General features: G+C 74.3%; 102 protein-coding genes and 4 pseudogenes. 51 read left to right on the top strand and 55 right to left on the bottom strand.

Features of this window, described 5'->3' with window-relative positions:
• The 6 genes and pseudogenes from ABD343_RS18015 to ABD343_RS18040 all read right to left on the bottom strand — a co-directional run.
• Positions 1-357: pseudogene (locus ABD343_RS18015) on the bottom strand (hypothetical protein); the annotation flags it as partial.
• A gap of 267 nt (positions 358-624) precedes the next feature.
• Complete coding sequence (locus ABD343_RS18020) at positions 625-1,623, bottom strand: hypothetical protein (RefSeq protein ID WP_344529339.1); 999 nt, start codon at positions 1,621-1,623, stop codon at positions 625-627.
• A gap of 95 nt (positions 1,624-1,718) precedes the next feature.
• The gene (locus tag ABD343_RS18025) at positions 1,719-2,516 is read right to left on the bottom strand and encodes an ABC transporter permease (RefSeq protein ID WP_344529342.1); all 798 of its coding nucleotides are present in this window, start codon (positions 2,514-2,516) and stop codon (positions 1,719-1,721) included.
• A complete protein-coding gene (locus tag ABD343_RS18030; protein WP_344529344.1) occupies positions 2,513-3,553 on the bottom strand; it encodes an ATP-binding cassette domain-containing protein in 1,041 nt (346 codons plus the stop codon). Before ABD343_RS18030 ends, ABD343_RS18025 begins: the two co-directional genes overlap by 4 nt.
• Positions 3,554-3,698: 145 nt before the next feature.
• A complete protein-coding gene (locus ABD343_RS18035; protein WP_344529346.1) occupies positions 3,699-4,949 on the bottom strand; it encodes a cytochrome P450 in 1,251 nt (416 codons plus the stop codon).
• A gap of 120 nt (positions 4,950-5,069) precedes the next feature.
• Positions 5,070-5,324, bottom strand: coding sequence for a WhiB family transcriptional regulator (locus ABD343_RS18040; protein WP_344529348.1), 255 nt, complete (start codon positions 5,322-5,324; stop codon positions 5,070-5,072).
• Positions 5,325-5,527: 203 nt separating this feature from the next.
• On the opposite strand from ABD343_RS18040, the gene ABD343_RS18045 reads away from it, so the two are divergent.
• Positions 5,528-6,247 carry a class I SAM-dependent methyltransferase gene (locus tag ABD343_RS18045; RefSeq protein ID WP_344529350.1) on the top strand — a complete coding sequence of 240 codons (720 nt, stop codon included), beginning with the start codon at positions 5,528-5,530 and terminating at the stop codon, positions 6,245-6,247.
• 42 nt (positions 6,248-6,289) lie between these two features.
• Here ABD343_RS18045 and ABD343_RS18050 read toward each other — a convergent pair whose 3' ends face one another.
• Positions 6,290-7,393, bottom strand: a complete 1,104-nt coding sequence (locus tag ABD343_RS18050; RefSeq protein WP_344529352.1) for an NADH:flavin oxidoreductase/NADH oxidase — start codon at positions 7,391-7,393, stop codon at positions 6,290-6,292.
• A gap of 88 nt (positions 7,394-7,481) precedes the next feature.
• Here ABD343_RS18050 and ABD343_RS18055 point away from each other — a divergent pair, with 88 nt between their 5' ends.
• Positions 7,482-7,826, top strand: a complete 345-nt coding sequence (locus ABD343_RS18055) for an ArsR/SmtB family transcription factor (RefSeq protein ID WP_344529354.1) — start codon at positions 7,482-7,484, stop codon at positions 7,824-7,826.
• A gap of 22 nt (positions 7,827-7,848) precedes the next feature.
• On the opposite strand, the gene ABD343_RS18060 is transcribed toward ABD343_RS18055, so the two are convergent.
• Both ABD343_RS18060 and ABD343_RS18065 read right to left on the bottom strand, forming a co-directional pair.
• Positions 7,849-9,294, bottom strand: coding sequence for a S1 RNA-binding domain-containing protein (locus ABD343_RS18060; RefSeq protein ID WP_344529356.1), 1,446 nt, complete (start codon positions 9,292-9,294; stop codon positions 7,849-7,851).
• A gap of 633 nt (positions 9,295-9,927) precedes the next feature.
• Entirely contained in the window at positions 9,928-10,191 is a 264-nt protein-coding gene (locus ABD343_RS18065) for a hypothetical protein (RefSeq protein WP_344529358.1), read from the bottom strand.
• A 238-nt stretch (positions 10,192-10,429) separates the two neighbouring features.
• On the opposite strand from ABD343_RS18065, the gene ABD343_RS18070 reads away from it, so the two are divergent.
• Positions 10,430-11,323 carry an MHYT domain-containing protein gene (locus ABD343_RS18070; protein WP_344529360.1) on the top strand — a complete coding sequence of 298 codons (894 nt, stop codon included), beginning with the start codon at positions 10,430-10,432 and terminating at the stop codon, positions 11,321-11,323.
• Here ABD343_RS18070 and ABD343_RS18075 read toward each other — a convergent pair.
• Entirely contained in the window at positions 11,278-11,619 is a 342-nt protein-coding gene (locus ABD343_RS18075) for a hypothetical protein (RefSeq protein WP_344529362.1), read from the bottom strand. The genes ABD343_RS18070 and ABD343_RS18075 overlap by 46 nt on opposite strands.
• Before the next feature lie 186 nt (positions 11,620-11,805).
• On the opposite strand from ABD343_RS18075, the gene ABD343_RS18080 reads away from it, so the two are divergent.
• Positions 11,806-12,579, top strand: a complete 774-nt coding sequence (locus tag ABD343_RS18080; protein ID WP_344529364.1) for an alpha/beta fold hydrolase — start codon at positions 11,806-11,808, stop codon at positions 12,577-12,579.
• Positions 12,580-12,630: 51 nt separating this feature from the next.
• Here the strand turns inward: ABD343_RS18080 and ABD343_RS18085 are convergent, their stop codons facing one another.
• The 4 genes from ABD343_RS18085 to ABD343_RS18100 all read right to left on the bottom strand — a co-directional run bounded on the left by ABD343_RS18085 (position 12,631) and on the right by ABD343_RS18100 (position 16,675).
• A complete protein-coding gene (locus ABD343_RS18085) occupies positions 12,631-14,448 on the bottom strand; it encodes a hydroxysqualene dehydroxylase (RefSeq protein WP_344529366.1) in 1,818 nt (605 codons plus the stop codon).
• 425 nt (positions 14,449-14,873) lie between these two features.
• Positions 14,874-15,317 carry a carboxymuconolactone decarboxylase family protein gene (locus ABD343_RS18090; RefSeq protein ID WP_344529368.1) on the bottom strand — a complete coding sequence of 148 codons (444 nt, stop codon included), beginning with the start codon at positions 15,315-15,317 and terminating at the stop codon, positions 14,874-14,876.
• Positions 15,318-15,398: 81 nt separating this feature from the next.
• Positions 15,399-16,319 (bottom strand): RNA polymerase sigma factor SigJ, encoded by a 921-nt coding sequence (sigJ, locus tag ABD343_RS18095; RefSeq protein WP_344529954.1) that lies wholly within the window; start codon positions 16,317-16,319, stop codon positions 15,399-15,401.
• A gap of 83 nt (positions 16,320-16,402) precedes the next feature.
• Entirely contained in the window at positions 16,403-16,675 is a 273-nt protein-coding gene (locus tag ABD343_RS18100; RefSeq protein WP_344529370.1) for a hypothetical protein, read from the bottom strand.
• Between the two features lie 403 nt (positions 16,676-17,078).
• Here ABD343_RS18100 and ABD343_RS18105 point away from each other — a divergent pair, with 403 nt between their 5' ends.
• Complete coding sequence (locus tag ABD343_RS18105; protein ID WP_344529372.1) at positions 17,079-18,593, top strand: DHA2 family efflux MFS transporter permease subunit; 1,515 nt, start codon at positions 17,079-17,081, stop codon at positions 18,591-18,593.
• A gap of 4 nt (positions 18,594-18,597) precedes the next feature.
• Here ABD343_RS18105 and crcB read toward each other — a convergent pair whose 3' ends face one another.
• Genes crcB through ABD343_RS18120 form a run of 3 tightly spaced genes read right to left on the bottom strand, consistent with a single transcriptional unit; the run spans position 18,598 to position 19,789 of the window.
• On the bottom strand, positions 18,598-18,972 hold the full coding sequence (crcB, locus tag ABD343_RS18110) for a fluoride efflux transporter CrcB (RefSeq protein WP_344529374.1): 375 nt from the start codon (positions 18,970-18,972) through the stop codon (positions 18,598-18,600).
• Entirely contained in the window at positions 18,969-19,316 is a 348-nt protein-coding gene (locus tag ABD343_RS18115; protein ID WP_344529376.1) for a DUF190 domain-containing protein, read from the bottom strand. The genes crcB and ABD343_RS18115 overlap by 4 nt, the downstream gene beginning before the upstream one ends.
• Positions 19,313-19,789, bottom strand: coding sequence for a fluoride efflux transporter FluC (locus ABD343_RS18120; protein WP_344529378.1), 477 nt, complete (start codon positions 19,787-19,789; stop codon positions 19,313-19,315). The genes ABD343_RS18115 and ABD343_RS18120 overlap by 4 nt, the downstream gene beginning before the upstream one ends.
• 214 nt (positions 19,790-20,003) lie before the next feature.
• Here ABD343_RS18120 and ABD343_RS18125 point away from each other — a divergent pair, with 214 nt between their 5' ends.
• Positions 20,004-21,749, top strand: a complete 1,746-nt coding sequence (locus ABD343_RS18125; protein ID WP_344529380.1) for a hypothetical protein — start codon at positions 20,004-20,006, stop codon at positions 21,747-21,749.
• On the opposite strand, the gene ABD343_RS18130 is transcribed toward ABD343_RS18125, so the two are convergent.
• From ABD343_RS18130 to ABD343_RS18140, 3 genes are all read right to left on the bottom strand, one after another.
• Positions 21,730-23,877, bottom strand: coding sequence for a tetratricopeptide repeat protein (locus ABD343_RS18130; RefSeq protein ID WP_344529382.1), 2,148 nt, complete (start codon positions 23,875-23,877; stop codon positions 21,730-21,732). The two genes, ABD343_RS18125 and ABD343_RS18130, sit on opposite strands and share 20 nt — an antisense overlap.
• 117 nt (positions 23,878-23,994) lie before the next feature.
• The gene (locus ABD343_RS18135; RefSeq protein WP_344529384.1) at positions 23,995-24,612 is read right to left on the bottom strand and encodes a TetR/AcrR family transcriptional regulator; all 618 of its coding nucleotides are present in this window, start codon (positions 24,610-24,612) and stop codon (positions 23,995-23,997) included.
• Between the two features lie 400 nt (positions 24,613-25,012).
• Positions 25,013-25,984, bottom strand: coding sequence for a helix-turn-helix transcriptional regulator (locus ABD343_RS18140; RefSeq protein WP_344529386.1), 972 nt, complete (start codon positions 25,982-25,984; stop codon positions 25,013-25,015).
• Between the two features lie 55 nt (positions 25,985-26,039).
• Between ABD343_RS18140 and ABD343_RS18145 the strand changes: the two genes are divergently transcribed.
• Positions 26,040-27,248, top strand: a complete 1,209-nt coding sequence (locus tag ABD343_RS18145) for an epoxide hydrolase family protein (protein WP_344529388.1) — start codon at positions 26,040-26,042, stop codon at positions 27,246-27,248.
• On the opposite strand, the gene ABD343_RS18150 is transcribed toward ABD343_RS18145, so the two are convergent.
• From ABD343_RS18150 to ABD343_RS18170, 5 genes are all read right to left on the bottom strand, one after another.
• Complete coding sequence (locus ABD343_RS18150; protein ID WP_344529390.1) at positions 27,221-28,024, bottom strand: SAM-dependent methyltransferase; 804 nt, start codon at positions 28,022-28,024, stop codon at positions 27,221-27,223. The two genes, ABD343_RS18145 and ABD343_RS18150, sit on opposite strands and share 28 nt — an antisense overlap.
• A 75-nt stretch (positions 28,025-28,099) precedes the next feature.
• The gene (locus tag ABD343_RS18155; protein WP_344529392.1) at positions 28,100-28,867 is read right to left on the bottom strand and encodes a class I SAM-dependent methyltransferase; all 768 of its coding nucleotides are present in this window, start codon (positions 28,865-28,867) and stop codon (positions 28,100-28,102) included.
• A gap of 43 nt (positions 28,868-28,910) precedes the next feature.
• A complete protein-coding gene (locus ABD343_RS18160; protein WP_344529394.1) occupies positions 28,911-30,122 on the bottom strand; it encodes an aminotransferase class V-fold PLP-dependent enzyme in 1,212 nt (403 codons plus the stop codon).
• Between the two features lie 5 nt (positions 30,123-30,127).
• Positions 30,128-31,462: a pyridoxal-phosphate dependent enzyme gene (locus tag ABD343_RS18165; RefSeq protein ID WP_344529396.1), complete on the bottom strand. Its 1,335-nt coding sequence runs from the start codon at positions 31,460-31,462 to the stop codon at positions 30,128-30,130.
• 1 nt (position 31,463) lies between these two features.
• A complete protein-coding gene (locus ABD343_RS18170) occupies positions 31,464-33,044 on the bottom strand; it encodes a type III PLP-dependent enzyme domain-containing protein (RefSeq protein ID WP_344529398.1) in 1,581 nt (526 codons plus the stop codon).
• Between the two features lie 182 nt (positions 33,045-33,226).
• On the opposite strand from ABD343_RS18170, the gene ABD343_RS18175 reads away from it, so the two are divergent.
• The 7 genes from ABD343_RS18175 (at position 33,227) to ABD343_RS18205 (ending at position 38,867) form a co-directional block, all read left to right on the top strand.
• Positions 33,227-33,814 carry a chorismate mutase gene (locus tag ABD343_RS18175; protein WP_344529400.1) on the top strand — a complete coding sequence of 196 codons (588 nt, stop codon included), beginning with the start codon at positions 33,227-33,229 and terminating at the stop codon, positions 33,812-33,814.
• A 297-nt stretch (positions 33,815-34,111) separates the two neighbouring features.
• A complete protein-coding gene (locus ABD343_RS18180; protein ID WP_344529402.1) occupies positions 34,112-35,065 on the top strand; it encodes an ABC transporter substrate-binding protein in 954 nt (317 codons plus the stop codon).
• Between the two features lie 270 nt (positions 35,066-35,335).
• Positions 35,336-35,704: a hypothetical protein gene (locus tag ABD343_RS18185; protein WP_344529404.1), complete on the top strand. Its 369-nt coding sequence runs from the start codon at positions 35,336-35,338 to the stop codon at positions 35,702-35,704.
• Entirely contained in the window at positions 35,685-37,325 is a 1,641-nt protein-coding gene (mdlC, locus tag ABD343_RS18190; RefSeq protein WP_344529406.1) for a benzoylformate decarboxylase, read from the top strand. Before ABD343_RS18185 ends, mdlC begins: the two co-directional genes overlap by 20 nt.
• A 5-nt stretch (positions 37,326-37,330) precedes the next feature.
• Positions 37,331-37,912 carry an ABC transporter ATP-binding protein gene (locus ABD343_RS18195; protein WP_344529408.1) on the top strand — a complete coding sequence of 194 codons (582 nt, stop codon included), beginning with the start codon at positions 37,331-37,333 and terminating at the stop codon, positions 37,910-37,912.
• On the top strand, positions 37,831-38,115 hold the full coding sequence (locus ABD343_RS18200) for a hypothetical protein (protein ID WP_344529410.1): 285 nt from the start codon (positions 37,831-37,833) through the stop codon (positions 38,113-38,115). The genes ABD343_RS18195 and ABD343_RS18200 overlap by 82 nt, the downstream gene beginning before the upstream one ends.
• Positions 38,116-38,168: 53 nt before the next feature.
• Positions 38,169-38,867: a SanA/YdcF family protein gene (locus ABD343_RS18205; RefSeq protein WP_344529956.1), complete on the top strand. Its 699-nt coding sequence runs from the start codon at positions 38,169-38,171 to the stop codon at positions 38,865-38,867.
• An 85-nt stretch (positions 38,868-38,952) separates the two neighbouring features.
• Here the strand turns inward: ABD343_RS18205 and ABD343_RS18210 are convergent, their stop codons facing one another.
• Positions 38,953-39,459 (bottom strand): universal stress protein, encoded by a 507-nt coding sequence (locus ABD343_RS18210; protein ID WP_344529412.1) that lies wholly within the window; start codon positions 39,457-39,459, stop codon positions 38,953-38,955.
• 154 nt (positions 39,460-39,613) lie between these two features.
• Here ABD343_RS18210 and yczR point away from each other — a divergent pair, with 154 nt between their 5' ends.
• The 4 genes from yczR to ABD343_RS18230 all read left to right on the top strand — a co-directional run bounded on the left by yczR (position 39,614) and on the right by ABD343_RS18230 (position 44,976).
• The gene (yczR, locus tag ABD343_RS18215; protein ID WP_344529414.1) at positions 39,614-41,092 is read left to right on the top strand and encodes a MocR-like transcription factor YczR; all 1,479 of its coding nucleotides are present in this window, start codon (positions 39,614-39,616) and stop codon (positions 41,090-41,092) included.
• A gap of 512 nt (positions 41,093-41,604) precedes the next feature.
• The gene (locus ABD343_RS18220) at positions 41,605-42,423 is read left to right on the top strand and encodes an NsdA family TPR-like regulatory protein (RefSeq protein ID WP_344529416.1); all 819 of its coding nucleotides are present in this window, start codon (positions 41,605-41,607) and stop codon (positions 42,421-42,423) included.
• Between the two features lie 52 nt (positions 42,424-42,475).
• A complete protein-coding gene (locus tag ABD343_RS18225; protein WP_425578212.1) occupies positions 42,476-43,813 on the top strand; it encodes a hypothetical protein in 1,338 nt (445 codons plus the stop codon).
• Positions 43,814-43,929: 116 nt separating this feature from the next.
• On the top strand, positions 43,930-44,976 hold the full coding sequence (locus ABD343_RS18230; protein WP_344529418.1) for an NAD-dependent epimerase/dehydratase family protein: 1,047 nt from the start codon (positions 43,930-43,932) through the stop codon (positions 44,974-44,976).
• A gap of 220 nt (positions 44,977-45,196) precedes the next feature.
• Here ABD343_RS18230 and ABD343_RS18235 read toward each other — a convergent pair whose 3' ends face one another.
• Positions 45,197-46,315, bottom strand: a complete 1,119-nt coding sequence (locus tag ABD343_RS18235) for a sensor histidine kinase (RefSeq protein ID WP_344529420.1) — start codon at positions 46,313-46,315, stop codon at positions 45,197-45,199.
• The gene (locus ABD343_RS18240) at positions 46,308-47,156 is read right to left on the bottom strand and encodes a response regulator (protein ID WP_344529422.1); all 849 of its coding nucleotides are present in this window, start codon (positions 47,154-47,156) and stop codon (positions 46,308-46,310) included. The genes ABD343_RS18235 and ABD343_RS18240 overlap by 8 nt, the downstream gene beginning before the upstream one ends.
• Before the next feature lie 122 nt (positions 47,157-47,278).
• Between ABD343_RS18240 and ABD343_RS18245 the strand changes: the two genes are divergently transcribed.
• Positions 47,279-48,013 carry a glycosyltransferase family 2 protein gene (locus ABD343_RS18245; RefSeq protein WP_344529424.1) on the top strand — a complete coding sequence of 245 codons (735 nt, stop codon included), beginning with the start codon at positions 47,279-47,281 and terminating at the stop codon, positions 48,011-48,013.
• Entirely contained in the window at positions 48,010-48,630 is a 621-nt protein-coding gene (locus ABD343_RS18250) for a TIGR04282 family arsenosugar biosynthesis glycosyltransferase (RefSeq protein ID WP_344529426.1), read from the top strand. Before ABD343_RS18245 ends, ABD343_RS18250 begins: the two co-directional genes overlap by 4 nt.
• A gap of 163 nt (positions 48,631-48,793) precedes the next feature.
• On the opposite strand, the gene ABD343_RS18255 is transcribed toward ABD343_RS18250, so the two are convergent.
• Positions 48,794-49,216: a hypothetical protein gene (locus tag ABD343_RS18255; RefSeq protein WP_344529428.1), complete on the bottom strand. Its 423-nt coding sequence runs from the start codon at positions 49,214-49,216 to the stop codon at positions 48,794-48,796.
• The gene (locus ABD343_RS18260) at positions 49,213-50,379 is read right to left on the bottom strand and encodes a molybdopterin-dependent oxidoreductase (protein WP_344529430.1); all 1,167 of its coding nucleotides are present in this window, start codon (positions 50,377-50,379) and stop codon (positions 49,213-49,215) included. Before ABD343_RS18260 ends, ABD343_RS18255 begins: the two co-directional genes overlap by 4 nt.
• Before the next feature lie 208 nt (positions 50,380-50,587).
• Here ABD343_RS18260 and ABD343_RS18265 point away from each other — a divergent pair, with 208 nt between their 5' ends.
• The 4 genes from ABD343_RS18265 to ABD343_RS18280 all read left to right on the top strand — a co-directional run bounded on the left by ABD343_RS18265 (position 50,588) and on the right by ABD343_RS18280 (position 53,399).
• Positions 50,588-51,238, top strand: coding sequence for a methyltransferase domain-containing protein (locus ABD343_RS18265; RefSeq protein ID WP_344529432.1), 651 nt, complete (start codon positions 50,588-50,590; stop codon positions 51,236-51,238).
• 171 nt (positions 51,239-51,409) lie between these two features.
• Positions 51,410-51,724, top strand: coding sequence for a DUF3040 domain-containing protein (locus ABD343_RS18270; RefSeq protein WP_344529433.1), 315 nt, complete (start codon positions 51,410-51,412; stop codon positions 51,722-51,724).
• 67 nt (positions 51,725-51,791) lie between these two features.
• Positions 51,792-52,853, top strand: a complete 1,062-nt coding sequence (locus ABD343_RS18275) for an SDR family oxidoreductase (protein WP_344529434.1) — start codon at positions 51,792-51,794, stop codon at positions 52,851-52,853.
• Positions 52,854-52,886: 33 nt separating this feature from the next.
• Entirely contained in the window at positions 52,887-53,399 is a 513-nt protein-coding gene (locus ABD343_RS18280; RefSeq protein WP_344529436.1) for a hypothetical protein, read from the top strand.
• Positions 53,400-53,441: 42 nt separating this feature from the next.
• On the opposite strand, the gene ABD343_RS18285 is transcribed toward ABD343_RS18280, so the two are convergent.
• Positions 53,442-55,232 (bottom strand): glycoside hydrolase family 15 protein, encoded by a 1,791-nt coding sequence (locus tag ABD343_RS18285; protein ID WP_344529437.1) that lies wholly within the window; start codon positions 55,230-55,232, stop codon positions 53,442-53,444.
• Between the two features lie 171 nt (positions 55,233-55,403).
• Between ABD343_RS18285 and ABD343_RS18290 the strand changes: the two genes are divergently transcribed.
• Positions 55,404-55,760 carry a PRC-barrel domain-containing protein gene (locus tag ABD343_RS18290; RefSeq protein WP_344529439.1) on the top strand — a complete coding sequence of 119 codons (357 nt, stop codon included), beginning with the start codon at positions 55,404-55,406 and terminating at the stop codon, positions 55,758-55,760.
• A gap of 24 nt (positions 55,761-55,784) precedes the next feature.
• Positions 55,785-55,952, top strand: coding sequence for a hypothetical protein (locus tag ABD343_RS18295; protein ID WP_344529441.1), 168 nt, complete (start codon positions 55,785-55,787; stop codon positions 55,950-55,952).
• 11 nt (positions 55,953-55,963) lie between these two features.
• Here ABD343_RS18295 and lipB read toward each other — a convergent pair whose 3' ends face one another.
• Together lipB and ABD343_RS18305 are read right to left on the bottom strand one after the other, a co-directional pair.
• Positions 55,964-56,662, bottom strand: coding sequence for a lipoyl(octanoyl) transferase LipB (gene lipB, locus ABD343_RS18300; RefSeq protein ID WP_344529442.1), 699 nt, complete (start codon positions 56,660-56,662; stop codon positions 55,964-55,966).
• Positions 56,663-56,671: 9 nt separating this feature from the next.
• Positions 56,672-57,298: an NUDIX domain-containing protein gene (locus ABD343_RS18305; RefSeq protein WP_344529444.1), complete on the bottom strand. Its 627-nt coding sequence runs from the start codon at positions 57,296-57,298 to the stop codon at positions 56,672-56,674.
• 171 nt (positions 57,299-57,469) lie between these two features.
• Here ABD343_RS18305 and ABD343_RS18310 point away from each other — a divergent pair, with 171 nt between their 5' ends.
• Positions 57,470-57,823, top strand: coding sequence for an STAS domain-containing protein (locus tag ABD343_RS18310; RefSeq protein ID WP_344529446.1), 354 nt, complete (start codon positions 57,470-57,472; stop codon positions 57,821-57,823).
• A gap of 69 nt (positions 57,824-57,892) precedes the next feature.
• Here ABD343_RS18310 and ABD343_RS18315 read toward each other — a convergent pair whose 3' ends face one another.
• Positions 57,893-58,669, bottom strand: a complete 777-nt coding sequence (locus ABD343_RS18315) for an AraC family transcriptional regulator (protein WP_344529447.1) — start codon at positions 58,667-58,669, stop codon at positions 57,893-57,895.
• Between the two features lie 76 nt (positions 58,670-58,745).
• On the opposite strand from ABD343_RS18315, the gene ABD343_RS18320 reads away from it, so the two are divergent.
• Positions 58,746-59,921 carry an MFS transporter gene (locus tag ABD343_RS18320; protein WP_344529449.1) on the top strand — a complete coding sequence of 392 codons (1,176 nt, stop codon included), beginning with the start codon at positions 58,746-58,748 and terminating at the stop codon, positions 59,919-59,921.
• A 96-nt stretch (positions 59,922-60,017) separates the two neighbouring features.
• The gene (locus ABD343_RS18325) at positions 60,018-62,156 is read left to right on the top strand and encodes an ATP-binding protein (RefSeq protein WP_344529451.1); all 2,139 of its coding nucleotides are present in this window, start codon (positions 60,018-60,020) and stop codon (positions 62,154-62,156) included.
• A gap of 27 nt (positions 62,157-62,183) precedes the next feature.
• Here the strand turns inward: ABD343_RS18325 and ABD343_RS18330 are convergent, their stop codons facing one another.
• Both ABD343_RS18330 and ABD343_RS18335 read right to left on the bottom strand, forming a co-directional pair.
• Positions 62,184-62,651: a DUF2269 family protein gene (locus ABD343_RS18330; RefSeq protein ID WP_344529453.1), complete on the bottom strand. Its 468-nt coding sequence runs from the start codon at positions 62,649-62,651 to the stop codon at positions 62,184-62,186.
• 42 nt (positions 62,652-62,693) lie between these two features.
• Positions 62,694-63,356: a DJ-1/PfpI family protein gene (locus ABD343_RS18335; protein ID WP_344529455.1), complete on the bottom strand. Its 663-nt coding sequence runs from the start codon at positions 63,354-63,356 to the stop codon at positions 62,694-62,696.
• Between the two features lie 192 nt (positions 63,357-63,548).
• Here ABD343_RS18335 and ABD343_RS18340 point away from each other — a divergent pair, with 192 nt between their 5' ends.
• Positions 63,549-64,604 carry a GlxA family transcriptional regulator gene (locus ABD343_RS18340; RefSeq protein ID WP_344529457.1) on the top strand — a complete coding sequence of 352 codons (1,056 nt, stop codon included), beginning with the start codon at positions 63,549-63,551 and terminating at the stop codon, positions 64,602-64,604.
• Here the strand turns inward: ABD343_RS18340 and ABD343_RS18345 are convergent.
• Positions 64,600-64,716 (bottom strand): annotated as a pseudogene (locus tag ABD343_RS18345) (LPFR motif small protein); the annotation flags it as partial. The gene ABD343_RS18340 and the pseudogene ABD343_RS18345 overlap by 5 nt on opposite strands.
• 106 nt (positions 64,717-64,822) lie before the next feature.
• Here ABD343_RS18345 and ABD343_RS18350 point away from each other — a divergent pair.
• The 3 genes from ABD343_RS18350 to ABD343_RS18360 all read left to right on the top strand — a co-directional run bounded on the left by ABD343_RS18350 (position 64,823) and on the right by ABD343_RS18360 (position 66,767).
• Entirely contained in the window at positions 64,823-65,554 is a 732-nt protein-coding gene (locus ABD343_RS18350; protein WP_344529459.1) for an MgtC/SapB family protein, read from the top strand.
• 75 nt (positions 65,555-65,629) lie between these two features.
• Entirely contained in the window at positions 65,630-65,842 is a 213-nt protein-coding gene (locus ABD343_RS18355) for a DUF2180 family protein (protein WP_344529461.1), read from the top strand.
• Positions 65,843-65,963: 121 nt separating this feature from the next.
• Positions 65,964-66,767 (top strand): SAM-dependent methyltransferase, encoded by an 804-nt coding sequence (locus tag ABD343_RS18360; protein ID WP_344529463.1) that lies wholly within the window; start codon positions 65,964-65,966, stop codon positions 66,765-66,767.
• 22 nt (positions 66,768-66,789) lie between these two features.
• Here ABD343_RS18360 and ABD343_RS18365 read toward each other — a convergent pair whose 3' ends face one another.
• From ABD343_RS18365 to ABD343_RS18405, 9 genes and pseudogenes are all read right to left on the bottom strand, one after another.
• Positions 66,790-68,106 (bottom strand): LCP family protein, encoded by a 1,317-nt coding sequence (locus ABD343_RS18365; protein WP_344529465.1) that lies wholly within the window; start codon positions 68,104-68,106, stop codon positions 66,790-66,792.
• A gap of 31 nt (positions 68,107-68,137) precedes the next feature.
• Positions 68,138-70,240: a bifunctional polysaccharide deacetylase/glycosyltransferase family 2 protein gene (locus tag ABD343_RS18370; RefSeq protein WP_344529467.1), complete on the bottom strand. Its 2,103-nt coding sequence runs from the start codon at positions 70,238-70,240 to the stop codon at positions 68,138-68,140.
• A gap of 536 nt (positions 70,241-70,776) precedes the next feature.
• Positions 70,777-71,391 carry a DJ-1/PfpI family protein gene (locus tag ABD343_RS18375; protein WP_344529469.1) on the bottom strand — a complete coding sequence of 205 codons (615 nt, stop codon included), beginning with the start codon at positions 71,389-71,391 and terminating at the stop codon, positions 70,777-70,779.
• 59 nt (positions 71,392-71,450) lie between these two features.
• Positions 71,451-72,023, bottom strand: a pseudogene (locus ABD343_RS18380) (GlxA family transcriptional regulator).
• 85 nt (positions 72,024-72,108) lie between these two features.
• On the bottom strand, positions 72,109-73,257 hold the full coding sequence (gene dgoD, locus ABD343_RS18385; RefSeq protein ID WP_344529471.1) for a galactonate dehydratase: 1,149 nt from the start codon (positions 73,255-73,257) through the stop codon (positions 72,109-72,111).
• Positions 73,258-73,271: 14 nt separating this feature from the next.
• On the bottom strand, positions 73,272-74,192 hold the full coding sequence (locus ABD343_RS18390) for a carbohydrate ABC transporter permease (protein WP_425578213.1): 921 nt from the start codon (positions 74,190-74,192) through the stop codon (positions 73,272-73,274).
• Entirely contained in the window at positions 74,189-75,115 is a 927-nt protein-coding gene (locus ABD343_RS18395) for a carbohydrate ABC transporter permease (protein ID WP_344529473.1), read from the bottom strand. Before ABD343_RS18395 ends, ABD343_RS18390 begins: the two co-directional genes overlap by 4 nt.
• Positions 75,112-76,434, bottom strand: coding sequence for an ABC transporter substrate-binding protein (locus tag ABD343_RS18400; RefSeq protein ID WP_344529475.1), 1,323 nt, complete (start codon positions 76,432-76,434; stop codon positions 75,112-75,114). Before ABD343_RS18400 ends, ABD343_RS18395 begins: the two co-directional genes overlap by 4 nt.
• Positions 76,435-76,632: 198 nt before the next feature.
• The gene (locus ABD343_RS18405) at positions 76,633-78,633 is read right to left on the bottom strand and encodes a beta-galactosidase (protein WP_344529477.1); all 2,001 of its coding nucleotides are present in this window, start codon (positions 78,631-78,633) and stop codon (positions 76,633-76,635) included.
• Between the two features lie 112 nt (positions 78,634-78,745).
• Here ABD343_RS18405 and ABD343_RS18410 point away from each other — a divergent pair, with 112 nt between their 5' ends.
• The 7 genes and pseudogenes from ABD343_RS18410 to ABD343_RS18440 all read left to right on the top strand — a co-directional run bounded on the left by ABD343_RS18410 (position 78,746) and on the right by ABD343_RS18440 (position 87,200).
• The gene (locus ABD343_RS18410; protein ID WP_344529479.1) at positions 78,746-79,507 is read left to right on the top strand and encodes an SDR family NAD(P)-dependent oxidoreductase; all 762 of its coding nucleotides are present in this window, start codon (positions 78,746-78,748) and stop codon (positions 79,505-79,507) included.
• Positions 79,508-79,567: 60 nt separating this feature from the next.
• Complete coding sequence (locus ABD343_RS18415; protein ID WP_344529481.1) at positions 79,568-80,302, top strand: FadR/GntR family transcriptional regulator; 735 nt, start codon at positions 79,568-79,570, stop codon at positions 80,300-80,302.
• Between the two features lie 301 nt (positions 80,303-80,603).
• Positions 80,604-81,482: pseudogene (rho, locus tag ABD343_RS18420) on the top strand (transcription termination factor Rho); the annotation flags it as partial.
• Positions 81,483-81,857: 375 nt separating this feature from the next.
• Positions 81,858-83,558, top strand: a complete 1,701-nt coding sequence (locus ABD343_RS18425) for an ABC transporter substrate-binding protein (RefSeq protein WP_344529483.1) — start codon at positions 81,858-81,860, stop codon at positions 83,556-83,558.
• Positions 83,558-84,538, top strand: coding sequence for an ABC transporter permease (locus ABD343_RS18430; RefSeq protein WP_344529485.1), 981 nt, complete (start codon positions 83,558-83,560; stop codon positions 84,536-84,538). The genes ABD343_RS18425 and ABD343_RS18430 overlap by 1 nt, the downstream gene beginning before the upstream one ends.
• The gene (locus tag ABD343_RS18435) at positions 84,535-85,530 is read left to right on the top strand and encodes an ABC transporter permease (protein WP_344529487.1); all 996 of its coding nucleotides are present in this window, start codon (positions 84,535-84,537) and stop codon (positions 85,528-85,530) included. Before ABD343_RS18430 ends, ABD343_RS18435 begins: the two co-directional genes overlap by 4 nt.
• Complete coding sequence (locus ABD343_RS18440) at positions 85,527-87,200, top strand: dipeptide ABC transporter ATP-binding protein (protein ID WP_344529489.1); 1,674 nt, start codon at positions 85,527-85,529, stop codon at positions 87,198-87,200. The genes ABD343_RS18435 and ABD343_RS18440 overlap by 4 nt, the downstream gene beginning before the upstream one ends.
• 64 nt (positions 87,201-87,264) lie before the next feature.
• Here the strand turns inward: ABD343_RS18440 and ABD343_RS18445 are convergent, their stop codons facing one another.
• A complete protein-coding gene (locus ABD343_RS18445; protein WP_344529491.1) occupies positions 87,265-87,624 on the bottom strand; it encodes a hypothetical protein in 360 nt (119 codons plus the stop codon).
• Between the two features lie 192 nt (positions 87,625-87,816).
• Here ABD343_RS18445 and ABD343_RS18450 point away from each other — a divergent pair, with 192 nt between their 5' ends.
• Entirely contained in the window at positions 87,817-88,800 is a 984-nt protein-coding gene (locus tag ABD343_RS18450; protein ID WP_344529493.1) for an alpha/beta fold hydrolase, read from the top strand.
• 272 nt (positions 88,801-89,072) lie between these two features.
• On the top strand, positions 89,073-89,588 hold the full coding sequence (locus tag ABD343_RS18455) for a hypothetical protein (RefSeq protein WP_344529494.1): 516 nt from the start codon (positions 89,073-89,075) through the stop codon (positions 89,586-89,588).
• A gap of 47 nt (positions 89,589-89,635) precedes the next feature.
• On the opposite strand, the gene ABD343_RS18460 is transcribed toward ABD343_RS18455, so the two are convergent.
• The 4 genes from ABD343_RS18460 to ABD343_RS18475 all read right to left on the bottom strand — a co-directional run bounded on the left by ABD343_RS18460 (position 89,636) and on the right by ABD343_RS18475 (position 92,307).
• On the bottom strand, positions 89,636-90,016 hold the full coding sequence (locus ABD343_RS18460) for a tautomerase family protein (RefSeq protein ID WP_344529495.1): 381 nt from the start codon (positions 90,014-90,016) through the stop codon (positions 89,636-89,638).
• A 1-nt stretch (position 90,017) separates the two neighbouring features.
• Entirely contained in the window at positions 90,018-90,596 is a 579-nt protein-coding gene (locus ABD343_RS18465; protein ID WP_344529497.1) for a TetR/AcrR family transcriptional regulator, read from the bottom strand.
• 37 nt (positions 90,597-90,633) lie between these two features.
• Complete coding sequence (locus ABD343_RS18470) at positions 90,634-91,605, bottom strand: sigma-70 family RNA polymerase sigma factor (protein ID WP_344529499.1); 972 nt, start codon at positions 91,603-91,605, stop codon at positions 90,634-90,636.
• Between the two features lie 78 nt (positions 91,606-91,683).
• Positions 91,684-92,307: a TetR/AcrR family transcriptional regulator gene (locus tag ABD343_RS18475; protein ID WP_344529501.1), complete on the bottom strand. Its 624-nt coding sequence runs from the start codon at positions 92,305-92,307 to the stop codon at positions 91,684-91,686.
• A gap of 57 nt (positions 92,308-92,364) precedes the next feature.
• On the opposite strand from ABD343_RS18475, the gene ABD343_RS18480 reads away from it, so the two are divergent.
• Positions 92,365-92,601, top strand: a complete 237-nt coding sequence (locus tag ABD343_RS18480; RefSeq protein WP_344529503.1) for a hypothetical protein — start codon at positions 92,365-92,367, stop codon at positions 92,599-92,601.
• The gene (locus tag ABD343_RS18485; RefSeq protein ID WP_344529505.1) at positions 92,595-92,765 is read left to right on the top strand and encodes a hypothetical protein; all 171 of its coding nucleotides are present in this window, start codon (positions 92,595-92,597) and stop codon (positions 92,763-92,765) included. The genes ABD343_RS18480 and ABD343_RS18485 overlap by 7 nt, the downstream gene beginning before the upstream one ends.
• A 28-nt stretch (positions 92,766-92,793) precedes the next feature.
• Here the strand turns inward: ABD343_RS18485 and ABD343_RS18490 are convergent, their stop codons facing one another.
• The gene (locus tag ABD343_RS18490; protein WP_344529507.1) at positions 92,794-94,140 is read right to left on the bottom strand and encodes an alpha/beta fold hydrolase; all 1,347 of its coding nucleotides are present in this window, start codon (positions 94,138-94,140) and stop codon (positions 92,794-92,796) included.
• A gap of 187 nt (positions 94,141-94,327) precedes the next feature.
• Here ABD343_RS18490 and ABD343_RS18495 point away from each other — a divergent pair, with 187 nt between their 5' ends.
• Positions 94,328-96,547 (top strand): MMPL family transporter, encoded by a 2,220-nt coding sequence (locus tag ABD343_RS18495; protein ID WP_344529509.1) that lies wholly within the window; start codon positions 94,328-94,330, stop codon positions 96,545-96,547.
• Positions 96,548-96,594: 47 nt separating this feature from the next.
• Here the strand turns inward: ABD343_RS18495 and ABD343_RS18500 are convergent, their stop codons facing one another.
• Entirely contained in the window at positions 96,595-97,116 is a 522-nt protein-coding gene (locus tag ABD343_RS18500; RefSeq protein ID WP_425578224.1) for a TetR/AcrR family transcriptional regulator, read from the bottom strand.
• Positions 97,117-97,302: 186 nt separating this feature from the next.
• Between ABD343_RS18500 and ABD343_RS18505 the strand changes: the two genes are divergently transcribed.
• On the top strand, positions 97,303-98,196 hold the full coding sequence (locus ABD343_RS18505) for an NAD(P)-dependent oxidoreductase (RefSeq protein ID WP_344529513.1): 894 nt from the start codon (positions 97,303-97,305) through the stop codon (positions 98,194-98,196).
• 141 nt (positions 98,197-98,337) lie between these two features.
• On the opposite strand, the gene ABD343_RS18510 is transcribed toward ABD343_RS18505, so the two are convergent.
• Positions 98,338-99,009 carry a GntR family transcriptional regulator gene (locus ABD343_RS18510; RefSeq protein WP_344529515.1) on the bottom strand — a complete coding sequence of 224 codons (672 nt, stop codon included), beginning with the start codon at positions 99,007-99,009 and terminating at the stop codon, positions 98,338-98,340.
• Between the two features lie 214 nt (positions 99,010-99,223).
• On the opposite strand from ABD343_RS18510, the gene ABD343_RS18515 reads away from it, so the two are divergent.
• Positions 99,224-101,212 carry a collagenase gene (locus tag ABD343_RS18515; protein WP_344529517.1) on the top strand — a complete coding sequence of 663 codons (1,989 nt, stop codon included), beginning with the start codon at positions 99,224-99,226 and terminating at the stop codon, positions 101,210-101,212.
• A 57-nt stretch (positions 101,213-101,269) separates the two neighbouring features.
• On the opposite strand, the gene ABD343_RS18520 is transcribed toward ABD343_RS18515, so the two are convergent.
• Positions 101,270-101,905 carry an HD domain-containing protein gene (locus tag ABD343_RS18520; RefSeq protein ID WP_344529519.1) on the bottom strand — a complete coding sequence of 212 codons (636 nt, stop codon included), beginning with the start codon at positions 101,903-101,905 and terminating at the stop codon, positions 101,270-101,272.
• A gap of 201 nt (positions 101,906-102,106) precedes the next feature.
• Between ABD343_RS18520 and ABD343_RS18525 the strand changes: the two genes are divergently transcribed.
• From ABD343_RS18525 to ABD343_RS18540, 4 genes are all read left to right on the top strand, one after another.
• Complete coding sequence (locus ABD343_RS18525) at positions 102,107-102,697, top strand: helix-turn-helix domain-containing protein (protein WP_344529521.1); 591 nt, start codon at positions 102,107-102,109, stop codon at positions 102,695-102,697.
• A gap of 72 nt (positions 102,698-102,769) precedes the next feature.
• Positions 102,770-103,957 (top strand): NAD(P)/FAD-dependent oxidoreductase, encoded by a 1,188-nt coding sequence (locus ABD343_RS18530; RefSeq protein WP_344529522.1) that lies wholly within the window; start codon positions 102,770-102,772, stop codon positions 103,955-103,957.
• Positions 103,954-104,214 (top strand): (2Fe-2S)-binding protein, encoded by a 261-nt coding sequence (locus ABD343_RS18535; protein ID WP_344529524.1) that lies wholly within the window; start codon positions 103,954-103,956, stop codon positions 104,212-104,214. The genes ABD343_RS18530 and ABD343_RS18535 overlap by 4 nt, the downstream gene beginning before the upstream one ends.
• Positions 104,211-105,196: NAD(P)/FAD-dependent oxidoreductase (locus ABD343_RS18540; protein WP_344529525.1), on the top strand; the 986-nt coding region annotated here is incomplete at its 3' end. The genes ABD343_RS18535 and ABD343_RS18540, both read left to right, overlap by 4 nt.

A 105,196-nucleotide genomic window follows, 5' to 3' on the forward strand; every position in this document is an offset into this window, starting at 1 on the left:
CGGAGTCTCCCCGTCCGTCCCGTGATCGTGCACCGCCACGATGTGCGGACTGTCCAGCGCCGCCGCGGCACGGGCCTCGCGCTGGAAGCGCCCCTGCAGCTCCTCCTCGCTGGTCTCCCGGCCGGAGCCGCTGGAGCCGCCGGAGCCGCCGGTGCCGCCGGAACCGTCGGTGCCCTCCGTGCCGTCGGACGGGCTTCCCTTCGTCTTCGATCCGGCCGTCGGCCGCGCGGGCGTGAGCAGTTTGACCGCGACCTCGCGGTCCAGCTCGGCGTCGCGCGCCCGCCAGACCTCCCCCATACCACCCGAACCGAGCAGCTCCAGCAGCTCGTACCGCCCGTTGACACGTCGTCCCCGCACGCCGTCCCCTCCCCGTGTGGATCACCCAGAGGGTAGCTCGCGCGGCACATCCCGCGCCGGACAGCCCTCGGGTCGCTCGAAAGCATGACGTTTCCCTGGTCCCGAACGCACCGGGAGCCGCGTGACGGGAACAGGTACGTGACTCTTCCGACACACCCCCGACGCAGGAGGCACGGATGTCCGAGCAGGGCGCACGGCCCGGTCCGGCCTCGGCCAACCAGGAGCTGGGGCACAAGATCCTGGGGTATCCCGTCGCGCAGTCCCTCTTCACGGTGAACGAGTTGGGCGTCCCCGACCTCCTCGCCGACGGGCCCCGGGACGTGGCCCGGCTCGGCCCCGTCGACCCAGGGCGTGAGCCAGGGCGTGGCGCGGGCGGCGGCGGTGAACCGTTCGGGGTGGCGCAGTTCGCGCAGCGCCGGGTCGCCCGGCGGCACGGTCAGCACGACGGAGTGCGTGCCGTCGTCCCCGAGATGCATGTAGGCGGCGTAGTGGTCCCGGACCCCGCCCGCGACGATGCCCCTGTTGAGCGCGCCCGGGAGGGGGGCGGGGTCCGGGGCGCCGGTAGAAGCGTGTGCAGACGGCGAGGTCGGAGCGGTGTTCGAGATCGTCGCGCACGGGGATGCCCAGGTCCGTGAGCCATGTACGGGCGGCGGCGCGGCGGCGGCCCGTGGCGTCGATCACGGCGTCGGCGGGCACGGAACGGCCGCCCTGGACGACCACGCCCATCGCCCGTACGGGCCGCGCGGGCCGCCGTTCGATCCGCAGTCCGCGCACGGTCGTGCCGTGCCGGATCTCGACGCCGGGCGCCGCGCGCGCCGCCCGGTAGAGGGCCAGCTCCAGCGACGTACGGCGGCACCCGAGGGCGACCAGTTCCTCGTCGCCCTTCCTGCGGGCGCGGTCCCCGATGCCGACGGGCATGTTCTCGGTCAGGTCCACGAATCCGGCGCCCGCGCGCAGCACCTCGTCCAGGACCTGCGGGGCGTGGGCACGCAGCACCTTGACGCCGAGGCCCGTCAGATTGTGCGAGTGCGCGGCCTGCGGCACGGTCGGCCGGTACCAGCGTTCGGCGGCCGGTGCGAGGGGGCCCTCGGGCGGGGGCGGGCTCCGTTCCAGGACGACGGCCCAGTATCCGGCGGAGCCGAGGGCGAGTGCGGTGGCCGGCCCGGCGAAGCCGCCTCCCGCGATGACGGCGTGGGCGAGGACTCCTTCGCGCGACTCCCTCCCCGCGGCGTGCGGGCACTCGTCGTGCGTCCACGCCGCCCACACTCGTGTCGCCCCCGCCGAGCCGCCGCCCGGAACAGTCGTCCGGGTGACGCGCGTCCCCGCCCGCCGGGGACGCGCGTCCGGTCGTGCGGGACGGGCTACGCGGACCTCCGGTAGGCGCGGAACGCGCGCGTCGAGAGGAGAGCCGTCGCCAGGGCCGCCGCCGCGAGGAGCGCCAGGCGGATGCCGACGACGGACGGGTCCGGGTGCGCCCCGTTCGCCTCGCGGGCCGCGGTGACCGCCCACTCCACCGGGTTGTACGCGGCGACGCGGGCGACCCAGTCCGGCGCGAGGTCCAGGTCCATCACGGCCGGGCTGAGGAACATCAGCGGCAGGGTGGTGAACTGGGAGAGCGCGATCAGCGTCGCCTGTTGGCGGGTCAGCAGCGCCACGGCGCCGGAGAGCGCCGAGAAGAGCAGCGCCAGCAGCGTCGCGGCCAGCACCGTGACGCCGACGCCCGTGACGCCGCCCGCGAAGCGGGCCCCGGCGAGCAGCGCGAGGGTCACCACGACCAGGCTCTGGACGACGGTCTGGAGCGCCTGGTGGGCCAGGGTCGCGGCCACCATGGCGCCGCGGCTCGCCGGGGAGGCCAACAGCCGGTCCAGCACGCCGCGTTCGATGTCCTGGAGGTACGCCGTCCCGGCCCAGGCGCTCGCGAACAGCGCGGTCATCATCACCACGCCGGGCGTCAGGAACTCCAGGAACCCGCCCTCCCCGCGCGCGAATCCGGGCAGGTCGGCGACCGCCCGGAAGAGCTGCCCGAACAGCAGCAGCCAGATCGCCGGCTGGACGAGCCCGATGACGAGGAAGGCCGGCATCCGCCACAGCCCGCGCTGGAGGCGGCCGGTGAGGAGAAGGGTGTGGGCGAGCCCGGTCGGTCCCGTTGCCGTCGTCATCGCGCGGCCTCCAGGGTGTGACCGGTGTGCCGCAGGTAGACGTCGTCGAGCGAGGGGCGGGCGAGCGTCGCGGAGGCGACGGCGACGCCCGCCTCGTCGAGCGCGGCGAGGACGGGCGGCAGGGCCCGCGCGCCGTCGTCCGTACGGCCCCGGACGGTGGTGCCGTCCACGGTGATCTCCCGTAGCCCCGGCACCCGTTCGAGGGCGGAGAGGGCGGCGCGGGCGGCGCCGGTGCGGGCGTCGGGGGCGGCTCCGGCGCGGGCAGCGGGGGCGTCGCTGCGGGCGTCGGCGGCGAGTTCCACGTGCACCGCGTCCCCGCGCAGCGCGCTCTTCAGCGCGTCCGGGGTGCCCTCGGCGACGACCGTGCCGTGCGCGACGATCGCGAGCCGGTCGGCCAGCCGGTCGGCCTCGTCGAGGTAGTGCGTGGTGAGCAGCACGGTCATCCCCTCGTCCGCCGCCATCCCGGCGATCTCCCGCCACATCTCGCTCCGCGCGCGGGGGTCGAGGCCCGTGGTCGGCTCGTCGAGGAAGAGCACGGGCGGGCGGTGCGTCAGCCCGAGGGCGACGTCCAGCTTCCGCGCCATGCCGCCGGAGTACGTGCGTACGGGGCGGTCCGCGGCGTCGGACAGGCCGAACCTGTCGAGGAGTTCGCGTGCCCGCGCCGCCGCCGCGCGCCGCGGCATCCCGTGGAGGCGGCCCGCGAGCAGCAGGTTCTCCGTCGCGGTCGCCATGGGGTCCGTGCCGGGCTTCTGCGCGACGTATCCGAGGGCGCGCCGTACCCGGTCCGGTTCCTTCGCCACGTCGAGGCCCGCGACACGGGCCGTGCCCGCGTCGGGGGACGTGAGCGTGGCGAGGATCCGCACCGTGGTCGACTTGCCCGCGCCGTTCGGGCCGAGGAGCCCGAAGACGGTTCCGGGCGCGGCGGAGAAGCTCAGCCCCCGCAGCGCTTCGACGGGGGGTTTGTTCCTGCCCGCCGAGTAGTTCTTGACCAGACCGGCGGCTTCGAGAGCCGCCTCTTCCCGTGGCACAGCAACCATCGCCGCACACCTTTGCCAGAAGCGGTGTGACTCCCACCTTCCCGGCGCCATGGGGCGCGAGGAGGCTGATCGGCGAGGGCGGGAAACCCTACGGTGAGATGTCGCGCAGGACGTTAACAAGGACGCGCGAGAGTGCGCAACGCGCTCAGACGGCCACCGGCGTACGGACGTCGGTGACGCGGAAGCCGCTGGCGGGCCGTGCCGGGACGCGCCGGAGCGAGATCGTCAGGTCCTGCGGCGGCACGGTGCACTCCAGCCGCGCGAACCGGGTCGCGAGGGCGCTGACCAGCGCCGTCGCGAGGTCCTCGCCGGGGCACCGGTGGCCGGTGCGGGGGTCGCCGCCGCCCTGCGGGATCAGCTCGTCGCGCGCGGGCGGCCGCTCCAGGAACCGCGCGGGGCGGAAGGTGTACGGGTCGCCCCACAGCTCCTCGTCGTGGTTCTGCCCGTAGACGTCCAGGAGGACGAGCCCTCCGGCGGGGACCCGTTCGCCGTGCCAGGTCAGGTCGGTGGCGGCCACTCCGCCGAGGAACGGCACGAACGGGTAGAAGCGGCGGACCTCGTGCGCGTACGCCGTCGCGAACGCGGGGTCCTCGGCCTCCAGCCGCTCCCGGTGCTCCGGGCGGCGGTGCAGCGCGTGCGCGGCGAACGCGACGAGCCAGCGGACGGCGACCGTGGGCCTGAGGACGTTGAGCAGCTCGACGGCGGCCGTCCGCGCGTCCAGCGGCCGCCCGTCGGCCTCGCGGTGCCGGACGGCCCGGTCGAGGAACGAGCCGTCGGGCGCGAACGCCGTGCCCGCGCGCACGTCCTCCACGAGCCGCGCGAGCCGGGACTCCTGGCGGCGGCGGGCGCGCCGGGCCCGCCAGTGGCGCGGGCCGGGGGAGGCGAATCCGTCGACCATGGCCACCAGGTCGCCCGCCACGGCACCGGCGTCCTCCTCCGCCAGCGGGACGCCCGTCCAGCGGTGGACGGCGCGGGTGAGCACCTCGCCCGCCTCGTCGAGGAGCACGACCTCGGGGCGCGCGGCCCAGGAGGCCACGGCCTCGTCCCAGGCCGCCAGGACTTCCTGGGTCAGGTCCGCGACCCGTCCGGCGTCGAGCAGCGGCAGGAACAGCTCCTTGCGGGCCCGGTGCGTCTCCCCGTCGAGGGTGTGGACGGCGCCCCGGCCGAACAGGGTGTCCAGAACGGGCCCCGGCAGGGCGCCGTGCCGCAGGACGTTCCGCTCGTCGTAGAAGAACCGCACCGCCTCGGGGCCCCGGACGGCGAGCGCGGGCCTGCCCAGGACGCGGGTGCGGAGGGCGGGCCCCGCGCTCGCGCGCATCCGGTTCGGCAGCCAGGCGTACCCCTCGGCCAGCAGGAACGGGGAGCGGTCGGTCACGGTGCGGAGCAGAGTGTTCATGGCGCCCGAGTGCCCTCACGTGCCCGGCGGACACTCCGCTTCGGCCCCGGTTCCACCCCGGTCCGGCCCGTTCCGCCGAACACCGGGCGCCGGGCGCCGGGCGCCGAACGCCGGGCGCCGTCACCTGTCCGCGTACCGCCGCGTACGTTCCGCGCGCCGGGCCAGCTCCCGGCGCTCGTTCTCGCAGGTGCCGCCCCAGACGCCGGACGTCTCCCCCGCGCGCAGCGCCCAGTCCAGGCACTCCTGGATCACGGGGCAGGTGCGGCAGACCGCCTTCGCCCGCTCGCGCTGGAGCGCCCCGGGCCCGGACGACCCCACGGGGAAGAACAGGTCCGGGTCCATCCGCGCACACGCAGCGTGCTGCCGCCAGTTCATCGGTCCCTCCTCGGCGAACGATCGACCGCTCCGGCCACCGCCCGCGAGTGCCCCGCCCTCGCGCCCTCAAGCCCTGTGGAGGGGCCCTCCCGGAGATGGAACACCTGGCCCGCAGGCTGCGGGAGTCCGGCATCCCCGCCGCGGCGACGCGACCGTAAGAGTCCCCTTGTCCTCCGGTGCGCGGGGTCGGACAGACTGAGGACATGTCCGAGGACCCCAGGCTCGCCGCGCTCTACGATCCGATGAACCCCGACCGGAGCGATCTGGACGCGTACGTCGCCATGGCCGAGGAGTTCGGGGCGCGGCGGGTCGTGGATGTCGGGTGCGGTACGGGGGCGTTCGCGTTGCGGCTCGCGGCACGCGGGGTCGAGGTCGTGGGGGTGGAGCCCGCGCCGGCCTCGCTCGATGTGGCGCGGGCGAAGCCGGGCGCGGAGCGGGTGCGCTGGGTCCACGGGGACGCGACGGCACTGCCGGCGCTGCGCGCCGACCTCGTGACGATGACGGCGAACGTGGCCCAGGAGATCACCGGAGGGCCCGCCTGGCACGCCACGCTGCGCGGCGCGTACGGCGCGCTGCGGCCGGGTGGGCACCTGGTGTTCGAGAGCCGCGATCCGGCCCGGCGTGCCTGGGAGCGGTGGAACCGCGCGGACTCGTACGCCGTGACGGACGTCCCCGGCGTGGGCGCCGTCGAGAGCTGGGTGGAACTCGTGGAGGTCGCGGGGCCGTTGGTGACGTTCCGCTGGACGTATGTGTTCGCCGCCGACGGCGCGGCGCTCACCTCGCGGTCGACGCTGCGCTTCCGCGAACGGGCGGAGATCGAGGCCGATCTGGCCGCGTGCGGCTACGAGCCGGGGGAGGTGCGCGACGCGCCGGACCGCCCGGGGAGGGAGTTCGTGTGCGTCGCGCGCCGCCCGCGGCCGTGACCTCGGACCCGCTCGGACCGTCCGGTCGCAGACCGTCCGGCCTCAGACCGCCCGGTGGTACGGCTCCGGCCAGCGCGGCTCGGCGCCGAGTTCGCGCGCGGCCTCGTTGGGCCAGTACGGGCGGCGCAGCAGCTCGCGGCCGAGGAGTACGGCGTCGGCGCGGCCCGAGGCGACGATGTCCTCGGCCTGCCGGGGCTCGGTGATGAGCCCGACGGCGCCGACCGGCATGCCGGTCTCCCGCTTGACCCGTTCGGCGAAGGGGACCTGGAAGCCGGGGGCCGGGGAGATACGGGCGTCGGGCGCGTTGCCGCCCGTGGAGGCGTCGAGCAGGTCGACGCCGCGGGCGTGCAGCTCCTTGGCGAACCGGACGGTGTCGTCGCCGGTCCAGCCCTCGCGGCCGTCCTCGGCGTTCTCGCTGAGCCAGTCGGTCGCGGAGATCCGGAAGAGGAGCGGGAGTTCGTCGGGCCATACGGCGCGCACCGCGTCGACGACCTCCAGCGCGAAGCGGCTGCGGCCCTCGAAAGAGCCGCCGTACTCGTCGGTGCGGCGGTTGCTGAAGGGCGACAGGAACTCGTTGATCAGGTAACCGTGGGCGCCGTGGATCTCGACCGTCCGGAAGCCCGCCTCGTGCGCGCGCCGGGCACTCTCGGCGAACTGCCCGACCAGTTCCCGTATCTGCTCGCGCGTCAGCTCGTCCGGCGTCGTGGACGCGTCGCTGAACGCGACGGGGCTGGGCCCGACCGGCTGCCAGCCGTGGTCCTCCCCTGGCGCGAGGGGCGCGCCGCGCCGTACCCAGGTCCGCTCGGTGGACGCCTTGCGCCCGGCGTGCGCGATCTGGACCCCGGGGACGGTGCCCCACTGGGAGAGGAAGTGGTTGATGCGGGCGAACGCCTCCTGCTGGCGGTCGTTCCACAGCCCCAGGTCGTACGGGCTGATGCGGCCGTCGGGGCGCACGGCCGTCGCCTCGAAGAGCGCCAGGCCGACGCCGCCGACGGCGCGGGAGCCGAGATGCGCGAGGTGCCAGTCGGTGGGCACGCCCTGCTCGGGACCCTCGGGGGCCGCGCTGTACTGGCACATCGGCGCCATCCACACACGGTTGGGCACGGTCACCGACCGCAGCGTCAGCGGTTCGAACAGTGCGCTCACGGAACGCTCCTCTCATCGATTCGCTTATTACGATAACGACCGTAGTACGGCACCTGTCAAACTTCGATGCCTGTCGTACGATGAGGGGGTGCCGACGACGACCGCAGTGCGCCGACTCCCGCATCCCGCACGGGAGGAGATCCGCCTCGCCACCGTGCTCCACGCGCTCTCCGACCCCATGCGGCTGCGCATCGTGACGGCCCTGGACCCGCACGGCGAGGGCGAGGGCCTCGGCGCCACCTGCTCCGAGGTCGATCTGCCGGTCTCGCCCTCGACGGTCACGCACCACTTCCGCGTCCTGCGCGAGGCAGGCGTGATCAACCAGTGCTACCGGGGCACCGCCAAGATCAACTGCCTCCGCCGCACCGACCTCGACGCCCTCTACCCGGGCCTCCTGGACGCGGTCCTGGCCGCGGCGAAGCGCGAGCTGTAGCCCCCGGCGGCGCGCGGGGCGGTCAGTCGGCCTCGGTGAGGAGGATCCGGCGGCGCTCGCGGTCGAGTTCGGCGAGCGTGACGCGGACCGCGGCGCCCGGCGTGCGGTCCGCGCCGTCCGTTCCGTCCGCGTCCGGGAGCAGGCCCTCGATGCCGGGCGCGAGGCGTACGAGGGTGCCCGGCGGGATCCTCGCGACGACGGTGCCGTTCACCGTGTCGCCCGGCCGGTGCGCGGCGGCGAACGGGTCCCACGGATCGGGCAGCAGCGCCTTGACGGACAGGCCCACGCGCTCCGCCGACCAGTCGACGTGCAGGACCTCGGCGCGGATCTCCCGTCCGACGGGGGCGACCTCGTCGACGGACTCGAAGCGCTCCCAGGCCATCTCCGGGACGCGCAGGAAGCCGAGGCCCTCACCCCGGGGGCGGTCCAGATCGACATGGACCCCGACGTCGTCGAGCCCGCTCACGACGGTGCCGGTGACGACGTCCCCGGGCCGCAACGAGCCCAGCAGCGCCCGCCGTTCGTCGGCGGGCGTACGGTCGGCGCGCCAGCGTGCCCGTACGACGCCGTCGGCATCCGGCACCAGGCCCGTGAGCAGCGCGTGCCGCGCGGGGTCGCCCAGCGGCACGAGCCCCGCGCGGCGGCCCGGGCCCTCGGGGATCTGGGCGTGGGCGAGTTCGGCCCCCATCCACGGCTCGGCGACGCGCGGGGCGCGGACGTGCCCGTCGGCGTCCCGCTGGACGAGCAGCGCGAGGCGCTCCGAGGCGCGGACGGCGGCGCGCACGGCCCGGATGTCCTCGCTCAGGTCGGGCCAGACCGCGAGCCTGGCGCGCGGCGCCAACCGGCCGCGCACGGCGTCCGCCTCCCCGTCCGCGGCGAGCCGGTGCCACCGCCGGGCGTGCCCGGCGTGCTGCTCCTCCAGCAGCACCGCGCCGCGCTCCGCGACGAGTCGGCGCACGCGCGCCCAGAACGCGTCGTCGGCGGGCGGCCGTACGTCGAGGGTGTCGGACTCCGGGTCGTACGGCGAACGCGTGGCCTTCTGTGCGCGCAGCCCCAGCGTGCGGGCCCGTGCCGCGGCCCCGTCCAGCGCGCGTGCGGCACCGACGTGGATCTCGGCGTGCTCTCCGACGTGCGCGAAGAACCCTCCCCCGCCGCGCAGTCGGCACCAGGCTCCCTCGCGCAGCACCATGGCGCGTACGAGCCCGAGGCCCGTGGCGAGCGGGACGCGCGCCCCGTCGTGGTAGCCGGACAGGTCGGCGGGGAAGAGCCCGGCGAGCCCGTTCCCGCGCCACGCGCCGCGCGTGGAGAAGGAGAAGAATCCCTCCGCCATCGGGTTGTCCAGCGTGAGTTCGTCCGCCCCGGCGTCCAGCGCGAAGCCCGCCACCGCGGCCACGCACGCGGCGGCCGTCGCCTCCCGCGAGGCGAAGTCGTGGGTACGGGGGCTCAGCCGCCAGAGGGAGGACGTCACGCACGCAGCGTACGGGCGCGAACGGACCCGGAACGGCGAATTGCGGAGGGCTCGTGAAGATCCCGTGTCCGGACGTCCTTATTGCAGCACAGCGAAGTCGTACATACACTGCGGGTCACAGGCGGTTCGCCCCGGTCCCCGGCGAACGCGCGCCGGTGGCCGACGCGGTGTCGCCATGGGCGCATTCCTGACTCCCGAAACCGGGCGCGCTCCACCCCGTGACGAGCGAGCGCCCCGGCAGCCCTTCCCCACGCCTCGGAGGGGAGGGATCGGGTCGGCCTGGGGCGCGAGGGGGGGCCTTGCCGCGCCCCGGGCCGGGTCCGACCGTCGCCGAGCCATCCGGCGGCGGTCGGACGTCACGGGCCGCGCGCGGGCGAGCCCATGACCTATCTCCTCAACTATCCCCGCCACGGCGGATATATGCACCGCCCGCGCGCGAGAAGGCGTACGAACACGCCGCCCGGGACGGGCGGCGCGCGGGCGGGGGGAGACAGTGGCCCGGGACGGGAGGAGGTGAGGGAGAGCACCCTCGCCCCAGGCCACCGGGGGCGGCGTCCTCACGGGACGCGCGGGTACGGGTGCCCGGGCGCGAGAGGCGCACACCGTCCGGATCCGGCCACCGGACGGCAGGCATCAGCCCCGGCCCGCCGCCTCGCGACCGGCACCGGCAAGGCACGCGTCCCGGTCATGGCCACGCTCCCGGTCATCGCCGCAGTCCCGCTCCCGATCCCGGCCCTGGCCCCGGTCCCGTTCGTCGTCATACGTGCCGTCGCCCCACGGCTCCTCCTCGTCGGCCAGGCCCTCGCGCAACGCGGCGAGGACCGTGCACCAGGTGACGACGAGGACCGTCAGGGAGAGCGCGAGGGCGAGGGCGAAGATCGTCAGCACGAGGTTCACGAGGCCATGATGAGGGTCGGGGGCCTCCCCCGCCGAACCGGTGAGGCCCGCAAAACCGTTCGGCGGACAGCTCGTTGGGCGCACGCATTACCAGAGGCGTCCCGCCGGAGGGGCGGCTTTGCCGGAGCACAGGACATCGCCGTGAAAAGTTGGCCGGAAATCGCCGCTAGAGTGGCCCGTGCCCTCGCGGCATCTCCGGCCAATTCCCCCCTGAGTGATCATTTAAGGGTCTTCACGCATGCAAGGCACGATCGACGGTTTCCACTACGGCCTGGTCACCCCCGTGGCCGGTTACATCATGGCGTGCCTGGGGGCCGCGCTCGGGCTGCGCTGCACGGTGCGGTCGCTGCGCACCGACCGCACCTGGAAACCGGGATGGCTCGCGCTGGGCGCGGCGTCCATCGGCTGCGGCATCTGGACCATGCACTTCATCGCCATGCTCGGCTTCCAGGTCCAGGAGGTCTCCCTCAGCTACGACGCGCCTCTCACCCTCCTCAGCCTGATCGTGGCCGTCGTGGTGGTCGCGGTCGGCGTCTTCATGGTCGGCTACCGGGGCACGGCACCGGCCGTGCTGCTCACGGCGGGCGTCCTGACCGGCCTCGGCGTCGCCGCCATGCACTACCTCGGCATGGCCGCGGTGCGGATCGACGGGCAGGTGGAGTACGACCCGATGACGGTCGCCCTGTCGGTCGTCATCGCCATCGTGGCGGCGACCGCCGCGCTGTGGGCCGCCGTCTCGATCCGGGGCTTCCTCCCGAGCCTGGGCGCGAGCGTCGTCATGGGCGTGGCCGTGACGGGGATGCACTACACCGGCATGGCGGCGGTCAGCGTGCGCGTCGACGAGATCACCGGGCCGCGCTCGGTCGGGGGCTCGCCCGCCGTGGAGATGCTGCCGATGCTGATCGGCCCGCTGAGCTTCCTGGTCATCGCGGGCGTGGTCGTGATGTTCGACCCGATGCTGATCATGGGCGACGACGAGCCGGCCCGTACGCGCGCGGGGCGGCCCGCCGCGGCGCGTGCCGCGGAGAGCCGCCCCAGGGTGCCGTCCCGGACCCCCTTCTTCGACGAGCGCTCAGCCGGCGCCGCTCAGGAGAACACCACCGACCTCACCTTGAGGCGCTCCGTCCCGTAACCGGTGTGGGGGCGCATGCTGAAGTGGTCGCCCGTGCAGTCGGGCCCGGTGAAGACCACGGCGGTGGCGTCCGTACGGTTCCTCGGCGTGTGCGCGGGCGGCGTCCACGGGGCGGCGGCCTCGGGCAGGGTCACGCACTGGCGGCTGGGCGGGTCGTGCAGGACCCCGATCCGCGGGCCGGCGGGCGAGTCGTAGACGTAGCTGAACGTGCCGGTCGCGGCGGCGGCCGGGGCCGCCAGGGCCAGAGCCAGCGCGACGGCGCCGAGACCGGTGCCCACGGTGGTGCGCAGCCTCATGAAGGTTCCCTTCTCTCAGGTGAGTTCGGGATCACGGTCGTGCGTGATCAAGCGCTCCGTTCCTGCCCCCCGCACCCTGGGCGATACGTCCGGCGCCCCGGGCTCACTCGAAGGCGTGGAATTGTCAGTGGCCCGGGATACCTTGCGGACCACTGGCTGATTCGGGAACGGCGAAGGAGCGGGGCCGTGGGGACGTACGTGCAGCTCGGTGCGGTGAGGACCTGGTACGGGGAGGCGGGCGAGGGCGAGCCGCTGGTGCTGATGCACGGCGGGCTGGTGGACGCCCGGTTCTTCGAGCCGAATCTCGGGCCGCTGGCCGAGCACTTCCGGGTCTACACCCCGGAGCGCCGCGGCCACGGCCACACGCCCGACGTGGCGGGCCCGATCACGTACGGGCTGATGGCCGAGGACACGATCGCCTTCCTGGAGAAGGTGATCGGCGGCCCGGCCGATCTGGTCGGGCACAGCGACGGGGCGTTCACCGCGATGCTGGTCGCGATGCGGCGGCCCGACCTCGTGAAGCGGCTCGTGCTGATCAGCGGCGGCTTCAACAAGGCGGGGTCGGCCGAGCCGGAGGGCACGGAGTGGGACGTGGAGGAGATCGCCCGGTTCCTCGGCCCGGCCTACGGGGAGGTGTCGCCCGACGGCGAGGAGCACTTCGAGGTCGTCGCGACGAAGATCGGCGAGATGGCGGCCAGGGAGCCCGATCTCCAGGCCTCCGAGCTGGCCGCCGTCACGGCGCGCACGCTGGTCATGTTCGCCGACGACGACCTGGTGACGCTCGCGCACATGACGGAGATGTTCGAGGCCCTGCCGGACGCGGAGCTGGCCCTCGTCCCCGGCACCTCGCACTTCCTCACCCAGGAGAAGCCCGAGCTGGTCAACCGGCTGGTGCTCGACTTCCTCACGAAGGACCCGGTCGAGACCGTGGCCCCGATCCGCCGGGCGCCCGCCGGCTGACGCGCCCGGGGGGCCGGGACAGACGTGGCTGACGCCCGACGGGGGTGGGCGTCAGCCCAGATCGAAGAGGTTGGGCAGGCCCAGCCGGTAGCGCGTACGGTCGTGCCGCTTGAGCGCCTCGATCGCCGGGGCGCGGAAGAGCGGCTCGACCGTGCACCGCTCGGCGTCCGAGCCCGCGCGCTCCAGCAGCGCGTTGACGGCCTGCCGCGCCGAGGCGTTGGCGCCCTCCATGGTGGCCAGGTCGATGTCGACGGAGACGTAGTCCCCCGCGAGGTAGAAGTTGGGCACGCGGGTCGCGGCGTCGGGCCGGTTGTGGAAGGTGCCGACGGGGTGGATCAGCAGCTCGTCCTCGTTGGTGGGGTGGGGCGTGCCGATGCCGTCGACGCCCGGGTCGAGGAACCAGGAGTGCAGGGCGCTGTCCTTGAGGACCGTCTTGCCGGTGTCGTTGAGGGCCGCCTTGAGCTGGGCCCAGACCTCCTTGGCGACCTGCTCGCGCGTGCACTCCTTGGCCGTCCTGCCGTACAGGACACCGGGCTTGTCCCACTCGGAGATGTCCACGGAGAGGCAGTCGGCCGCGTTGCCGTCGCCGTAGTCCGCGGGGAAGTCGCGGTCGGGCCAGTGGGTGGCCTGCGCGATGGCGGTGAGCGACCAGGGCGAGTCGATGCAGTTGAGGTGCCCGTGCAGGATGGGCGTGCGCTCGGTCAGATAGAACTGGATGCCCGTCATCCAGTCCGTGCGCAGCTTGTCGCAGCGGGCGAGCTGCGGGTCGGCGGCGCGCAGCTCGCGGCTCCACAGCTTCCGGGCGCGCTCGACGGGCAGGGCGCAGATGTAGTGGTCGGCGGTGACGTTCCGCCGTGTGCCGTCCGCGTCCTTGACCGCGACATGCGGCACCTTGCCGTCGGCGTACGGGACGGACTCGACCTCCCAGCCGATCCGGAAGTCGACGCCGAGGGACTTCAGGTGGTCCACCCAGGGGTCGATCCAGGCCTCGTTGGTCGGCGCGTCGAGGATCCGGTCGGGCGGGCCGTCGGCGCCGAGGCCCAGGGAGTTGAAGACGAACGCCTCACCGAGGGTGCCGACCGTGCGGGTGCTGGCCTCCTCGGCCTTGGTGGCCACGATGTTGCGGGTCACGCCGATGGCGAGGATGCGCTGGTAGTCCTTCGACATCTTCTCCGCGCGGACGAACTCCCACCAGGGCGTCTCCTCCCACGTCTTGTCGCGCCGCTCGTCGCAGCTCGTGAGGAAGACGAGAGCCCTGCCGACGAAGTACGCCGTCTCGTGCGCGGGCAGGTGCAGCGCGGTGTCGAGCAGGGCCGTGAGCATCCGCCGGATCTCGTCCGGCGTCAGCTCCGGCGGCTCCCCTCCCCCGTCCCCCAGCCAGGGCACGGGAAAGCGCAGGTCCTCGCGGCCCGTACGGGCGAACATCATCTCGCGGGGCGCGACGAGGTTGTCGAAGACGCCCTGCTTGTTCCCGGGGAAGGGGATGCGCCGCATCGTGTCCGGCAGGTTGTGGTAGATGCCCGGGATGAACCGGAAGCCGTGCTCGCCGGGCAGCGGCTTGCGCCCGCCCTTCGCGCTGTCCGGTACGTCCATGCTGCGGGCCTTGCCGCCGAGCGCCCGGCGCTCGTAGACCGTCACCGCGAAGCCGCGTTCCGCCAGTTCGTGCGCGGCGGTCAGGCCCGCGACGCCGCCGCCGAGCACCGCGACGGTGGGCGCGGCCCTGCCGCCCGGGCCGCCCGGCCCCTCCGGCGCGGCGGCGGCGGAGGTGGCCGAGGTGGCCACTCCTCCGGCCACCGCGCCGGCCGCGACCACCCCGGCCCCCGTCACGAACGTCCGTCTGTCCGTACCCGCGCCTGTTCCCCGACCCATCGTGCCCCTCCCCGGCTCCTCTGGGCTTACCGCGAGTAAGCCCCGCAGGCGCAGGAGCATATTGCGGTCACCGCCGCCCCGGAAGACACGGGGATGAGGGACGTGACGTTGGCCGAAAGTCCCTGTCCTGTATGGCAGTTGGCGGCCGTTGCGCGTCCGGCGGATCTTGACTGCCCTCTGCTGTGGCTTCTGGGCAGGGGCTGCCCCTTGCCGTGCCTTGCAGGCTGCGGGCTGGAGGCGGTTGCTCGCGCAGTTCCCCGCGCCCCTTGAGGGCACTCCCCGCAGCGCCGTGTCAGGGGTGCCCCGACAGGGGCGCGGGAACTGCGCGCTCGGCCATGGCGACGGCCGCGGTCTGCGACGCACGGCAAGGGGCAGCCCCTTGCCCAGCCCTCATCAGAGGGCAACCATGGTCCGCCGCAAACGCCCTAGTCGGCGGTGCGGGCCGGCTTCATCTCCAGGGGGACGCCCAGCCGGTTGAGGGCGTTGATGAGCGCGACCTGGACGACCAGGTGGCCCCGCTCCGCCTCGTCGGGGACCCGGGCGCACAGCTCGTCCCAGAGCGGCTGTGGGACCTGGGGGCCGCGGGTGACCGCGTCCGTGTAGGCGAGGGCAGCCCGCTCCTTCGCGTCGAACAGTTCCGACTCCTCCCACACGGGGAGCTGGTCGAGCCGGTCCTGGCGCTCGCCCAGGCTCCGGGCCTCGCGCGTGTGCATGTCCACGCAGTACACGCAACCGTTGAGCTGCGAGGCCCGGATCTTCACCAGCTCGCGCAGCCCCGCGTCGAGCGGTCCGGTGCGGATCGCGCCGTCGGCCTGGCGGAACGCCTTGTACGGTTCCGGGGCCGCCGTGCCGAGATCCATCCTTGCCATGGTCCGTGTCTCCTCGGTAGTCGTCGATGTGCTCACCAGGGAGACGAGCGGGCACCCCTCCGTGTGACGGCCTCGGGCGGATCAGATGTGGGCGAGTTTCGACGGGGTAAGCTGGCGGCGGTACGCAACGATCCGGCCGTCCCGGATCAGCGCCGTGTCGACGGCGTGTACGACGGTGTGGGCGCCGCTGTCGTGGGCCCCGCCGCCGTGGGCCCCGCCGCCGTGGGCCTCCCGGCGGAACAGCAGCGCGGGCTCGCCGCCGACCTCGACCAGCTCGACGCGGTCCGCTCCCGCTCTGCGGCCCACCCGCAGCAGGACCTCCGCGACGCGCCGCCCGCCGACGATCGGCTTGCGGGCCGCGAACACCTCGCCGCCGCCGTCCGTGACGTACACCGCGTCGGGGTCCAGCAGCCGCACCAGGCCCTCCAGGTCCCCCGCCTCGTACGCGGCGCGGAACGCGCGCAGCACCCGCTCCCGCTCGGCGCGCGGGACCGCGGCGGCCGGGGCGGCCGGGGCGGTGCCGTCCTCGCGCACGGCCGCGATCCGGCGCCTGGCGCGCGAGGCGAGCTGGCGCGCCGCGGCGGGCGAGCGGTCCAGCACCTCCGCGATCCGCGCGGCCTCCAGCCCGAACACGTCCCGCAGCACGAAGGCGACCCGCTCCGGCGGCGTCAGCTCCTCCATGACCAGCATCATCGCGGCGCCGACGGACTCGTCGACGAGCACCGGTTCCGCCGCGTCGGGCCCCGTCAGCAGCGGCTCGGGGAGCCAGGGGCCGACGTACGTCTCGCGTCGCACGCGCGCGGACTTGAGGATGTCGTACGCCCGCCGGGCCGCGACCGTCACCAGCCAGGCCCGGCGGTCCGCGACGTCCTCCAGCCGGGCCCGCGTCGTGCGCAGCCAGACGTCCTGGACCACGTCCTCGGCGTCGGCCACGCTGCCCAGCAGCCGGTAGGCCACGCCGAAGACGGCGGGCCGGTGCTCCTCCCACTCGGCGCCGGGCATGCCGGTGCCGGACGGGGTCTCCCGTTCGCTGATCACAAGGCATTCAACCAACGCCCCCGCCCCGGCCTTCCCGGCGGGCCCGGTCAGGCGGAGGACAGCCGCCGGTCGAGGTCGCGCACGGCGCGGTCGCCGTACGCGGAGCGGACCGTCGCGCCGAGGTCCCGGGCGCGCCGGGCGGGCGCGGCGGCGGGCGCCGGCTCGTGCTGGCGCAGGTGGCCCCGCGCCAGCCACACCGTGTAGAGCGGCGTCTCGCGCACCCGGCGCGGGTCGCAGCCGCGCAGCGCCGCCCGCAGCCGCTCCCGGCCCTGGCGCGGGCGCCCGAGGGCGATGTCGAGGCGGCCGACGACGATCTCCATCTCGTCCGGGGTCAGCCAGTACGCCCAGTCGGGATCCGGGCCGTCGTCGCGCCTACGCGCCTACGCGTCCCGGGCCCGGCGGCACTCCTCCTCCGCCCGCCCGGGCCGCCCTCGCCCCGTACCGCCGGACACGCGCGCGGAGCTGCGCGCGGCGGCGGGCGCGGGGCTGGCGTGACCCCGCCCCGCTGGCCCGCGTCCGCGCCCGCGCCCGCGCCCGCGCCCGCGTGAACGTCCACGTCCGCGTTCACGTCCGGGCGTATTATCCGCGTTCCGCTTTCCTTTCGCGCCCCGAAATGATCCCTCCGCGAAAGGAAGGCGGAAACGGATCCGCAGAAGGTCCCAAGAAATTGGTCCCGGAAATGTACGACGGGCGGGTTCCCACCGGAGATGGCACGCTGAATCGGTGCGCGATTCCCTGAATTCCTCCCCGTCCCCCTCCGGCGCCACGGAACACCCGCCGCACCGGTGGTGGACACTGGCCGTGATCGGGCTCGCGCAGCTCATGGTGGTGCTGGACGCCACGATCGTGAACATCGCGCTGCCCTCGGCCCAGCGCGACCTGGGCTTCTCGAACGACGGGCGGCAGTGGGTCGTCACGGCCTACGCGCTCGCGTTCGGCAGTCTGCTGCTGCTCGGCGGGCGGCTGGCGGACCTCTTCGGCCGCCGCCGGACGTTCATCACGGGCCTGATCGGCTTCGCCGCGGCGTCCGCGCTGGGCGGCGCGGCGCAGAGCTTCACGATGCTGATCGCCGCCCGCGCGCTCCAGGGCGCGTTCGGCGCCGTGCTCGCGCCGTCCGCGCTCTCGCTGTTGACGACGACGTTCACCGACCCCGGCGAACGCTCGCGCGCCTTCGGCGTGTTCGGCGCCATCGCCGGTTCGGGCGGCGCGATCGGGCTGCTGCTCGGCGGCGTCCTCACCGAACACCTGGACTGGCGCTGGACGCTCTACGTCAACGACGTCATCGCCGTGTTCGCGGTGATCGGCGCGCTCGTCTTCGTGCGCAGCCGGGTGCCGACGGAGCGGCCCGTGCTGGACCTGCGCGGCACGGTGCTGGTGGCCGCGGGCCTGTTCTGCGTGGTGTTCGGGTTCTCCAACGCCGAGACGCACGCGTGGAGCGACTGGTCGTGCTGGGCGTTCCTCGTGGCGGCCGTGGTGCTGCTCGCGTCGTTCGTGCTCTGGGAGGCCCGGGCCGAACACCCGCTGCTGCCGCTGCGCGTGCTGCGCGACCGCAACCGCTCCGCCTCGTACATCAGCGTGTTCATCGCGGGCGTCGGCATGTTCGGGGTCTTCCTGTTCCTGACGTACTACCTCCAGCAGACACTGGACTACACGCCGGTCAAGACCGGGCTGGCGTTCCTGCCGATGGTCGGGATGCTGATGCTGACCGCGCAGTTCTCGACGAACGTGCTGCTGCGGCGCGTCGGGCCCAAGCCCGTGGTGCCGCTGGGCATGGGGCTCTCGGCGGCCGGACTCGTGTGGCTGACGGCTCTCGGCCTGCACAGCGGGTACGCGGCGCACGTACTGCCGCCGCTGCTCGTGCTGGGCCTGGGCCTCGGCCTGGTGATGCCGACCGCGATGAGCCTGGCGACGCTCGGCGTGGCCGCGCACGACCAGGGCGTGGCCTCGGCCACCGTCAACACCATGCAGCAGATCGGCGGGTCGATCGGCACCGCCCTGTTCAACACCATGGCCGCGAGTACGGTCACCGACTACGCCGAGCACCACTTCGGCGAGCCGAACGTCGAGGCGGAGGCCGCCGTGCACAGCTACGCGACGGCCTACTGGTGGGCGGCGGCCTTCTTCACCGTGGGCCTGGTGATCTCCGCGCTGCTGTACCGCCGCGGCCGTCCCCTGGAGGAGACGCCGGCGCTCTCGCCGGACGACGAGGACGCGCCCGTACCGGCGGGGCGGCCGTAGCTGTTCACGCCCACAGCGCCTCGGCGCACGTGATCCCGACGAGGACCGCGCCCAGTCCGGCGACGACGCTCGCGACGGCGTTGACGGCGGCGAAGAACCGCGCCCCGCCCTCCGCCAGCCGCAGCGTCTCGTACGAGAACGTCGAGTACGTCGTCAGTGCCCCGCACAGCCCCGTCCCGAGCGCCAGGCTGACGTGCGAGGACGCGGCTCCCGCCGCGGCGGCGCCGGTGAGGGTGCCCAGCACGAGGCAGCCGAGGACGTTGACCGCGAAGGTGCCCCAGGGGAAGACCGTGTCGTGCCGCCGCTGGACCGCGCGGTCGGTGAGGAAGCGCAGCGGGGCGCCGACCGCGGCGCCCGCCAGCACGAGCAGCCAGTTCACTCGTCCCGCTCCCGTCCCGCGTAGCGGACGACCTCGACCTCGTCGAGCGTCACCAGCCCCTCCCCCACCAGCTCCTCGATCCGCGGCAGGAACGCCCGGACGCGCTCGTGCGTGTCCACGACGACGACCGCCACGGGCAGGTCCTCGCTCAGCGACAGCAGCCGCTGCGTATGGATGAGCGAGGACGCGCCGAAGCCCTCCACGCCCCGGAACACGCTCGCGCCCGCGAGCCCGTCCTTCCGGGCCCGGTGCACGATCTCCGTGAACACCGGCTTGTGGTGCCACAGGTCCGACTCGCCGGTGTAGACCGTCAGCCGCAGCGCCGGTCCGTGAAGTCTCGTCATGGCTGCCTCCATGCCCTTCGTGCCCCCGGTGCCCTCCGTGCCAGCACGCGGCGCGTCGCCGCCACCGCGCTCCACACCGCCGCCAGCGCCACCAGCGGCGTCAGTCCCAGATATACGAGCCCGGCGCGCGCCTCGCCCGCGTCCATCAGGCGCTCGGCCTCGACGGCGTACGTCGAGAACGTCGTGAACCCGCCCAGCACCCCCGTGCCGAAGAACGGCCGCACCAGCCTGTGGGCCGCCCACACGTCGCTGATCACCACCATGAACACCCCGATCACCGCGCACCCCGCGGCGTTCACGCCGAAGGTCGTCCACGGGAAGGCGCCGGGCTCGGTCGGCCAGATCAGCGAGGCCCCGTACCGGGCGGCGGCGCCGACGGCACCGCCGAGCGAGACGACGGCCACCACGGGCGCCAGGGCCCGCGCGGCGGCTCTCCGTGACGGACGGGAGGGCCGTGACAGTCGGGCTTCCATGGGCATACGTCTCCTACTCGCCGGGCGCCTCTCGGGCGCGCACTCCGCAAGCAGGGACCGTTGGCGGCACCTGTGCCGCGGTTCGGGTACGGCGGGCCCCACCGCCGCGCGACGGCCCAGGCCGTCACCGTGATCCACGATACCCGCCTGGCTATGGTTGCTCAGCACGGGACCGACGGGGACGACGCGGGCGACGGGACTACGGGAGGCAGGAATGACGACGGCGGAGCGGCCCGCCCGGATACGGGTCCCCGTGGGTGACGACGCCGCGCGATGGGCCACGCGCGGACGGTGCCACCGCGTGCTGCTCGTCGTGCACAACGTGACCTCGGCGAGCCGCCTGCTGGACGTGCTCCCGCTCTTCCACGACGACTTCCGGGTGCAGCTTCTGCTGACGTCGACGGGCTCGTCCGCCTTTCAGTCGGGAATCGGAGAACTGTTCGCGGAGACCGGACTTCCCGTCATCCCCTGGGAACAGGCGCTCACGACGAGATTCGACCTCGTCGTCTCCGCCAGTTTCGGTGGCCGACTAGGGGAATTCTCCGGCGAATTGGCCGTACTGTCGCACGGAATTGGCTACACTAAGAGGCTGGCGACACCGGACACCGGACACCGGACACCGGACACCAGACACCAGACACAGGCCCCTGTTTTCGGGCTCTCTCCCGAGTGGCTGCTCGTCGACGGGAAGCCTCTCGCCGACGCCCTCGTGCTCTCCCACCCCGAGCAGGCCGAACGGCTGCGGCGGGCCTGCCCCGAGGCGGGGGACACGGCCGTGCTGGCCGGGGACCCCTGCTTCGACCGGATGCTGGCGGCGCGCCCGTACCGCGAGCGGTTCCGCCGGGCGCTGGGCGTACGGCGCGGTCAGCGGCTGGTGGTGCTGAACTCCACGTGGAACCCGGAGTCCCTGTTCGGGGACGGCGGCGGGGAGGATCTGCTGCCGAGTCTGCTGCCCCGGCTGACGGCTGAGCTGCCCGCCGACGCGTACCGGCTCGTCGCCGTGCTGCACCCCAACATCTGGCACGGGCACGGCCCGGGGCAGATCCGCGCATGGCTGGACCGGGCCCGACGGGGCGGGCTCACGCTCATCGACCCGCTGCGCGGGTGGCGGCAGGCGCTCGTGGCGGCGGACCTGGTGATCGGCGACCACGGGGCGGTCACGTACTACGCGGCGGCGCTGGGCACCCCCGTGCTGCTGGGGGCCGCGCCCGTGGAGGGTCTCGATCCCGGCTCGCCCGCCGCCGACTTCGTGCGGTCGGCGCCGCGTCTCGACCCCGCGCTGCCGCCGCTGCCGCAGGTGGAGGCCGCGCTCGCGGGGCATGTCGCGGCGAGCGGTCCGCGCGAGTTCACGACCTCGGTGCCCGGGGAGGCGGCGGCGCGGCTGCGCCGGCTCTTCTACGGGATGATGCGGCTCCCCGAGCCGTCGTCACGGGCGCTGCTGGAGCCGTTGCCGCTGCCGCCGTACGAGCCGCCGTCGCGGACCGCGCCGCTGCGGGTGGTGACCCGGGTGCGGGACGGGGAGGTCGCGATCGAGCGGTACGCGGAGCCGGGCCTGGAGCCCGGGGCGGTGAGCGCCGGGGGCGGCGCGGCGCACACGGCCGTGCACGAGGACACCCGCGACCAGGGGGCGCTCGGTCTCGCCGACGTGCTCTTCCGGGAGGGCGCGGCCGACGATCCCCGGCTGGGCGGCCCCGCGCGCTGGACGGCCGAGGTGCTGGCCCGCCACCCGCACTGCGCGCTCGCGGCGTACGCCACGGGGCCCGGCACCTGCGTGGCCCGCCCCAGGTCGGGCCCGCTCCTGCGCCTCGCCACGGAGGGGCCGGGCGCCGACCTCGACCCGTCGGCGGCGGCCTCGGCCCTGCACGCGTGGCTGTCCGCGTACGACGACGGCGGCGCGAAGCTGCTCGTACGGACCGGGGCGACGCTCCACTCCGTGGCCGTCACGCCGGTGGAGGGCTGACGCACCTCTCCCGCAGGGCGCGGAGGTAGACGAGGTGGTAGTGGCCGCCCTCCTCGGTGAGCAGCGCGGACGCCTCATCGATGAGGGGTGGCGCCGCGGCCGGGTCTCCGGCGTCCACGGCGGTGTCCGCGAGGTCGGTCAGCGTACGGGCCGTGTTGTAGGCGTCGCCGCTGGCGCGGAAGCACCGCAGCGCGCTGTGCAGCCACTCGCGCGCCTCCTCGAACCGCCCGAGGCCGCGCAACGCGCGTCCCCGGTGCCGCTCCAGCAGGGCGTGGGCGCGCTCCAGGTCCTCCGCGCCCTCGTCGTCGGGGCCGATGGTGCCGTAGCGCCGCCCGGACTCCTCGAAGCACGCGTACGCCTCGGAGAACCGCCACTGGCGCAGCCGGAGCAGCCCGAGGAACTCGACGGCGGAGGCGTGGCCGCGTGCGTGCCCGGCGGCGCGCTCGTTCTCGGCGGCGGCGCGTGCCGCCTCCTCGGCCTCGTCCCACCGCCGCAGTTCCGTGAGGCTGTGGGCGACCTGCGCGTGCAGGGCTCCGGCAGTCCGGGAGCGGGGGAAGCGGGTGTCGGCGGTCCGGGCCGCGAGGCGGAGCGCGGGGAGCAGTTCGTCGTGGTACCCGGCCTTGAGCTGGAGCGGCCACAGGGCACGGGCGAGCAGGACGACCGTCTCGGCGTCGCCGAACTCCTCGGCGGCATGGACGGCTTGGACCAGGTTCCCCCGTTCGGCGACGAGCGCCTCGACGGCGTCGGCCGGGCGGGCGTACGGGACGCGGGGCGGCAGTTCCCCGGGGCGCGGCGGGACTCGCCAGCTCTGGGGCAGGACCGCGTGCGCGGCGTCGAGGGTGAACCGCAAATATCCGGCGACGACGCGGGTGACGGCGGCCGAGCAGCCCGCGACGCGGTCCTCGCGGACGGCGGCCTCCTCCGCGTGCGCGCGGACGGCGGGACGGTGGAAGAACCGGCCGCTGTCCGTGCGCTCCAGCAGGTGGGCGGCGGCCAGTTCGTCGAGCAGCGCCCCGGCGGCCGCCTCCCCGGCCCCCGTGGCCCAGGAGGCCGCGGCGGGGCCGAACGCGGGCCAGGGGCGCAGGGACATGAGCCGGTGGACGCGGGCGGCGTCGGGTGTCAGCGAGCGGTACGCGCTCTCGGCCGCAGCGCGGACGGGGTCGCCGGGCGGGGGTTCGGACACGGCGGGGGCCTCCGGGGGACGACGGGCCGGGGGCGCGGTCAGCTCCGGGGCGGCGGCGCGCAGGGCGAAGGGCGAGCCGCCGCAGCGGGCGAGCAGCGCGGGAAGCGCGGCGTCGGCCCGGGACACGGCCTCCTTGCCCACGAGGTCGGTCAGCAGCAGCCGCGCGTCGCGGTCCTCCAGCGGCTCCACCGGGACGGGCACGGCGTCGAGCCCGGCGAGCGGGCCCGCGGCGACGACCAGGACGAACACCCCCGGCGCCGCCGGGACGAGCGGGCGGACCTGCGCGGCGGAGTGCGCGTGGTCGAGCACGACCAGGACGCGGCGGTCCGCGAGGAGCCCCCGGAAGCTCCTGATCCGGTCCTCGGCGGACGGCGGCACCTCGGGGCCCGGCACGCCCAACTGGCGCAGCAGGGAACGCAGCGCGGTGCCCGCGTCCAGCGCGCCGCCCGTGGCGGAGCCGCGCAGGTCGACGTAGAGCTGCCCGTCGGGGAAGCGGGCCGCCTCGCGGCATCCCCAGTGCACGGCGAGCGCGCTGGTGCCCATGCCGGGGCCGCCGTGCAGCAGGGCGATCCTGGGGCGGCCGTCGGCGCGCCGGGACGCCTCGCGGTCCAGCTTCCGCATGGCTTTCTCGCGGTCGGTGAAGAAGCGGGTGGAGGACGGGAACTCGGGTCTCGGGCGCGGGGCGTGCGCGAGGTCCGGGACGCCGCGCGCGAGGGCGAGCCAGGCGCGCGCGTGCGCGGGGTCGCGCCGCACTCCGTCGTGGACGGTGTGCGCGAGGGCGTCCAGGTCGCGGGGGCCGTCGGGGGCGGGCACCTCGCGCCCGGCGATACGGCGGACGAGGCCGCCCGCCGACTCCCACGCCTGCTTCCCGGCCTCGTTGGCCATCCCCATTCCGACGGCGCCCAGCGTCGCGGTGATGGCGGTCAGGGAAAGGGGGTCCAGCATGGCGCGCTCCGCTCTTCCGTACCGGCGTCGGGGCCGCTCGTCACGGCCCAACAACCCTAACGGCAAGCGGTGTTGCGTGAGCTGCCGCGACGGTCCGCCGGGATCTTCCCGGGCGGTTCAGCCCCCGGCGCCGTAGCACCGCAGGAAGGTGTCGACCGTGTCGCGGACGTACTCGGGGGCGATCTCCTGGTCGCCGAGGAGGCGGCGGAAGAAGAGGGGGCCCACGAGCTGGTCGACGGCCGGGCCGATGTCGAGGGCGGCGGGGAGGTCGCCGCGCTCCTTCGCGTCGGCCAGGACGCGGCGGAATCCGGCCGTGCCCGCCCGGTACATCGCGTGCTTGAGGTCGGTGAACGAGGGGTCCACGCCCGAGCGTTCGATGAATGTGCGCATCGCGCGCTCGCTCGCGGACTGGTGCAGCAGCTCCCGGGTGCCCTGGAGCAGGGCGAGCAGGTCGGCGCGCAGTTCGCCCGTGGGCTCGGGCTGGGCCGTGTCGAGCAGCTCGGCGATGGCGTCCTTGAGCATCGCGGCGGTGTCGGGCCAGTGCCGGTAGAGCGTGGTGCGCCCGATGCCGCTACGGGCGGCGACGGCCACGTGCGTCACGCCGGGCAGCCCCTGCTCGACCAGCAGTTCGCGGGCAGCGGCCAGCGCGGCGGCGCGGCTGCGCACGGCACGCGGGTCGGGCCCCCGGACAGCCTCGGCTCCGTGGCTGTGCGCGCGTTCGACTGGGGCTGGCATCGGGCTCCATCTCGACGTTCCGGATCGGCGGCCAGTCTGCCACGGCATCTATGGAACAGCTTGCACCGGACACGCCTTACGGTGCACTCTGTTCCAAATCTTCGGGGCAACATGTTCCGGAGAGCGTCTCCGTGTGCGTTCGAAGGGCACGCCCATGACCACGAACAGCAGACTCGATCTGACGATGATGTACGCGGCGCACGACGCGTTCCGCCGCGATCTCGGCCGGATGGCCGCCACCGGTTCGGCCGCCGGACTCCGGCCGCTCTGGCGCGCGTGCTGGGCTCCGCGCTGTCGATGTTCCTCTTCTCCGGGTTCGAGGCGCCGCTGAACGCCTCGGTGTTCAGCGCCTGCGCCGCCGCACTGCTGCTCGCGCTGGCGCCCCCGGGCACATACATCCTCACGCTCGACCACCGGCTGGGCCGAGCGCGCCGAGGCAGCGGGCGGCCTGGGCCCGGAGCGCGGCGGCCAGTTCGGGCGGACCGTCCCGCAGCGTGAAGTCCGCGTCCACCGAGGTGATCATCCATACGAGGTCGGAGAGGTCGTCCGAGCCGACGTGGAGCAGGCACGAGCGCTCGTCGAGCGCCTCGACCACGCCCGTGCCGGGCCACAGCCGCGCGGCGACGGACTCCACGGGCTCGTGCAGGACGGCCGTCGCCCGGTGCGGCCAGGCGCGCGAGGAGAGCCGGTGGGCCAGATAGGTCGCGGCGTCGCCGTGGGGCAGGGGGCGCGGGGTGAAGCGCGGGCCGGTGGGCGTACGGGGCGCGAGGCGGTCCACACGGTACGTCCGCCAGTCCTCGCGGCCCAGGTCCCAGGCGATCAGGTACCAGTGGCGGTCGAAGCTGACCACGCTGTGCGGCTCCGCCTCGCGCCGTGACGTGCCGCTCCGGGGGTTCTCGTAGTCGAAGCGGAGCCGCTCCCGGCGGCGGCACGCCTCGGCGAGCGCCATCAGCGTCGCGGGGTCGATCGCGGGGCCGCGCGCCGCGACGTGGACGGTGGCCGCCTGAAGGGTGGTGACGCGGTGCCGCAGCCGGGGTGGCAGCACCTGTTCGAGCTTGGTGAGGGCGCGCAGCGCGGTCTCCTCGATGCCCGCGACCGAGCTGCCCGCCGTCGTCCGCAGCCCTACGGCGACGGCCACCGCCTCGTCGTCGTCCAGGATCAGCGGCGGCAGCGCGGCACCGGCGCCCAGCCGGTATCCGGCGCTGCCCCGGGCCGCGCGCACGGGGTATCCCAGCTCGCGCAGGCGGTCCACGTCGCGGCGCACCGTGCGGGTGGTGACGCCGAGCCGTGCGGCCAGGTCGGTGCCGGAGCGGTCCTCGCCGCTCTGGAGCAGGGACAGCAGCTTCAGCAGGCGCGCGGCGGGGGTCGTCATCGAACTCCTTCGCTTAGGACCGGAACTGTCCTACGTGGAGTCTACCGTCGGCGCCATGCACACCACACCGCAGGGCGTGGAGCCCTTCCGCATCGCCGTTCCGCAGGCCGAGCTGGACGATCTGACCGCGCGGCTGGCCCGTACGCGCTGGCCCGACGAGCTGCCGGGCGTCGGCTGGAGCCGGGGCGTGCCGCTGTCCTATCTGCGCGAGCTGGCCGCGTACTGGGGCGACGGCTTCGACTGGCGGGCGCGCGAGGCCGAGCTGAACGCCCTTCCGCAGTTCACGACCGAGATCGACGGGCAGCGGCTGCACTTCGCGCACATCCGCTCGCCCGAGCCGGACGCGACGCCGCTGATGCTGCTGCACGGCTGGCCGGGGACGTTCGCCGACTTCCTCGACGTCGTCGGCCCGCTGAGCGACCCGGCGGCACACGGCGGCGACCCCGCCGACGCCTTCCACCTGGTCGTCCCCTCCCTCCCCGGCTTCGGCTTCTCCACCCCGCTGGCGGGCCCCGGCACGGGCCCCGCGCGGATGGGGGAGCTGATGGCCGCCCTGATGCGGCGGCTCGGCTACGAGCGCTACGGCGTCCAGGGCTACGACACCGGCACCTGGGTCGGCCCGGAGATCGCCAAGCTGGCGCCGGACGCCGTGACGGGCGTCCATCTCAACGGGGCGATCAGCTTCCCGACGGGCGCCGAGGGCGAGTTCGACGGGCTGAGCGACGCGGACCGGCGGCGCTGGGAGCGGATGGAGAACTTCAACGACGGCTATCTGCAGTGCAATTCGAAGCGCCCGCAGACCGTCGCGTACGCACTGACCGACTCCCCCGCCGGGCAGCTCGCCTGGATCGTGGAGAAGTTCAAGGAGCTGACCCACCCCGAGGAGGGCCTGCCCGAGGAGAGCGTCTCCCGCGACCGTATCCTCACCACCGTCGCGCTCTACTGGCTGACGGGCACGGCGGGATCGGCCGCGCAGGTCTACTACGAGGCGCTCGCCGCGGTGGAGGCGGACTGGTCCTGGTCGGACCCGGCGGAACACGGCGCCCCGCCGCCCGCGCCCGCCGTGCCGACCGCGCTGCTGCTCTCCGCGCACGACGTGACCGTACGGCCGTGGGCCGAGCGCGATCACCATGTCGTGCGCTGGACCGAACTCGACGCGGGCGGCCACTTCCTGGCCATGGAGGCGCCCGGCGCGCTGGTGGACGACGTGCGCGCCTTCTTCCGCGAACTCCGGGGTCAGGGCTTGCGGGCCACTCCGCAGTAGCCGTCGAGAGGTTCGGGCGGGCCCCACGGCGAGGGCTCGGGGCGCCAGTGGGGGAAGGAGACCACGCCGGGGTCGAGCAGGTCGAGGCCGGTGAAGAGGCGGGCGATCTCCTCGGGGGTGCGGGTGCGCATCCTGGGCTCGCCGTGCTCGTTCCAGAGGCGGATGTTCGCGGAGATGCCCGCCGGGTCGACCACGGCCGTGGCGTGCGAGAGGACGAGGTGGCTGCCGGAGGGCACGGCGTCCATGAGCCGTCCGACGATCTCCCGGGCCTCCTCGTCGTCGAGCAGGAAGTGCACGATGCCGAGCAGCGTCACGGCCACGGGGCGGGTGAGGTCGAGGGTCCGCGCGGCCCCTTCCAGGATCGTGGCGGGCTCGCGCAGGTCCGCGTCGAGGTAGTCGGTGGCGCCCTCGGGGGTGCTGGAGAGCAGCGCGCGGGCGTGGGCGAGGACGAGGGGGTCGTTGTCGACGTAGACGATCCGCGCGTCGGGCGCGGCACGCTGGGCGACCTCGTGGGTGTTGTCCACCGTGGGCAGGCCGGTGCCGATGTCGAGGAACTGGCGCACGCCCGCCTCATCTGCCAGGTGCCGCACCGCGCGCGCGAGGAAGGCACGGTCGGCGCGGGCGATCCGCACGATGGCCGGGAAGGCCCGTGCGATCTCCTCGCCGACCTGGCTGTCGACGTCGTAGTGGTCCTTCCCGCCGAGCCAGTAGTTCCAGATCCGCGCCGAGTGGGCCACGTCCGTGTCGATACCGGCGTCGGCTCCGCGCTGCTCCATGGTCAACTCCCGCTGCTGTCGGCGTCGTCGGACGGGGCCGTACGGGTCACGGGGCCAACCTATGCCGACGGGCGCTCAGCGGACCGCGACGAGCACGTAGTCGTCGCCGAACTGCCAGACGGGCGCCACATCGGCGAACCCCGCCTCGCGGAGCAGCGCGGTGTGCGCGTCCGGGCCGAGCCCGTTGTGGCGGAGGCCCGGCGTGCGCGCCGGGGCGGGGGCGGGGAGGAGCGCGGCGAGTTCCGGGTCCTCGGCGGCGGCGCGCCACCACGTGTCCCAGTCCTCGCGGCCGGCCGGCCCCTGGCGCGCGGCGCGGCGGCGGCCGACCTCCCGCGCGAGGCGCGCGACGGGCCCGGCGCCGTCGCCGTTCGCCGCGTCGTTCCCGTCGCTGTTGACGAGCACGCCGCCGGGGCGCAGCACGTCGGCGAGGCCCTCGTACGTACGCCGCAGTGCCGCGGCGTCGAGGCAGTGCAGGGCCGTGGTGGAGACGGCGGCGTCGAGCGGGCCGTCGAGGTCGAGTTGGCGGAGCCAGCCGTCGGCGCCGATCTCCGCGTGCACGAAGCGGGCGGCGTCCGCGTGGTGGGTGCGGCCGAGTTCGAGGAGCAGCGCGTCGACGTCGGCGGCGGTGACGGCGGCGTGCGGGAGGCGGCGGGCGAGCCGGGCGGCGAGCGAGCCGGGGCCGCAGCCGAGGTCGGCGACGCGCGGGCGCCGTACGTGCGCGGTCGCCTGCTCGACCACGTCGGCGATCACGGTGAACCGTTCCTCGCGGTCGAGCGCGTACCGCTCCTGCTGCGCCTCCCAGCGGCGCACCCACCGCTCGGCGGTGGCCATGCTCAGTCCCATGCGGGGGACGATACAAGTGGAAACGGTTCCCATTCGCGTCGGCTCACTCCAATGAGGCCAGCGCGTGGAGGAGCCGGGTGATCTCCTCCGGGGAGTTGTAGACGTGGAGGCTCACCCGGACCGAGCGCTGCCGCTCGTCCCTGCCGCCCTGGCAGAGGCTGTCGGAGCGCACCATGAAGCCCTCGTGGTAGAGGACGAAGCCCAGGTCACCGGAGTCGACACGGCGGTGCCGGAAGGTGACGATGCCCTGCCGCCGGGCCACCGGGGAGTCCGCCGCGAGGCTGCGCCCGCAGCCCAGCACCTCGTACGACGGCAGGTGGCGCAGCCCGTCGGTCAACTGGGCGGCCAGCGCGCGGGTCCAGCGTCCGATACGGGCGGTGCCCGCGGCGTCCAGCCAGTCGAGCGCGGCGAGCAGCGCGACGGCCCCGGTGGTGTTGGGGCTGCCGTCCCAGCCGCCGGGCTCGAAGGCGGGCCCGCGCGCGTTGCGGGCCCACACGGCGCCGGACCCGGGCAGCGCGAGGGTCTTGTGCCCGGAGAACACGGCGAAGTCCACGTCGAGTTCGGCCATCGACACGGGCATGTGGCCGACGCTCTGCGCCGCGTCCAGGCAGATCAGCACGCCGGGCCCGACGGCGCGGCGGACGCGGTGGACGTGCATGTCGGCGCCGTAGACGTGGTGGACGTGGGTGACGGCGACGAGCCGGGTGCGCGGCGTGACCGTTCTGGCCAGCTCCGCCGTGTCGTAGTCGCCGGAGGACTCCTGCACGGGCAGGGCGCGGACCCGGACGCGGACGCCCTGCCGTGCCATCAGGTCGCGGACCTCCAGCCAGGGGTGGAGGTTGGCCCGGTGGTCGGTGAAGGGGACGACGATCTCGTCGCCGTCGGCGAGCTGCGGCGCGAGCCAGTCGCGGGCGACGGCCCGCAGCCCCTCGGTCGTGCCGCCGGTGAGGTGCACGCCGGAGCGGTCCGGGTCGGGGTCGTGCAGGAACTCCTTGATCCGGCGCCGGGTCTCCTCGACCAGCGCGGTGGTCCGGTTGGCCCAGGGGTAGGTGCCGCGCCCGGCGTTGGCGTTGCTGGTGGTCAGGTACTCCCGTACGGCGTCGAGGACCGCCTCGGGCTTCTGGCTGGTGGCCGCGCTGTCGAGGTACGCCGGTTCGGGGTGGGCGGCGAGGATGGGGAACTGGACGCGCAGTTCCTCGTGCCAGGCGCGCAGCTCCTCCAGGACGCGTGCGGCGGGGGCCTGCTGAGTCGTCACGGGCGTCAGTCCCTCACCAGCGGGGCGCCCGCGTCGCGCCAGGCGATGATCCCGCCGCGCAGGCTGCGCACCTCGGGGTGGCCGCGCCGGGCGAGCAGCGCCGCGTAGATCCCGGACCGCTCCCCCACCGGGCAGGCCAGCAGCACGGGGCGGCTTCTGCTGAACGGCATGCCGTCCCGGACGAGTTCGTCGAACAGCTCCTCGACGATGTTGACCGAGCCGTCGATGTGCAGCGCCGCGTACGCGAAGGGGCTGCGGAGGTCCACGACGAGCGGGCGGTCCCGGGCGAGCCAGTCGCGCGCGTCCTCGACGCCGATCTCGGTCGCGGAGGCCTCGGCGGGGCCGATGTCGGCGGGGACGTGCTGCCGGGCGGCACCGCCGAGGAGTTCGGGGCGGCGCTCGCGGACGTAGCCGAGGTAGCTCTCGATGCGGTCGCAGACGATGAAGACGGCCGTGGCGCGCTCCTCCCGCCCGGGCTGCCCGGCCAGTTCCTCGTCGAGCGGGCGCAGATGGCGCACGGCTCCCGTGTACGCGGCGCCGCCGGTGGGGCCCGCGAGCACGCCGCAGCGGCGCGCGAGGGTCAGCATCCCGTCGAGCGCCTCGTCGGAGGTGACCGGGGCGATCGTGTCGTACGCGGCCGGGTCGAAGAGGCCGACCTCCTGGACCTCGTCGAGGGTACGGATGCCGGGCACGAAGTCGGCCTTGTGCGCGACGAGGCCGACGACGCCCACCCCGGGGTCGTGGTCGCGCAGCACGCGCGCGACGCCCGAGGAGGACCCGGCGGTGCCCACGCAGGCGATGAACCAGTCGGGGGCCCGCCCGTCGAGGTCCTTGAGGATCTCGGGGCCCGTGCCGTCCGCGTGGGCGCGGGTGTTGCGCTCGTTGAAGTACTGGTCGGTGTAGAGGTAGCTGCCGTCCGGCTCGGTGAGGGCCTGGTGGAAGAGGGTCATCGGGTCGTCGGTCTGGGTCGGGTCCAGGCACTCGGTGCGGCCGGGCAGCTCCTCGATCTCGGCGCCGAGCAGCAGGAGCAGGTCCTTGTGCTCGGGAATGCGCATCCGGTTGGTGACGGTCTTGAACGGCACCCCGTGCAGGCCCGCGAGCGCCGCGAGGGCCTTGGCCGTGTTGCCGCTGGACAGCTCGACGACGGTGCGGCCCTCCTCGCGCGCGGCGTCGAGTCCGGGCCGGACCATGTTCCAGGCGGCCCGGTCCTTGACGGAGCCGAAGGGGTTGAGCATCTCCAGCTTCGCGTAGAGGTCGATGTGGCGCAGGCCGTGCACGTCCGGGTCGATACGCAGGAGAGGGGTGTTGCCGATGGCGTCGGTGATGCGCTCGCACCTCATGTCAGTCCTCCCGTTCCGCGATCGGCCAGTACTCCTCGTCCAGGGTCCAGCGCCATGCCTCTCCGTCCTGTGGATGTCCGTCCTGCGGATGTCCGTCCTGCGGATGTCCGTCCGCGGCCTCTTCGGGCTCCTGCCATACGGCGACCTTGCGGGCGACGGGCTGCTGCTGGGCCTCGTCGGCGCTGAAGTCCATGCAGTAGCCCGCGGTGTTGGCGAAGGCCAGCAGGTCGCCGGGGCGCGGCGGGCGGGGCAGGAACACCTTCCGCCGCGTGATCAGGTCCGCCTCCAGGCAGAGGTTCCCGGCCAGATGGACGCCGACGGGGCCGCCCTCGTGCCCGCGTCCGCGCGGGACGAGGACCGGATCGACGTGCACGCCGTGCTCCTCCAGGCCGATGTCGTCGGCGTTGGCCTCCAGCCGTACGAGGGGCTCGCCGTCCTCCGTGCGGCGCACCTCCAGGACGCGGGCCAGCGTCGCCCCGCACTGGTCGGCCAGCGCCCTGCCCGGCTCCGTGCACAGGTCGTAGAGGTTCTCCAGGAGCAGCGAGGCCAGCGGGCGGCCCAGGGTGGGCGCGGGGTGGGCGAGCAGCGCGTCGAGATAGCGCTCGGCGGCGACCGGGCGGTGCGCGGGGTAGAGGGCGAGGGCGCCGCGCAGGGTCCCGCCCTCGTTGCGCAGCCCGTAGCCGTGGCGGCGCCAGGTCAGCGGCTCCCGGCGGCCGAGCACGGCCTGCGTCAGCTCCGTCGTCCAGCGCTCCCACTGGGCGGCGTGCGCGAGGTAGTTGACGCCGAAGCCACCGCCGATGTCGATGACGCGGGGGGTCAGGCCGCGCCCCCGGCACTCGTTCAGGGCGAGCACACAGCCTTCGAGGGCGAGGGCCTTCTCGGCGAGGCTGGTGGTGTCCAGGTGGTAGCCGACGCCGGTCAGCTCGACGGCGTCGGCGTGCCGTTCGACGGTCTTGAGGAGGGGGTCCAGCTCCGCGACGGGCGTGCCGAACCTGCTGCGGCGGCTGAGCTGCCGGACGCCGCCCCCGGCGGCTCCCGCCGTGCCGGACGCGGCGGGGGTGACGGGAGAGGCGGGCGCCGGGGAGAACGCCGAGAGCCGCAGCACGATCCGTACGCGCGGCAGCCCGTACCGGCGGACGAGCCCGGCGAGCGCGTCGAGTTCGGCGGCGCCGTCGATGTGCACGGTGGTGCCGCTGCGGGCCGCGAGCCACAGGAACGCGGGGTTCTTCGGGCCCGTCGCCAGGACCCGGCCGGGGGCGAAGCCCGCGCCGAGCGCGTGCTGGGCCTCGGCGGCCGAGGCGACGTCGATGCCCGCGTCGGTCGCCGCGAGCCGCCGTACGAGGGCGCGGGAGCGGCTGGCCTTGTGGGCGAAGTACACCTGTCCGCCCAGCCGGTGGCGGCGGTGGACGGCACGGAAGCGCGCGAGGTTGTCGGCGATCTGTTCCGGCAGCACGAGGTTGAGCGGGGACCCGAGTCCTCGGACGAGTCCGTGCAGGAAGGGGCCGGACCGCAGCAGCGAGGCGAGGCGCGACGCCAGCATCGGTTCCAGGTACAGCGGCTCCGTGTGCGGGGGAACACCCATACGGAATGTCTCCCCCGCAGCGCTCCGATGCCCACCTCACCGGCCGCCTCACCGGTCGGGATCCGGCCAGCGCCCGGTCCGCGCGTCGCTCGTCGGGGTGAGCGGGGGCCGCCCGCGCGGAGGACGAGGCGCACGCGGGGCAGGCATGGCACGACGACCGCCGTCCGACGAGAGGATCTCCCTTGCCCCGCGCCCGCCTTGCCCGTTTCCGTACGGGCGGAGCACTGCTCGCCGCCGCGCTCCTGGCCCTCCCCGCACCGGCCCAGGCGCTGGGGTCCGCCCCGCCCGACGTGCGGCAGTCCCTCGCCCCGCTCGCCGACCTGTCCGCACGGCGCGTCGGGCTGGCGGACCAGGTCGCCGCCGCCAAGTGGTTCACCGGCAAGCCGGTCGACGACCCCGGGCGGGAGCGGCGGCTGCTGGCCGACGTCGCACGCCGCTCGCCCGCACGGGGCCTCGACCCGGCCCGTACGACCGCCGTGTTCCGCGACCAGATCGAGGCCAACAAGCTGGTGCAGCGCGCGCTCCACGCGCGGTGGCGCGCGCACCCGGCCGAACGGCCGCGCCGCGCGCCGGACCTGGGCGCCGAGGTCCGGCCCGCCCTCGACCGGATCACCACCGACCTGCTCGACGAACTCCGCCGCACCCGCGCCGTCCGCGCGGAAAGGGCCTGCCCCTTCCGGCTCCGCGCCGCAGTCGTCCGCGAGCGGCACCAGGACGGCCTGCACCGTACGGGGACGGAGCGGGCCCTGCGCTCGGTGTGCGAGGTCTAGCCCGGACTGAGCAGGGGCTGCCCCGTGCGGTACGTCGCAGGCTGCGGGCGCGTCGTGGCTCGTCGCGCAGTTCCCCGCGCCCCTGACGGGGCGCTTCCTGACGGGGTGCTCCGGGAAGTGCCCTTAAGGGGCGCGGGGAACTGCGCGGGCAACCACCGCCGATCCGCAGCCTGCAAGGCACAGCACGGGGCAGCCCCTGCCCAGCGCACCCGCGGAGCGGTGGCGTATGGTGCGTGATGGACATGTCACGTATGGTGACGGCTCATGAGGATCCAACTGAGCGTTGTATCAGCTAAGTTGGCCACCATCATCACGGTCTCCGCACTCCTGCTGACCGGGTGCGCAGACGGCTCCGGCGACGGCGGGGGCGGCGGTGACGGGCCGGAGAAGACGACCCTCACCGTCGCGGGGCTGCCGCTCGCCGACGTGGCGGGGCTGCATCTCGCCATCGAGCGGAAGTTCTTCGAGAGAGAGGGGCTGACCGTCCGCGTCCGGCCCGTCCAGCAGAGCGTGCAGGCGCTGCCCGCGCTCGCCAAGGGCCAGGTGGACATCATCGGCGGCGCCGACTACGTCAAATTCCTCCAGGCCCGCGAGAAGGGCACGCTCAAGACCCCCTACCTCGCGGAGGGCGCGCGCAACGCGCCGCACATGATGGACGTGCTCGTCCCCCCGGAGTCCGACATCAGGACGGCGCGGGACCTCAAGGACAAGCGCGTCGCCGTGAACATCCTCAACAACATCCAGTCGCTCACCCTCAACGGCATCCTGCGCCAGGAGGGCGCCGGGCGGCCCGACTACCGGCAGGTGCCCTTCCCGCAGATGGCCACGGTGCTGGAGCGCGGCCAGGTGGACGCGGTGCACATCGCGGAGCCGTTCCGCACCGCGCTCAAGCGGAAGCTGAAGGCCCGTACGGTCGTGGACGGGGACGCGTCGCCCGCGGACGGGATTCCGCTCAGCGGCTACGCGACCACCGAGCAGTTCGCCGAGAAGAACCCGAAGACGGCCGCCGCGTTCGTCCGCGCCCTGCGCAAGGGCCAGGCCGTCGCGGCGGAGGACCGGGAGGCGGTCGCGAAGGTGCTGCCCTCCTACACAGAGATCGAGCCCGACGAGGCCGCCGCCCTCAAGCTGCCCGCGTACCCGGAGACGGCCAGCGCCTCCCCTCTCGACCGGCTCATAAGGGAGATGCGCGAGCAGGGCCTCCTCAAGAAGAAGCTCGCCGCCGGCGACGTGCTCCACGAGCCGGGGAAGTGAAGCCCAGGGACGCGCTGCTGGGCACCGTGGGAGTGGCCGGGGCCCTCGCCGCGCTGGAGACCGCGAGCCGTACGGGACTGGTGCGGCGCGACTTCCTGCCGCCCGCCTCCGAGGTGCTGGCGCGCGCCGCGGAACTCGCCGGGGACGCGGCGTTCCTGGACGGGGTCGTGTGGGCCGGGGTGCTCGGGCTGGTGATCAACGGGGTGCTGGTCGCCGCCGAGCGGCGGCTCTTCCCCTGGGCCCCGGCCACCGTACGGAGACGGAGGGGGCATGAGGTCCCATCTGCCGCTCCGGGTGGGCGTGCCCGTGGCCGCCGTGGCGCTCTGGCAGGCCGCCGCGCTGCTGCGCGACAGCGTCTGCTTCCCGCCCCCGGCGCGGATCCTCGGGCACGCGCACCGGCTCTGGTTCGACGGCCCGGCCTCGCGGCTGTTCCTCACGGACGACGCGGTGGCCAATCTGCCGCCCAGCGTCGGCCGGGTGCTCGCCGGGTTCGGCACGGCCGCCGTCTGCGGGATCGTGCCGGGGCTGCTCCTGGGCGCGCTCGGGCATCTGCTCAACAGCCTGCTGCTGGCCGTCGAACGGCTCGTCGATCCGTTCGCCCACCGAGGAGGTGACGCGGATGGCACCCACCGTCCGTGAGTCCGTGAGGGAATTCTGCCGGGCCGCCGGGATGACCATCGTCTTCGGCAACCCCGGCTCGACCGAGGTCCGCATGTTCCGCGACTGGCCCGAGGACTTCCGCTACGTCCTCGGGCTCCAGGAGTCCACCGCCGTCGCCATGGCCGCCGGCCACGCGCTCGGCACCGGCCGCGCCGCGCTGGTGAGCCTGCACTCGGCGGTGGGCGTCGGGCACGCGCTGGGCTCGGTGTTCAACGCCTTCCGGGACCGGGTGCCGCTCGTCCTCGTCGCGGGCCAGCAGTCCCGGTCGCTGCTGCCGACGAGGCCGTTCCTCGGCGCCGACGACCCGGCCCGCTTCCCCGAGCCGTACGTGAAGTACACACGGCAGCCCGAGCGCGCCGCCGACGTGCCCGCCGCGTTCGCCGAGGCCCACCGGCTGGCCATGGCCCACCCCCGGGGCCCGGTCTTCCTCTCCGTCCCCGAGGACGACTGGGACCGCCCCGCGCGGCCCGTCGCCCCGCGCACCGTGCACAGCGGCCACACCGCCGACCCCGAGGCGCTCGCCGAACTCGCCCGCGCCCTCGACGCGTCGGCGCGCCCCGCCCTCGTCGTCGGGCCCGGCGTCGACGACGAGGGCGCGTACCACGAGGTGGCCGAGCTGGCCGAACGTACCCGGGCCGCCGTCTGGATCAGCCCGCTCTCCGGACGCTCGGGCTTCGACGAACGCCACCCGCTCTTCCAGGGCTTCCTCCCGCCCGTCCCCGACCGGCTCTCCGGCACGCTCGCCCCGTACGACCTCGTACTGGCCCTCGGCGCCCCGCTGTTCACGTACCACCTGGCGAGCGGCGACCCGGACGCGCCGCCGCTGCCCGAGGGCACCGCGCTCCACCACCTCGACTGCGACCCCGCCCAGGCCGCCTGGCTGCCGGTGGGCACCAGCCTCGTCACCACGCTGCGCCCGGCCGTACGGGCGCTCAACGGACAGGTCCGCAAGGCCGACAGGGCCGCGCCGCCGCCCCGGCCCGCGCCCCCGGCCGCGCGGGCGGGCGACACGGCCTCCGCCGAACTCCTGCTGGACCTGCTGCGCGAGCGGCTGCCCGACGGCGCCGTGCTCGTCGAGGAGGCGCCCAGCCACCGCGAGATCCTGCACGCCCGGCTGCCGCTCAGCGGCCCGGGCCGGTTCCTCACCACCGGCAGCGGCGGCCTGGGCTGGGGCCTGCCCCTGGCCATAGGACGGGCCCTCGCGGAACGGGACGCGCCGCCCGGCCCCGAGGGCGCCGCCCGCGTGGTCTGCCTGCTCGGCGACGGCTCGGCGCTCTACGCGGTGCAGGCCCTGTGGACCGCCGTGCGCCACCGCGCCCCGGTGACGTTCGTGCTGCTCGACAACGGCGGCTACAGCGCGGTCCGCGGGCTCGGCGCCCGTATCGGCGTCCCCGAGGTACCGGGGACCGCGATCGGCGGCATCGACTTCGCCGCGCTCGCCGCCTCGTTCGGCTGCCCCGGCCGCAGCGTCGAACGGGCCGTGGAACTGCCCGGGGCGCTCGACCGGGCGCTCGGACTCGGCCCGGACGAGGGCCCCGCGCTGCTCCACGTCCCGGTCCTCGCCGACGACACCCCGCCCTACGGCACGGGCGGCGAGTGACGCGCGTGCCGGAGACCGAGGGCCTCGGCCACCGCTACGGAGACGGGCCGCCCGTGCTGGCGGACATCGACCTGACCGTGCCCGACGGCCAGTTGCTCGCCCTCGTCGGCCCCTCCGGCTGCGGCAAGTCCACGCTGCCGCGCTGCGTCGCGGGGCTCACCCGCCCCGCCACCGGCCGGATCGTGCTCGACGGCACGCCCGTGGACCGCGTCCCCGACCGGCTCGGCGTGGTCTTCCAGAACTACAGCCGCTCCCTCTTCCCCTGGCTCTCCGTCCGCGAGAACGTCGCCCTGCCGCTGCGCCGCCGGGGCCTCGACCGCGCCCGGCGGCACGAGGAGGCGGCGCGCATGCTGGAGCAGGTCGGCCTGGCGGGCACGGAACGGCGCCGCCCCTGGCAGCTCTCCGGCGGCATGCGGCAGCGCGTCGCGCTGGCCCGCGCGCTCGCCACGCGGCCCGCGCTGCTGCTCATGGACGAGCCTCCCCCACCGCCTGAACGGCGTGGGCGGTGCCCCCAGGCGCGCTGGACGCGCAGACCCGCGAGGACCTGGAGGACCTGCTGCTGCGGCTGCACCGCTCCGCGGGCATGACGGTCCTGTTCGTCACGCACGGCATCGACGAGAGCGTCTACGTCGGCGACCGCGTCGTCGTCCTCGCCCCGGGCCCCGGACGCGTCCACGCCGACCTGCCCGTCACGCTCCCCGCCGAGCGCGACCAGATCGGCACCCGCGGCCTCCCCGCCTTCACCGCGCTCCGGACCGAGGCCGGCCGCGCGGTCCGGCCGAAGGGCTGACCGCCGCCGTCCCGCCCGCAACCGCTCGTACGCGCGTACGCGTGACTGCACACATGCCGCTGTACGACGCCCTGCGCGCCCTGCGTCCGACCCGCCTCGTCCCCCGCACCCGGCGGGGCAGACGCCGGGCCGTCCGGGCCGTGGTGGCGCTGTGCGTGCTCGCGCTGCTCCCCGCGACCTGGCTCCGGCTCACGACGGACGACCGGCTCGCCCGTACGGCGGCGGACGCGCCCTCCGCGCCCGTCGCGCTCGTCTTCGGCGCGGGCCTGTGGGACGGCGAGCCCTCCCCGTACCTCGCTCACCGCCTCGACACGGCGGCCGAGCTGTACGCGCGCGGCAAGGTCCGTGCGGTCCTCGTCTCCGGCGACAACAGCCGCGAGGAGTACGACGAGCCCTCCGCGATGCGCCGCTACCTCGCCGCGCACGGCGTGCCCGCGCGCCATGTCGTCGCCGACTACGCGGGGTTCGACACCTGGGACTCGTGCAGCCGCGCCCGCCGCGTCTTCGGGGTGCGCCACGCGCTGCTGGTCAGTCAGGACTTCCACATCCGCAGGGCCGCCGCGCTGTGCCGCTCCGCGGGCATCGCCTCGCACGGCGTCCCGGTCCCCGAGCCCCGCGACGCGACCTGGTACGCCGCCTCCCTCCGCGAACTCCCCGGCGCCACGAAGGCCGCCCTGGAGTCCGCCTTCACCCCGGACCCCCACTTCCTGGGCCCGGAGGAGAAGGGCGTGGCCCGGGCCCTGACCGACTGACACAGGGCACCAACTGAGGGGCGCGGGGAACTGCGCGATCAGCCACGACACACCCGCGGCCCGCGACGCGCAGCGAGAGGCACTCTCAGCCCGGCCCCCCGCGCGGTCCAGCCACGAAGTCGGCGGCCGAGACACGCCGCAGGGCGCGCCGTACCCGTCGCGGCTCCGCCGGGGCGGGGACCGTGAGGACGGGGACGCGCGCGTGGGCGAGAACGTACCGACGGACCCGCCCGGCACGGGCGCCCAGCACCAGACGGTCCTCCGGCTCGGAGGCCGCGGCGCACAGGGCGGGGCCCGGCCGGTCGCGGACCACGCGGCGTTCGACGGCCGGCACCCCCGGCGGCGTACCGCCGAACGCCTCGTCGAAGGCCCGGTCGAGCCGCGCCCGCGCCTCGTCCCGCCAGTGCCGGAGCCAGGCGCGGTCCGGGCGGCGCAGGTACGCGCGTTCGCCCTCGGGCGGTGCCCAGGCGGTCACCGCGACGAGCGTCGCGCCGCGTTGCCGGGCCTCCCGCGCGGCGGCCCGCAGCGCGGCGAGGCTCGCGAGCGAGCCGCTGACTCCGACGACGACGCGTGCGGAACCCGGTCCCCGCATGCCGTACCTCCCCTTCCGTTCCCGTCCGCCCGTGCCCTCCCCGTCGAGGGTCCGCGCGGAGGTCTCCTCTCCGTCGTTCCGGGCCAAACCCGGTGGTGCGAGGAGTCTGTAGGCTGATTGGCCTGGATGACAGGGCCAATACGGGAGAGTTGGCATGGCTGAAATGCGGATGGTCCACTCTGTGGACAGGACGGCGGTCGGCGCGGAGACACTCGCCCGGCTCGTCTCCCGTACGGCCGGGACGCACCCCGGATACCGCGCCCTGGCGCGGGGCGTACGGACGCTGCTCCTCGACGGGCGGGTTCCCCTCCGCACCCGGCTCCCGGCCGAGCGCGAGCTGGCGGGGGCGCTGGGCGTCTCCCGGGCCACGGTCACCGCGGCGTACGACCTGCTGCGCGAGGGGGGTTACGCGCTCAGCCGCCGCGGCGCGGGCACGTGGACGGCGCTGCCGCAGGGCGGACGTCCGGCGAACGTGGCCTCGTTCCCCGCCGACGACTGCACCCTCGACCTGGCGATCGCCGCGCCGGGCGCGCCGGAGAGCGAGCTGCTCGACGCGTACGCGGACGCGGGCCGCGCGCTGCCCCGTTACGCCTCGGCGCCCGGCTACCACCCGTACGGCCTGCCGGAGCTGCGCGCCGCCGTCGCCGAACGGTTCACCCGCCGGGGGCTCGCCACCCGGCCGGAACAGATCCTGATCACCACGGGCGCGCAGCAGGCGCTCTCGCTCGCCCTGTCGCTGCTGGGCCGCCCCGGCGACCGGGTGCTGGTCGAGAACCCGTCGTACCCCAACGCGCTCGACGCGCTGCGCCGCGCCGGGCTGCGCACCGTGCCGGTGCCGGTCACCGACTGCGGCTGGGACACCGAGCTGATCACCTCGGCGCTGCGGCAGTCGGCGCCGCGCGCCGCGTACCTCGTCCCGGACTTCCAGAATCCGACCGGGGCGCTGATGCCGCACGAGGACCGGGTGCGGATCGCGGAGACCGCGCGGGACACCGGCACCTGGCTGGTGATCGACGAGACGGTCTCGGACATCGCGCTCGACGTGCCCGCTCCCCCGCCGTTCGCCTCGGCCGTCCCGCCCGGCACGGGCGAACAGCTCGTGACGGTCGGCTCGTTGAGCAAGACCCACTGGGGCGGGCTGCGCGTCGGCTGGATCCGTACGGGCTGCTCGCAGCTCGTGACGGAGCTGGCGACGGCCCGCGTGCCCGCGGACATGGCGAACCCCGTCATCGACCAGTTGGTCGGCCTCGGCCTGCTGGAGCGCGAGACCGAGGTGCTGCGGCGGCGCCTCCCGGCCCTGCGCGCCCAGCGCGACGCCCTGACCGCTGCCCTCTCCCGCCACCTCCCGGAGTGGCGCTGGCGCACGCCGCCCGGCGGCCTCTCGCTCTGGGTGGACCTCGGCAGGCCCGTCGCGTCGGCGCTGGCGCGCGCGGCGCTGCGGCAGGGCGTACGGATCGAGGGCGGCGCCCGCTTCGGCGTGGATCCGGGCACGCACGAGCACCGGCTGCGGATCCCGTTCACGCTGCGGCCCGAGGACATCGAGGAGGCCGCCGCCCGCCTGGCCACCGCCTTCGCCGGCGGCCTCACGGACGACGAGACCCCGGGCCCGGGACGGCGACCTTGGGTGGCATGACCGGACGCGACGACCGGTCTCCCCTTCCCTGCGCCCCCGGCCCCCGGACCCCGGCACGGCGCGTGGCCGCCGACGCCGGGCAGACCGGACGGGAACCTGGCACGGGCCACCGCCACTCACGCCCCGCGCGCCGGGGCACCGGCGACACCCCGGGCTCCAGGAGCGCCCGTGGCCGCTGAGGGCGCCGCCGTACGGGACTTCGCCGCCGGCGATGCCGGACACAGTGTGTGGGGCCCCGCACGCGCCACGGGCCCGAGGCCCGGCGCACAGCCCCCGGTCGGCCCCGGACTCCGTGACCGGAACCCCGGACCCGGGCAGCGCGTCCGGTCCGTGCGCCCGGACGCCGGGCACGGCGGACACGTCCCCGCACGGACCCCGGGCATCGAGGACGCCCCCGCGCCGGCCCCGTGGCTGGACGTCGACGGCGCACGTGCTCTCGTCCGGCACCTGGTCGCGCTCGACGCGCGGGACGGTGCGGCGGTCGCGCTTCCCGCCGTGCGGGAGGCGCTGCGGTGGCTCGCCGGCGGCGCCGGGGGGTCGGGGGCGGCGACCGGCTCGCGGCGTTCGCGGAGCTGTACGGGGTGGTCGGCTGGGTCCTCTTCGACGCGGGCCTCCCCGCCCCGGCCGCGCGGGCGAACGCGCGGGCGCTGGGCCTCGCCGAGCGGTGCGGGGACCGGGGAACGGCACGGCTCGTCCTGCTCAACCACAGCATGCTGCTGACCCACGTCGACCGGCCGCGCGCGGCCCTGGAGGCGGCGCACCGGGCCGCCGCCGGGCCCCGCGCGCTCCCGCCGCGCGTCGCGAGCCTCGTCCTGCTGCGTCGGGCGCACGCGGTGGCCCGGCTCGGCGGGGAGCGGGACGCGACGGCGCTGGCGGCACGTGCCCGTACGGCCTTCCTGGACGGCGTCTCGGCGCGCGACCCGCACTGGGCCTGGTGGATCGACGAGCCCGAACTCCTCGGTCACCTGGGCTGGGTGCACGCGCGCCTCGGGCACCGGGACCGCGCGCTGGCGCCGCTGCGGGCGGCGGTGGCCGCGCCCGGCCCGTCCTACCGGCACCTGTTCGCGGCCGGACTCCTCGCCACCGCGGCCCGCGCGGGCGCGTGGACCGACGCCGCGCGGCTCGCCGCGGAGCCGGCCGTGACGGCCGCGTCGACCGGCTCCACCCGTACGGCCGCGTCCCTCACGGCGACGGCGCTCCACCTGCGCGACCGCGCCCCCGCACCGCCGTACGCGCGGGAAGCGGCCGCGCACCTCCTGGAGTCCCTGCCGCCCGGAAGTCCTTGGTCCTCGGTCACCGGTCCCGGCCCTCCGGACATGACGGAAGTCTGACGTCCGCCGCGCCGTCCCCCGCGCGGTGCCGGACGCGCCCTACGGTTCCCGGGTGAACGCCGAGGGACGCCCCGACCGCCGCCGGAACCGTGACCTGTACGCCGTCGCCGCCGCGACCGCGCTCGTGGCCGCGGCCGTCGTCGCCGGGCACGCGATCGAACGCGCGGACGGCAGCCTGCGGGTGGGCTGGCCGCCGCTGTACGCGCGGTGGGAGCCGCACTGGGGGCCGGGCACCCCGGCCGCCGTCCTCGTCGCCGCGGCGGTGATCGCGTACGGGCCGCCGCTCGCCGACCGGCTCCCGCGGCGCGCGCTGCCCCTGGTCGGCTGGGCGGCCTCCGCCGCCTGGATCTTCTCGCTCGCGCTGGTCGACGGCTGGCGACGCGGCTTCGCGGGGCGGCTCACCACGAAGTACGAGTACCTCACGGTGATGGACCGCTTCGGCGACGTCCCGGCGGCCCTGCGCGGCTTCACCGGCCACATCCTCATGGACGCGCCGGACAACTGGCCCGCCCATGTGGCCGGGCACCCGCCCGGCGCCACGCTGACGTTCGTGGCGCTCGACCGGATCGGCCTCGGCGGGGGCGCCTGGGCCGCGGCCTGGTGCGTGGTGACCGGTGCCTCGGCCGTCGCCGCCGTCCTGCTCGCCCTGCGGTGGCTGGCGAGCGAGGAGTGCGCGCGGCGTGCCGCGCCGTTCCTCGTCCTGGCACCCGCCGCGGTCTGGGTGGGCGTCTCCGCCGACGGGTACTTCGCCGCGGTCGCCGCCTGGGCCGTCGCGCTGCTCGCGTACGCGGCGTCCCGCACCGGACGCCTCTCCCTCATCGCGGCGCTCGGCGCGGGTCTGCTGGCCGGCTGGCTGTGCTACCTCTCCTACGGGCTGGGCCTCTTCGCGCTCGTCGGCGCCGGGGTGCTGCTCGCGGCCCGTACGGTCCGGCCGCTGCCTCTCGTCGCCGCGGGGGCGCTCGTGGTGCCCGCCGTCTTCACCGGGCTGGGCTTCGACTGGTGGGAGGGGTACCGACTGCTGGTCGAGCGCTACTACCAGGGGGCGGCGCGCATCCGGCCGTACGGGTACTGGGTCTGGGCCAACCTCGCCTGCACGGCGCTCGTCATCGGCCCCGCGTGCGTGGCGGGGCTCCGCCGCGCGCTGCCCTCCGTACGGGACGGCGGGGCGCGGCGGGCCGTCGCGCTGCTCGTCGCCGCCGCGCTGGCCGCCGTCGTCGTGGCCGACGTCTCGGGCATGAGCAAGGCCGAGACGGAACGCATCTGGCTGCCCTTCGCCCTCTGGCTGCTCCCTGCCGCGGCCTTCCTCCCCGACCGGGCCCGCCGCCCGTGGCTCGCCGCCCAGGCGGCGGTGGCTCTCGTCCTCAACCACGCGCTGGTCACCGGCTGGTGACCGTCCCCGGGCCCGGGGCCGGGGGCCGGGTCCTCAGCCCGATCCGGGTCTTACGGAACGCGGACGTCGTACGCGTGTCGGTCCCGTCCGGGGGCGCGGCGTCCTAGCGTCGGCGCATGCGCGTACTCGTCACCGGCGGAGCCGGGTTCATCGGCTCCCACATCGTCCGCACACTCGTCTCCTGGGGGCACGAACCGCTCGTGCTCGACGCGCTGCGGCCCGGCGCCCACACGGCGGGGCCCCCTTCCCTCCCGGAGGGGGTGCCCTGCGTCCGCGCGGACGTACGGGACGAGCAGCGGGTCCGTAAGGCCCTGCGCGGCGTGGACGCCGTGTGCCACCAGGCCGCGAAGGTCGGCCTCGGCGAGGGCGTCGCCGACGCGCCCGACTACGTCGGCTGCAACGACCTCGGCACCGCCGTCCTGCTCGCCGCGATGGCCGAGACGGGCGTACGGCGGCTGGCGCTCGCGGGATCGATGGTGGTGTACGGCGAGGGACGGTACGACTGCCCGCGCCACGGCACCGTACGCCCGGGGCCGCGCGCCGAACGGGACCTCGCGGCGGGGCGGTTCGAGCCCCGGTGCCCGCGCTGCGGACAGGACCTGGTCCCCGGCCTCGTCGGCGAGGACGCCCCCGCCGACCCCCGCAACGTCTACGCGACCACGAAACTGGCCCAGGAGCACCTCGCCGCCGCCTGGGCCCGCGCGACCGGCGGCCGGGCGGTGTCGCTGCGCTACCACAACGTGTACGGCCCGGGGATGCCCCGCGACACCCCGTACGCGGGCGTCGCCGCGCTCTTCCGCTCGGCGCTGGCCCGGGGCGAGGCACCCCGGGTGTTCGAGGACGGCGGCCAGCGGCGGGACTTCGTCCACGTACGGGACGTGGCGGCGGCCAACGCGCTGGTCCTGGGAGCCCTGGACGAGCGGGAGCGGGGCGGCTTCGCCGCGTACAACACGGGGAGCGGCGAGCCCCGCACCGTCGGCGACCTGGCCCGCGCCCTGGCCACGGCCCACGGGGGCCCGGCGCCGGTGGTGACCGGCGAGTTCAGGCTCGGCGACGTCCGCCATGTGACGGCGGACTCGGGGCTGCTGCGCTCCCGCCTCGGCTGGAAGGCGGAGGTCTCCTTCGAGGAGGGGATGAGGGAGTTCGCGGCGCGAACGGAATAGCGGGGCCGTGCCGGTCCTGCCCCTCGCGTCGCATCGCGGACCGCGGCCCGCGTCGTGGTCGCTCGCGCAGTTCCCCGCGCCCCTGACGGGGCGCACCCGTGACGCCCCGAAGGGGCAGCTTCAGGGGCGCGGGGAACTGCGCGGCCAGCCACGACGCACCCGCAGCCTGCCACGCGCGGCAAGGGGCAGCCGGGGCGCAGCCCCACCGCTCCGGGGACGTCTACGGACGAGCCGTGGACAAGGGGAGCGTGACCTCGAAACGGCAGCCTCCGGCGACGTTGCGTACGTCCGCGCGGCCCGCGTGGGCCTCGACGATGCCGCGCACGATCGCCAGGCCGAGCCCCGCGCCCGCGGGCGGCGTCCGGGCGCGGCTGCCGCGCCAGCCGGTGTCGAAGACCCGCGTCAGGTCCTCGTCGGGGATGCCGCCGCAGGCGTCCGTGACGGACAGGACGACCGTATCGGCGCGGCGTTCGGCGGCGACGGCCACGGTGCCGTCGGCGGGGGTGTGACGGATGGCGTTGACGAGGAGGTTGGCCAGCACCCGGGTCATCTCCACCGCGTCCACCTCGACCGGCGCGGCGTCGAGGGGGCCGTCGGCGAGGCGGACGCCGTGCTCGCGGGCGAGCGGCGCGGCCCCCGCCAGCGCGTCGCCGACCAGGTCGTAGACGCTGACGCGGGAGCGGCTGAGGGGCAGCGTTCCGGCGTGGACACGGGAGAGTTCGAAGAGATCGCCGACCATTCCGTTGAGCCGCTCGATCTCGGTCCGGATCTGCCGGTGGTAGCGGTCGGGGTCGTCGGCCACGCCGTCCTCCAGCGCCTCGGACATGGCCCTGAGCCCGGCCAGCGGGGTGCGCAGGTCGTGCGAGATCCACGCGACCAGCTCGCGCCGCGACGCCTCCAGCGCGCGCTCGCGTTCCCGCGAGGCGGCCAGCCGCTCGCTGGTGGCGGCCAGCTCCTGGCTGAGCGCGGCGAGTTCGGCGGGCACGGGGCGGGTGGGCGCCGCGAAGGTGCCGCCCTCGCCGAAGCCGTGGGCGGCGACGGCCAGATCGCGGCAGCCCGCCACAATCTGGCGGCCCAGCAGCAGCGCCGTGACGAGCGAGACGGCGGCGGCCATCGCGACGACCGTCGTGACCACGGACAGGTCGTGCGAGGACAGGAACATCGCCCATGCCACGGCGAGCGTGCCCGCCAGCATCGCCCCGACCGCGACGGCGGCCAGTACGGCGAGCGAGGCGGCAAGGGACCGGCGCCGCAGCACCCGCAACGCCGCCGCACCCAACAGTCCGACACCGGCCGCACCGAGGAACGCGTACAGAGCAATGAGCAACACATCACGCACGCCGCCACGCCCCTTCGGGGCGGGACCCGCCGACGGGCCCGGGGCCGGACGCGGGGTCGGGGTCAGAAGTGGGTTCGGGGTCAGAAGTGGGTTCGGGGCCAGATGCGGGGTCGGGGCCAGAAGTGGGTTCGGGGTCAGAAGTGGGTTCGGGGTCGAAGCGGTAGCCGACTCCCCATACCGTCTGGATGAGGCGGGGCCGCGCGGGGTCGTCCTCGATCTTGGCGCGCAGGCGGCGCACATGGACGGTGACCGTCGACAGGTCGCCGAACTCCCAGCCCCACACCTCCCGCATGAGCCGCTCCCGGTCGCACACCTGCCCGGGGTGGCGCAGGAAGTGGACGAGGAGGTCGAACTCGCGCAGCGTCAGCGTCAGTTCGCACCCGTCCTTCACCGCGCGGCGGGCCGCGGGGTCGGCCTCCAGGTTCCCGGCGCGCAGGGGCCCCGCCCCGCGTGCGGTGACTGCCGGGTCCCGGGCGCCGCGCCGCAGCACCGCCTGCACCCGCAGGACGAGTTCGCGGGGGCTGAACGGCTTGGTGACGTAGTCGTCGGCGCCGACCTCCAGGCCGAGGATCCGCTCCTCCTCGTCGCTGCGCGCCGTGAGCATCACCACCGGCACCGGGCCCCGCGAGCGCAGCTCTCGGCAGACCCGCAGCCCGTCGACGCCGGGCAGCATCAGGTCGAGCACGACGAGGTCGGGCCAGCGCCGTTCGGCGGCGCGCAGCGCCGAGGGGCCGTCGGGCACCCGTTCGGCGGAGAAACCGGAGCGGACGAGGTAGCCCGCGACGACCTCGGACACGGTCGGGTCGTCGTCGACGACGAGGACGTGCTGCTCAGCGTGCATGCCCCCAGCGTCGCACCCGGGCACGGCGGCGGGGGCCGCTCGGGCGTTCCTCGGGGCGATGTCCGTGTTTCGTAAGGTCTCACGGCCCCGCGCGGCCCGTTCCGCTCCCTACGGTGAGTGCCGTGAACCCCGCGAATCCGTCACCCGCGCAAGCCCCTCCCCCCGTCTCCGTGGACGTCGTCCTGCCGTGCCTCGACGAGGCGGGGGCCCTGCCCTGGGTGCTGGCCCGGATCCCGCGCGGCTGGCGCGCACTCGTCGTCGACAACGGTTCGACGGACGGTTCGCCCGCGCTCGCCCGGCGCCTCGGCGCCGAGGTCGTGAGCGAGTCGCGCCGGGGCTTCGGTGCGGCCTGCCACGCCGGGCTGCTCGCCGCCGAGGCCGACGTCGTCTGCTTCTGCGACTGCGACGCCTCTCTCGACCCCGGACTGCTGGTGCCGTTCGTGGCCGAGGTCGCGGACGGCACGGCGGACCTCGTGCTCGGCCGCCGCCGTCCCGAGGCACGGGGCGCCTTCCCCGCGCACGCCCGCGCGGGGAACTGGGCCCTCGCCCGGATGCTGCGCCGCCGTACGGGGCTCCGCCTGCACGACCTGGGCCCTCTTCGCGCGGCGCGCCGCGAGGACCTGCTCGCCCTCGCCCTCACGGACCGTCGCAGCGGCTACCCCCTGCAGATGGTCGTCCGCGCCGCCGACGCGGGCTGGCGCGTACGGGAGCACGACGTGCCGTACCGGCCTCGTACGGGCAGATCGAAGGTCACCGGCACCTGGCGCGGCACCTGGCACGCGGTGCGGGACATGCGCGGCGTCCTGTCCGAACCGCCGCCGCACGCGGGGACGCGGGAACGGGGGCCGGTTCTGTGAGCACGCTGCTCGTCATCGCCAAGGAGCCGGTGCCGGGGCGGGTGAAGACCCGGCTCACCCCGCCGTTCAGCCCGGAAGAGGCGGCCCGGCTCGCGCGGGCAGCGCTCGCCGACACCCTCGCCGCCGTCGCCGCGACCCCGGCCGACCGCCGGGTCCTGGTCCTCGACGGCGCGCCCGGCCCCTGGCTGCCCGGCGGCGTGGAGGTGCTGCCGCAGGCCGCGGGCGGGCTGGACGAGCGCCTCGCGGACGCCTTCTCGCGGGTCGCGGGCCCCGCGCTGCTCATCGGCATGGACACCCCGCAGGTCACCCCGCGCCTCCTCGCCCGTGGGCTGGCCCTCGCCCGGGACGGCGCGGCCCTGGGCCCGGCCGCCGACGGCGGCTTCTGGGCCCTGGGCCTCGCGGCGCCGGATCCGTCGCTGGTGCGCGGCGTGCCGATGTCCACGGACGAAACCGGCGCGGCGCAGCGCCGCCGGCTTGTCCGTGCCGGGCTCGCGGTGGGAACGTTGCCGACCCTGCGGGACGTGGACACGGCGGCCGACGCGCGGGCGGTCGCCGCGACCGCACCCACCACCCACTTCGCCCACGCCCTCGCCGAGTCCCCCTCCGTACGGGCCTGATCCCTGACGGGGCGCACCCGTACGCCCCGAAGCGCGCCCCGTGGGGCGGCTTCAGGGGCGCGGGGAACTGCGCGCCCGGCCACGACGCGAGCCGCAGCCTGCCGAGTACGGTGAGGGGCATCCCGGAGGCAGCCCCACCACACCGGGCCCGCACAGGTCGGTCTCAGCCCCTGGCAGCCCGCACGCGGGCCGTCGCCCAGACCGCCGCTCCGGCCCACACAAGGCCCAGCACCAGGGCAAGGCCCCGCCCGTAGGCGCGCGGGAGGGCCGACGGCAGTGTCGGGTCGTGGCCCGTGCCGATCAGCAGCGGCAGCGCCACGACGAGTACGACGCCCGTCACGAACAGGGCCGCCTGGACCGGCGCCCGGGCCGGGCCCGGGACCGCGCGGACGACGAGCGCGCCCAGGCCGAGCGCCGCCGGTACGGCGAGAAGCAAGGGCCACACCAGGGACGTGGCGAGGAAGTTCCGGTAGGGGGCGAGGGCGAACTCGCCCGCGTCGACGGCGCCGTACACCCCGTACCCCAGCGCGGCCGTACCGGCCGCGACCAGGAGGCGGCGGGCCCACACCGTGCCGCCGCCGCTCATGCGGACCGCTCCACGACGAGGCGGCGCACCCATTTGGTCTGGAGGACGCCGGGCCGGTTGGGGGCGATCAGACGGCAGGGGAAGCCGTGGTCGAGGTGCAGCGGCTCGCCGTGCAGCCTCAGCGCGAGCAGCGTGAGCGGGTCGCGCGCGTGCGGCGGAGCGACGGTGGAGCTGCCGTAACGGCCGCGCCGCTGGAGGGAGTGGACCCGCACCGACGCGTCCTCGTCGCCTCCCGCCTCCGCGACCAGGTCGCGCAGCCGTACGCCGCTCCAGCGCGCCCCGGCGCTCCACCCCTCGACGCAGGTGATGGGCAGGTCCACGGTGTGCTGCGGCAGCGCGGCCAGGTCGGCGAGCGACAGGGTCCGGGTGCCGGCGGGGCCGACGAGTTCGAGCCGGAACGCGGGGTCGGTCGCGGCGCGGACGACGCCCGCGCGCACGGCGGACCGGTTCACCGGCAGGCCCTGCGGGCCCACGCGGGGGTCGCGCGGGGCGAGGACGGAGAGGTCCGCGAGCGGGCGCACGGTCTGCCCCGCCGTCGTCACCGTCACCACCCCGGCCGCGCCCGCGACCGTGGCGAGGAAGCCGCGCCGGGTCAGGCTCCGCTGCTCGCCGCGTACCGGGCGTACGCGGGCCTTCAGGGCGCGGCGGGTCAGGGGCAGTTTGACGCCGACGTGGACGAGGAGGGCGCCGACGGCGAGCCACGCCGTCCAGTAGTGCGCGGTGGTGAAGAAGAAGCCCATGGCCGGGTACCAGCGGGCGATGTTGAGGACGCCGGTGACGAGCTGGAAACTGGCCGCGGCGACCAGGACGAGCAGGCTGAGCCGTTCGGCGATCCCGCGCGCGTCCCGTACGGAGGGCCACTTGACCAGCCGGGGGACGACGGCCCACAGCTTCGCGGCGAGCAGCGGGACCGCGACGAGGCCCGTCGCGACGTGCAGGCCCTGCGTCACCCGGTAGAGGCTGACGGGGCGCGCGGGCCAGGCGAACCACCAGGGCGGGTGCTGGATCGCGTGGCTGAGGTAGCCGGTGACGAAGCAGATCCCGAAGGCGGCGCCCAGCGCCACCCCGAGCTGGCTCGTCAGGCGCGGGGTGCGCAGTCGGGAGGTGAACGCTCTGGAGAGCCGCGCCGACAGCGGGCGGCGGCCACCGGCCGGGGAGGTCATGCGCTCAAGCTAGCCGCGCGGCCCCGCCCGGAGGCTTGCGGAACCCGGACGTGCCCCTTACGGAACACGAACGCCCCTGATCAGCCCTCGATCAGCTCCCGATGAGCCCCTGTTCAGCGCGGAGGGTCCGGCGCGGGCCGGAGGGCGTTCGTGTTCCGTAAGGCGCTCGGGCCTCCTGGAGCCCGGCGTCACGGCCTACGGTGCTGCCGTGATCGACACGGATCTCCCCTTCTCCCCCGCCCTGCGTCCCCGCCCCGGCACGCTCTTCCTGCGCTGCGCGGACGGCCGTCTGCTGCCGCTGGACGCGGACCGCTGGCACGCCGCGCCCGACGCCGCCGACACCACGGTGCTGCGGCGCTGCCGGGGCGCGGTCCTCGACGTCGGCTGCGGCCCCGGGCGGATGGTGGGCGGGCTGGCGGCGCTGGGCCTCCGGACGCTCGGCATCGACGTCAGCGGGGCGGCCGTCGACGGCACGGTCGAGCGGGGCGGCAGCGCGCTGCGCCGCTCCGTCTTCGACCCGCTGCCGGGCGAGGGGCGCTGGGGCACGCTGCTGCTGATGGACGGCAACATCGGCATCGGCGGCGACCCGTACGGGCTGCTGCGCCGCCTGGCCGAACTCGCCGCTCCCGACGGCGTCCTGCTCGCCGAGACGGAGACGGCCGAAGCCGACGAGCGCCTCACCGTACGGGTGCACGACGGCCGTTCGGCCCACGGCCCGCCCTTCCCCTGGGCCCGCGTGGGCCCCGGGGCCCTCCGGCGCCATGCCGCCCGGGCGGGCTGGCGGGTCACCGGGGAGTGGCGGTCGGGCGGGCGCGCGTTCACGGAACTGCGCCGCACGCCCGGTCCGTCCGGCTCCTAGCGAGGAGCGCGCCGCCTCCGGCGAGGAGCGCGCCGCCTCCCGGAGCGAGCAGCGCCCCGTCTCCCGGCGAGCAGCCCGGGGGCGCGGGTCTCCCGCCCGGCACCGGTTCCGTTAGGTGCCCCGGGTGCGGGGCACCCGGCCGCCGGCACAGGGAGTCCGGGAGGTGGCGAGGTGTCCGGCGAGCTGTCCGACCGCGAACGGCGCGTGCTCGACGAGGTGGAGGAGGCGCTGCGGCGCGACCGGAGACTCAGCCGGCGCGTGGGACGGTGGCGCCGCAGGCAGCGGCTGCGGCGGATGCGGCCCCCGTGGACGGTGACGTATCTGCCGCGCGCCCGGACGCTCGTCCTGCTCAACGGGGTCACCGTGGTCCTCCTCGCGGTGGGGATCGGCACCGGCGCCACGGGGGTCGTCTGGGCGTTCTCCGTCGTGTGGCCGCTCGCGCTGCTGGCCGTGCTGCGGCGGCTGTGCCGGTGGTACCGGCCGTGAACGCGCGCCCGGCGGTGCCCCGTCGCCCCGCCTGTTTGCCGCGTGCGGGCGGGGACACCCGGCGGTGATGAGGATCAGGAACCGGGGACGCAGGGTGGTCGTCGTGACGGGCGCGAGCGCCGGGGTGGGGCGGGCGGCGGCCCGCGCCTTCGGGGCGCGCGGCGATGCCGTCGCGCTGCTGGCGCGCGGCGAGGAGGGGCTGGAGCGGGCCACGGCGGAGGTGCGGGACGCCGGAGGAGAGGCGCTGCCGCTCCCCGTCGACGTCGCCGACGCGGCGGCCGTGGACGAGGCCGCCGCCCGCGCGGAACGGGAGCTGGGCCCGCTCGACGTCTGGGTCAACGCGGCCTTCTCCACGGTCTTCTCGCCGGTGTCCGAGGCGACGCCCGAGGAGTTCCGCAGGACAGCAGAGGTCACGTACCTCGGTACCGTGCACGGGACCATGGCCGCGCTGCGGCGGATGCTGCCCCGCGACCGGGGCACGGTCGTGCAGGCCGGTTCGGCGCTGGCCTACCGGGGGGTGCCGCTCCAGGCCGCGTACTGCGCGGCCAAGCACGCCGTCCAGGGCTTCCACGAGTCGCTGCGCTGCGAGCTGCTGCACGAGCGCAGCCGCGTACGAACGACGATGGTCCAGCTCCCGGGCCTGGACACGCCCCAGTTCGGCTGGGTCCGCAACCACCTGCCGCGCGTCCCGCGCCCCGTGCCGCCGGTGTACGCGCCCGAGGTGGCGGCGCGCGCCCTGGTATTCGCCGCCGACCACCCCCGGCGGCGCGAGTTCTGGATCGGGGGTTCGACCGTGGCGACGCTGCTGGGCGACAGGTTCGCGCCCGGACTGCTCGACCGCTACCTGGCCCGTACGGGATACGGCACGCAGCAGACCGACGCCGTCCCCTCGCCCGCGCAGCGCGAGGGCAATCTGTGGCGCCCCGCGGACGCGGAGCCCGGCCAGGACCACGGGGCGCACGGCGCGTTCGGCGGCGAGGCCCACCGCCACGGCGCCCAGCCCCTGGCCTCGCGGCACCACGCGCTGCTGGCCGTCGCCGCGTGCGGGGCCGCGGGCGGAGCGGCGGTGGGCGGACGCGCGCTCGTACGCGGACTCCTCCGGCGGCGGGCGGCCGTCCACCCCGGTTGACGCTTCCCCCGGCGCGCTCCCTAGGTTGGCCCAATGGGTCTCTTCGACAAGCTCACCGGAACCATGCGCCCCGCCGCGGGGACCGAGCCGCGCCCCATCGACGACGTGCTCGACGCGCTGCTGGAGCTGAACGGGCCGGACGTGCCCTACCTCGTGCGCGAGGGCACCGTCGCCGAGGGCGCCGATCTGGTCGCCGAGTGGCGGATCGAGGACCCGGCCTGGCACACGTTCTTCGCCCGCAGGCAGCTCACCCGGACCCTCAGGACCCGGATGCGGCTGGTGCCGGAGCGCCACGAGGTGCGCGCGCTCGACGAGCAGTGGAAGGTCACCTGGGTCGGTGACACGCCCCGGCTGTCGCGCACGCGGGAGTACGGCCGCGGGCCCTCCACGACGATCTCCCGGGAGTGGACGATCGGGCGGGGCGCGAGCGGGCGCCTGGAGGCGACCGAGGTGCACCGCTTCGACTCCCGGGAGATGCGGGACCCGCTGCGGAACACGGTCCTCGACGCCGGGTGGGCCTGGCGCGGAGTGATCCTCGGCCTCTGAACCCGGCCGGTCCGGAGCGCCCTCACCCCGCCGCGAGCACGCTCACCCCGCCGCGAGCGCCGCCGACGCCTCCAGGAGCGCGGCGTGGACGAAGGCCTGCGGCAAGTTGCCGCGCAACTGCCGCTGCCCCACGTCGTACTCCTCCGCGAACAGCCCCGGCGTCCCGTACGCCGCGCGCCCGCGCTCGAACCAGCGGGCCGCGCCGACCGGGTCGCCCTCGCGGCGCGCTGCCATCGCCATCGTGAACCCGCACAGCAGGAACGCCCCTTCGTCCTCGCCGAGGGGCCGGGGGCCGTGCCGGAACCGGTAGACGAAGCCGTCCTCGGACAGCTCACGGGCGATCAGCTCCCGGGTCGGGCCCACGCTCGGGTCGCCGGGCGGCAGGCCGCCGCGCGCCAGCGGCGCGAGCAGCCCGGCGTCCGGGCCCGGATCGTCCTCGGCCCGGCCCCACGCGCCGTCGGGCCGCAGACAGCGGCGGCGGGTCTCGCGGAGGATCGCCTCGGCCAGCTCCGTCCACGCGGGCACGGCGGTCCCCGCCACGTCGCGGGCGACCGCGCGCAGCCCCGTGACCACGCTGAGCCGGGAGTGCGTCCACCAGCGCTCCTCCACCTCCCACAGGCCCGCGTCGGGCCGCGTCCACCGGTGCCGCACGGCATCGACGGCCACCTGGACGGCGCGCCGCGCGTCGTCGTCGAGCCGCCCGTGCCGGGCCGCCGCGGCGAAGAGCTGGAGGACCTCCCCGAAGGTGTCGAGCTGGAACTGCCGGGCGGCCAGGTTGCCGGTGCGGTCGCCGCCGCCCGGATAGCCGGGCAGGCCCAGGTGGCGTTCGCCGGGCACGGCGCCGCCCTCGACGGTGTACGCGGGGTGCAGCGCGTCGCCGTCCGCCAGGATCCGGTCGGTGGCGAAGCGGACGGCGGAGTCGAGCAGGGGGTGCGGGCCGTGCGCGGCGACGGCGAGGCCCGCGTAGGCCTGGTCGCGGAGCCAGACGTAGCGGTAGTCGTAGTTCCGCCCGGCGCGGGCGCGTTCGGGCAGGGACGTGGTGGCCGCGGCGACCATGCCGCCGGCGCGGCTCGTCAGCCCGTTCAGCACGGCGTACGCGTGCCGCACGTCCTTGGCGCCCGGGAGACCGTCGGGGAGGCCCGCGCTCCCGGGCACGCGGGAGCGCCACCACTCCTCGGTGGCGCGCCAGAGCGCCGCCGCGTCCAGCGGCTCCCGGGGGTCGTACGGGGCGTCCCCGGCGCGCAGTTCCAGGACGAGGTCGTGCTCCGCGCCCTCCGGCAGGACGAGGCGCGTGCGCAGCCCGCCGTCCGGCGCCGCGACCGCGTCCGGCGCCCCCGACCAGCGGAACCGCACGCCGCCGCTCTCCCCGTGCCAGACCCCGCCGTCCCGGCGCGGCCGGGGCGCGGGCGCGCGGCCGAAGCCGGGGCGTACGTCCAGCCGGACCCGCAGCGCCGCGCGGCCCTCCACCGCGCGGACGCGGCGCAGCAGCACGGCGCGGTCCCCGTCGGCGGGCGCGGCCAGCGCCTCCCGGCACTCGACGATCGCGCCGCCCGTCGCACCGCCGGTCACCCAGCGGGAGACGTGGACGAGGGTGCCGTCCTCGTAGAAGCCGCCCCAGACGTGGCGGTGGTCGTCGGGGCGTACGACGTAGGCCCCGGGGCCGCCGAGCAGGGCGGCGAACACCGCGTCGTCGTGCCACCGGGGCACGCACATCCAGACGACCTCGCCGCGCGGTCCGACGAGGGCGCCGCGCTCGCCGTCGCCCAGGAAGGCGTAGTCGCGCAGGGCCCACGGCCCGGGGAGCGCGTCGTCCTCGTCCGGCACTGCGGCCACCTCCGTCCCTCGCGGCGTACGGATCACCCCTGGCGTACGGGTCACACCCGGGGCCCGTGTCCACTCCCGAGTGTGCCCGCGCGGCGCCCGTACGCCTCCCGATGGCGTGGCCCCGTCGGCGGGAGCAGACTGAGGGACGCGGACCTCACTCCCGTGGGAAGGGGATGCGCGGTGATCCAGACAGCGGACATCCGTGAATGGCGCACGCACGACGTCGTCGACCCCGGCGGGCACAAGATCGGCACGCTGGAGGCGGTGTACGTGGACACCAGGACGGACGAACCGTCGATGGTGACCGTCCAGGTGGGCATGCCGACCCGGCACCGGCTGGTGTTCGTGCCGCTGGAGGGCGCGACCGTCGCCCCCGAGCAGCTCAGGGTGGCGTACGACAGGGCGCTGGTGAAGAAGGCCCCGTCGATCGACACGGACGGCGTACTGCCCGCCGAGGACGAGAAGTCGGTCTTCGAGCACTACGACCTCGACTACGAACCGGGCCCCGACGGCAGACGCCAGCTCGCCCGCCGCTGACCCCGAGACCGAGGAGGCACCGCCATGGCCCTCTTCCTGTTCCTGGTGCTCGTCGCGATGGTGCTGGGCATCCTCGGCGCCGTGCTGAAGGGGCTCCTGTACCTGCTGATCATCGGCATCGCCGTCTTCGTCGTCGCGCTGCTCTACCTCGCGCTCCGCTTCCGGCGCTCGGGCCGCCGCCCGCCCCGCTGAGGATTCTCCCGTTACGAGACGGCGCCGAGCGCCCCCGCCACCGCGTCGCGGACGCGCGCGTCCTCGGGCGCGGGGCGGCCGAGCGCGGCGGCCATCTCCTCCAGCGAGGTCATCGCGGTGTCCGGCAGCCCGCACGCCGTGAACTGCCGGAACGGCGCCAGGTCCGTGGTGACGTTCAGCGCGAAGCCGTGGCTCGTCACGCCGCCCCGGATGCGCATGCCGATCGAGGCGAGCTTGCGGTGCTCCGGCTCGGGGGTCCACACGCCGACGAGGCTCTGCGCGCCGCGCGGGGTGTCCCGGCGCACGGCGGTGAGGCCGAGCCGCGCGACGGCGTCGACCAGGCCGTTCTCCATCCAGCGGACGATGTCGGCGGGGCCGCGCTCGCGGATGTTCGCGATCAGGTAGCCGATGAGCTGTCCCGGCCCGTGGTACGTGGCCTGGCCGCCCCGGTCCACCTCGACGAGCGGCACGGGCCCGGGCGCGGGCAGCTCGTGCGCCGGGGTGCGGGCGCCGTACGTGATGACGGGCGGGTGCGTGAGCAGGACGAGCCGGTCGGCGATCCGCCCCTCGCGGCGCAGCCGCACCCACTCCGCCATCCGCTCCAGGGCCTCGGCGTACGGCACCTCGGCCAGGTCGATCCGCTCCGGGGCGAGAGGGACGCGGCCGTCCGGACGGCGCTCGGGGACGGCTGCGGGTACGGCTGTGTCCATGCCGCGAGCCTAGCCAGCGCGCCCGGCGTCCCCGGCGGCGAGGTCGGCCTCCTCGGCGAGGTGGGGCTCGTCGGTGAGGTCGGCCTCGTCGGCGAGGTGGGGCTCGTCGGTGAGGTCGGCCTCGTCGGCGAGGTGGGCGAGGAACGTCCACAGCGCGTTCTCGTCGCCCCCGATGAGCCCCAGCCGGTCCTGACCCGCGCGTATCTCGTCCTCCGTCATCCAGCCCCACCAGGCGATCTCGCGCGGGTCGGGGGAGATCGAGGCGATCTCGGCGGGGCCCAGCCGCGCGTCGTGCACGGCCATCCAGTACGGGCCGCCGTGCTCCTCGGCGTAGATCTTCTTGAACACCCTCCGGGGCGGCGCGGGCAGCCGGACGCCCATCTCCTCCTCCAGCTCTCGCACGGCCGCCGCCTCGTACGTCTCGCCGACGTCGACGCCGCCGCCGATCACGGTGTCGTAGCAGCCGGGATAGCGCTCCGTGTCCGCGCCGCGGCGGTGCATCAGGACGCGGCCCTCGGGGTCGCGGCAGACCACCGCCGCGATCCGGTGCAGAAAGCGTCCGCGTACGGCCTCGGCCCGGTCCATCACGCCGATCACGCGGTCGTGCTCGTCCACGCGTTCCACCCACTCGCTCATGTCTCCGCATCCTGTCAGGGCGTTCCCGGCCCGAACGGGCCGCACGGCGATCCGGCGGCATGAACCGCGCCGGGGCGGGCAGGTGCGGAGGTGGCGGCCGGTCCGTGGGACGACGGGCGTGCCGCCGTCGGAGTCCACACAGGGGAAGGCGGGGCGTTGCCAGGACCGCGGTTGAGTCTCAAGTGCCACTGGGACGACGAGGGTGTCGTGGTGATCGACGCCACCGGGGAGTTCGACGCCGCCAGCGCGCCCCTGCTGTGCCGGCCGGTGCTCCGCTTCGTGGACGCGGGCCAGTCCCGCTTCGTCGTCGACCTCGGGAACGTGGGGCGTGTCGACAGTTCGGGGGCCCGCGATCTGGCGGGCCTGGCCTCGAAGATCCGCTCGCGGGGCGGCACGCTCGCCGTCACGGGCGGGCCGAAGGTCCGCGCCGCGCTGCGCGGCCAGGGCGCCGACCGGGACGGGTTCGTGTACGACACGGTGGCGGAGGCGGCCCGGGCCTGCCGGTCGGCGGGCGCCACGAGGTGAGCCGGGCGCTCCCGGCGCGCCGGGCGGACCCGGCGGTTCCTACGAGCCTTCCTACGAGCCCCGCCGCGCTCAGCCCGCGAAGTAGGCGGTGGGCGTGGTGCCCAGCGCGCGGTGGAACATCGCGGTGAAGGCACTCGGGGTCGCGTAGCCCACGCGGGCGGCGACGGCGGTGACCTGCTCGCCCCGGGCGAGCAGCGTCGCGGCGTGCAGCAGGCGGGCCTGCTGGACCCAGCGGGCGAGCGGCATGCCGGTCGCGGCCGTGAACCGCCGCTGGAGGGTGCGCGGGCTCAGATGGGCGCGGGCCGCGGCGTACGCGGCGGTCCAGGGCGCGGCCGGATCCCGGCGGATCTCCTCGCACAGCGCGGCCAGCCCCGCGTCGTCGCCGGGGTTCGGCAGGTGCAGCGCCGGTACGGGGTGCGGGGTGAGGGAGAGCAGGAGCAGCTCCATGACGGTGCCGTCGCGGCCCTCGCGGTCGTACTCGACGGGGAGCCGCGTCGCCTCGTCGATCAGCTCGCGCAGCAGCGGGGAGACGGAGACGACGGTGGGGCGCGCGGGCAGCCGCACGGCGGCCTCGGGCGCGAGGTAGAGGGTGCGCATGGCGACGGCGCCCGCGCAGGTCATGGCGTGGGTGAGCCCGGCGGGGATCCAGGCGCCGCGGGTGGCGGGGACGACCCACGCGCCGTGGCCGGTGGTGACGGTGATGGCGCCGGTCGTGCCGTAGATGAGCTGGGCGCGGCGGTGGCTGTGCGGCGGGATGTGGTGGCCGTCGGGCAGGTCCCGGGCCATGGCCGCGACGGGCCGTGGCACGGCCTGGTAGTCGTCCCGGTCCTCGCTCTTCCCGTACATAGCTGGCACGTTCTCGACAGGGGATGGCGTACGGACGAAAGTGTGCCACGGCCCGCGCGGCTTAGCGTCGCTTCACGTGAGCGAACGCACCTCCTCCCTGATCCCTCTCCTGGCCACCGCCAGCGCCGTCACGGCGGCGAACGTCTATCTCAGCCAGCCCCTGCTGGGCTCCGTCGCCGCCTCGCTGGACGCGGGCCCCGGACTGCTCGGGGCCGTGCCGACGGCCACGCAGCTCGGCTACGCGGCGGGGATCCTGCTGATCGTCCCCGCGGGCGACACGCACGGCAGGCGGCGGCTGATACTCGGGCTCGGCGCCGCGTCGTCCGTGGCGCTGGCGGCCTGCGCCCTCGCGCCGACCGTCTGGTTCCTGATCGTCGCGAGCTTCGCCGTAGGACTGCTCTCCCCCGTACCCCAGCTCATCACGCCCCTGGCCGTCGCCCTCACCGGCCCCGAGGGCGCGACGCGCGGCAAGGTCGTCGGCACGGTCCAGGGCGGCCTGCTCGTCGGGGTGCTGGCCTCGCGCGCATACTCCGGCGGCTTCACGGAACTGGCCGGGTGGCGCGGCGTGTTCGCCTGCTCCTGCGCCCTCACGTTCGCCCTCACCCTGGTGCTGCGCCGGGCCCTGCCGTACGTGCCTCCGGCCGCGCACGGCACGGCGTACCGCGCCTCGCTCGCGTCCCTGCCCGCCCTGGCGGCACGCCCGCTGGTGGCGCGGATCGTGGTCTCGGGCGCGCTGGTGGGCGTCGCGTTCGGCGCGTTCTGGACGACGCTCACCTTCCTCCTGGAGGAGGACTACCACTACGGCCCGGCGCAGACCGGCCTGTTCGGCCTGGTGGCCGCCGCGAGCGCGCTGGCGTCCCCGTGGGCGGGCCGCGCGGCCGACCGCCTCGGCCGCCGCGGCTCCGTGCTCGCCCTCGTCGGCATGGTCGCCGCCGGCTGGCTCGTCCTCCTGCCCGGCGGAACGTCGCTGGCCTGGCTGATCGTCGGCGTGATCGTCCTGGACGTCGGGGTCTGGGGCAACCAGGCCGCCAGCCAGACCCTCCTCTTCGCCCTGGACCCCGCCGTCCACAGCCGCCTCAACACCCTCTACTTCACCCTGCGCTTCCTCGGCATCGCCCTCGGCTCCCTGGCCGGCTCCCTCGCCTGGACCCACGGCGGCTGGCCCCCGGTGGTCACCACAGGCACCCTCTTCGCCCTGACGGGCCTCCTGGTGGGCGTCCTCCCCCTCCGCGGCCGCAAAAAGAGGCCCTGACGCGGCCTCAGGGGGCCAGGGAGGCAATGGCCGACTCTCCCACGGCCATGCCGACCGTGCCGCGTTCACCCAAACGGGAGTGCGAAACTGTGCGGCATGACTGGGGAGCCCGAGGTCCGCAACGGAGTCAGCGAGAGCCGCGTAAGAAACCTGGTCCAGGCCAGGAGCATCGAAGGAGGAGTGCACTTCTACGGCACGCCCGAGGAGACTGTCGTACCGGAACAGCTTCCGGCTCCGCCGGGGACATTCACCGGACGGGACTCTGAAGTCGCGGAGCTGACCAGGGCATTCGACGCGGGTGTGGAACAGGGCACGACCGTGGTGATCTCCGCAATCGGCGGTGCGGGCGGCATCGGCAAGACATGGCTGGCGCTGCACTGGGCCTACCAGTACAAGGACCGTTTCCCCGACGGGCAGCTCTTCGTGAACCTGCGGGGCTTCCACCCGGGCGAAGACCCGATGCTGCCCCGCGAGGCGCTGCGGACGTTCCTCACCGGGCTCGGCGTGAAGGAAATGCCCCGGGATCTCGAGGCTCAGATGGGGCTGTACCGCAGCCTCGTCGCCGGACGGCGCATGCTGATCGTGCTCGACAACGCCCGGGGCACCGAGCAAGTGACCCCGCTGCTTCCCGGCACGCCGTCCTGCACGGTGCTGGTCACCAGCCGCGACCGCATGGCGGGCCTGGTGACCAGGCACAGTGCCCGGCCCGTGCAGGTCGATGTGCTCAGCGACGGCGAGGCACGCGCTCTGCTCACCCGTCACCTTGGGGAGGCCAGACTCGCGGCCGAGCCCGATGCCACGGACGAGCTCGTGCGATGGTGCGCCGGCCTTCCCCTGGCCCTGAGCATCGTCGCCAGCCGTGCCGTACTCGGTCAGCGCCTTGCCCTCTCCGGGATCGCCGAGGAACTGCGGGATGCCTCGCAGCGCTTGGAAGCGCTGGACATGGGAGACCCGGAAGCCTGCTTGGAGACGGTGCTGTCCTGGTCGTACCGGGCCCTGGCCCCGGCGGAGGCCGCCATGTTCCGGATGCTCGGACTGGCGCCGGGCGACGACGTCGGCACGTACGCGGCAGCGAACCTCGCGGGAGTGACCTGCCGGGAGGCACAGGTCCAGCTCAAGGCTCTGGAACGCGTCTCGCTGGTCCAGCAGCACGCAAAAGGGCGCTACCGGATGCATGACCTGGTCCGGCTGTACGCCGCGGGCCGGGCCGACGAGGAAGAGACGACTGCGGAACGGGACATGGCCCTGCGCCGCCTGACGGAGTACGGCGCTCACACCGCGCACGCCGCTGATCTGCTCATCGCCAAGAACCATGCAGCCATCGACCTCGACGAGCTCCCTCCGGGATGCAGCCCGCAGCCGCTCAAGGATGCCCAGGAAGCGCGGGAATGGCTCGACGCCGAACGCAGCAATCTGCTGGCCGTGCAGCACGTGGCCGCCGAGCGGAAGTGGCACGCGCAGGTATGGCAGCTCGCCTGGACCCTGACCACGGTCCAGCTCCGTGAGGGACATCTGCACGACAACCTCTCGGCCTGGCGGGCGGGAGCACCTGCTTCCGAACATCTCGACCCAGCCATCCGCACACGCTCGTACCGCCATCTGGGACGAGCCTGCGCTGACGTCGGGCTCCACGACGAGGGCCTCGGTCACCTGCAGACTGCTCTCGCCGTTGCCGTGCAACACCACGACCTCCTGGGCCAGGCTCATGCGCGCAGGGCGCTGGCCGAGGTGTCGGAGGCCCAGGGCAACGACGGAGAGGCGCTCAGGCACTCCAAAGAGGCCTGGCGCCTGTTCCAGGAGCTGGACACCGACGTCGGCGGCACCAACAAGGCTCTCAACGACATCGGCTGGTACACGGCACGCCTCGGCAAGTACGACGAGGCCCGGGGCATCTGCGTCGAGGCGCTGGCCCAGTGCAGTGAAGACAGGGACCCGAGCGGCAAGGCCGGTGTCCTCAGCAGCCTGGGCTATATCGCCCACCACACAGGCGAGTACACCCAGGCCACGGAGCACTACCAGCAGGCTCTGCACCTGTACTACGACCTCGGCTCCAAGGCAGAGCAGGCGGATACCCTCGACCTGCTCGGGCACACGTACGCCGTGCACGACCGCGAGCAGGCCCGCCATGCCTGGGAAGAGGCGCTCGCCCTCTATCTCGCACAGCACCGTACAAAAGACGCCGACCGCGTCCGCCAGCATCTCGCAGGGCTCGCCCAGGAGCCCGCGGAGAGCTGACGCTCCCGCCTCCCGCCTGCGCTGCCGTCACGCGCCCGTTGTGGAGCCCGGGCGGACGATCATGAGGATGGTGACCGTGGCCCAGAGGAGGTTGAAGGCGCCGGTGGCCATGGCGAGGCGGGCCGTGGTGCGGCGTTCCAGGGTGGGGGTGTCGGTGGCGAGTCGGGTCAGGAGGGACTCCTGGCGGGGCAGGACCAGGGCGGCGAGGACCACCGCGGCGAGGGCGGTGAGGATCATGGAGGCGATCAGCCAGGTGTCGGTCAGGACGCCCATGGTGTTGGCGGTCGCGAGGCCGAAGACCGGTACGGCGACGCCGACGAGCGTGTAGACGCGGCAGATCCGGTGCAGGACGCGGACGGTGGCGAGCGGCGGGGCCTCGGGGTCCGCGGCGTGGGCGTGGCGGGCGGCGGCCGGGAACATGCTGGCGGCGACCGTGACGGGGCCGACGGCGATCACGGCGGCCAGGACGTGGAGGGAGAGCAGGAGTTTCGTCATCGGGGTTCTCGGGGGCTCCGGGCGGGAGGGGACGGCGGACGGTCAGAGCGCTGCCACGGGGGCCTTGCCGCGCGTCGACCAGACGGTGCCGCGGCGTTCGTGGGCGAAGAGGGCCTCGACGGCGTGCGCGACGCGGGGGCCGATCTCGCGGTCGACGAGGTGGAGCGCGAGGTCGAGTCCCGAGGTGACGCCCGCGCCGGTGACGAGGTCGCCGTCGTCGACGACGCGCGCGTCGACGGGGACCGCGCCGTGCTCCCGCAGGGCGTCCGGCGTGAGCCCGTGGCCCGTGCAGGGGCGGCCCTTCGTCAGGCCCGCCAGGGCGAGGAGCAGCGAGCCGCCGCAGACGGTGGCGACGAGCGTGTCCTCGCGGGCCATGGCCTCGGCCGCCAGCCGGGGCAGACCGGTCTCCAGGGCGCGGGCGAGGTGGCCGTCGATGGTCTCCGTGTCCGGACGGCCGGGCCGCTCCGTCAGGAAACCCGCCGCGCCGGGCACGACGAGGACGTCGGCGCGGGCGGGGTCGAGCGGGCGGGTGGCGGTGAGCGTGACGGGCGGGACGCCGCTGGGGACCTCGCGCGGGCCCTCGGCGCAGGCGAGTTCGGCGCGGACGCCGCCGTCGGTGAACAGGCCCGCCGCGTGCAGGACTTCGTACGGGCCGATCACGTCGAGCGGGTCGAAGCCGTCGAACAGGGCGATCTGGACGAGCATGGGCGCGCCTTTCGCGGGAGGTGGCCGGGGTGGCGGTGTCCCTCACGCTAGGCAGCCCGCACAGCGGCTCCCAGAGGCTGGAATGACAAAGACCGACGGGTTCCCGCCACGCCGTTCACGGCGTGGCGGAGCAGGGACCGGCCCCTGACCTGGGGCTGTACGCGTGGCGGGAACCTGCTTACCGTGGGCTCCATGCACACCGTGGCGGTTCTTGCCCTCGACCGTGTCATCCCCTTCGACATGGCCACGCCCATCGACGTCTTCGGCCGCGCGCGGCTCGCGGACGGGCGCCGTCCGTACCGGGTGCGGGTGTGCGCGCCGACGCGGCGCGTGGACACCGGCGCGTTCACGGCCGAGGTGCCGTACGGGCTGGAGGCGCTGGAGACGGCCGACACGGTCGTCGTGCCGGGCTGCGCCGAGGACGCGCCGCCGCCGGACGAGGACGCGCTGGAGGCGCTGCGCGCCGCGCACGCCGCGGGCACGCGGATCGCGTCGATCTGTGTGGGCACGTTCGTCCTGGCCGCGGCGGGCCTGCTGGACGGGCTGAGCGCCACCACGCACTGGCTCGGCGCCGGGCTGCTGGCCGAGCGCTTCCCGGGGATCGACGTGCGCCCGGACGTGCTGTACGTCGACAACGGCCAGGTGCTGACCTCGGCGGGCTCCGCCGCCGGGCTCGATCTGTGCCTGCACATGATCCGCCGCGACCTGGGCTCGGCGGTCGCGGCCGACGCGGCCCGGCTGTCGGTCGTCCCGCTCGAACGGGAGGGCGGCCAGGCGCAGTTCATCCCGCACGCCCGGCCGCCGGTGCCTCAGGGGTCCGTCCTGGAGCCCGTGCTCGCGTGGATCGAGGAGAACCTCGCCCGGGACCTCACCCTCGCGGACATGGCCGCGCGCAGCGGGCTGAGCGAGCGGACGTTCAGCCGCCGCTTCCGCGAGCAGACCGGCACCACGCCGCTCCAGTGGCTGCTGCGCGCGCGGGTGCGGCAGGCGCAGTTCCTGCTGGAGACGACGGACCACGGCGTCGAGCGGGTCGCGGCGCGGACGGGCTTCGGTTCGCCCACGGCGTTCCGCGAGCGGTTCAAGCGGGTCGCGGGCGTCACACCGCGCGCCTACCGCGCCTCATTCCACCGAAGCGCGGACGCCCCGCGCGCGGACGCCCCGCCCGCAGGCGGCCGGCGCCCAGACGCCCCGCGCCCAGGCGGCCCCGACGCCCTGTCCGCCGGCGCCCCGCGCGGGGACGCCGCCTGACGGTGTCCGACGCGCCGCCGAACAGCCGGGCGACGGCCCGGAACGGCAGCGTCACCACGGTCGCGACCGCGCCCCCGATCGCGCGGAGGACGTCGGCTATGGCCTGCAGCATGGAGAACCTCCCGGAGTCTCTCCTTCGGACCCCCGAAGTGCCCGCCGCCCGGCGGGTCTAACGTGCGGAGGGCAGATCGGGACCAAACGGGAGAGGAGGGGCAGGGATGCGCGAGGTGGCCGTCTCCCTCGGATCCATCGGGGCCGGGCAGGGGCCGCGGCAGATGGCCGAACTGGCCGTGGCGCTCACCCTGTCCACGCTCGTCGGCTGGGAGCGCGGCGCCCGCCAGAAGAGCGCGGGCCTGCGCACGCACGCCCTGGTCGGGGTCGCCAGCGCGCTGATGATGCAGGTCTCGCAGCACGGCTTCGGGAACGTGCTGGACCTGCCGCACACCGCGTACGACCCCTCGCGGGTCGCCGCGCAGATCGTCTCCGGCATCGGCTTCATCGGCGGCGGCCTCATCTTCGTCCGGCGGGACGCGGTGCGGGGGCTGACGACGGCCGCGACCATCTGGCTGACCTGCGCGATCGGCATGGCCTGCGGCGGCGGGCTGCTGCTGCTCGCGAGCGCGGCGACGGCGCTGCACTTCCTGGTGATCCGGGGCTATCCGTTCCTCGCCGGGCGGCTCTCCCGGGGTCCGGCGTCCGTACGGCCGACGCTGCGGCTGACGTACCGCACCGGGCTGACGCTGCTGCCGCGCCTGATGGAGGAGTGCACCGCGCAGGGCTTCCGCATCCTCCATGTGCGCGCGGAGGAGGCCGAGGGCGACGGGGCCTCGCGGGTGCTCCTGCTGCTCGCCGGACGCGAGGACCGGACGCGGCGGCTGGCCGCCGCGCTCTTCCGTACGGAGGGCGTCCTCACGGTGGACCTCTCGTCCGATCCGGACGCGGACGAGTGATGTGGGGGTTTCCTCCCGTTCCGTAGGGGTACCGCTAAGCGTCTCAACGGCGAGAGACAAGCGAGGAGCGTCGCCATGGACTGCTACGACTGTCTGGCCCGGGACACGGAGCGCCGCGCCGTGGCGGTGTGCCGCCGCTGCGGCGCCGGGCTGTGCGGCGACCACGTACGGCTCTCGCCCGAGACCGTGCATCAGGTCGCGGGGACGGGCACGGCCAGCAGCGAGAAGCGCGCCCGGCGCCTCACGTGCGGGGTCTGCCACGAGGCGGAGCACTCCCCCAACCAGTGAGCGCGCCCTGGGCCCGGCAGCCCGGCCCGCTCGCGGACCGCGCGCGGAAGTCGCGTAACCTGCGCGGAAGTTGGGCCGGGCGCACGTGGTCCCGGCCCGCGAGCGACCACAGGGAGGACGCATGCCCCAGGGCGGCGCGGCCAATGGCGGGATCAACACGGGCGAGGCCCACTCGGCGCGGGTCTACGACTACATCCTCGGCGGGAAGACGCACTTCGCCGCCGACCGGGCGGCGGCCGACGATCTGACGTCGGCGTGGCCCAAGCTGCCGGTGAGCATGCGGATCAACCGCGCGACGATGCACCGCATGGGCCGCTGGCTGGCGGAGGAGGCCGGGATACGCCAGTTCCTCGACATCGGCACGGGCATCCCCACGGAGCCCAATCTGCACCAGATCGTGCAGGGCATCGCGCCGGAGTCCCGCGTCGCGTACGTCGACAACGACCCGATGGTGCTGGAGCACGCCCGCGCGCTGCTCGCCAGCACTCCGCAGGGCCGCACCAGCTACCTCGACGCGGACATGCGCGACCCGGACGGTGTGCTCCGCTCGCCCGAACTGCAGGCGACACTGGACCTGTCGCGTCCGGTGGCCGTCACCGTCATCGCCATGCTGCAGTTCGTCGAGGACGCCTCCGCGCTGCTGCGGGGCCTGACCTCCGCGCTGGCCCCGGGCAGCTATGTGGCGCTGACGACGGCGACGGCGGACATCACGCCGGACGAGGTCACGGAGATGGCGCGGCGGTACACCGAGCGCGGCGTCCCGATGTACCTGCGCACGCGGGCCGAGGTCGAGGAGCTGCTCGCCGGGCTCGAACTCGTCGAGCCCGGCGTGGTGCCCATGAACCGCTGGCGGCCGGACGCGGACGCGGCGGAGATCCCGGACACGGACGTGAACATGTACGCCGCGGTGGCCCGCGTCGTCTGACGCCGCCCGCGCCCCCGCCCGGCTACGTACGTCCGCCGCGCACCGTCACCGGGCGGTCCCGTCTCAACTGGTCGAAGAGCGTGCGCGACTGGTCCTCGTCCCACTTGATGGCGCTGCCCTTCTTCGTGGGGATGCCGATGCCGGAGACGGGGACGTTGATCTGGCGACCCTTGCCGCCCGCGACGCCCTGGAGCGCGCGGAACATGGTCATCAGGTCCCGCAGCCCCATGTTCTCGTCGACGACGAGGGTGTCGAGCCCGGCCTTCATCGCCGGATACGTCGAGGCCGGGTTGAGGGCGGTGCCGGGCTTGACGGCCTTGTGGGCGAGCGCGGAGAGGAACTTCTGCTGGTTCTGCGAGCGCCCCAGGTCGCCCTCGGCCTCCTGGTGGCGCTGGCGGACGAAGGCGAGCGCCTGGCTGCCGGAGAGCGTCTGGCAGCCGCGCTTGAGATCGGCCCCGGACTTCTTGTCCTTGATGTCCCGCTCCAGGCACATGCGCACGCCGCCGACCGCGTCGACGATGTTCACGAACCCGGCGAAGCCGATCTCCGCGTAGTGGTCGATCCGCAGCCCCGTGTTGTGCTCGACGGTGCGGGTGAGCAGCTCGGGCCCGCCGTACGCGAAGGACGCGTTGAGCTTGTCCTTCTCCGGGACCGAGCGCTTGCCGGTGGAGGGGCTGAGATAGCCGGGGACGGTCACCCAGGAGTCGCGCGGCAGGCTGACCATCGTCGCGCCGCGCGCCCCGGTGTGCAGCACGATCATGGAGTCGGTGCGGCGGCCCCCTCCCCCGCCCGCGTGCAGGTCCTTCTTGTCGCCCTCGGAGAGCCCGTCGCGGCTGTCGGAGCCCACGATGAGGTAGTTGGTGCCCTTGCCGGGCGGCGGCCGGTGGCCGTATTTGCCGAGGTCGACGTCCCGGTTCAGCTCGCTCTCGGCCCAGGCGAACGTGCCTCCGGCGGCGGCCACGAGGGCGAGGAGCAGCGCGAGCAGTGCCCGCAGCACCTTGCGCCGCCGCCGGGGGCGGCGGCGGGTGTGCTGCCCGCGCGGCGCGTTGCCCCGCCAGCCGTACACCTCGCGGCTGCGGTGCAGGAGCGCGGGCGCCGTCTCGGGCAGGGGCTCGGGCCCGGCGGCGGGTTCGGGCGGCCCGGGCTCGTACAGCTCCGGCGGGTACGGATGGGGCCCGTGAGGCGCGTGCGGGTCGTACGGGTCGTACGGGTCGTACGGGCGGTACGGGTCGCTCCGCACGTACGGCGCGTAGGGATCGTAGGGCGCGTACGGGTGGTACGGGTCGTACGGCGACTGGCCTCCGGGCTCGACCCACTGGTCAGGCGGGTCCGTCTTCATGCGAATCCCCTTGTTCAGGTGGTCAGGGTGCTCACTTGGGCGAGAGGCTGCGCCGGCGCCGGTCGGGCGCGGGCGGCGGTCCCTCGTCGAGCTGGTACGGGTCTGCGGTGCCGGAGCGGCGCATGCGGTGCCACTTCAGGCGGGAGCCGAGCAGCGCGGTCATCACCGACTGGATCACCACGAGGTAGAGAAGCTGGCGGTAGACGAAGAGCTGGAAGGGAAGGGACCACAGGGCGCGGAGCCGTTCCCTGTCCAGCCGGAGCGCGTATCCGGCGGTGACCATCTGGACGGCCAGGAAGGCGAGCCAGACCAGTACCGCCTGGGTGGGGTCGCGGAACGCCACCCCGTACAGCGCGAAGATGTCCACCACGGGCGCGAACAGCGGCAGGACGACCTGGAAGAGCGCCAGATAGCCGAGTCCGCGGCGGCCGAAGCGCCCGGCGGGGCCGACCTCGCGGACGGCGTGCCGGTGCTTCCACATCGACTGGAGCGTGCCGTAGCACCAGCGGTAGCGCTGCCGCCAGAGCTGCCGCAGGGTGAGCGGCACCTCGGTCCAGGCGACCGCGGACTCCTCGTAGACGACGCGCCAGCCCGCCCGCCACAGGGACATCGTCAGGTCGGTGTCCTCGGCGAGGGTCTCGTCGCTGACGCCGCCGATGCCCATGAGCGCGTCGCGGCGGAACGCGCCGATGGCGCCGGGCACCGTCGGCATGCACTCCAGGACCTCGAACATCCGGCGGTCGAGGTTGAAGCCGAGGACGTACTCCAGGTGCTGCCACTTGCCCAGCAGGTGGCGGCGGTTGCCGACCTTGGTGTTGCCGCTGACCGCGCCGACGGCGGCGTGGGCGAGCGGCTGGACGAGCCGGTAGAGGGCGTCGGGCTCGAAGACCGTGTCGCCGTCGACCATGACCACGATGTCGTGGCGGGCGTGGGCGAGCCCGGTGTTGAGCGCGCCCGGTTTGCCCGTGTTGGGCTGGCGGACGAGCGTCACGCGCGGGTCGTCGATGGCGGCCACCGCGTCGGCGGTGCCGTCGGTCGAGCCGTCGTCGATCACGACGACCTGGAGGCGCGGATAGAGCGAGGCGAGGATCGAGTGCACCGTGGCGGCGATGCCCGCCTCCTCGTTGTGCGCGGGCACCAGCACCGTCACCGGCTCGGTCACCTCGCGCAGCCGGGGCGCGCCGGGCCGGTAGCGGGAGAGCCGCCGCACGTGGGTGCGCGCGAAGTGCACGAGCAGCACGAGGCGCAGGATGCCGAGCGCCCCGGCGACGCCGAGCGCCCAGGCCATCGCGCGGGTGAAGAAGTGGCCGAGCGCCTGGGCGCGGATCAGCCCCTCGCCCTCCAGCCGCTGCACGAGCGGGGCGCTGCCCGTGTACGAGGGCTGTCCGAGGCCGTTGGTGACGGTCGTGAACCGCTCGACGCGCGGGTTGCGCAGCAGCGCCCGTGCCTCCCGGTAGCCGAGGTCCGTGTGGCTGTACTGGCGCACCACGCCCTGCGAGGCCTTGCGGGACTTCCGGTCGGCCGCGACGAGCAGATAGCCCTGGTCCGCCGCGCGCTTGGCCGCCTGCCACTCGGCGCCGCACAGCGTGTCGGCCGCGGTGGTGTGCGGCAGCCGCAGCAGCCTGGTGGTGACGCCCGCCGTGCCCGCGAACGCGGTCTGGGTGAGCGACAGCTCCATCCGCGCGCGCAGCGGCGAGGCCGCGCCGAGATCTCCGCCCGTGTACGTGTACGAGCCGATCTCGTGCCCTTCGTCCTTGATGCGCCGCATCAGGTCGGGGTGCCGCGCGGCCTGCTTCCCGTAGACGAAGAACGTGGCGTGGACGCGGTGCTCGCGCAGCAGGTCGAGCAGGCGCGGCGTCCAGGTGGGGTCGGGGCCGCCGTCGAAGGTGAGCGCGGCGGTGCCCCGGGGCATGGCCGCGGTCTCGATCCGGTCGCCGGACAGCCGCAGCACCGGGTCGCCGGTGTCGGCGGCCCGGGGAATGGGGCTGTCGCAGGGGGGCTTCGTCCGCGCGGAGTCGACCTCGTGCGTGGTCCAGCCCTCGAAGAGCAGGGCGATGGTGACCACGGGAAGGATGAGCAACAGCAGCACCCAGTGCCCGCGTGGGGGACGGCGCAGTGCGTGCCGGGGGCTCATCCGTCGGAGCGTCCGTGCGGCGCTTCCGTGGGGGCGGCTCTCTCACCCCGCCCGCCGGGCGCCCGGGAACCTCCGGGGTCGTCGGTCGGGGACGCCGGGGGCGCCTGCGATTCCTGCCGGGCGGGAGCCGTCGGGAGCGGCTCGTTCGTACGGGGCGGCGTCTTCTCGTACGGCTTCCACATGCCGCCGACGACAACGCCGACGAACAGCAGATATCCGGCACACCCGCATCCCACGGCCACCGCCGTGAACCGGAAGAACCTCCTTCTTCTACCTGAACTTTCAATAAATATCGGGCGGTTGCCCTGATCTTGCGGACTACTACTGTGGGGGGTCCTACGCATGAGGCGTGAGTGTAACCAGGGGCATTACCGGCTGCACAGGGAGGCTTTAAGCCGCCCCGCCCTGTTTACATGACCGTGACGCGCGCCTCGTGCGGAAATTGTCGCGCGTTATCACGGGCAATTCACAGATGCGCCGCGAAATCAAATTGGCATATACCCCTGGGTCCGCGCTGCGGCGAACGTCCCTTTTCCTCACCCCGCTTGGCGGAACTTCCGCACGACCTCCGCGGGCGCCTTCTCCGGCGACCCCGCGTCGTAGGGCGGCACCGGGTCGTACTCGATCATGAGCTGCACGCCCTGCGCGAAGGCGTCGCCCGCGATCCTCCCGGCCAGCGCGAGCCCCATGTCGATGCCGGAGGAGACCCCCGCGGCGGTGACGTATTTCTCATCGAAGACCACCCGCTCCCCCGTCGGCTCCGCCCCGAATGTCCGGAGCTGGTCGAGGGCGAGCCAGTGGGAGGTCGCGCGCCGCCCTCTGAGCAGTCCGGCCGCCCCCAGCAGCAGTGATCCGGTGCACACCGAGACCGTCCAGACGCTGGTGGCGTCGGCGGCGCGGAGCCACTCCAGCAGCGGGCCGTTCTCCAGGTCCGGCTCGGGGCCGCCGGGGACGACGACGATGCCGGGCGCGGGCACGTCCGCGTACGAGGCGGTGGCCCCCATCGTCAGCGTCCCGTTGTCGTCCCGTACGGGCCCCGGCCGCTCGGCGACGAAGACGGTCTCGGCGTCCGGCAGCGGGCTCAGCGTCTGGTACGGGCCGATGGCGTCGAGCGCGGTGAAGCCCTCGTAGAGGAGAATGGCGATCTGCATGGAAAATTCCCTTTCCTGGCGACGGGAGACGGGCGGCGGAAGACGGGCGATGTGTGCGGTCAGTCGAGGACCGCGGCGGAGCGGAAGCGGCGGGCGTATTCGGAGGGCGGAGTTCCGAGCGCCCTGAGGAAGGCGCGGCGCATCGCCTCGGGCGTGCCGTATCCGGAGGCGCGGGAGATCTCCTCGATTCCGCACGCGGTGTCCTCCAGCACCGCCGGACGTGTTCGAGGCGTACGCGTTCCACGTACCGGCCCGGCGTCGTCCCCGTCTCCTCCTGGAACGCGCGGGCGGAAGACCACCAGGTGCCGGGCGACGGTCAGCGCGATGTCCCTTCCCAGGTCCTCCTCGACCAGGGCGAGGGCGAGGTCGATCCCGGCGGTGACCCCGGCGGAGGTCGCGCCGTGCCCGTCGCGGACGTAGATCGGGTCCGGATCGACCTCGATCTCCGGGTGGTCGCGTGCGAGCGCCTCGCCGTCCGGGGAGGCCGTACGGACGCGGTACGGCGTGCCGCCGGACGCGAGCCCCGCTCCCGTGAAGACCTCGACGGGGCCCGTGACGTCGAGGCTCCGGACGCCGTCGTAGACGACGACCAGCACGTCACGGGTGCCACCGGCGGCGGGCGGAGGGGTCATGCCGCCGATTCTTCAGCGCCCCGGGAACGGCGGCAATGACGAGTTCCCATCTTTCCTGCCACGCCGCCCCCGCATCCCCCGGATCTCACCACTCCGCGAACGAGCCGTCCGGGTGCCGCCACACCGGGTTGTGCCAGCTCTCCGCGCGGCCGTCCGCCTCCCGTACCGCCTTCTCGTCGATACGGACGCCGAGGCCGGGCTCCGTCGGGCGCGCCAGATGGCCCTCGTGGAAGCGGAAGACCTCGGGGTCGGCGACGTAGTCGAGCAGCTCGGCGCCGGTGTTGTAGTGGATGCCGATCGACTGCTCCTGGATGAGGAAGTTCGGGGTGCAGAAGGCCAGTTGGAGGCTCGCGGCCAGGGCGAGGGGGCCCAGCGGGCAGTGCGGGGCGATCGCCACGTCGAAGGTCTCGGCGAGCGAGGCGATGCGCCGGGCCTCGGAGATGCCGCCCGCGTGCGACAGATCGGGCTGCAGGACAGCGACCCCGGCCTGGAGCGCCGGGAGCACCTCCGTACGGGAGAAGAGCCGCTCCCCCGTGGCGATCGGGACGGTGGTGCCCGCGGTGACCTCGCGGAGCAGCGCGGTGTACTCGGGCAGCACCGGCTCCTCCACGAACATCGGGCCGTACGGCTCCAGCACCTCGATGGCCCGGCGGGCGCCCGCGGCGGAGAAGCGGCCGTGGAAGTCGACGGCGAAGTCCCCCTCGGGGCCCAGCGCCTCGCGGGCGGCCTCGGCACGCGCGGCGACCTGGCGCAGCTCGGCGACGTTCGGCAGCCGGTCCATGCGCCCGGAGCCGTTCATCTTCACCGCCGTGAACCCCGCCTCCCGCTGCGCGGCGACCTGCTCGCCGACGGCGGCGGGCTCGTCGCCGCCGACCCAGCAGTAGGCCCGGGCCCGTTCCCGTACCGGGCCGCCGAGGAGCTGGTGCACGGGCGCCCCGTACGCCTTGCCCGCCAGGTCCCACAGCGCCTGGTCGAGCCCCGCGACGGCGGAGGAGAGCACGGGCCCGCCCCGGTAGAACGAGCCCTTGGACATCACCTGCCAGTGGTCCTCGATCCGCAGCGGGTCGGCGCCCATGAGGAACTGGCCCGCGAGTTCGTGGACGGCCGTACGGACGGTGTCCGCGCGGCCCTCCAGCACGGGCTCGCCCCAGCCGACGAGGCCGTCGTCCGTCTCGATGCGGCAGAACAGCCAGCGCGGCGGCACGGCGAAGGTCTCGACCCGGGTGATCTTCAACGTGGGTTCCTTTCCTACTCCTTGACGCTGCCCTCGGTGAGCCCGGTCCGCCAGTAACGCTGGAGGACGAGCATCGCGAAGGCCAGGGGGATGACGGAGACGAAGGCGCCGCCGATGGTGTACTGCGTCAGCTCGGGGAACCGGTCCGCGGCCTCCTTCCAGGTGACGAGGCCGAGGGTGATCGGATACTTCCGGTCCTCGGAGAGCATGACCAGCGGCAGGAAGTAGTTGTTCCAGATGTGCACGAACTGGAAGAGGAAGACGGTCACCAGCGCGGGCGACATGATGCGCAGCACCAGCGTGAAGAAGATCCGCTCCTCGCTCGCCCCGTCCACCCGGGCGGCCTCCAGCACGGTGTCGGGCACCGCGGACTCCGCGTAGATCCGGCACAGGTAGACGCCGAAGGGGCTGACGACGCTGGGGATGAGCACGCCCCAGTAGGTGTTGGTCAGCTCCAGCTTGCTGAACATCAGATAGAGCGGCAGGGCCAGCGCCGTCGAGGGCAGCAGCACGCCCGCGAGGACGAGCTTGAAGACCGCCTCCCTGCCCCGGAAGCGGTACTTGGCCAGCGCGAAACCGGCCGCGGCCGACAGCAGCGTGGCGACGACGGCGCCGACTCCCGCGTAGAGCAGCGAGTTGAGCGCCCACTGGAGGTAGATGTGGTCGTCGTAGGAGAAGACGCGGCCCAGGTTGGACCAGAGCTGCGGGGCGTCGAACCAGAAGCCGAAGCTGCCGTAGAGGCTGCCGTTGGACTTCGTGGCGGCGACGACCAGCCAGTAGACGGGGATGAGGAAGTAGACCGCCGCGAGCGCGAGGACCGCGACGAGCAGCACGCGGCCGGGGCGCAGCGCGCGCCGGCGGCGCGGCGGCGCGGGCGGGGACACCGGGGCCGTCTCGGGGGCGGGGGCCGGGGTGGAGGTCGTCGTGGCGCTCACCGCTCGCTCCTTCGCTTGCGGTTGACGAGGCTGAGGAAGCCGAACGACAGCACCATGGCGACGACGGCGAGGATGACGGACTTCGCGGCGGCCATATAGACGTTGGCGTTGGCGAAGGCGTCGAAATAGGCGCTGAGGTTCGGCGTGAAGTCGTTGTTCACGGCGGGCGCGAGCTTCTTCAGCACCAGCGGCTCGGCGAAGAGCTGCATCGTGCCGATGATCGAGAACACGCAGGTGAGGACGAGGGCCGGGCGCACCAGCGGGATCTTGATGCGCAGCGCGGTCTGCCAGGGACCGGCGCCGTCGATCTTCGCCGCCTCGTACAGCTCCTGCGGGATCGACTTGAGCTGGGCGACGATGATCAGCATGTTGTAGCCCGCGAACTCCCAGATCACGATGTTCGCGATGGACCAGAGCACGCTGTCGTAGCCGAGGAAGTCGGGCTGGAAGCCGAGCGAGCCCAGCATGTCGTTGATCGGGCTGACCCCGGGCACGTAGAGGAAGCCCCACAGGATGGTGGCGATCACGCCGGGGATGCCGTACGGCAGGAAGTACGTGGCCCGCATCAGTCCGGCCCAGCGGTCCTTGACCTGGTCCAGGAGGAGCGCGAGCACGAGCGCCAGCAGCAGCATCACCGGGACCTGCACGATCCCGAAGAGCAGCACCCGCCCGAAGCCCTCCAGGAACGAGGTCTGCTGGAGCGCCAGCGTGTAGTTCTCGAACCCGGCGAAGCCCACGGACGGCTTGCCGAGGCCCATCGGGCCCGAGCGCTCGACCTTGAGCATGCTCTGGTAGACCGCGTAGAAGATCGGGGCGATCATCGCGAAGAGATACACCGCGAGGAAGGGCGCGAGGAAGCGCCACGCCTTGCGGTCGGGCCGGCTGCGGCGGCGGGGCTTCGGCGCCTTCACGGGAGTCGTCATCGCGCGCTCCTCGCCTTCAGTCCCTTGGCCTTGAGGTCGTCCACGAACTTGCCCTGCGCGTCGCGCAGGGCCTCCTGGACGCTGCCGTGGCCGTCGGCGGCCCGGCCGATGTTGTCCTGGATGTGCGCGTACGACTGGATGGTGGTCGGCGCGAACCGCCACGAGGTGTCCACGTTCTCGTCGGAGACCTGGAAGACCTCGTTGTAGCGCTGGCCGCCGAAGAACGGGTCCGGCTTGCCCAGCGCCGTCTCCTGGAGATCGAGCTTCGCCGCGGGCCAGCCGTACCCGGCGGCGACGAGCAGGTCGACGGACTCGGGCGCGCTGTTGAGCCAGTGCGCGAACTTCAGCGCCTCGACCGGGTGCCGGGTGCCCTGGAGGATCGCCGTGGCGGAGCCGCCCCAGTTGGAGGAGGCGTGCGCGCCCGCCTCCCACTGCGGCAGCTCGGCGACCCGCCACTTCCCCTTCGTACGGGGCGCGTTGCCGCGGATCAGCGCGTCCTGCCACTGGGCGCCGAGCCAGCCCGTGAACTGGCCGGTCTGCAGCCCCTTGAAGAACCCCGACTGCGAGTCCTGGACGGTCGCGACGAGCTTGTCCCGCAGCAGGCCGTCCCAGAAGTCGGCGACCTCCATCGACTCGGGCCCCGTCAGGTCCACGACCCAGGTGTCGTCCTCGGCCCGCACCCAGTGCGCGCCGCGCTGCCACGGCAGCGAGGCGAACCACTGCGCGTTGACCGGCGGGAACGCGGTGATGTACGAGCCGTGCTTGCGGAACTTCTTCGCGGCGGCGCGGAACTCGTCCCAGGTGCGGGGGACCTCCACGTCCCACTTCTCGTAGAGGTCCTTCCGGTAGAAGTACCCCATCGGTCCCGACGCCTGCGGCATGGCGTATGTGCGGCCCGCGAAGACGCCCTGCTTCCACTGCCAGTCGACGTACTGGTCCTTGAGCTTGTCGGCCCCGTACTTCGTGAGGTCGGTCAGGCCGTTGGCCAGCATGAACTCGGGCAGCGCGTAGTACTCGACCTGCGCGAGGTCGGGCGGGTCGCCCGCCTTCAGGGACGAGTGCATCTTCTGGTAGCCGCCGGAGGTGTTGGCGGGCACCATCTGGACCTGGACGTGGATGTCCGGGTTCTTCCTGTTCCACAGGGCGACGGCCTTCTGGAGCGGGACCCATGTCCACAGGACGAGCCGCACCTTCTGGCCCGCCTTCCGGGGGGTCGAGGTGGTCATCCGGGTGGCCCCGGCGGACTCACCGCAGGCGGCGAGCGCGGGCGTGGCGGCGGCGGCCGCGCCCCAAGTGAGCACTTTCCTTCTGGTAGGCACCTGACCTCCTTGTCAGAGCGAGTTGCTGAACGTGCCCGGCGAAGTGGGCTGCGCTTGCCAGCCCTGCGCCTTCGCGCAGACCTCCCAAGCGCAGAACGGCAAAGCAGGGCTTGCCCGATCAGGGGCGCGGGGAACTGCGCGGCCAGCCACGGCGCAGCCGCGGACTGCGAAGCACGGGCAGGGGCAGCCCCTACCCGGCTAGTGCTGGATCACCGCCACTCCGCGCGCGGGCAGAACGAGGGCCGTCACCTCCTCCGGAGAGGCGCTCAGGAGGTCTCGGCCCGCACTCGGGAGGGCGATCTCGGCCTCGGTCTCACCATGGTTGAGCAGAAAGAGGAAACGCTCTCCCCCGGCGCCCACCCGCACCGTCGCCTGGACGTCACCGGGCAGCCCGTCCACCAGTGGGTCGGCCCCCGCCTCACCCCGGGCCCGGTCGACAAGAGCCCTCATCGACGCGGGGTCCAGCCGCGTACCCACGTACCAGGCCACGCCCTCCCCGTAGGCGTGCCGCGTCAGGGCCGGGCGCCCCGCAAGCTCCCCCTCCCCGAACTCGGCGACGGCCGCCGCGCCCTCCAGGTCGATCGACTCGGACCACAGATCACCGGTACCGGAGAGGCCGCCCCGTACGGCCAGCGACGCCCCCTCGTCCAGGGGCCAGAACTCCTCGATCCGCAGGCCGAGGACCTGGCGGAGCGGCCCCGGGTACCCTCCGAGGTGGACGCGGTCGTTCTCGTCGCTGATGGCGGTGAAGAACGAGACGAGCAGGTGCCCTCCCTCGCGGACGTACCGCGTCAGCCGCTCGCCCGTCCCCTCGCTCATCAGGTACAGGTTCGGAACGACGACCAGCTTGTACGCGGACAGGTCGCTGTCCGGCGGTACGACGTCACAGGGGACGCCCGCCCGGAACAGCGGCCGGTAGTGGCGCAACAGCGCCTCGCGCTGGCTGAGCGCGGAGGACGGGTGCGAGCCCTGCTCCAGGGCCCACCAGCTCTGCCAGTCGATGAGCAGCGCGACGTCCGCCGCGTTGCGCGTACCGGTGATCTGCGGGACGGACGCCAGCTCGCGGCCCAGCTCGGCGACCTCGCGGAAGATCCGGGTGTCGGGCCCGGCGTGCGGGACCATCGCGGAGTGGAACTTCTCGGCGCCGCCGGGCGACTGGCGCCACTGGAAGTACAGGACCGCGTCGGCGCCCTGCGCGACGGCCTGCCAGCTCCACAGCCGCATCTTGCCGAACGGCTTGGGGCTGTTGCGGGCCCGCCAGTTGACGGCGCTGGGCGCCTGCTCCATCAGCATCCAGGGCCGGCCGCCGCCGGAGGAGCGCGTGACGTCGAAGGCGGCGCCCGCGTCGATGTGGGTCTCGGGGTCGTAGGGGTCCTGGTAGAAGTCGAGCGACTGGACGTCCTCGTGCGCGGCCCACCGGTAGGGGTCCACGGGCTTGTGGTGCGGCATGTGGTTTGTCGTGACCGGCACGCCGGGGGTCACCCGGCCCAGCACCTCCTTCTCCGTCAGATAGCACTGGAGGAGCGCGTCGTCGCTGAAGCGGAGGTAGTCCAGGACCTGGGTGGGGTTGGGGTGCGTGGGCGTCGCGCGGGGCGGCATGACCTGGTCGAACGTGCCGTAGCGCTGGGACCAGAAGGTGGTGGCCCAGGCGGCGTTGAGGGCCTCGACGGTGCCGTAGCGCTCGCGGAGCCAGCGGCGGAAGTCGGCGGCGGACACCTCGCAGTAGCAGACGGGGTTCGAGCAGCCGTACTCGTTGCCGATGTGCCAGGTGTCGAGCGCGGGGTGGTCCGCGTAGCGGGCGGCGAGCCGCTCGACGAGCCGCGCTGCGTGCTCGCGGTAGACGGGGCTGGAGGGGCAGAAGTGCTGCCGGGAGCCGGGCCATTTGCGGACGCCCTCGGCGCTCTCCAGCAGGATCTCGGGAGCCAGCTCGCTCAGCCACGGGGGCGGCGAGGCGGTCATGGTCGCGAGGCAGACGCGGATGCCCGCCTCCCCCAGGGTGTCCATGACGCGGTCGAACCAGCCGAAGTCGTACTCCCCCGGGCGTTGTTCGATCAGCCCCCAGGAGAAGATCCCGGCCGTGACCATGGTGACGCCGGCCTCCTTCATGAGGCGGACGTCCTCGGCCCAGACCTCCTCGGGCCAGTGCTCGGGGTTGTAGTCGCCGCCGAAGTGGATGCGGTCGCTGCGGACTGCGGTCATGGCCTCTGCCTCTCGTGACGAGTGACACGTGTGCGATGCGCGGCACCGTACAAGAACTCGTTATTTATGAATAGTTCTTGACGCCGTTCTTTTACCGGACGACCCTCGTCCCATGAGCGCTGACACCCGGAGGTTCATCGGACGTACAGCCGTCGTCACCGGAGCGGCGGCGGGAATCGGGGCCGCGACGGCGGCGCGGCTGGCCGCCGAGGGCGCCTCGGTCGTCGTCGCGGACATCGACGCGCGGCGCGCGGCCGAGACCACCGAATCCCTGGCCGCCGACGGCGGCACGGCCGTGCCCGTCGCCGCCGACGTGGCCCGGGAGGAGGGCTGGGCGACGGTCCTGGAGGCCGCGCGCCCGCTGGGCCCGGTCGGGGTCCTGGTCTCCAACGCGGTCGCGGTCGAGGTCGCCCCCGCGCACGAGACGTCCCCGGACTCCTGGCACCGCCAGCTCGACGTGGGGCTGACGGCGGCCTTCCTCGGGTTCCGCGCCTGCCTGCCGGAGCTGCGTGCGGAGCGGGGCGCGGCGGTCCTCGTCTCCTCCGTCCACGCGCACCACGGCATCCCCGGCCATCCGGCATACGCGGCGGCGAAGGGCGGCCTGCTGTCCCTGTGCGGCCAGCTCGCCGTCGAGTACGGGCCCGAGGTGCGGGTCAACGCGGTGCTGCCGGGCCCCGTCCTCACCCGGCTGTGGGACAGGGTCCCGGAGGACGAGCGGCGGGCCAGCGCGGCGGAGACGGCGGCCGGGCGGCTGGGCGACCCGGACGAGGTGGCCGCGGCCATCGCCTTCCTGGCCTCGCCCGAGGCCTCGTTCGTCACGGGAGCGAGCCTGGTCGTGGACGGTGGCTGGAGCGTCGTAAAGTCATCGGCCTGACCCCGGCCTGCGGGTTCGAGGTGAACGGCGGGGGTCGTCGAGGAGAAGGGAAGGTGCCCGATGTCCGGGTACGCGCGCCGGGGCGTCCACGGCCAGACGGTCGAGGCCATAGCCCACCGGGTGCTCGGCGGCCAGCTCGGCGAGGGCGCCACCCTCGATCTCGCCGCGCTCCAGGAGGAGCTGGGCGTGAGCCTCACCGCGCTGCGCGAGTCGCTGAAGGTGCTGGCCGCCAAGGGGATGGTCGACGCGCGGCAGAAGCGCGGCACCTTCGTGCGCCCGCGCGCGGACTGGCACCTGCTCGACGTGGACGTGCTGCGCTGGCAGTTCCAGTCCGGCACCGGGCCCGGCTCGGGCGCCTCCGGGGTCCCGCCGCTGCTGCGCGACCTGGCCGAGGTGCGCGGCATCGTCGAGCCCGCGGCCGTACGGCTCGCGGCCGAGCGGCGCACCGAGGCCGACCTCGCGGCGCTGGACGCGGCGCTCGCCGCGATGGCCGAGGCCGACGACGGGGCGCCGGAGGCCGTCGAGGCGGACCTCGCCTTCCACCGGGCGCTGCTCGCGGCCTCCCACAACGAGCTGCTGGAGCGCATGGAGATGGTCATCTCCACGGGCCTCGCCGCGCGCGACCGCATCGTCCACGGCCCGGGCCACCACCCGGTCGACCCGGTGCCCAGCCACCGCGCGGTACTGGAGGCCGTCCGCGCCGGCGACCCCGAGGCGGCCGAGACCGCCATGCGCGACCTCCTGGCCCAGGCCGCCCAGGACCTCGCGGAGCTGCACGAGCCCCCCGCGAGCTGACCTCTCCTCGTCCCAGGACCGCCACCGGCGGTAAGTGGTACGGTTTTCACGGCACTTGTTGAAGCCCCTTCGTGTGGCGCCGGTGCCGCATCTCTCAGACAGCGGGTTCCGTCCCGCTTCCGCTCGCACCACGTGGACCCGTCTCGTACGTGACGTGCCGCGTCGTGCCGCGTCCCCGTGCCGATCCCGGCCGGACGCCTTCTCCCTCACCCCACTCCCCCCTTTTCAGGACATTCACGAAAGGTCACCCATGACCAGCACTCTCGAACGCCCCGTGTTCACCAGGGGGTTCGCGCCCGGGCCCGAGCCGCGCGAGCGGCCCCGGTTCCACGAACTGACCCCGCTCCACCCCCGGCACCGGCTGCGCCTCGAAGGGCCGGACGGCGGACTCACCGCGCGCCTCGTCGACCTGATCGCGCCGATCGGCAAGGGGCAGCGGGGCCTGATCGCCGCGCCGCCCAAGACCGGCAAGACGGTGCTGCTCCAGCGGCTCGCCGCCGCGCTCACCGCCAACCACCCGGAGATCCACCTGATGGTGGTGCTGGTCGACGAGCGCCCCGAGGAGGTCACCGACATGCGCCGCTCCGTGCGCGGCGAGGTGCTCGCCTCGACCTTCGACCGCCCGGCGAAGGAGCACATCGCGCTCGCCGACCGCGCCGTCGAGCGGGCCAAGCGGCTCGTCGAGCGGGGCGAGGACGTGGTCATCCTGCTGGACTCCCTCACCCGGCTGTGCCGGGCGCACAACAACGCGGCGCCTTCCGGCGGCCGCACCCTCAGCGGCGGGGTCGACGCGGGCTCGCTGCACGGGCCGAAGAAGTTCTTCGGCGCGGCACGCGCGGCCGAGGAGGGCGGCTCGCTGACCATCCTCGCCACCGCGCTCGTGGAGACGGGCTCGCGGGCCGACGACTTCTGGTTCGAGGAGCTGAAGAGCACGGGCAACATGGAGCTGCGGCTGGACGCGGCCCCCGCGAACCGGCGGGTCTTCCCCGCCGTGCACCTCGGCTCCTCCGGCACCCGCCGCGAGGAGCTGCTGATGGCCTCGACCGAGCTGGCGGGCGTCCGTGCGCTGCGCCGGGCCCTCGGGGCCGACGACAGCCGCACGACGCTCGAAGCGCTCCTCGAACGGCTCCGCAAGACCCCCGACAACGCCGCGTTCCTGCGGCAGTTGCGGCATTCCTGACCCTCCGGCACGACCGCACCTATCCCGCTCTACAAGACGGATTTGTGTCGCATCCTGAGACCGTCTTGTGCGTACGAGGGGAGATCGTCCAGGCTTCTGCCCATGTCGCGCCACCACTTCCCCGAGCACACCGGCTTCCGCCTGGTGCTCATCGGTGTGCACGCGCACGCGGTCTCCGACATCGACTGTCGCTGAGCTTCCCGGCCCGTCGCGGCCGGACACGACGCGTTATCTCCCTTTTCTCCCCTCACGTCGTCGGCTCAGTGTGACCGTGCCCCACCCATGGCCCCGCCTCCCGACGGCGTCTCCCGCCGCGAAAGGCACGCTCTCGCCATGCGTAACCGCATATTGATACGCCCGTCTCGCCATACGGCCATGACTGCCGTCGCCGGAATCGCCCTCACCGGGGTGCTCGCCTCCTGCGCCGGGCCGCAGGACGGCGACGCGGAGGGCGGCGCCGGGGGCAAGCCCGCCAAGGGCGGCAAGCTGCTCGTCCTCAACACCGAGCCGCAGGTCAACTTCGACCCGGCCCGCCTCTACACCTCCGGCGGCGGCAACGTGCCCTCGCTCGTGTTCCGTACGCTCACCACCCGCAAGCGCGCCGACGGGGAGGAGGGCACCAAGGTCGTCCCCGACCTCGCGACCGGGCTCGGCAGGCCCAGCGAGAACGCGAAGGTGTGGACGTACAAGCTCAAGAAGGGCCTCACCTACGAGGACGGCTCGCCGATCACCTCGGCCGACATCAAGTACGGGGTCGAGCGCTCGTTCGCGGCCGAACTGTCGGGCGGCGCGCCGTACATGAGGGACTGGCTGGTGGGCGGCGCCGACTACCAGGGACCGTTCGCGAAGAAGGGCCCGAAGACCCTCGACTCGATCGAGACGCCGGACAAGAGGACCGTCGTCTTCCGGCTGAAGAAGCCCGTGGGCGACTTCCCGTACGTCGCGACGCAGACCCAGTTCGCGCCCGTGCCGAAGAAGAAGGAGAAGGGCGCGAAGTACGAGAAGCACCCGCTCTCCTCCGGCCCGTACAAGGTCGTGAGGAACGAGAACGACGGCGAGCGCCTCCAGCTCGCCCGCAACCCGCACTGGTCCGCGAAGAACGACCCGCACCGGCACGACTACCCGGACTCCATCGAGGTCCGCTCCGGGCTCGACCCGGCCGTCATCAACCAGCGGCTCTCCACCAGCTCGGGCGACGACGCGAAGGCCATCACCACCGACACCAACCTGGGCCCGGCCGAGCTGGCGAAGCTCGGCAAGGACGGGAACGACGCGGAGCTGAAGAAGCGCGTCGGCGTCGGTCACTTCGGCTACACCAACTACCTCGCCTTCAACCCGAAGGTGAAGCCCTTCGACAAGAAGGAGGTCCGCGAGGCGATCTCGTACGCCATCGGGCGGCGCAGCGTCGTCAACGCGGTCGGCGGCACCTCGCTCGCCGAGCCCGCGACCACCTTCCTGCCGAACCAGAAGGCGCTGGGCTACACGCCCTACGACCACTTCCCGGCCGGGAAGAACGGCGACCCGGACAAGGCCCGCGAGGTCCTCAAGAAGGCCGGGTACGGCAAGGGGCTCGCCGTCACCCTGACGCACTCGACCGACGACAGCGCCGCGATCGGCTCGAAGGTCGCCACGGCCGTGCAGCAGTCGCTGAAGAAGGCCGGAATCACCGTCAAGCTCAGGGGACTTGAGCGCAACGCCTACGACGAGAAGCGGCAGGACGCGGGCGACACCCCCGGCTTCTTCCTCTCCCAGTGGGGCGCCGACTGGCCGGCCGGATACCCGTTCCTGGCCCCGATCTACGACGGGCGGCAGATCGTGAAGGACGGCTCGAACTTCAACCACGCGCAGCTCGACGACGAGAAGATCAACAAGAAGTTCGACGCGATCAGCGGCGACACCGACCTCAAGGCCGCGGCGCGGCGCTGGGGCGCCCTCGACAGGGAGATCGGCGAGCGGGCGCTCTCGGTGCCGCTCTTCCACCCGGTCTACCAGCGGCTCGTCGGCAAGGACGTCAAGAACGTCGTCATCAGCGACTGGACCGGCGTCCTCGACATCTCGCAGGTGGCGGTCAAGTAATGACCACCGCGTACGAGGTGGCGGCCACCGCGCCCGGCGCGGACCGCCGCCTGTGGAGACGGCTGCGCGCCCGCCCCTCGGCCGTGGTGGCCGCCGCCGTGCTGGCCGTCCTCGTCCTGGCCGCGCTCGCCGCACCGCTGCTGGCGGCGGCGAGCGGCCAGGACCCGGACACCTACCACGACGGGCTGATCGACTCCGCGAGCGGCGGCGCGCCGCGCGGCGCCTTCGGCGGCGTCAGCGCCGAGCACTGGCTCGGCGTCGAACCGGGCACGGGCCGCGACCTGTTCGCGCGGCTGCTGTACGGCGCGCGGATCTCGCTGCTCGTGGCGGCGGGCGCGACGGTCGTGCAGATCCTGATCGGCGTGTCCGTCGGTCTCGCCGCCGCGCTCGGCGGCCGGTGGGCCGACCAGGTCCTCAGCCGCGTCACGGACGTGATGGTGGCGCTGCCGATGCTCGTGCTGGCCATCGCGCTCACGACCGTCGTGCCGGACGGCTTCCCGCGCCCGCTGCTGCTGATCCTCGTCATGGGGCTGCTCGGCTGGGGCGGCACCTCCCGCGTCGTACGGGCGCAGGCGCTGACGCTGCGCGGGCTGGACTTCGTCGCGGCGGCCCGGCTCGGCGGCTCGGGGCGGCTGCGGGTGGCACGGCGCGAGCTGCTGCCGTCGCTGGCCGCGCCGGTGATCACCTACGCGGCCGTGCTGCTGCCGACGAACATCGTGCTGGAGGCGTCGCTCTCGTTCCTCGGCATCGGCGTGAAGCCGCCCACCCCGTCCTGGGGGCAGATGCTCTCGACGGCGACCACCTGGTTCCGCGCCGACCCGATGTACGTGCTGCTGCCGACCGGGCTGCTCTTCGTGACCGTCCTCGCCTTCACCGTCCTGGGCGACGCCGTGCGCACGGCGCTCGACCCGCGCGAGGCGTCCCGCCTGCGGGTGGGCAGGGCGACGGGCCGGACCCGCAAGGAGAAGAAGACCCCGTGAGATTCGCCCTGTTCACCACCAAGCGGCTGGTGGGCGCCGTCCTCGTGCTGCTCGTCCTGTCCGTCGCGCTCTACGCGCTCTTCTACCTCGTCCCCGGCGACCCCGCGCGGCTCGCCTGCGGCAACCGCTGCAACGTCGAGCAGGTCGCCCAGGTCCGCGAGCGGCTCGGGCTGAACGAGCCCGTGTACGCGCAGTACCTGCACTTCGTCCAGGGCCTGTTCACCGGCCGGGACTTCCCCGCCGGAAACGGCGTCCAGCACTGCCAGGCGCCCTGCCTCGGGCTCTCCCGGCAGAACGACGAGGAGGTCACCTCCCTCATCGCCCAGGGCCTGCCCGCGACCGCCTCGCTGGCGCTCGGCGCGCTGGTGATCTGGCTGGTGCTCGGCCTGGGCACCGGGCTCGTCTCGGCGCTGCGGCGCGGCGGGATCACCGAGCGCGTGCTGACCGTCCTCACGCTCGCCGGGAGCGGCACGCCCGTCTTCATCCTGGGCCTGCTGCTGCTCATGGCGGTCTGCGCCTATCTGCAGTGGCTGCCGTTCCCCTCGTACGTCCCCTTCACCCGCGACCCCGAGCAGTGGGCGTGGAACATGCTGCTGCCGTGGCTCTCCCTCGGCCTCTTCGAGAGCGCCAAGTACGCCCGGCTGACGCGCTCCTCGACGCTGGAGGTCCTCGCCGAGGACCACATCCGTACGTTCCGCGCGTACGGGGTGAGCGAGCGCGCCGTCGTCACCCGGCACGCGCTGCGCGGCGCCCTGCCCCCGGTGATCGCGCTCAGCGCCCTGGACCTGGGGACCATGCTGGGCGGCGCGATGATCACCGAGACGCTCTTCGGACTGCCGGGGCTGGGGCGGCTGCTGATCGAGAGCGTGCGCGAGGTGGACCTGCCGGTGGTCGTCGGGATCGTCCTCGTCACCGGCGCCGCCGTGGTGATCGCCAACGCGGTCGCCGACGTCCTCTACGCACTCGCCGACCGAAGGGTGGCCCTGTCATGACCGGCCCCGTGAGCGCCCCGCTCATCGAAGTCCGTGACCTGACCGTCGACTTCCCCCCGGGGCCCTCCGGAACCGGTTCCGGCGTACGCGCGGTGGACGGGCTCTCCTTCTCGCTCGCGCCCGGCAGGGCCCTCGGCATCGTGGGCGAGTCGGGCTCGGGCAAGAGCACGGTGGCGGGCGCGCTGCTCGGGCTGCACCGGGGCACGGGCGCCGAGGTGTCGGGCTCGGTCACGGTCGACGGCACGGACGTGCTGGGCGCGCCCCCGGCGGAGCTGCGGAGGCTGCGCGGAGGGACGGCGGCGATGGTCTTCCAGGACCCGCTCTCCGCCCTCGACCCGTACCTGGCGGTGGGCGACCAGATCGCCGAGGTGCACCGTACGCACGCGCCGAAGGTCTCCCGGCGCGCGGCCCGCGAGCGGGCCGTGGCGGTGCTGGACCGGGTCGGCATCCCCGACGCCGCCCGGCGCTCCCGGGCCAGGCCGCACGAGTTCAGCGGCGGCATGCGGCAGCGCGCGCTGATCGCCATGGCGCTGGCGTGCGAGCCGAAGCTCCTCGTCGCCGACGAGCCGACGACCGCCCTCGATGTCACCGTCCAGGCCCAGATCCTCGACCTGCTGCACGAGCTGCGCGCCGAGACCGGCATGGGCCTCGTGCTGGTCTCCCACGACCTGGGCGTGGTCGCGGGCAGCGTCGAGGAGATGCTGGTGATGCGCGACGGGCGCGCCGTCGAGGAGGGCCCGGTCGGGCGCGTGCTGGACGCGCCCGCCGCGCCGTACACCCGCGAACTCCTCGCCGCCGTCCCCCGGCTGGAAGCCCCGCGCGCCCGCCCTCCGGCGGCCCGGGGAGAGGTGCTGCTCGAAGCGGTGGACGTGCGGCGGGAGTTCGGGCGCCGCGGGGACCGTACGGTCGCCGTCGGCGGGGTCTCGGTGGCGGTCACGGAGGGCGAGACGCTCGGCGTCGTCGGCGAGTCGGGCAGCGGCAAGACGACGCTCGGCCGGATGCTGGTCGGGCTCCTCGCGCCCGGCGGCGGCGCGGTCCGCTACCGGGGCGAGCCGCTGCGCGGCGTGCGGCCCGGCCTCCAGATGGTCTTCCAGGACCCGGTCTCCTCGCTCAACCCCCGGCGGAGCATCGGCGAGTCCGTTGCGGACCCCCTGCGGGCCGCCGGGCGGTTGACGGACCGCGAGGCGGGCGCGCGGGCGCGCGAGCTGCTGGAACAGGTCGGGCTCGACCCCGGCTGGTACGACCGCTACCCGCACGAGTTCAGCGGCGGCCAGCGGCAGCGCGTGGGTATCGCGCGGGCGCTGGCGCCCGGACCGAAGGTGCTGGTCTGCGACGAGCCGGTCTCCGCGCTCGACGTCACGACCCAGGCCCAGGTACTGGACCTCCTCGCCGGGCTCCAGCGCGAACTGGGCCTCGGGCTGGTCCTCATCGCGCACGACCTCGCGGTCGTCCGCCAGGCCGCGGACCGCGTCGCCGTCGTCCGCCGCGGCACGGTCGTCGAACAGGGCCCTGTCGACACGGTCTACGACACCCCGCGCGACCCGTACACCCGCCACCTCCTGGCGGCCGTCCCGGTCCTCGACCCGGCGGAGGCGACGGCGCGCCGCGCGGCCCGTACGGCGTCGGCGACCGCGACGACGCCCGCGGAACCCGAGCCGGTGGGGGCGTGAGGCGACCGAGGGGCCGGGTGCCCGGCCGGGAACGCCGGTCACTCGGCGAGGTCATGGGGCGAGGTCATGAGGCGTGCCGGTCACGTGTCTCCGCCCTGGAGCGCTGCCAGGCCTGCACACCCAGGCCGGTCACCAGGACGGCCATGCCGCCGGTCAGGAAGACGCCGGTCCAGCCGAGCCGGGTGATCCTGGCGTTGTCGCACACCCGGGTACGCCACGCGATCCCGTTCTCCGTCCACTTCTCCTCGCTCCAGTGGGCGGGCCCCATCACGGAGCCGCACGCCACCGGGTCGCGCCGCGAGATCTCCCCCTCCGCGGCGGCGGGGTCGCCGACCTCCATGCGGGTGAACAGGGACAGCACGGCGGCGGCCAGGAAGAGCCCCGCGACGCACAGCCAGCCGAACAGTCCCGTGCTCCGGCGCACGGATCGCACGTAGACGGATCGCGCGTATTCCTCGTCACTCCGCATGAGCCCCCCTGAACGGTGCCGACAGGGTGCGGATGCTACTCGGCGGGCCGTGCCCCCGGCTTGCCGAATCAGCAAAAACTGTCGCCGCCCCGGTGCGGGCCACGCATGATCGGAAGAGCCGTCACCCGGAACACCCGAGGAGCAGTCATGGAGAAGTGGTCGCACCGTCTCATCCCCTCCCCCGCCGGACGGATCCATGTCGTGGAGGAGGGCACGGGCCCGCTCGTCCTGCTCGTGCACGGCTTCCCCGAGTCCTGGTACTCGTGGCGGCACCAGCTCCCCGCGCTGGCCGCCGCCGGGTATCGCGCGGTGGCCATGGACGTGCGCGGATACGGGCGTTCGTCGAAGCCCGAGGCGATCGAGGAGTACCGGATGCGGGCGCTGGCCGAGGACTGCGCTGCCGTCGTCCGGGGCCTCGGGGAGCGCACGGCGGTCGTCGTCGGGCACGACTGGGGCGCGGGCATCGCCGCGCACACGGCGCTGCTGCACCCCGGGACCGTCACGGCCGTCGGCATGCTGAGCGTGCCGTACGCGCCGCGCGGCGGGCCCCGGCCCAGCGAGATCTTCGGGTCGCTCGGCGGGGACGAGGAGTTCTACGTCAGCTACTTCCAGCGCCCCGGGCGGGCCGAGGCGGAGATCGAGCCCGATGTGCGGGGCTGGCTCGCCGGGTTCTACGCGGCGCTGTCGTCCGGCACGATGCCCCCGCCGGACGCGCCGGACGTGCACTTCGTCGCGCCGGGCGGCGAGCTGCGGGACCGCTTCCCGGCGGGCGGCGTGCTGCCCGGCTGGCTCTCGGAGGCCGACCTCGACGTCTACGCGGCCGAGTTCGAGCGCACGGGGCTCGCCGGGGCGCTCCACCGCTACCGCAACATGGACCGCGACTGGGAGGACCTCGCCGAGCTGGACGGGGCCGCGATCCCGCAGCCCTCGCTCTTCGTCGGCGGCACGAGCGACGCGTCGACCATGTGGATGTCCCAGGCGATCGAGGCGTTCCCCGTCACCCTGCCGGGGCTGGTCTCCTCGCACCTGCTGGAGGGCTGCGGCCACTGGCTGCAGCAGGAACGCGCCGAGGAGTTCAACAAGATCCTGCTCGACTGGCTGGCGGCCGTCTCCGCGCCGGGCACCGCGTGAGGCGGGACGGGCGACGGGTCGGGCGGCGACACGTAGCACCGCGTCAACAGTCCGTTACGCGCCGCGATTTGGCGTGTTTCTTCCTGGGCCCCCTCCCGGCGCGGACGTAGCGTCTGCGGAACCGGCGCCCCTGTCCCGGCGCGGTGTACGCGAGCGGCCGCGGCGGCGTTGAACTGGCCCCGCCAGCCGCGGCCCCGCTGCCCCGAGCCCCGGGTGCGGAGTGCCGGGTGCCGGGGCGCGTCACGGTGTCCGACGATGCAGGGGAGGCGTCGATGGGACCCAGCGTGAATCTGCCGGGGTTGCCCCGGATCGTGCGGGACGACCCGGCGTCCCCGCCGTGGGCGGCCCACCATCTCTCGCTCGTCCTGGAGTTCCCGCGCGGCCACGGCCGCGACGAGGGGGACTACGCGACGGTCGGCCAGGTGACCCGCACCGTTCTCGCGGCGAGCGGGGCACCGGCGCCGCTGGCGCGCCGGATGGCCGACGCGGTGCGCGTCGCGGCGCACTACGTCGTGGAGCACACCACGGCGGGCAGCTTCCGACTGCTGGTCGGCGCGGACAGCGGCGGCTTCACCGTCGCGGTCACGGACTACGCGGTCCCGCCCGCGTCCGGGCCACCGGCCTGGCTGCCCGTCTCGCGCGGCGACCGGCTGGAGCTGACGGGGGTCGGCCAGGGCCGGGACCCCCTCGTCGACAACGCGCTCGCCCCCGACGGGCTCCAGCTCCACCGCACCCCCGACGGCCACGTCCGCCTCGGCTGCCACACCCCCTGGCCACCCCCGCCCTGACCGGACCTCCCGCGCCCTCTCCGATCGGGCGCGCTCTTGTGGGGCGGTCAGAGGTATTGGGCCTCGCCGTGGCCCAGGGACCAGTCGGCGTCGGTGTTCTCGGTGAGGGTGATGAAGACGTTGCGGGGCTCGGTCCCGGCGTAGGCGTGCGCGAGTTCGGCGATGCGGCGGTAGAGGGCCTGCTTGAGTCCGGGCGGGCGGCCCGCGCGCATGATCAGGGCGATGTAGACGATGCCCTCGTCGCGCCGGACGCCGAGGTAGTCGCCGTAGCGCAGGGTGCTGTGAGTGCCGTCGTGGCCGTTGAGGACCTGGAAGTGGTCGCCCGGCGGGATGCCGAGGGTCTCGACCATGGCCTCGTGCACGGCCCGGCCCAGCGCGTCGAGGCGCTCGGCGTCGGCCCCCAGGGCGTCGATGCGGACGAACGGCATGTCAGCGGCTCTCCTTCGCGGCCGTACGGGCGGAGAGGAGGCCGAGCGCCCCGTCGACGGCGCGGCCGAAGGGCTCGGCCGTCCCGGCGGCGCGGGCCAGCACGTATCCGCCCTGGAGGACGGCGACCAGCGCGGTGGCCGTGGCCTCCGCGTCGAGCCCGGCGTCGAACTCGCCCTGCGCGCGGCCCTCTTCCAGCAGCGCGGCCAGCCGCCCGGTGAGCCACGCGAAGGTCTCCTCGACGGGGGCGCGCAGCTCCGGATCCGCCATCACGTCGGGGTCCTGGGTGAGCCGGCCGACGGGGCAGCCCCGGAGCACGTCCCGCTCCCGGCGCAGATACGCGGCGACGCGCGCGCTCACGGGCCCGGGCCCGGCGAACGCGGTATCCGCCCGCTCCCTCATCTCCCCGGCGCTGCGCCCGATCGCGGCGCGGGCGAGCCCGGGCTTGCCGTCGAAGTGGTGGTACATGCTGCCCTGGCCCGCGCCGGAGCGGGCCTGGATGGCCTTGGGGCTCGTGCCGACGTAGCCCCGCTCCCACAGCAGTTCCCGGGTGCTCTCGATGAGCCGTTCTCTCGCGTCCATGCCGCGACCATACATACCAGTAGGTACAGACGCCAGTTCACGGCTCCGGCACCGTCACCACCAGCCGCGCGAGCCGCGCCGGATCCGCGATGACCTCGTACGCGGCGACGCGGCCGCCCTCGATCGTGAGCCGGAGCGCGAGGCGCAGCCGTCCGTGCGGCGCGACGACCAGCGCGGGGGCGCCGTCCACCAGCGCGGGCCCGGCGAAGCGGGCGTTGCGGGCCAGGAGCCTGGTCTCCTCGGCGACCGCACGGGCGCCGCGCAGCACCGCCGTACGCCCCGAGGGCAGCAGGGCCGGGTCGGCGCGCCGTACCACGTCGGGCGCGAGGACCCCGAGCAGCGCGTCGAGGTCGCCGGTGCGCGCGGCGGCGAGGAAGGCGTCCACGACCTGCCGGTGGCCGCCCGGCACGGGCCCGGCGGGCCCCTCGGGGGCGGCTCCCGGGGCGGACGTGCCCCGCACCCGGTGCCGCGCGCGGCTGGCGAGCTTCTTGGCCGCGACCGGCGAGCGGTCCACGAGCGGCGCGATCTCGTCGAACGGCACGGCGAAGGTGTCGTGCAGCACGAACGCCACCCGTTCCTCGGGGCCCAGCGTGTCGAGGACGACGAGCAGCGCGCGGCCCACCGCGTCGGCGAGGACCGCCTCGTCCTCGGGCTCGTCGGCGCTCTCCCCGCCCCGGCCGCCCCACGCCTCCTCGTCGGCGGCCCCGGCCCCCGTCAGCTCCTCGCGCCGGGCGGCGCGGGCGCGCAGCAGGTCGAGGCAGACGCGGGAGAGGACGGTGCGCAGCCAGGCGGCGAGGTTGCGGACGCCGGAGACGTCCGTACGGGCGAGCCGGATCCAGGTCTCCTGGACGGCGTCGTCGGCCTCGCTCAGGGAGCCCAGCATCCGGTAGGCGGCGGCGCGCAGGGAGCCGCGCTGCTCCTCGAACCGCGCCGCCAGCGCGTCCCCGTCACCGCCGGACCCGTCACCGCCGGGCCCCCCGCCGCCGGTCCCGTCGTACCGCTCGCGCATGTGTCACCTTTCCTCGTCGTACGCCGTTCACCCTCTCCGACGTACGCCGCCCCGGAGAGGTGACCGGGCGCGCGCCGTTCAGTCCTCGCGGGTCAGCTCGCGGACGTGGGCGTGGAGGACGGCCGCGCAGCGCTCGGGGGTGAGGACCTCCGGGTGCAGCACGGCGTTGAGGCAGAGTCCGTCGAGGAGGGACACCAGGCGCTCGGTCTCGGCGCCGGCGTCGAGGCCGGGGCGCAGCGCCCCGGCCTGCTCCAGGCGGGCGAGGGCGCGGTGCACGAGCCTCCTCGTGCCGGTGGCGACCTCGTGCGCGAGGGGCCGGAACGCGGGATTCGTCCGGGCGGCCCCGTTGAAGTCGAGGAAGACGGTGACCTCGGCGCGGCGGCGCTCGTCGAGCGGCAGCAGCTCCTCCAGCAGCCCGGTCACCAGCCGCACCCGCTCCTCGCGGGGCAGTCCGGCGAGGTCCCCCGCCGCCGCGACGCGGCGCTCCAGCCGGGCGGAGACGCGGTCGCGCATCGCGCGCATCGCGAAGTCCATCAGCTCGCCCTGGCTCGCGAAGTAGTGCCGCAGGGAGCCGATGTTGAGCCCCGCCTCGTCGGCGACGACGCGGAGCGAGGCGCGCTGGAGCCCCTCGCGCACGACGACGCGGAACAGGGCGTCGATGACGGTACGGCGCCGGGCTTCGGGGTCCACGACCTTCGGCATGACCCCTTTCTATCACGCCTGTGATAGCTTGCTTCGTATCACACGCGTGATAGAAAAATGACGGAAAGGACGGGAGGGAACTCCGTGGAGACGTATCTCGACCTGATGCTCCTGCGGTTCGGCCTGCTCGCGGCCGGGATCGTGGCGCTGGCGCTCGTGCTCTTCGCCGTCGCGCTCGGCCTCAGGCGGCGCGGCAGGCTGGAGGACGCGCGCAGGCTCGCGGAGCCGGCGGTGCGCGCCGCCGGGCGGGCCCTCGCGCGGCGCGTGAACGGCCGGAAGGGCGGCCGGTGGTGACGGGCGGCGCGACGGCGACGGCCCTCGCGTCCGGCCTCGTCACCCACCTCCTCCTGGACCGCCTCCTCAAGGCGGGCATCGTGCTCGCGGCACTCCTCGTGCTCGCGATCGGCATGACGGTCGTCTGGCGCCGTACGGGAACGGGCCCCCGCGACCGGGACTGAGGCCCGTGACCGGGACTGAGTCCCCCGCCTACGCCACGCCCTCCCGCACCATGCGGATCAGGTGGTCCAGGACCGCGCCGCCGCTGACGCGCATCCCGTCGTGCACGTACTCGCTCGTCACCCAGGTACGGAGGTTGGGGACGTGCGGCACGGTGCTGAGGCCCTGTTCGGTGTCGACGAAGAAGTCGTCGAAGTAGACGGCGGCCACCGTCGGCACCGTGTTGCGGGCGAGCCGCTCGCGGTCGTAGAGCGGGGACCAGGGCTCGTGGGCGTGCAGCGCCTCGGCCGCCTCGCGCAGCGGACGCAGCGCGGGGTCGGTCTCGAACATCCAGGGGTAGGCCATCTCGCCGGTGAACGGCAGCGGCGCGTCCGGGTCGTCGAGCGCGGCCCCGGCGTCGAACTCGGGGAACTCGGCGCGGATCCGCTGCGCGGACCACGCGGTCCGCTCACTCTGGTCGAGGGACGGCTCGACCAGCAGCGGGAAGAGCGGCATGTGCTTGAAGGAGACGATCTCCGCCGCCATGGACAGGAACGTGTCCGAGAGCACCGGCTCGCCGCCGCCCGTCCCGACGATCGCCTCCTCCAGCAGATAGTGCAGCGTGTCGGCGCCCGTGCTGCCCCCGAACACCCTGCCCAGCGACTGGAACGCCTCCAGCGTCAGCTCGCCCCCGTCGGGCAGCGCCACGCTCTGCTTGCGCAGCATCGCGCCGATCCGGCGGGCCGTGGCGACGTCCTGGGGATAGCGGGCGTAGAACTCCTCGTTCCCGCGGATGTTGCGCCGGTACGCCGCGCGCCACGCGTCGTCGATGCCGACGCCGAGCCCGGGCAGGCCGCCGCTCATGAAGACCTCGCGCAGGCCCTCGGGGTGGAAGGAGAGATAGCTCAGCGCGACGAAGCCGCCGTAGCTCTGCCCGAGCAGGCTCCACTGCCCGTCCTCGCCGAGGAAGGCGCGGCGAATCGCCTCGGAGTCGCGGACGATCGAGTCCGAGCGGAAGAGCGTCAGATATGCGGCCTGCGCGGCGCCGTCGCCGCGCAGCGGCAGGGTCTGGCGGGTGACCGGCGTCGAGAGCCCGGTGCCGCGCAGGTCCAGGAGCAGCACGCGGTAGTCGCGCAGGGCCCGGTCGAGCCAGTCGCCCTTGCCGACGGGGCGCGGGGCCTTGCCGCCCGGTCCGCCCTGGAGGTAGAGCAGCCACGGCAGCGTGCTCGTGTCGCGCCCGGCCGCCGTCACGGCCCGCGCGTACAGCTCGATGCGCTCGCCCGCCGGGTCGTCGTGGTCGAGAGGGACGGAGAAGCGCCAGTCGGTCAGCTCCCGGCCGGGCTGGTGGTACGTGGGCCCCTGGATGGCCAGTGCTGCCTGAGGTGCCTCGGGTGCCATGCGTGGTCTCCCTGCTCGCGTTCCGGTGTTGCCCGTCCTGTGACAGGACGCGCGGGAGCCCCCGGAAGGTGACAAGGACCACGTGCCTTCCCGTACGGCCGATGTCACGTCCCGGGGCCCGCCGGCCGTCCGGAGCCTCGGAACACCCTTTCGGTCCGACGGGAGAGCCAGAACGATGCTCGACTCATTGGCAAGATTCATCCTGCCCCGGCCCAGGAAAGTGCTGCTGGCCGTCCTGGCGGTGGTCCTCGTGGTCGGGGGCGTGTCGATGGACCTCACGAGCCGCCTGACCATGGGCGGTTACGAGAATCCGGACACCGAGGCCGCGCACGCCGAGGACACCCTGGAGGAGCGCTTCGGGCAGGGCCGGGCCAACCTGACCCTCGTCGTCCGCGACAAGCGCGGCGTCGACTCCCCCGCGGTCGCCGAGGCGGGCGCGAAGCTCGCGAAGGACCTCGCGGACGACGGCGTCAAGGACGTGGCCTCGTACTGGACGGCGGGCAAAGCGAAGCCGCTGCGCGCCGAGGACGGCCGCGGCGCGCTGGTCACCGGCCGGATCCCCGGCGACTTCGACGAGGTCAACGACCGCGTCGGCGAGCTGCGCGACGACTACACGGGCACCGTGCACGGGCTCGACGTCACGCTCGGCGGCACGGCGCTGATGAACCACGAGAACACCGAACGCGCCTCCGAGGACGCGGCGAAGGCCGAGTCCCTGGTCTTCCCGCTGGTCCTCGTCGTCCTCGTGCTCATCTTCGGCTCGCTGGTCGCGGCGCTGCTGCCGCTCGCGGTCGCGCTCGGCACGATGCTCACCGTCTTCGGCCTGATGTGGGGCCTGACGTTCGTCTTCGACGCCAACAACCTGCTGGTCAACACCTGTACGTTCCTCGGCCTCGGGCTGGCCATCGACTACAGCCTGCTCTTCCTCACCCGCTACCGCGAGGAACTCGCCCGGGGCTCCGGCCAGTCCGAGGCGATCCGCACCACGATGCGCACGGTCGGCCGCACCGTCACGTTCTCCGCGATCACCCTCGCCGTCGCCTGCCTGTCGCTGGTCGTGATGCCGTTCGGCATGTTCCAGTCGATCGCCATCGGCGGCGCGGCGACGACGCTCACCGCCGGGGCCGCCACCCTCGTCATCGTGCCCGCGATGCTGGCCTGGGCCGGGCCCAGAATCGACAAGCTCCGGCTCGTACGGCGCAAGCGCACGCCGCGGCCCGACACCCCCGCCACCGGCGGCTACTGGCACCGGCTCGCCACCCTCGTGATGCGCAGGCCCGTCAGCATGATGACCGCCGTGCTCGCCTTCGCCGCGCTGCTCGCGGTGCCCGCGCTCGACCTGAACACGCGGCTGCCCGACGAGCAGGTGCTGCCCGCTTCCGCGCAGTCGGCGCAGGTCGCCCGCACCCTCAAGGCGGATTTCGACAGCCGTGAGACCGAGGCGCTCCTCGTCGTCGCCGCCGAGGGCGCGGAGGGCGCCGACGTCGGCGGCTACGCCCGGCGGCTCTCGGCCCTCAAGGACGTCTCCCGCGTCGACGCCGCCACCGGCAGCTACGCCGGGGGCGAGCGGGTCGCGCCGCCCGGCCCCGGCTCGGCCCGCTTCAGCGAGGGCGACGGCGCCTATCTGTCGGTGATCCCGGCCGTGGACGGCAACTCGGACGCGGGCGCCGCCGTCGTCGAGCGGGTGCGCGCCGCCGACAGCCCGTTCGACGTCGAGGTCGGCGGCCAGCCCGCGGTCTCCGTCGACACGTTCGACACCGTCGGCGAACGGCTGCCGCTGACGCTGGCGATCCTCGCCGTCGGCACGTACGTGCTGCTGTTCCTGCTGACCGGCAGCGCGCTGCTGCCGCTCGCGGCGATGCTGCTGAGCGTCATCAGCCTGGCGGCGACCTTCGGCTCGCTCGTCTTCGTCTTCCAGGACGGCCATCTCAAGTGGCTCGTCGGCGACTTCGTCACCACCGGCACGCTCAACTGGACCGTGCCCGTGATGATCGCCGTGCTGGCCTTCGGCCTGTCCATGGACTACGCGGTGTTCATCCTCTCCCGCATCAAGGAGGAGTACGAACGCACCGGCGCCGTACGGGAGTCGGTGGCCCTCGGCCTCGAACGCGTCGGCAAGGTCATCACCTACGCGGCGATCGTCCTCTCGCTCACCTTCATCGTGATGGTGACCTCCGGCATCAGCTACATGAAGGCGCTCGGCCTGGGCGTACCGCTGGCGATCATCATGGACGCCACGCTGATCCGCGGCATCCTGCTCCCCGCCGTGATGCGGCTGCTGGGCCCCGCCTGCTGGTGGGCCCCGAGCCCGATGCGCAGGCTCCACGACCGCTTCGGCGTCTCGGAGACGTCCCCCGCCGGGCACACGCCGGAGGACGAGCCGGCCAAGGACCCGGCCCGCGTATAGGGGGTGGCCGGCGCGCGGTTCCGCGCACCCCGCACGGGGGGGGGCGGTCAGCGGTGGAGGGCGACGAGGCGGGCCAGATGGCGGCCCGCGATCTCCAGGGGCTCCTTGCTGCGGGAGACCTGCGAGGCCAGCTCGGCGCCCTCCAGGGTGCTGATCACCGTGTGGGCCAGCTCGTCCGCGTCGGCCTCGGCGATCCCGCTCGTACGCAGCTTGTCGCGGACCAGGCCGCGCCAGCGCGCGAAGGCTTCGGCCGCCGCCGTCTGAATGTCCGGGGCGAGGGCCGCCGTGCCCAGCGAGGTGGTGGTGACCGGGCAGCCGTCGGTCCAGCCGGAGTCGCTCAGCCCGTCGGCGAGGGTGGCGCACAGCGCGCGGATCGCCTCGGCCGGATCGTCGTGCGCGTCCAGCGCGTCCCGCAGCGCCTCGGCGAACTCCTCGTCGCCGTGCTGGACCGCGGCGACGGCCAGCTCCCGCTTCCCGCCGGGGAAGAAGTGGTAGACGGAGCCGAGCGTGGCCCGCGCCTCCTGGGCGATCTGCTTGATCCCGGTGCCCGCGTATCCCTGGCGCTGCATCAGCAGGGAAGCCGCGCGGACGACCCGCGCCCGGGTGCCGGGCTCCACCTCTGCCTTCGCCGTGTTCGCCGTCTTCGTCACGGGGCGCAGCCTATCGGATAGAGCGTTCGTTCTAGAACCGTGCTACGTTGTGCCGACGCTCTGGATAGAGCGTTCGTTCTAGTTCTGTCACTCGGGGAGATCCTTATGAACACCAAGCAGCAGCAGCCGTCCGTGACCGTGATCGGCCTGGGCCCGATGGGGCAGGCGATGGTACGGGCGTATCTGCGGAAGGGGTACGCGGTCACCGTCTGGAACCGGACCCCCAGCAGGGCCGAACCGCTGGTGGCCGAGGGCGCGGTGCTCGCCGCGTCCGCCGAGGAGGCGCTGGCCGCCAACGAGTTGGTGGTCCTCAGCCTGACCGACTGCGCCGCGATGTACGCGCTGCTCGGCCCCGCGGCGCACGCGCTGCGCGGCAGGACCGTCGCCAACCTCAGCTCGGACACCCCCGAGCGGGCGCGCGAGGCGGCCGAGTGGGCCACCGGGCACGGCGCGCGCTATCTCACCGCGGGGGTGGCCGTCTCGCCCGCCCAGGTCGGGACGCCGGACGGCTACGCGTACTACAGCGGGCCCGAGGAACTGGTCGAGGAGCACCGCGACGCACTGGAGGTGCTCAGCAGGATCGAGTACCGCGGCGAGGACCAGGGGCGCGCGGCGCTGCACTACCAGGTCCAGATGGATCTGTTCTGGACGAGCATGACGGCGTGGCTGCACTCGGTCGCCGTCGCCGAGGCGAACGGGGTGAGCGCGGAGGAACTGCTGCCGGACGCGGTCGACACGGCGGCGTCGCTGCCGTACTTCTTCCGCTTCTACACGCCGCGGCTCGTCGCCGGGAACATCGAGGGGGACGCGGAGCGGCTGTCCATGGGCGTGGCCAGCATGGAGCACGTGGTGGACACGGCGCGCTCCGCGGGTGTCGACCCCTCCTTGCCCTCTGCGGTACTCGGTGCGTTCCGCCGGGCGATGGACGCGGGGCACGCGGCGGACAGCTTCACGAGCGTCCGCCGCGTGCTCCACGCCCCGCGAGGCGGCACCGCCTGAAGGGCTCCCCGGAAGAGAGGGGCTTGCCCCTCCAGGGGCGCGGGGAACTGCGCGGCTGGGCGCGACGCGCCCGCAGTCTGCGATGCACAGCGCGGGGCAACCCGTACCCAGCCCTCATGCATCGGCGCCCCGCAAGGGGCGTCAGGCGTCGGACTCCCATTGGGAGCGGAGGCGGCCTAGATGGGTACGCATACGGGCCTCGGCCCCACCCGCATCGCGGGCCAGCACAAGATCGAGCAGCACTTCGTGCTCCTCCGCCGACTCCATGAGCTGGCCGCTCTCGGCGAGCCCCGCCAGCCCGTAGAGCCGGGAGTGGCCGCGGAGTTCGCCGACGACCTCCACCAGGCGGCGGTTGCCCGCGAGTTCGAGCAGGGCCATGTGGAAGCGGCGGTCGGCCTCCAGGAAGCCCACGAGGTCGCCCGCCCGCGCCGCCTCGACGATCTCCCGGGTGACCGGGCGCAGTTCCTCCAGCTTCTCCGCGTCGCCGGAGAGCGCGACCTGCCCCACCGTCGGGACCTCGATCAGCTCGCGGATCGCGACGTACTCGGCGAGGTCGCGCGGAGACAGCTCGGTGACGCGGAAGCCCTTGTTCCGCACGGGCTCGACCATGCCCTCGCGGGTGAGGTCGAGCATCGCCTCGCGCACGGGAGTCGCCGAGACGCCGAACTGGGCCGCCAGATGCGGCGCCGAGTACACGGATCCGGGGCGCAGCTCACCCGCGATGAGCGCGGCACGCAGGGCATGCGCGACATGGTCGCGGATGCTGAGCCGGTCCGGGACGGCGGGCAGCTTCAGCGAACGGTCTGCGGTCATGGGCGCGCTGCTCCTCGGGTGTGATCACGCCGAGTCTATGCCGGACCCTCTCCAACTGCGCCAGCGATTCCGGGCCTTCACGACTCTTCCGCATGACATGTGATGTGTGAAATTGTACTGCCGCCAACGTGGACGTGTGCACAACAAGAACGCACGGCAAGAACCCCGCGCGTCCGCGACAGGAATCGAAATCCCCCACAGGAGAACCCGGATGATGAGCCGGAACGATCGAAGAAGCTCGTTGCGCGCACGTCTCATACGCGCCCTGTGCGCAGGCACCCTGGCGGTCTCGCTCGGCGTCGGAGCCGGTCAGTTCGACGTCGGCGGCACCGCGCAGGCGGCGCCTTCGGCCGGTGACAGGGCGAAGGGCCCCGGAGGCATCGCACCCCGGAGTTCGGACGCGCCCGCCGAGGCGGAGCACGTACGCGGTGAGCGGCTCAAGACGAAGGAACGCCCGCCGCTGCCCGCCTCGCAGGACGCGCTCGAGCAGGACTACGACACCCCCGTCGAGGCCCCCACCCACAAGCGGCCCTCGATGCTCGCGGCCGAGAAGGACAAAAAGAAGGACAAGCAGAAGGGGAAGGCCGCGTGCTCCCCCGGTGACTTCGCGCAGACCGGCGACGCGCTGGTCGAGCAGATCACCTCGTCCACGACCGACTGCATCAACACGCTCTTCAGCCTCACCGGCGGCGACGCGAAAGGCGCGTTCCGCCAGGAGCAGATGGTCACGGTCGCCGACGCGCTGCGCGACGGCTCCGCCGCCTACCCGGGCGACGGCAGCACCGGCATGCCGCAGATCGTGCTGTTCCTGCGGGCCGGTTACTACGTGCACTGGTACCACGAGCCGGACGTGGGCGAGTACGGGCCCGAGCTGAAGTCCGCGATCCAGGGCGGCCTGGACGCGTTCTTCGCCTCCGAGCACTCGAAGGACGTGACCGACGCCAACGGCGAGACCCTGGCAGAGGCGATCACCCTGATCGACAGCGCGGAGGAGAACGCGCGCTACCTCGGGATCGTCAAGCGGATGCTGGAGGGCTACGACAGCTCGTACGACGACAAGTGGTGGATGCTCAACGCCGTCAACAACGTCTACACGGTGCTGTGGCGCGGGCATCAGATGCCGGACTTCGTCAAGGCCGTCGAGAGCGACCCGAGCGTCCTCGGCACCCTGAACACGTTCGCCAAGGACCATCTCGACCTGCTCGGCGGTGAGCGGTCCTACCTCGCGTCCAACGCGGGCCGCGAGTTGAGCCGCTTCGTCCAGCACACGGCGCTCAAGGACAAGGTGAGCCCGCTGATGAAGGAGCTGCTCGGGGTCAGCGAGATGACCGGGAAGACCGCGGCGCTGTGGGTCGGCGTGGCGGAGATGGCCGACGCGTACGACAAGGCCAACTGCGCGTACTACGGCGTCTGCGACCTCCAGCAGCGGCTGAAGGAAGCGGTCCTCAAGGACAAGAACGCGTGCAGCGACAGCATCTCGATGGTCGCCCAGGGCATGGACGCGGGCAACTTCGACTACGCCTGCACGAGCCTGAACGGCCAGGACGCGTACTTCCACGAGGTCGCGAAGGACCAGGGGCCGGTCAAGGACGACAAGAACACGAAGATCGAGGTCGTGGTCTTCGACTCCAGCACCGACTACCAGACGTACGCCGGGGTGATCTTCGGCATCGACACCAACAACGGCGGCATGTACCTGGAGGGCGACCCCTCGAAGGAGGGCAACCTCCCCCGGTTCATCGCCTACGAGCGGCCGGACGGCGGCAAGTTCCAGATCTGGAACCTCAACCATGAGTACACGCACTACCTCGACGGCCGCTTCAACATGTACGGCGACTTCGAGGCCGGGGTCTCGACCCCGACCATCTGGTGGATCGAGGGCTTCGCGGAGTACGTCTCGTACTCGTACCGCAAGCTCCCGTACAGCGAGGCGATCGAGGAGGCGGGCAAGAAGAGCTACCCGCTGAGCACCCTCTTCGACACCACGTACGAGAACACCGACACCAACCGCACCTACCGCTGGGGCTACCTGGCCGTCCGGTACATGCTGGAGAAGCACCCGGACGACGTGGCCACCGTGCTCGGTTCCTACCGCGCCGGTGACTGGGACGCCGCCCGCAAGCACCTCAAGGAGACCATCGGCACCCGCTACGACCAGGACTGGAACGCCTGGCTCGACGCCTGCGCCGCCGGCTCCTGCTGAGCACCTGCCGCATCGTGCACCACCGGTGCCTCCCCGCGCGGACGGGGAGGCACCGGGTCATTCGCGCCAGGGCGAGTTGAGGATCGTCTCGACGAAGTCGCCGCGCTCGAAGCCGGGGACGAAGTGGGCCAGGACGTCGGCCTTGACGTTGCCGAACGTGGTCTCCGGCTTGGGGGCGACGCCCTCGGTGAACGCCTCCAGGATGCGGCGCTTGGAGTCGGGGCGCGGGTGCAGCGCGGTGACGGCGGCGCGCTCCTCGGGGCCGATGTCGTCGAAGCCGATGCCCAGCACGTCGTACTCGACGCCCGCGGTGACGAGCGCGACCTCGGGCTCCATGTGCTCCGGGATGCCGGGCGTGGTGTGCAGGGCGATGGCCGTCCAGACGCGGCGCACCGCGTCCTCGGGCACGCCGTGGGCGCGCAGGAAGCGGCGGGCCTCGTCGGCGCTGTCCACCTCGAAGCGGCGCCCGCTGGAGCGGAACTCCTCGCCGAGGCCGAGGTCGTGGAACATCGCGCCGATGTAGAGCAGCTCCGGGTCGAAGCCGAGCCTCCGGCGGCGGCCCTGGAGGGCGCCGAAGAAGTGGACGCGGCGCGAGTGGTGGTAGATCAGCTCGGGCGCGGTGTCGCGGACCAGCGCGGTCGCCTCGTTCGCGAGGGCGCTGTCCGGCACGGTGACGCCGGCGACGGTGGTCATGGGGCCGTCCCTCCGTTCCCGTTCCCGTTTCCGTTCCCGTCCGTGGGCGGGTCTCCAGCTTGCTCGGCCGGGCGCGGTGGCGCGCGGCGGCATGCGGCGGGCCCGGCGGAATGTTCGTGATACCGAACGCGGCGACCCGGTCGCGGTGTACGGTAAACCGAACGATCGCACGGCGGAGCACACGGCGGAGAGGGAGCACGCGTGGACCCCCAGGAGGGCCCGGTCAGGGAGACGCTGGCCACGAACGTGAAGCGGGCGCGGGGCCGCAAGGGGGTGTCGCTGTCCGAGCTGGCCCGGCTGTCGGGGATCAGCAAGGCGACCCTCTCGCAGGTCGAGGCGGGCAGCGGGAACCCCACGATCGAGACGGTGTTCAGCCTCTCGCGCGCGCTGGAGCTGCCCATCTCCGACCTGCTGGAGCGCGGGCAGCCCGAGGGGCTGACCGTCGTGCGCGGCGCCGAGGCCGAGGTGCTCAGCGGCGCGGGCGTGGACCTGCGCCCGCTGCAGACCGTGGAGGCGGGCGGCATGATCTTCGAGATCTACGACCAGCGGGTGCGGGCCGACTCGCGGCAGGACTCCCTCGGCCACGCGGGCCGCGAGCACACCGTCGTCCAGGAGGGGCGGCTGGGCGTGACGGTGGACGGGCACGAGGTCGAGCTGGGCGCGGGGGACTACGTGGCCTTCGACGCCGCGCTCCCCCACGCGTACACCGCGCTGGACGGACCGGTCCGCTCGGTGCTCTTCCTCCACTACGAGGCGGCGCGCCGGAGCCGGCCCGCCGTACCGCACCGTTGACACCCCTCGGTGTCCGCTCGTAGCCTCACGGCGTTCGCTTTACGAAACGCAGGCGGAGGGCGGAGGGGTTCTGTGTACCGATCGCGGGCGGTGGTGCTGGGAGCCGGGATCGTCGGCGCCGCCTGTGCCCGCGAGCTGGCGCACGCGGGCTTCGAGACCCTCGTCGTGGACCGTGCGGGCCCCGCGGGCGCGACCAGCGCGCACGGCGAGGGCAACGTCCTGGTGTCCGACAAGGGACCGGGCCCCGAGCTGGAACTCGCCGTGCTCTCCCGCCGGTTGTGGCCCGGGACGCTGGAGGAGATCGGGCAGCGGCACCCGGAGCGGGCCGGGGCCGCCGAGTGGATCCCCAAGGGCGGCATCGTCGTGGCCACCTCGGACGCGGGCGCCGAGGCGCTGATGTCCTTCGCGGACGAGCAGCGCGCGGCGGGCGTCCGGGCCGAACGGCTCGGTTCCGGGGCCCTGCTGGCCGCCGAGCCGCACCTCACGCCCGCGCACACCGCCGCCGTCCACTACCCCGACGACGCGCAGGTGCAGCCCACCGGGGCGGCGGCGGCACTGCTCGCCGACGCGCTGGACGCGGGCGCGGAGCTGCGCACCGGCTGCGAGGTCACCGGCGCTGTGGTGCGCGACGGCCGCCTCACGGGCGTACGCCACCGGGACGGCGTCCTCGGCGGCGACCTGTTCGTCAACGCGGCGGGACCCTGGGCGGGCCGTCTCGGCACGCTGCTCGGCGCGCCGGTCCACGTCGAGCCCCGGCGCGGCGACGTCCTGGTCACCGCTCCCCTGCCGCCCACGGTCTTCCACAAGGTCTACGACGCGGACTACGTCGGCGCCGTCGGCAGCAGCGCGGAGGACCTCCAGACGTCCGCCGTCGTCGAGTCCACGCGCGCGGGCACCGTGCTGATCGGCTCATCCCGGCGCCGCGTCGGCTTCGACGCGCGGCTGCGCCCGGAGGCGCTGTCGGCCGTCGCGCGCAAGGCGCTGCGGCTGTTCCCGTCGCTGGCGGGGGTGCCGGTGATGCGCGCGTACGGCGGCTTCCGCCCGTACGTCCCCGACCATCTGCCCGTCATCGGCGCCGACCCCCGGCTGCCCGGCCTCTGGCACGCGACCGGCCACGAGGGCGCGGGCATCGGCCTGTCGGTGGGCACCGGGCGGCTGCTGGCCGAGCTGGTGACGGGGCGGGAGCCGTCGCTGGACCCGGCCCCGTTCCGCGTGGACCGCCCGGCGGTCACGGACCGAGTGGAGGAGGAGCGCGCGTGACATCGAGGATCACCCTGTCCGTGGACGGCGAGCCGGTGACCGGGCGGCCCGGCCAGAGCATCGCCGGAGTGCTGCTGGCCGCCGACCGTGCCGCCTGGCGGCACGGCCCTTCGGGCGCCCCGCGCGGCGTGTTCTGCGGCATCGGCGTCTGCTTCGACTGCCTCGTCACGGTCAACGGCCAGAGCGACGTCCGCGCCTGCCGCCGCACCGCGCACGACGGCGACGAGATCACCACCCAGTCGAGGTCCGCCTCGTGAGCGCCCGTCACGTGGTCGTCGTCGGCGCCGGGCCCGGGGGGCTCGCGGCGGCGGACGGGGCGCTGGCGGCCGGGGCGCGGGTCACGCTGGTCGACGCGGAGGAGCGGCCCGGCGGCCAGTACCACCGCAGGCCGCCCGGCGATCCGGGCCCGGCCGTGTTCGCGCGGCGCCGTGCGCGGGTGCTGGGCCACCCGCGCTGCGTGTGGCTCGGGGAAACCGCTGTGTGGGCCCTGGAGCGGCGGGACGAGGGGGGACGCCCGCCCCTCGTGCACGTGCTGCGCGGCCCCGCCGACGGCGCGGACCGGGCCCGGTCCGTGCTGGACGCGGACGCGCTGGTCCTCGCCCCGGGGGCGTACGACCGGGTGCTGCCCTTCCCCGGCTGGGAGCTGCCCGGCGTGGTCACGGCGGGCGCCGCCCAGGCGCTGGCGAAGGGCGAGGGCGTCGCGGTCGGCGCGCGGGCGCTGGTCGCGGGCGCGGGCCCGTTCCTGCTGCCGGTCGCCGCCTCGCTGCTGGCGGCCGGTGCGCGCGTACGGGAGGTGTGCGAGGCCAATGCGCCGGCCACGCTCGCCCGCGGCTGGTCCGCGCGCCCCTGGGAGCTGGGCGCCACGGGCGGCAAGGCCGCCGAACTCGCGCGCTGTGCCGCGCTGCTGGCCCGCCACCGCGTGCCGGTCCGCGCGGGCCGTACGGTCGTGGAGGCGCGCGGCGAAGGCCGCGTGGAGGAGGCGGTGACGGCGGCCCTGCGCCCGGACTGGTCCGTGGTGCCCGGCAGCGAACGCACCCTCGCCGTCGACGCGGTGTGCGTCGGCCACGGCTTCACCCCGCAGCTCGAACTGCCGCTGGCGGCGGGCTGCGCCCTGCGGCACGGCTTCGTCGCGGTCGACGCCGACCAGCGCGCCGGGGCGCCGGGCGTGTACGCGGCGGGGGAGGTCACCGGCATCGCCGGTGCCCCGGCAGCCCGCGCCGAGGGCGCGCTCGCGGGCTG

Origin of the sequence: Streptomyces albiaxialis, from assembly GCF_039530985.1 — a bacterium.
GTDB lineage: Bacteria > Actinomycetota > Actinomycetes > Streptomycetales > Streptomycetaceae > Streptomyces > Streptomyces albiaxialis.

What these genes read in the sequence shown, in the direction of transcription:
- ABD343_RS18025 (WP_344529342.1), bottom strand. Translation starts at nt 2,516, where the DNA reads ATGACGACGGCAACGGGACCGACCGGGCTCGCCCACACCCTTCTCCTC.
- ABD343_RS18030 (WP_344529344.1), bottom strand. Translation starts at nt 3,553, where the DNA reads ATGGTTGCTGTGCCACGGGAAGAGGCGGCTCTCGAAGCCGCCGGTCTG.
- ABD343_RS18035 (WP_344529346.1), bottom strand. Translation starts at nt 4,949, where the DNA reads ATGAACACTCTGCTCCGCACCGTGACCGACCGCTCCCCGTTCCTGCTG.
- ABD343_RS18040 (WP_344529348.1), bottom strand. Translation starts at nt 5,324, where the DNA reads ATGAACTGGCGGCAGCACGCTGCGTGTGCGCGGATGGACCCGGACCTG.
- ABD343_RS18045 (WP_344529350.1), top strand. Translation starts at nt 5,528, where the DNA reads ATGTCCGAGGACCCCAGGCTCGCCGCGCTCTACGATCCGATGAACCCC.
- ABD343_RS18070 (WP_344529360.1), top strand. Translation starts at nt 10,430, where the DNA reads ATGCAAGGCACGATCGACGGTTTCCACTACGGCCTGGTCACCCCCGTG.
- ABD343_RS18075 (WP_344529362.1), bottom strand. Translation starts at nt 11,619, where the DNA reads ATGAGGCTGCGCACCACCGTGGGCACCGGTCTCGGCGCCGTCGCGCTG.
- ABD343_RS18085 (WP_344529366.1), bottom strand. Translation starts at nt 14,448, where the DNA reads ATGGGTCGGGGAACAGGCGCGGGTACGGACAGACGGACGTTCGTGACG.
- ABD343_RS18090 (WP_344529368.1), bottom strand. Translation starts at nt 15,317, where the DNA reads ATGGCAAGGATGGATCTCGGCACGGCGGCCCCGGAACCGTACAAGGCG.
- sigJ (WP_344529954.1), bottom strand. Translation starts at nt 16,319, where the DNA reads ATGCCCGGCGCCGAGTGGGAGGAGCACCGGCCCGCCGTCTTCGGCGTG.
- ABD343_RS18100 (WP_344529370.1), bottom strand. Translation starts at nt 16,675, where the DNA reads ATGGAGATCGTCGTCGGCCGCCTCGACATCGCCCTCGGGCGCCCGCGC.
- ABD343_RS18115 (WP_344529376.1), bottom strand. Translation starts at nt 19,316, where the DNA reads ATGACGAGACTTCACGGACCGGCGCTGCGGCTGACGGTCTACACCGGC.
- ABD343_RS18120 (WP_344529378.1), bottom strand. Translation starts at nt 19,789, where the DNA reads ATGGAAGCCCGACTGTCACGGCCCTCCCGTCCGTCACGGAGAGCCGCC.
- ABD343_RS18125 (WP_344529380.1), top strand. Translation starts at nt 20,004, where the DNA reads ATGACGACGGCGGAGCGGCCCGCCCGGATACGGGTCCCCGTGGGTGAC.
- ABD343_RS18130 (WP_344529382.1), bottom strand. Translation starts at nt 23,877, where the DNA reads ATGCTGGACCCCCTTTCCCTGACCGCCATCACCGCGACGCTGGGCGCC.
- ABD343_RS18135 (WP_344529384.1), bottom strand. Translation starts at nt 24,612, where the DNA reads ATGCCAGCCCCAGTCGAACGCGCGCACAGCCACGGAGCCGAGGCTGTC.
- ABD343_RS18140 (WP_344529386.1), bottom strand. Translation starts at nt 25,984, where the DNA reads ATGACGACCCCCGCCGCGCGCCTGCTGAAGCTGCTGTCCCTGCTCCAG.
- ABD343_RS18145 (WP_344529388.1), top strand. Translation starts at nt 26,040, where the DNA reads ATGCACACCACACCGCAGGGCGTGGAGCCCTTCCGCATCGCCGTTCCG.
- ABD343_RS18150 (WP_344529390.1), bottom strand. Translation starts at nt 28,024, where the DNA reads ATGGAGCAGCGCGGAGCCGACGCCGGTATCGACACGGACGTGGCCCAC.
- ABD343_RS18155 (WP_344529392.1), bottom strand. Translation starts at nt 28,867, where the DNA reads ATGGGACTGAGCATGGCCACCGCCGAGCGGTGGGTGCGCCGCTGGGAG.
- ABD343_RS18165 (WP_344529396.1), bottom strand. Translation starts at nt 31,462, where the DNA reads ATGAGGTGCGAGCGCATCACCGACGCCATCGGCAACACCCCTCTCCTG.
- ABD343_RS18170 (WP_344529398.1), bottom strand. Translation starts at nt 33,044, where the DNA reads ATGGGTGTTCCCCCGCACACGGAGCCGCTGTACCTGGAACCGATGCTG.
- ABD343_RS18185 (WP_344529404.1), top strand. Translation starts at nt 35,336, where the DNA reads ATGAGGTCCCATCTGCCGCTCCGGGTGGGCGTGCCCGTGGCCGCCGTG.
- mdlC (WP_344529406.1), top strand. Translation starts at nt 35,685, where the DNA reads ATGGCACCCACCGTCCGTGAGTCCGTGAGGGAATTCTGCCGGGCCGCC.
- ABD343_RS18205 (WP_344529956.1), top strand. Translation starts at nt 38,169, where the DNA reads ATGCCGCTGTACGACGCCCTGCGCGCCCTGCGTCCGACCCGCCTCGTC.
- ABD343_RS18210 (WP_344529412.1), bottom strand. Translation starts at nt 39,459, where the DNA reads ATGCGGGGACCGGGTTCCGCACGCGTCGTCGTCGGAGTCAGCGGCTCG.
- yczR (WP_344529414.1), top strand. Translation starts at nt 39,614, where the DNA reads ATGGCTGAAATGCGGATGGTCCACTCTGTGGACAGGACGGCGGTCGGC.
- ABD343_RS18230 (WP_344529418.1), top strand. Translation starts at nt 43,930, where the DNA reads ATGCGCGTACTCGTCACCGGCGGAGCCGGGTTCATCGGCTCCCACATC.
- ABD343_RS18240 (WP_344529422.1), bottom strand. Translation starts at nt 47,156, where the DNA reads ATGCACGCTGAGCAGCACGTCCTCGTCGTCGACGACGACCCGACCGTG.
- ABD343_RS18255 (WP_344529428.1), bottom strand. Translation starts at nt 49,216, where the DNA reads ATGAGCGGCGGCGGCACGGTGTGGGCCCGCCGCCTCCTGGTCGCGGCC.
- ABD343_RS18260 (WP_344529430.1), bottom strand. Translation starts at nt 50,379, where the DNA reads ATGACCTCCCCGGCCGGTGGCCGCCGCCCGCTGTCGGCGCGGCTCTCC.
- ABD343_RS18275 (WP_344529434.1), top strand. Translation starts at nt 51,792, where the DNA reads ATGAGGATCAGGAACCGGGGACGCAGGGTGGTCGTCGTGACGGGCGCG.
- ABD343_RS18280 (WP_344529436.1), top strand. Translation starts at nt 52,887, where the DNA reads ATGGGTCTCTTCGACAAGCTCACCGGAACCATGCGCCCCGCCGCGGGG.
- ABD343_RS18295 (WP_344529441.1), top strand. Translation starts at nt 55,785, where the DNA reads ATGGCCCTCTTCCTGTTCCTGGTGCTCGTCGCGATGGTGCTGGGCATC.
- lipB (WP_344529442.1), bottom strand. Translation starts at nt 56,662, where the DNA reads ATGGACACAGCCGTACCCGCAGCCGTCCCCGAGCGCCGTCCGGACGGC.
- ABD343_RS18305 (WP_344529444.1), bottom strand. Translation starts at nt 57,298, where the DNA reads ATGAGCGAGTGGGTGGAACGCGTGGACGAGCACGACCGCGTGATCGGC.
- ABD343_RS18315 (WP_344529447.1), bottom strand. Translation starts at nt 58,669, where the DNA reads ATGTACGGGAAGAGCGAGGACCGGGACGACTACCAGGCCGTGCCACGG.
- ABD343_RS18325 (WP_344529451.1), top strand. Translation starts at nt 60,018, where the DNA reads ATGACTGGGGAGCCCGAGGTCCGCAACGGAGTCAGCGAGAGCCGCGTA.
- ABD343_RS18330 (WP_344529453.1), bottom strand. Translation starts at nt 62,651, where the DNA reads ATGACGAAACTCCTGCTCTCCCTCCACGTCCTGGCCGCCGTGATCGCC.
- ABD343_RS18335 (WP_344529455.1), bottom strand. Translation starts at nt 63,356, where the DNA reads ATGCTCGTCCAGATCGCCCTGTTCGACGGCTTCGACCCGCTCGACGTG.
- ABD343_RS18340 (WP_344529457.1), top strand. Translation starts at nt 63,549, where the DNA reads ATGCACACCGTGGCGGTTCTTGCCCTCGACCGTGTCATCCCCTTCGAC.
- ABD343_RS18350 (WP_344529459.1), top strand. Translation starts at nt 64,823, where the DNA reads ATGCGCGAGGTGGCCGTCTCCCTCGGATCCATCGGGGCCGGGCAGGGG.
- ABD343_RS18355 (WP_344529461.1), top strand. Translation starts at nt 65,630, where the DNA reads ATGGACTGCTACGACTGTCTGGCCCGGGACACGGAGCGCCGCGCCGTG.
- ABD343_RS18360 (WP_344529463.1), top strand. Translation starts at nt 65,964, where the DNA reads ATGCCCCAGGGCGGCGCGGCCAATGGCGGGATCAACACGGGCGAGGCC.
- ABD343_RS18365 (WP_344529465.1), bottom strand. Translation starts at nt 68,106, where the DNA reads ATGAAGACGGACCCGCCTGACCAGTGGGTCGAGCCCGGAGGCCAGTCG.
- ABD343_RS18370 (WP_344529467.1), bottom strand. Translation starts at nt 70,240, where the DNA reads ATGAGCCCCCGGCACGCACTGCGCCGTCCCCCACGCGGGCACTGGGTG.
- ABD343_RS18375 (WP_344529469.1), bottom strand. Translation starts at nt 71,391, where the DNA reads ATGCAGATCGCCATTCTCCTCTACGAGGGCTTCACCGCGCTCGACGCC.
- ABD343_RS18395 (WP_344529473.1), bottom strand. Translation starts at nt 75,115, where the DNA reads ATGACGACTCCCGTGAAGGCGCCGAAGCCCCGCCGCCGCAGCCGGCCC.
- ABD343_RS18405 (WP_344529477.1), bottom strand. Translation starts at nt 78,633, where the DNA reads ATGACCGCAGTCCGCAGCGACCGCATCCACTTCGGCGGCGACTACAAC.
- ABD343_RS18410 (WP_344529479.1), top strand. Translation starts at nt 78,746, where the DNA reads ATGAGCGCTGACACCCGGAGGTTCATCGGACGTACAGCCGTCGTCACC.
- ABD343_RS18415 (WP_344529481.1), top strand. Translation starts at nt 79,568, where the DNA reads ATGTCCGGGTACGCGCGCCGGGGCGTCCACGGCCAGACGGTCGAGGCC.
- ABD343_RS18425 (WP_344529483.1), top strand. Translation starts at nt 81,858, where the DNA reads ATGACTGCCGTCGCCGGAATCGCCCTCACCGGGGTGCTCGCCTCCTGC.
- ABD343_RS18430 (WP_344529485.1), top strand. Translation starts at nt 83,558, where the DNA reads ATGACCACCGCGTACGAGGTGGCGGCCACCGCGCCCGGCGCGGACCGC.
- ABD343_RS18440 (WP_344529489.1), top strand. Translation starts at nt 85,527, where the DNA reads ATGACCGGCCCCGTGAGCGCCCCGCTCATCGAAGTCCGTGACCTGACC.
- ABD343_RS18450 (WP_344529493.1), top strand. Translation starts at nt 87,817, where the DNA reads ATGGAGAAGTGGTCGCACCGTCTCATCCCCTCCCCCGCCGGACGGATC.
- ABD343_RS18455 (WP_344529494.1), top strand. Translation starts at nt 89,073, where the DNA reads ATGGGACCCAGCGTGAATCTGCCGGGGTTGCCCCGGATCGTGCGGGAC.
- ABD343_RS18460 (WP_344529495.1), bottom strand. Translation starts at nt 90,016, where the DNA reads ATGCCGTTCGTCCGCATCGACGCCCTGGGGGCCGACGCCGAGCGCCTC.
- ABD343_RS18465 (WP_344529497.1), bottom strand. Translation starts at nt 90,596, where the DNA reads ATGGACGCGAGAGAACGGCTCATCGAGAGCACCCGGGAACTGCTGTGG.
- ABD343_RS18470 (WP_344529499.1), bottom strand. Translation starts at nt 91,605, where the DNA reads ATGCGCGAGCGGTACGACGGGACCGGCGGCGGGGGGCCCGGCGGTGAC.
- ABD343_RS18475 (WP_344529501.1), bottom strand. Translation starts at nt 92,307, where the DNA reads ATGCCGAAGGTCGTGGACCCCGAAGCCCGGCGCCGTACCGTCATCGAC.
- ABD343_RS18480 (WP_344529503.1), top strand. Translation starts at nt 92,365, where the DNA reads ATGACGGAAAGGACGGGAGGGAACTCCGTGGAGACGTATCTCGACCTG.
- ABD343_RS18490 (WP_344529507.1), bottom strand. Translation starts at nt 94,140, where the DNA reads ATGGCACCCGAGGCACCTCAGGCAGCACTGGCCATCCAGGGGCCCACG.
- ABD343_RS18500 (WP_425578224.1), bottom strand. Translation starts at nt 97,116, where the DNA reads ATGCAGCGCCAGGGATACGCGGGCACCGGGATCAAGCAGATCGCCCAG.
- ABD343_RS18505 (WP_344529513.1), top strand. Translation starts at nt 97,303, where the DNA reads ATGAACACCAAGCAGCAGCAGCCGTCCGTGACCGTGATCGGCCTGGGC.
- ABD343_RS18510 (WP_344529515.1), bottom strand. Translation starts at nt 99,009, where the DNA reads ATGACCGCAGACCGTTCGCTGAAGCTGCCCGCCGTCCCGGACCGGCTC.
- ABD343_RS18515 (WP_344529517.1), top strand. Translation starts at nt 99,224, where the DNA reads ATGAGCCGGAACGATCGAAGAAGCTCGTTGCGCGCACGTCTCATACGC.
- ABD343_RS18520 (WP_344529519.1), bottom strand. Translation starts at nt 101,905, where the DNA reads ATGACCACCGTCGCCGGCGTCACCGTGCCGGACAGCGCCCTCGCGAAC.